The organism is Streptomyces sp. NPDC012827 (genome assembly GCF_042900905.1).
Classification (GTDB): Bacteria; Actinomycetota; Actinomycetes; order Streptomycetales; family Streptomycetaceae; genus Streptomyces; species Streptomyces gulbargensis.
Map to the genome: position 1 here is coordinate 1 of NZ_JBIBBY010000012.1, position 112,968 is coordinate 112,968.

The following is a 112,968-nucleotide window of genomic DNA, read 5'->3' on the forward strand; positions in this document are numbered from 1 at the left end:
CTGCAGGGGGGACCCTGTGGGAGAGTAGGACGCCGCCGAACAATTATTGTGGGAAAGCCCCGCACCTCTGGTGCGGGGCTTTCCTGCGTTCCGGGCCCCTAAGGTGTGGTCATGCGCTACGACCTGGTCATCTTCGACAACGACGGGGTGCTCGTCGACAGCGAGCCGATATCGAACCGGCTCCTCGCCGCCTATCTCACCGAGCTCGGGCACCCCACCACCTACGAGGAGTCGGTGCGGGACTACATGGGCTCCGCCATGCACCGCATCCACGAGCTCATCGAGGAGCGGACCGGCCGACGCCTGCCGGCCGACTTCGACGACACCTTCCACGCCAGGGTGTTCGCCGCCTTCGAGAAGGAGCTGCGGGCAGTCGCCGGGGCCGCCGAGGTCCTCGGCCGGCTCGCGCGCGAGAACATCCCGTATTGCGTCGCCTCCTCAGGGAGCCACGAGCGCATCCGCGTCGGGCACCGCAGCGCCGGGCTCGACAGCTGGTTCCGCGACGAGAACATCTTCAGCGCCGAGGACGTCGGCCGGGGCAAGCCCGACCCCGACCTCTTCCTCCACGCCGCCGCACGCATGGGCGTCGCCCCCGAGCGGTGCGTGGTCGTGGAGGACAGCCTGCTCGGCGTGCGGGCCGCCCTGGCGGCCGGCATGGACGTGTACGGATTCACCGCCATGACCCCCGCCGAGAAGCTCCCCGGCGCCCGCGGACACTTCCGGAGGATGGACGAACTCCCCGCCACCTTGGGACTGTGACCGCTCTACCCAGCGGTGGGCCCCGGTCCTACGCTGAGCCGCCATGACGGATGCGCGGTTGCGGCGTGGGCGGGTCTCCCTGGCGGTCGGCTTCTTCGTGCAAGGGGTCGCCTTCGCCCTGCTCGTGACCCGCATACCGGCCGTCCAGGACCGGTACGGCATATCCGACGGGCTGCTGCCCGCCTTCCTCGCGGCCGTGCCCGTCCTCGCCGGGGTGTCGAGCGTGGCGACCGGGAAGCTCGCCGCCCGCGTCGGGCCCGCCACCGTGCTGCGGTGGGCCCAGCCCCTCGTCCTCCTCACGCTCCTGGGCGTCGGCGCGGGAAACGAGCTGTGGCAGGCGGCCCTCGTCCTCGGCGCGTTCGGGCTGACCGTCGGCGCCCTGGACGCGGCCATGAACATGCTCGGGGTGAACCTCCAGCGGGCGTACGGGCGGAGCATCATGCTCGGCTTCCACGCCGCGTACAGCCTCGGCGGAATCGTCGGCGCCTCGCTGGCGTGGGCCGGGGCGTACGGGGACCTGTCCCTGACGGCGTCGTACCTCCCCGTCGTCGCCGTCCTGCTGCCCGTCGCGCTCGCCGCGAGCCGGTGGTACGCCGCCGGGGACCGCGCGCCGGTGGACGGGCCCGGGCAGACCGCGGGCGCGGTGCCGTTCCGGCTGCTGCTGCCGCTCTGCCTCGTGATGAGCTTCGCGTACATCGGTGACTCCACCGTCTCCAACTGGTCGGCGAAGTACCTCCAGGACGTGCTCGGCGGTTCGGAGGAGCTGGCGACCGTGCCGTACAACGCCTACATGGTGACGACGCTCCTCGGGCGGGCAGTCGGGGACCCGGCCGTGCGGCGGTTCGGGGCGGCCACGGTGGTGAGGGGCGGGGCCGTCCTCGCGGCGCTCGGGTTCGCGGTGGTCGCCGTGGCACCGGGGCCGTGGGCCGGGCTCGCCGGGTTCACCGTGCTCGGCCTCGGCCTGAGCGTGCTCGTGCCCCAGACCTTCGCCGCCGCCGGGCGGCTGTTCCCCCGTGACAGCGACGCCGCCGTCGCCCGGCTCAACGTCTTCAACTACGTGGGTTTCCTCATCGGCTCGCCGCTCGTCGGGGCGCTCGGCGACGCGTGGAGTTACCGGGGCGCGATGCTCGTACCGATGGTCCTCGTGCTGGTGACGGTGGTGTACGCCACGTCGTTCGGCGCGCGAGGCGCCCGATACGGTGGCGGGCATGAGCGGCCGCACACTGTTGATGTGGGATGAAGCTGTCACCGGGTACGACTTCGGGCCCGAGCACCCGATGGACCCGGTGCGGCTCGCCCTGACCATGGGACTGGTGCGGGCCTACGGGCTCGACCGGGTCGTCGACGTCGTGGCCGCCAAGCCCGCCGGTGACTCCACGCTGCGGCTGGTCCACCGCGAGGACTACGTGGCGGCCGTGCGGGCGGCGTCCGCCGAGCCGCGGCGGGCCGACCAGGCGTACGGGCTCGGCACGGTCGACGACCCGGCGTTCCCCGGCATGCACGAGGTGTCCGCGCTGATCGCCGGCCAGTCGGTGGGGGCCGCCGAGGCGGTGTGGCGCGGGGAGGCCGCGCACGCCGTGAACTTCGCGGGCGGACTGCACCACGCGATGCCCGGCGCCGCCTCCGGGTTCTGCATCTACAACGACGCCTCCCTGGCCGTCGCGCGCCTCCTCGAACTCGGCGCCGAGCGCGTCGCGTACGTGGACGTGGACGTCCACCACGGGGACGGGGTGCAGGCGGCGTTCTGGGACGACCCGCGGGTCCTGACGATCTCGCTGCACGAGCATCCGAGGACGCTGTTCCCGCAGACGGGCTGGCCGGAGGAGACCGGTGCGGCCGGGCCGGCGGAGGGCGGGGCGGTGAACCTGGCGCTGCCGGCGGGGACCGGCGACGCCGGATGGCTGCGGGCCTTCCACGCCGTCGTACCGGAACTGCTCGCGGAGTTCCGGCCGCAGGTGCTCGTCACCCAGCACGGCGCGGACACCCACTTCGAGGACCCGCTGGCCCACCTCGCGGTGTCGCTGGACGCCCAGCGGGCGGTGCAGGAGGCCTGCCACGAGCTGGCGCACGCGCACGCGGACGGGCGCTGGGTGGCGCTGGGCGGGGGCGGTTACGCGGTGGTCGACGTCGTACCGCGCTCGTGGACGCACCTGGTGGGGATCGCGGCGCACGCGCCGCTCGAGCCGGCGTCGGTGATCCCGGCGTCCTGGCGGGACGAGGTGTACGCGCGGACCCGGCAGCGCGGGCCGGAGCGGATGACGGACGGGCGGTGGCCGGTCGGCTTCCGGGACTGGGCCGAGGGGTACGACCCGGCCGACCGGCTCGACCAGTCGGTGCTGGCCACCCGCCGGGCGGTCTTCCCGCTGCGCGGGCTGCTGCCCTGACACCTACCCCCTTCGTTACGCCAAGGGGGGTCCGAAGCAAGGGTTTTGACGTCACGGCAGGTGTTTTCGCGGCAGCATCGAGGCCGTGCTGAGTACCGGGGCGCTGCGGGCGCATCTGTTGGCTGCGGGGTTGGCGGGGACGGTCGCGACGACGCGGGAGGCGAGCCTGCGCAGCTATCGGCTGTTCGCGGCGCGAGACCCGAGGGTGCTGCTCGGTCTCGATCCCGCCGGGGGGTGGGGCGAGGCCGATCTGCTGCGACTGATGGCGGAGAAGTGCGGGGTGTCGGGCGATCCGGCGCACCGGTCCGGGCTCGACGTCATCGATCCGGAGCGTACGGTGCGCCGGCTGGAGGCCTTCGCGGCGCGGCTGGGGGAGGCGGCGGCGCGGCGGGCCCCGGTGCTGTTCGGGACCGGCCATCCGCACCGTCTGCTCGGTTTCTACGTCGCGCTCGCAGACGCTTTGTCGTCGGCGGGATGTCCTGTCCTCACCCCGGCGCAGGGGAGATGTGTCGACATGACGACCCGGTTCGGTCTACGTACGTACGTCCTCGACCACGTACGCGGGGTCGCGTTCGTGCGGGAGCCGGGACCGCCGCCCGACGGGCGCGTGCCGGGGGCGCATTCCCACTCGGCGCTGCCCGTCCGGGCCGCGCTCGAGAGCGCGGCAGAGTCCGGCGGGCCGCTTCCCGAGCTGGTGATCGGCGACCACGGATGGGTCTGCGGCGCAGGTCAGCTGGGTATCGAAGCCATCGGGCTCGCCGATACGGACGATCCCGCGCTGTTCGTCGGAGAGGCGGAGGGGCAGGTGTCCGTGGCCGTACCGGTGGACGACGGCGTGCGCTCCGCCTCTTACCGCCCCCTCACACGCTATGTACTCAATCGAGCGTGTCTGTCACGGTAAACAGCCGAAGGTGGCTCCTCTTCCCCACTCGTACCACCCGCCCCTAGTCTGGGCGTGAGCGCTCGGCGACGAAGAGTCACCGGAGGGGAAGCCGGTGGGCGTCGCGTAGCGGAAGGTACAGGTGGGTCATGGCTGCTGCTGAACGGCCTCTCAACGAGGTCAAGTTTCTGACCGTGGCGGAAGTCGCCTCGGTGATGCGCGTGTCCAAGATGACCGTGTACCGCTTGGTGCACAGCGGTCATCTGCCGGCGATCCGGGTGGGCAGGTCCTTCCGGGTTCCGGAACAGGCGGTTCACGAGTACCTGAGGGAGTCCTTCGTGGGGGTGGGGACCGCGTAGCGAGCGCGCGGCCGAACGGTTGGTGAGCTGAGTCCGGCCCTCGGATTACGAGCGCGGTGCTCGGGACGGTAGGCTAGGCCGACGTAGGTCGTGTGGGCCCAGACGCCCCGCACCGAGTGAGAAGAAGTGAGCGAGGGTAGTCGTGGGCTCTGTTATCAAGAAGCGGCGCAAGCGGATGGCCAAGAAGAAGCACCGCAAGCTGCTCAAGCGCACGCGCGTGCAGCGTCGCAACAAGAAGTAAGCGACGGCTGCGAGCGCAGCTTTTCGTGCGTGAGGCGTGGCCCTTCACCTTTCCGGTGGAGGGCCACGTTTTTGTTGCGCCTCGATCCGGAAGCGCTACGGTGGCGACCAACGGAACACGGACGGAAGGCGCTGATCTTGGGCAAGGTCGTGCTCGTCACCGGGGCCGCCCGGCAGCTCGGGGGCCGCTTCGTACGCCGGATCCAGGGGGATCCGGAGGTGGATCGGGTGGTGGCCGTCGACGCCGTGGAGCCGGCCCACCCCCTGGGGGACGCCGTGTTCGTACGGGCGGACATCCGGCGCCCCGCCATCGCCAAGGTCCTGGCCGAGCACGAGGTCGACACGGTCGTCCACATGGACGTCACCGGCACGGCGCTGGGCGGCGGAGGCCGTACGTCGGTCAAGGAGACCAACGTCATCGGGACGATGCAGCTCCTGGGGGCCTGCCAGAAGTCGCCGCGCGTCAGCCGGCTCGTGGTCAAGTCCAGTACGAACGTGTACGGCTCGGCCCCCCGCGACCCGGCCGTCTTCACCGAGTCCACCGCCGCGAAGTCGCTGCCCAGCGGCGGTTTCGCCAAGGACGCCGTCGAGGTCGAGGGGTATGTGCGGGGCTTCGCCCGGCGCCGCCCGGACGTGGCCGTGTGCGTGCTGCGGTTCGCGAACATCCTCGGGCCCCGGGCCGACTCCCCGCTGGCCGAGTACCTCTCGCTGCCCGTCCTGCCGACCGTGTTCGGCTACGACCCCCGGCTCCAGTTCGTCCACGAGGACGATGTGATCGACGTGCTGCGCCTGGTGGCGCACGAGTCGCGCCGGGCGGGTCTGAACAGCGGCACGTTCAACATCGCGGGCGACGGGGTGCTGCTGCTCTCCCAGTGCGCGCGGCGGCTCGGCCGGCCGACCGTGCCGGTGCTCCTGCCGGCGGTCACCTGGGTGGGCTCGGCCCTGCGCGCCATCGGTGTGACGGACTTCGCGCCGGAACAGATCCGGCTCCTGACGCACGGCCGGGTCGTCTCGACCGTCCAGATGCGCGAGGTGCTCGGCTTCACGCCCCGGTACACCACGGCGGAGGCCTTCGCCGACTTCGCGCACAGCCGGGGGGCGGGGCTGCTGCCGCCGGAGGTGCTCGCCGGGGCGGTGGACCGGCTCGCGGACCGGCTGTCCGTCCCCACCGGCCCCTACGAGGCTCCGTCGGCCCCGCGCGTGCCGGCTCCCGCGCGGGCCTCTTCGGCCCCTGCGGCCTCTTCGACTTCCCCTGCTTCGCCCCCCTTCCACGACGGCGCCTGAGGAGAACTGGACAGCGATGGCGGACGCCAAGGTCATTCCCTTCGACGACGACCGTTCGCGGGCCCGGCGGCGGCCCTCCCGGGCCGAGGGCGAGGCGGCGGCTGTACGGGCCCTGCCGGCGCCGCTGCGGGCTCCTTTCCCGCCTGCCGGGCCGCCGGAGCCGGAGGAGGCCCCGGCAGCGGGCGACGGGGCCCCGGCGGCCCGTCCCGGCAGCGGCTGGGAGCGCCGGCTCGCGAGCGGGCTCGCCTTCCTGCGGCGGCGGGTCACCGGGGAGTACGAGGTCGACGAGTTCGGCTACGACGAGGAGCTGACCGACCAGGTCCTCATGTCGCTGCTGCGCCCGGTGTTCGAGAAGTACTTCCGGGTGGAGGTGAAGGGCGTCGAGAACATCCCGGCCGAGGGTGGGGCCCTCGTCGTCGCCAACCACTCGGGGACGCTGCCGCTGGACGGGCTGATGATGCAGGTCGCCGTCCACGACCACCATCCGGCGGGGCGGCACCTGCGGCTGCTCGCCGCGGACCTGGTGTTCGTCCTCCCGGTCGTCAACGAGCTGGCCCGCAAGGCCGGGCACACCCTGGCCTGCGCGGAGGACGCGGAGCGGCTGCTGCGCGCGGGCGAGATCGTGGGGGTGATGCCGGAGGGCTTCAAGGGGATCGGCAAGCCCTTCGGGGAGCGGTACAAGCTCCAGCGGTTCGGGCGGGGCGGCTTCGTCTCGACGGCGCTGCGCGCGGGGGTGCCGATCGTGCCCTGCTCCATCGTGGGCGCGGAGGAGATCTACCCCATGATCGGCAACGCGAAGACGCTGGCGCGACTCCTGGGCTTCCCGTACTTCCCGCTCACGCCGACGTTCCCGTGGCTGGGGCCCCTGGGGATGGTGCCGCTGCCGACGAAGTGGACGATCCAGTTCGGGGAGCCGATCGAGACGGGTGACCATCCGCCGGAGGCGGCGGAGGACCCGATGCTGATGTTCAACCTGACGGATCAGGTGCGGGAGCAGATCCAGCACACGCTGTACAAGTTGCTGGTGCAGCGGCGGTCGGTGTTCTTCTGAGGACGGCTGGACGGCGGAAGGGGCGCCCCCGTGGTCGGGGGCGCCCCTTCCGGGTTGTCAGCGGGCGTCCTCGCTGTCGATGCCGAGGCCCGGCAGCAGGCCCGGCAGGAGCGGCGGGAGTGTCACGTCCGGCTGCTCCGGGATCGCTTCCTCGACCGGCGGGACCGTCGGGGAGCCCGTCGGAGAGGGTTTGAGGATTCCGCCCGTGCCGCCGCCGAGGAGCCCGTCGTCCTCGGGTGACATGGTGTCGCCGTCCGGGGCGGGGGCGGTGCCCTGTCCCGGACCCGTGCCGGTGCCCGTACCGGAGCCCGGTGCGCTGTGCGAGGGGCTCGGACCGGTGGAGTCGCCGCCCGCCGACGGGGACGCCCCGGCCGTGGGCGGCTGCTGGGTGTCGGTGCCCTGGGGACTGCCGCCCGGGGTGCGGGTCGTGGAGCCGGCGCTCGGGGAGCCGGCCGCGCCCTTCTCCGGGGTGCGGGGCAGCACCGACTGGAGCGGCTCGACGTCTTCGTCTATGGCGTCGAAGACGTCCGTCACTTCGCTGCCGACGTCGGCGAGCTGCACGGGCAGCCGCTCGCGCAGGCCGTCCCAGGTGTCCCGGTGGGCCTGGGCGAAGGAGTTGAGCCGGGCCATGGGGGCGATCTGGCCGTCCCGCTCGTAGGCCTGGCGGAGCAGGCGGTGACCTTCGGTGGCGTCGTGCTTCATGCCGCCGAGGACCCGGCGGATCTCGGTGAGGGACTCGTGGTCGAGGTCGCCGGAGCGGCCCCGTTCCATGAGTCGGCGGGCCTCGCTCAGCCGGGTGGAGGCCTGGTCGAGGTAGATGCCGCCGCGGTCGGCGTCGTCGTCCGCCATCCCCAGCTTGATGTCCTCCATGCCCCGCTTGAGCCCGTAGAGCGAGTCACCGGGCAGGGCGTCGGAGCTGGCAGCGGCCACTCCGCCGAAGGCGCCCGCGGCCACACCGACCGTGAGTCCGCCGGCGGCGAGACCCTTGGTCCAGCGGGAGCGGGGGCGGAGTTTGCGCAGGGGGGAGGCCCGGTGGGCGCCCTTGCCGCTCGTCCGCTGCTCCGGCACGGTAGGGCCCGCGGCGGCGGTTCCTTCCGCGAGCATCGCTTCCATGGCGGCCACGAGCTGGGCTCGCTGCACCACCTTGACCTCGGGGTCCATCTGCGGTTTCGGCAGTTCGCCGAGCCCGCTCGCCAAGGCCAGCAGTCGCCCCTGCTCGGCCGGTTCGGCCGGGGCCTCGGGCTGCTCGGCCGCCGCGCCCTCGGACGTCCGGTCCTCCAGGGCCTGGGCGAAGGCGTTCGCCCGCCGGTGCGCCGATACGTTCGCGATCACTGGCGGCACCTCCTCTCGTCATGACGGTCGACTCCCCTCGGGGTCCGGAAGGTTGCACACCTTGAGCGCATCCACACGAACGAGTGAGTGTCTGCGGGCAAGGCGTGACCACAGGGAGCCTGCATGCCGCACAACGAGCGGCGCGGCACTTGGGTTACGCGCGAAAGATGATCGGACCAGTCCGTCATGAGGGCGTCACCGACTGTGAGTTGGGAGGGCAGTGGTGGCGTGGGGGGAGGGGCCCCGGGAGGGGCGGTGAGGGGGACGTGGGACGGGAAGGCGGCGGAGGCCCCGGGGGCCGGGACGGTTCCGCGCGGGGACGGTGAAGGGGACGGGATCGGGACGGGGCGTGCGGGGTGGGGTGTGGGGGGCGCGTGGGGACGCGGGTCAGCGGGCGTCGTCCGGGAGGAGGCGGGCCAGGGTCCGGACGGCGCGGTACTGGAGGGTCTTGATGGCTCCCTCGTTCTTCCCCATGACGCGAGCGGTCTCGGCGACCGAGAGGCCCTGGAGGAAGCGGAGGGTCACGCACTCCTGCTGCTGGGGGTTGAGGCGGCGGACCGCGTCGAGCAGGGCGGCGTTGGAGAGGGACTCGAGGACGGAGTCCTCCGGGCTGCGTTCGACCTCGTTGGCGTCGAGCATCTCGCCGGTGGTGACTTCGAGGCGGAAGCGGCTGGACTTGAAGTGGTCGGCGACCAGGTTGCGGGCGATGGTGACGAGCCAGGCGCCGAAGTCCCGGCCCTGCCAGGTGAAGGTGGAGATCCGGCGCAGGGCGCGCAGGAACGTCTCGCTGGTGAGGTCCTCCGCCGTCGCCTTTCCGCCGACGCGGTAGTAGATGTAGCGGTAGACGGTGTCGCTGTACTGGTCGTACAGGCGCCCGAAGGCCTCGGCCTCGCCCGCCTGGGCGCGCTCGACCAGGTCCATCATGCGGGCGCTGTCGCTGTCGGCGGTGGGGCGGCGGGCGGCGGTCGAGGTTCCGGTGCCGCGGGCGCTCCGTCTGCCCACGGCGGCCCCGCCGTCGGCCAGGGCATAGCAAGGGCCGGCGGGTGCCGGTGCGGCGAAGGCGAAGGCGGGGACGGGGCCGGCGTACGCGGTGGGGACGAAGCCGCGCAAGTGGTCGAGGACCGTTGCGCGCAGCGTAGCCAGGCCCGAGGTGTCAACCCCGACGTGTGGGTACACGGGACTCCCAGAGGCAGAGCTTCCATCACGTGCAGTGCGGGACCGTTCACTCGTCGTGGCGACGTGAGGGTTCCGCTGTGCGTCTGAGGAGAATAACGCTTCGTACAGGGAGCGCTACACCCAGTTGCTCAAATCATCGATTCCGTCGTATCCGTTACTACTTGACGACAGATCAGGGCGTGATTGGCGATCGGTTATTGATCGGTTTGCTTCCGAGTGTGATCGCGTGGGCGCTGCGTTGTGCTCAGGTGCGGAACGAGGGAGTGATCGGCGCCGCTACTGGGTAAGGGGGCCGGAATGCCTGGTGGTCGACCTGTGCGGTGGTGTTCGACCACGGACGGGTGAGGGCGTCCGGTCCGGGGTTGTCGAAGATGATCGCAGCCGAAACGTATCGGCGGGGAGGCGGCCGGATCAGCGGCGACGGCGGTGCAGGGCGACCGCCGCGGCCGTACCGCCGGCCACGGCGCCCAGGCCCGCGGCGGCCGGGATGCCGACCTTGGCCGCCTTGCGGCCCGTCCGGTAGTCCCGCAGCCGCCAGTCCCGCTCCTTGGCGTGCCTGCGCAGCTTGGCGTCCGGGTTGATGGCGTACGGGTGCCCGACGAGCGAGAGCATCGGGATGTCGTTGTGGGAGTCGCTGTACGCGGCGCAGCGGGCGAGGTCGAGCCCCTCGGCGGCGGCGAGCGCCCGTACCGCCTCCGCCTTGGCGGGGCCGTGCAGGGGTTCGCCGACGAGCTTGCCGGTGTAGACGCCGTCGACGGACTCGGCGACCGTGCCGAGAGCGCCGGTGAGGCCGAGGCGGCGGGCGATGATCGTGGCGGTCTCGACGGGGGCTGCGGTGACGAGCCAGACCTTCTGGCCCGCGTCCAGGTGGGCCTGAGCGAGGGCGCGGGTGCCCGGCCAGATGCGGCCGGCCATGTACTCGTCGTAGATCTCCTCGCCGATCGACATCAGCTCGGAGACCCGGTGGCCCTTGACGATGGACAGGGCGCTCTCGCGGGCGTCCTGCATGTGATCGGGGTCCTCGACGCCGGCCAGCCGGAACCAGGTCTGCTGCCAGGCGAAGCGGGCGAGCTCCCGGCGCTGGAAGAACTGCCGCTTGTAGAGGCCGCGGCCGAGATGGAAGATCGCGGCGCCCTGCATGACGGTGTTGTCGAGGTCGAAGAAGGCGGCGGCGTGGACGTCCCCGGCGACCGGGAACTCCGGTTCCGCGGGTCCTGCGGCCTCCTCCTCCCGCTCGTGCTCCAGCTGGAGGGAGGTCTTGCGGGCCGCCTCGGCGGCGGCCTCGCCGGCCAGCACGCTGCGGGCCGTGGCGGAGCGCCCGCGGCGGGTGAGCCAGCCCCAGCGAGGGGGCGTCCCGTAGGGGTTCCAACCGGGGCGGTGGTCGGGCGACGGGAGGGACATGCTGTGAGCATAGCCAGTCCGTTCAAAACTTCCCGACTTGTGGGACTGCGGAGGCGTGAACACCGGGTGACTCCCCTCGGTGGCCGGGGACGGGGCGGGCGGCGCGCAGAATGGACGGCATGTTCGGACGGACGAAGAAGAAGGATCCCGCGTCGCCCCGCACCGTGACACTGATCGGCAAGCCGGGATGTCACCTCTGTGACGACGCCCGGGCGGTGATCGAGGCGGTCTGCGCCGAGACCGGGGCGGTCTGGGAGGAGAAGGACATCACGCGCGACGAGGCGCTTCACCGGGCGTACTGGGAGCAGATCCCCGTCGTTCTGATCGACGGCGAGCAGCACACCTTCTGGCGGGTGGACGCCGAGCGGCTCCGGCGTGAACTGGGTGGGTGACCGAAACCCGGTTACCATCGTGGTCGTTTTGTTGGGTTTCGGGGGCGGGCTCGTGAGGAGAGTGTGCGGCTTTGCCCCCTTCGGGATGTCAACGCTCCGCGGTGCTCCGCGGTTCCGTCATACAGGGAACCGGCCGCGTGACCCCGGTCACTTTGGGCAGACAAATCGGACACCATCTTTGTGCACGCGTTCACAAAGACATAGCCTGCTGTCGACGGGGCGGTCTTGGGACATATGGCCGCCTACAGCCCCGCTCATCCCGCAGGAGCACCGTGGCAACTGGCCGAACTCACCGACCGGCGACCCGTAGCCGAGGAATTCCCGAGGCCACCGTCGCCCGGCTTCCGCTGTACCTGCGCGCACTCACCGCGCTGTCGGAACGCTCCGTACCCACGGTCTCCTCCGAGGAGCTCGCGGCCGCGGCCGGCGTCAACTCCGCGAAGCTGCGCAAGGACTTCAGCTACCTCGGCTCGTACGGCACCCGTGGTGTCGGTTACGACGTCGAGTACCTCGTCTACCAGATCTCCCGGGAACTGGGCCTGACCCAGGACTGGCCCGTGGTCATCGTCGGCATCGGAAACCTCGGCGCGGCCCTCGCCAACTACGGCGGGTTCGCCTCCCGTGGCTTCCGCGTCGCCGCGCTGATCGACGCCGACCCGGCGATGGCGGGCAAGCCGGTCGCCGGCATGCCCGTCCAGCACACCGACGACCTCGAGAAGATCATCGAGGAGGACCGGGTCTCCATCGGCGTCATCGCCACCCCGGCCGGCGCCGCCCAGCAGGTCTGCGACCGGCTCGTGGCCGCCGGTGTCACCTCCATCCTGAACTTCGCCCCCACCGTGCTCTCGGTGCCCGACGGCGTGGACGTCCGGAAGGTCGACCTGTCGATCGAGCTCCAGATCCTCGCCTTCCACGAGCAGCGCAAGGCCGGCGAGGAGCCGGGCGCCGACACCGCGGCGACGCCCGCCGGCGCCCCCGCCGCGGCCGTCGTGCCGCCGGCCCCCCGTGGCACCACGGGCGGCGGCGGCCGTAAGGGACCCGACGGGGACGTCCCCGCCGTGATGCCGGCATGAGCCTCCTCGTCGTCGGCCTCAGCCACCGCAGCGCCCCGGTCTCCATCCTGGAGCGGGCCGCGCTGTCGGCGGACGCCCAGATCAAGCTGCTCCAGGACACCCTCGCCGCCGAACCGGCCGCCGAGGGCGCCGTCCTCGCCACCTGCAACCGCATCGAGCTCTACGCCGACGTGGACAAGTTCCACGCCGGTGTCGCCGAGCTGTCCACACTGCTGGCCCAGCACAGCGGCGTCGGGCTGGAGGAGCTCACTCCGTATCTCTATGTGCACTACGAGGACCGAGCCGTCCACCACCTCTTCTCGGTGGCCTGCGGCCTGGACTCCATGGTCGTCGGCGAGGGCCAGATCCTCGGCCAGATCAAGGACGCCCTCGCCCTCGGGCAGGAGCTGCACACCGCGGGCCGCCTCCTGAACGACCTGTTCCAGCAGGCGCTGCGGGTCGGCAAGCGGGCCCACAGCGAGACCGGGATCGACCGGGCCGGGCAGTCGCTCGTCACCTTCGGCCTGGAGCAGCTCGCCGAAGGCCCCGACGTCGAGACCTGGGCCAAGGGCAAGAAGGCCCTGGTCATCGGCGCCGGCTCGATGTCCTCGCTCGCCGCCGCCACCCTGGCGCGCAACGGGGTCTCCGAGATCGTCGTCGCCAACCGCACCACGGCCCGCGCCGAGCGGCTCGTACAGATCCTCACCGAGCCCGGCGGCACGGGAGTGGCCGCGCGCGCGGTCCCGATGGTTGCCGTCGGCGACGAACTGACCCGTGCCGACGTCGTCGTCTCCTGCACCGGCGCCACCGGACTCGTCCTGACCGGCGAGGCCGTCGAGGCCGCCGTGGTGGCCCGCCGGACCCCGCTCGCCCTGCTCGACCTGGCCATGCCCCGCGACATCGACGCCGCCGCCCACCGCGTCGCCGGTGTCCGGCTCGTCGACATCGAGTCGCTCGCCGAGGCCTCCGCCGACGCGCCCATGGCCGCCGACGTCGACCAGGTCCGGGGCATCGTCTCCGACGAGGTCGCCGCCTTCGGCGCCGCCCAGCGCGCCGCCCACATCACGCCGACCGTGGTCGCCCTGCGCACCATGGCCGCCGATGTGGTCGCCGGTGAGATGGCCCGCCTGGAAGGGCGGCTCCCCGGTCTCGACGAGAAGCAGCGCGCCGAGATCACCCAGACCGTGCGACGCGTGGTCGACAAGCTCCTGCACGCGCCGACCGTGCGGGTCAAGCAGCTGGCCAGTGAGCCCGGCGGCGCCGGGTACGCCGACGCGCTGCGGACACTCTTCGACCTCGACCCGCAGACGGTGGCCTCCGTCAGCCGGGCCGACCTGAATGACGCCGACGTCAAGAACCGAGGGCGAGTATGACCGAGAGGGCACTGAGGCTCGGGACCAGGCGCAGCAAGCTCGCCATGGCCCAGTCCGGGCACGTGGCCGACGCGGTCCGGCAGCTGACCGGCCGGCCCGTCGAGCTCGTGGAGATCACCACGTACGGGGACACCTCCCGGGAGCACCTCGCGCAGATCGGCGGCACCGGCGTCTTCGTCGCCGCCCTGCGCGACGCGCTGCTGGCCGGTGAGGTGGACTTCGCCGTCCACTCCCTGAAGGACCTGCCGACCGCCCAGCACCCCGACCTGGTGCTGGCCGCGATCCCGCGCCGCGAGGACCCGCGCGACGTGCTGATCGCCCGCGAGGGCGTCACGCTCGACCGGCTGCCGCAGGGCGCCCGGATCGGCACCGGTTCGCCCCGGCGCATGGCCCAGCTGCACGCCTACGCGCGCAGCCACGGCCTGGAGGTCAGCTGTGTCCCGATCCGGGGCAACGTCGACACCCGGGTCGGCTACGTCCACAGCGGCGAGCTGGACGCGGTGGTTCTCGCCGCGGCCGGTCTCAACCGCATCGGAGGGACCGCCGAGCTCCTCGGCTCCCTGTCGCACGACGCCCTGTCGGTCGACGCGGTCCTGCCCGCCCCCGGTCAGGGGGCCCTGGCGGTCGAGTGCCTGGCGTCGAACGCCGCACTCGTCGCCGCGCTCGCGCCTCTCGACGACCCGCGCACGCGGGCCGCCGTGACGGCCGAGCGATCCCTGCTCGCCGCTCTGGAGGCCGGCTGCTCCGCACCCGTGGGTGCGCTGGCCGACCTGCTGACCGACGACCCCGGTCACGGGCAGGTTGTCACCGAAATGCGCCTGCGCGGCGTCGTCGGCACCACCGACGGCTCGACGCTGGTGCAGCTGTCCACCACCGGTTCCGTACCCACCTCGCACGACGAGGCGGTGGCTCTCGGACGCGAACTCGCGGACGAGATGCTCGCCAAGGGCGCGGCCGGTCTTATGGGGGAGCGAGCACTTTGAACCCCACCAGCCCGACCACCAGCCCCGTCTCCCCGGCCCTCGCGGGCCCCGGACACGTCACGTTCCTCGGCGCAGGCCCGGGCGATCCCGGGCTTCTGACCCTGAGGGCCGTGGAGGCCCTCGCCGGGGCGGACGTCCTGATCGCCGAGCCGGACGTCCTCGACGTCGTCCGCTGCCATGCGCGCGCGGGCGTGAGCACGCCGGAGCTGACGGTCGTTGACGAGTCGTCAACAGCCGCCGGTGTCCCCGTGTTGAGGGATGCGGCCAATCTTGTCATGGAGGCCGCGCGGGGCGGCAGGCGGGTCGTCCGTGCGGTGACCGGCGACCCGGGCCTGGACGGGAACGCGGGCGCCGAGATGCTCGCCTGCGCCGCAGCGGGCATTCCCTTCGAGGTCGTCCCCGGTGTGGCCACCGCCGTCGGCGTGCCGGCGTACGCCGGTGTGCCGCTGCGGGACGCGCAGGGCACCGACGTGCGCTTCGTCGACGCCCGCACCGCCGACGACCGGTGCTGGGCCGAGGTCGGCGCCTCCGACGGGACCGTGGTCGTCTCCACGTCCCTGGACTCGGTGGCGGCGGCGGCCGGCGAGCTGGTGGCGGCGGGCCGTAAGCCGGACACCCCGCTCACCGTCACCATCGCCGGTACGACGACCCGGCAGCGCACCTGGAACGCGACGCTCGGGACCATCGCCCAGGTCTTCAAGCAGGGCAAGGTCCTTCCCTCGCCCGAGGGCCACCGGCCGGTGATAGCCGTGGTCGGCGAGCGCAGCGCCGCGGCGCAGCGGGACCAGCTGTCCTGGTTCGAGTCGAAGCCCCTCTTCGGGTGGCGGGTGCTCGTGCCGCGTACCAAGGAGCAGGCGGCTTCGCTCTCCGACCAGCTGCGTTCGTACGGGGCCGTGCCCCACGAGGTGCCCACGATCGCCGTGGAGCCGCCGCGCACCCCGCAGCAGATGGAGCGCGCGGTCAAGGGCCTGGTCACCGGGCGCTACGAGTGGATCGCCTTCACCTCGGTGAACGCCGTGAAGGCGGTGCGGGAGAAGTTCGAGGAGTACGGGCTCGACGCCCGCGCCTTCGCCGGGATCAAGGTGGCGGCGGTCGGCGAGCAGACCGCCGCGGCGCTGGTGGACTTCGGTGTGAAGCCGGACCTGGTGCCGAGCGGGGAGCAGAGCGCCGCGGGTCTCCTGGAGGACTGGCCGCCGTACGACCCGGTCTTCGACCCGATCGACCGCGTCTTCCTGCCGCGTGCCGACATCGCGACGGAGACGCTGGTGGCCGGGCTCATCGAGCTGGGCTGGGAGGTCGACGACGTCACCGCCTACCGGACCGTGCGGGCCTCGCCGCCGCCGGCGGACACCCGTGAGGCGATCAAGGGCGGTGGGTTCGACGCGGTGCTGTTCACCTCGTCGTCCACGGTGCGGAACCTGGTCGGCATCGCCGGCAAGCCGCACAACGTGACCGTGATCGCCTGTATCGGCCCGGCGACCGCCAAGACGGCGGAGGAGCACGGCCTGCGGGTCGACGTGCTGTCGCCGGAGCCGTCCGTGCACAAGCTGGCCGAGGCGCTGGCCGAGTTCGGGCTGCGGCGGCGGGCCGCAGCGCTGGAGGCGGGCGACCCGGTGACGCGTCCGAGCGAGCGCCGTCCGGGTGCGCGCCGGCGGCGTACCACCTAGGCGCGGCAGCGGCGCCCCACCTGGGCGCGGCAGCGGTTTCGGCGGGGTGCGGGTCCTCGGGGAGGGCCCGCACCCCGCCGCTTTTCCGTCCTCCTGCCCGCAGGAGTCCGGCTCAACACCGTGTCGGTAAACGCACGGGGGCCGCGGGCGTAGCCTCGGGGCATGAACTCGTACGGATCCTTTCCCGGGGCGCGGCCGCGGCGGCTGCGGACGACGCCTGCCATGCGGCGGATGGTGGCCGAGACCCGGCTGCATCCCGCCGACCTGATCCTTCCCGCGTTCGTACGCGAGGGGATCACCGAGCCCGTTCCGATCGCGGCCATGCCCGGTGTCGTCCAGCACACGCGGGACACCCTGCGGAAGGCGGCCGTGGAGGCCGTGGAGGCGGGGGTTTCCGGGATCATGCTGTTCGGGGTGCCCGAGGAGGCGAAGAAGGACGCCGCGGGGACGGCCGGCACCGACCCGGACGGCATCCTGCAGGTGGCGATCAGGGACGTGCGCGCCGAGGTCGGCGACGAGCTGGTGATCATGTCGGACCTGTGTCTCGACGAGTTCACCGACCACGGCCACTGCGGGGTCCTGGACGCCGAGGGCCGGGTCGACAACGACGCCACGCTGGAACGTTACGCCGAGATGGCGCAGGTCCAGGCCGACGCCGGCGTCCACGTCGTCGGCCCGTCCGGGATGATGGACGGCCAGGTCGGCGTCGTCCGCGACGCCCTGGACACCATCGGCAAGGAGGACGTCTCGATCCTCGCCTACACGGCCAAGTACTCCTCGGCCTTCTACGGTCCCTTCCGGGAGGCCGTCGGTTCCTCCCTCACCGGTGACCGCAAGACCTACCAGCAGGACCCCGCCAACCTGCGCGAGTCGCTGCGCGAGCTGGCCCTGGACCTGGAGGAGGGCGCGGACATGGTGATGGTGAAGCCCGCCGGCCCGTACCTCGACGTGCTGGCGAGGGTCGCCGAGGCCGTGGACGTGCCGGTCGCCGCGTACCAGATCAGCGGGGAGTACGCGATGGTCGAGGCGGCGGCCGAGAAGGGCTGGATCGACCGGGACCGGGCGATCCTGGAGACCCTCACCGGCATCCGGCGGGCCGGGGCGGGGATGATCCTCACCTACTGGGCGACCGAGGCCGCCCGCATGATCGGACGCTGACCGCGCCCCGAAGGTCGTGCCGGGCTCCGCACAGCCCGGCGCGACCGCGTGCGGGACACCACCCGGGGGCGGGCCGGGGGTTACTTCTCGGCCTTGAGCATCTCCGCCAGGCGGGAGAGGCCGTCCGCCGCGTGGCCCTCGGCGATCGAGCGGTCCAGCAGGGCCTGGAAGGGCTCGAACAGCTCGGAGCTGACGCCCTGGGCGGCGAAGGTCTCCAGGAAGTTCGGGAACGCCGACTGGTTGACCGCCAGGCTCGACACGTCGGTGAGGTGCTCACCGGAGTCGATCGCCTGGGCGATGCCGGGGACGATCCCCAGCATGGCCTGGATCCACTCGACCAGCGGGCCGCTGAACTCCTCGGCGCGGATGTTCTCCGTGCGGACCAGGGCGAGTGCCTGGACCACGCCGATGATCATGCCGTACATGCCGGTCAGCAGACCGAGGTCGTGCAGGGCGGCGAAGCCCGGGTCCGTGCCGGTCCAGCGGGTGCCGCCGAGGGCGGCCAGGGTCGCCTCGTGCTCCTTGTACGCCTCCTCGTCACCGCTGTAGAAGACGTACGCGTGGGGGCCGGCGATCATCTGCGGGACGGCCATGATGCCGCCGTCCACGTAGCGGGCACCGCGCTCCGTGACCTGCTCGGAGAGCGCGCGGGCCTGCGCCGGGGTGCCGTTGGTGAGGTTGACGACGGTGCGGCCCGCCAGGGACTCGGGGAGCGTGGCGAGCAGCTCGCCGACGTTGTCGTTGGTCAGCAGGCAGAGGATGACCAGCGGGCTGGCCTCGACGGCCTCCGTGGCCGTGCCGGCGGGCTTGGCGCCCTGGGCGACGAGCGGACCGGTCTTGGAGGCGGACCGGTTCCACACGGTGACCTCGTGGCCGGCCTTCAGGAAGGCCGAGGCCAGGGCGCTCCCCATCAGGCCGAGGCCGAGGACGGAGACGCGGGCAGCCGGGGTGTTCTCAGGCATGGGACATGACTCCAGTGACGAGGGTGAGGGGGAGGAGCCGCCCTCGCGGCTCGTTTCGATCATCGTCGGGGGCGTCTTGCCCCACAAGTACCGACTTTTCCCTCAGGAACGCACCGATTGGTAAGGAACGGCGGGGCGGCGCACCCTGGAGAAGTACGAGCGCCGACAGGTACCTCGCCGGAGGTGGTCCTCATGATGCACACCCTCGTGGGATGGCATGTGGAGATGGAGTTCAAGGAGGAGGGCGACCGGACGCGGGCGGCGGCCATGGTGCGGCTCACCGACGGCACGGAGTTCCGTGCCCACGGAACGGCGAACCGACACCCCTCCGACCCCGAGCAGTTGCGCGTGGGGGAGGAGATCGCCGGGGCGCGGGCCCTCATGGACCTCGCCTCCCAGCTGCTGCAGAAGGCGCACACGGAGATCGACGAGGTCTCCGGACGGACCTCGCACCCGATTCCCCGCTGATCCCCGCAGGGGCCGGACACGCCGTCGTACGGCCCCTCCCGCGTGGTCCGGGGGTGCGGCGGGACGCCGGAAGGCCCCGGTACGGATCACGCGGTCCGCACCGGGGCCTTCCTGTCCCGTGTCGAGCGGGTGGGCGTCAGAGGCGCTCGGGGGTGCGGATGCCCAGGAGCGCCATGCCCCGGTGGAGCGTCCGGGCGGTCAGCTCGCACAGGAACAGACGGTTCTCCACCTGCTCCGCCGTGTCCGCCTTCAGGACCGGGCACTCCGAGTAGAACGTCGTGTACAGCGACGCCAGCTGGTAGAGGTACGCCGCCAGCTTGTGCGGCGCGTACTCGGCGGCGGTCTCGGCCACCAGCTCGCCGAAGGCGTCCAGGTGCAGGCCGAGCGCGCGCTCCGAGGGCGCGAGCGCCAGCTCCGGGTGCGCGGCCGGCTTCGCGTCCCCGGCCTTGCGGAGGATCGACTGGATCCGGGCGTACGCGTACTGCAGGTACACCGAGGTGTCGCCGTTCAGCGAGACCATCTGGTCCAGGTCGAACTTGTAGTCGCGGGCCGCCGAGGTCGACAGGTCCGCGTACTTCACCGCGCCGATGCCCACCTGGGCGCCGCGCTCGGCGATCTCGTCCTCGGTGAGGTCCTGGGCCTTCTCGCGGACCACGGCCGAGGCACGGTCGATCGCCTCGTCCAGCAGGTCCACCAGCCGGACCGTCTCGCCCTCACGGGTCTTGAACGGCTTGCCGTCCTTGCCGAGGACCGTGCCGAAGGCCAGCTGGACCGCCTTCACGTCCTCGTTCAGCCAGCCGGCCCGGCGGGCGGTCTCGAAGACCATCCGGAAGTGCAGCGCCTGCCGGGCGTCCACCACGTACAGCAGGGTGGACGCCTTGAGGTTCTGCACCCGGTCCCGGATCGCGGACAGGTCGGTCGCCGCGTATCCGAAGCCGCCGTCCGACTTCTGGACGATCAGCGGGGTCGGGTTGCCGTCCGGGCCCTTGACGTCGTCGAAGAAGACGCACAGCGCGCCCTCGGAGCGGACCGCGACGCCCGACTCCTCCAGGAGCTGGCAGGTCTCGTTCAGCATGTCGTTGTAGCCCGACTCGCCGACGATGTCCTCGTCCCGGATGTCCATGTCGAGCTTCTCGAAGACGGAGAAGAAGTAGATCTTCGACTCGTCGACGAACCGCTGCCAGGTGGCGAGGGTCCCCGGATCGCCGGCCTGGAGGTCGACCACCCGGCGCCGGGCGCGGGTCTTGAACTCCTCGTCGGCGTCGAACAGCCGGCGGGCCGCCTTGTAGAGGCGGTCCAGGTTGGACATCGCCTCCTCGCCGGTGACCTCGGCGTCCTTGTGGTCCAGCTCGTGCGGGTGCTCCTCCAGGTACTGGATGAGCATGCCGAACTGGGTGCCCCAGTCGCCGATGTGGTGGCGCCGGACCACCTTCTCGCCGGTGAACTCCAGGATCTCCACCATGGCCGCGCCGATCACGGCCGACCGCAGGTGGCCGACGTGCATCTCCTTGGCCACGTTCGGCTGGGCGTAGTCGATGACCGTCGTGCCGGCCGACTCGTTGAACGGCACGCCGAGCCGGTCGTCGGCCGCGCGGGCCGCGAGCGTCCGCACGATGGCCGCGTCGGTGACGGTGATGTTCAGGAAGCCGGGGCCGGAGACCTCGATCTCGCCGAGGACGTCGTTGGCCGGGATGGCCTCGACGACCTTCGCCGCGAGCTCCCGCGGGTTGCCCTTCAGCTGCTTGGCCAGCGCCAGGATGCCGTTGGCCTGGAAATCGGCCCGGTCGCTTCGTCGCAGCAGCGGGTCGGCGGACCCGGCCTCCGGCAGGGCTGCCGAGAGGCCTTCCGCGAGGCGCTGCTGCACGGTCGAAGCGAGGGAAGGGACCGAGGCCATGAGCTTCCGTTCCTGTTGTCGTGTCGGGGTGGGCGATTTCGCTTGTCAAGTGTCCCATGGGCGGGCAACGTGTTTTCTCCCCCGGCCCCTGGCCTGTGGACGGTCCGCGACCTGTGGACAACCTCCGAGCGGTTCGCTCCGTCTGGGAGAATGGCCGACGTAAGGCTTTGAGGGAAAACCAGAAAGAAGGACGTACCGACCGTGGCTCAGAGCAGCACCGAGACCGACTGGGTCTCCCGTTTCGCGGACGAGGTCATCACCGAGTCGGAGCGACGTGCGCCTGGCAAACCGGTCGTCGTCGCCTCCGGCCTCTCCCCGTCCGGCCCCATCCACCTGGGCAACCTGCGCGAGGTCATGACCCCGCACCTGGTCGCCGACGAGATCCGCCGCCGGGGACACGAGGTCAGGCACCTCATCTCCTGGGACGACTACGACCGCTACCGCAAGGTGCCCAACGGCGTCGAGGGCATCGACGAGAGCTGGGCCGAGCACATCGGCAAGCCGCTGACGTCCGTCCCGGCGCCGGCCGGTTCGCCGCACCCGAACTGGGCCGAGCACTTCAAGGCGGCCATGGTCGAGGCGCTGGCCGAGCTGGGCGTGCCCTACGAGCCGATCAGCCAGACGGAGCAGTACACCTCCGGCGTCTACCGCGAGCAGATCCTGCACGCCATGCGCCACCGCGCCGACATCGACGCGATCCTCGACCAGTACCGCACCAAGAAGGCCCCCAAGAAGCAGTCGCAGAAGCCGGTCGACGAGGCCGAGCTGGAGGCCGCCGAGGGCTCCGGCGCGGCGGGCGAGGACGACGGTTCCGGCGGCGGCGCGGGCTACTTCCCGTACAAGCCGTACTGCGGGCGGTGCGAGAAGGACTTCACCACCGTCACCTCCTACGACGACGACACCACCGAGCTGAGCTACACCTGCTCGGCGTGCGGCTTCGCGGAGACCGTCAAGCTCAGCGAGTTCAACCGCGGCAAGCTGGTGTGGAAGGTCGACTGGCCCATGCGCTGGGCCTACGAGGGCGTGATCTTCGAGCCCTCCGGTGTCGACCACTCCTCGCCGGGCTCCTCCTTCCAGGTCGGCGGCCAGATCGTCCGCATCTTCGACGGGGTGCAGCCCATCGGCCCCATGTACGCCTTCGTCGGCATCAGCGGCATGGCCAAGATGTCCTCCTCGAAGGGCGGGGTGCCGACCGCGGCGGACGCGCTGAAGATCATGGAGCCGCAGCTCCTGCGCTGGCTCTACGCCCGCCGCAGGCCCAACCAGTCGTTCAAGATCGCCTTCGACCAGGAGATCCAGCGTCTGTACGACGAGTGGGACAAGCTGGAGGCCAAGGTCGCGGACGGCACCGTGCTCCCCGCCGACGCCGCCGCGCACGCGCGGGCCGCCCGCACCGCCGCGGGTGAGCTGCCCCGCACCCCGCGCCCGCTCCCGTACCGCACGCTCGCCTCGGTCGTCGACATCACCGCCGGCCACGACGAGCAGACCCTGCGGATCCTGACCGACCTCGATCCGGAGAACCCGGTCACCGGCCTGGACGAGGTCCGTCCGCGGCTCGACCGGGCCGAGAACTGGATCACCACCCAGGTCCCGGCCGACCAGCGCACCATCGTCCGCGAGGAGCCCGACACCGAGCTGCTCGCCTCGCTGGACGAGGAGGGCCGCACCTCCCTGCGCCTGCTCCTGGAGGGCCTGGACACCCACTGGTCGCTGGACGGGCTCACCACCCTCGTCTACGGCGTCCCGAAGGTCATGGCCGGTCTCACCCCCGAGGCCAAGCCCACCCCGGAGCTGAAGGTCGCCCAGCGCGCCTTCTTCGCCCTGCTCTACAAGCTCCTGGTGAGCCGTGAGACCGGGCCGCGCCTGCCCACCCTGCTCCTCGCCGTGGGCGCGGACCGGGTGCGCAAGCTGCTCGGTTCCTGACCGTACGCCGAAGGGCCGCCGTCCATTTGCCGGGCGGCGGCCCTTCCGTCTGTCCGATCACCCGCCGTCAGGGCGTGTCGACCTCTTCGCGCGTCCGCCGCACCCGCTCCCGGGCGCCGGGAATCGCGGCCCGCAGCCGTCCCAGCTCCGCGTCCGGGAACTCCTCCAGGCCGTACTCGCGCGCCACGGCCCGCGCCAGCTCCGCCTCCTCGGGGAAGCGGTCCTGCTCGGTCACGTAGCCCCAGCTCACCTTGTGGACGACCTCCTCGAACTCGTCCACCGGCGCCTGCGGCTCCTCCACGTACTCCGGATACGGCACGAACTCCTCCGGCCCCGGCGGCGGAAGGTCCTCCGGTCCCTGCGGAACGGGCACCGGCATGGGCTCCAGGCCCTCCACGATCTGCGGGTTGTACGTGCCCTCGTAGGACTCCTTCGAGATCTGCTGGGCGTCGAACCAGGGGCTCTCGTGGTTGACCGGAGCCATCTGCGGCAGCTCCTGGCGCTCCCCGCGCTGACCGGCCCCGGCCCCGGCCGCGGCCGCGCCGGACGGCCCGGCCGCCGTGGCCGCCGGAGCGGGAGCCGCGCCCACCGCGGCCGGCAACTGCTGCTGCGGGGCCGGGGGCAGCAGCTGCGGCTCCACGCCGGCCGCCGCCAGACCCGCCGCCGCCGTCTCCGACAGCGGCACCCCGTACCGCGCCAGGCGCAGCGGCATCAGCGCCTCCACGGGGGCCTTGCGCCGCCATCCGCGGCCGTACCGGGCCTGGAGCCGCGCCTGGTAGATCATCCGCTCCTGCTCCAGCTTGATCACCTGCTCGTACGAGCGCAGCTCCCAGAGCTTCATCCGCCGCCACAGCCGGAACGTGGGCACCGGGGAGAGCAGCCAGCGCGTCAGCCGGACGCCCTCCATGTGCTTGTCGGCGGTGATGTCGGCGATGCGCCCCACCGCGTGCCGGGCGGCCTCCACGGCCACCACGAAGAGGACCGGGATCACCGCGTGCATCCCGACACCGAGCGGATCCGGCCAGGCCGCCGCGCCGTTGAACGCGATGGTCGCCGCCGTCAGCAGCCAGGCCGTCTGCCGCAGCAGCGGGAACGGGATCCGGAGCCACGTCAGCAGCAGGTCCAGGGCCAGCAGCACACAGATGCCCGCGTCGATGCCGATGGGAAAGAAGTAGGAGAAATCGCCGAAACCCTTGTGCACCGCGAGCTCACGCACGGCGGCGTAGGAACCGGCGAAGCCGATTCCCGCGATGATCACCGCTCCGCCGATCACGAGGCCGATGAGTATTCGGTGTGTGCGTGTCAGCTGCATCGCGGCCACCCGCGATCCCCTCCCGTCGATCCACATCCGGCGCGCACAGACTGGCACATGCGGGCGGAGCCCGGCCTCCGGGGGGAGGGCCGGGCTCCGTTCACCTGTGCCACTCTGCGCGGGTTCGTGCCTACTTGTTGGCCGCGGCCACCGCCGTGACGGCCTCCTTGGCCGCCTTCACGGCACCGTCCATGATCACCTTCTCGGTGGGCGTGGCCGCACCGGCGTACCCGGCGCCGTTGTACGACAGCAGCACCAGCACATTGCCCGTGCGCGCCACGATCGAGGCGTACACGAAGTCCTCGTCCGTCTTGCGCACCTGGTACGCCACGGAGGTGGCCTCGTCACCGATGCCCGCGGCCGCCGCCGTCCGCAGCTTCTTCGCGCCCGGCGTCGCCTGGACCTTCGCGAGCTCCTTGGCGAGGTTCTCCCGGGCGCGCTCCTGGCCGCTGCCGAGCGACGGGTCCGAGTCGTACCGGTAGAAGGACACGTCCAGCCAGCGGTACTGCGAGCCCTTGACGCCCTTGTCCTCCAGGCCGTTCCAGGCGCAGCCGCCCCGGCTGGTGAGGTCGGTGGAGGCCGCCGCGGTGCCCTTCTTGTTCTTCGCCTTGGGGACGAGCGAGGCCGTGGTCTTCTCCGTGATCGCCTTGCAGGCCTGGGGCAGCTCGGCGAACTTCGCCGGCTCGACCGTCGGGGTCGGCGAGGGCGTGGCCGACGCGGAGGCGGAGGCCGAGGCCTTGTCCTGGGGGGAGCCGGCTCCGGCGCCGTCGCCGGAGTCCGAGGAGCAGCCGGTGGCGACGAGCATCACAGGGACGGCTGCGCAGGCGAGGATGCGGGAGAGACGCGGGGCTGATCGCTGCATGGTTCCTTCAGTCGCTTGTCGTACGGTCCGGTCCGGCTGTCGCCACACGTTACGTGGTCGGCGTGCGCTCACGGAGCGGAGGCGGACGGCTACTCCTCCAGGCGTTCGGCGAGCAGCCGGGCCAGATTCCGGGCCTTTTCCTGCAGTTCCGCGCTGTCGGGGGCCTCGGCGGAACGGGCGGTCCGCTCCTGGTAGGTGACGGTGACGACGACGTTGGATGTGCGGAACACCACGCTCACGACCCGCTGACGGGCGGTGGCGCCGACGGGGCGGAGCACGTCGTCGAGGAACGCGGCGTCCCCGAGATCCTCGAGGACGCGGGGCTCCAGGCCGGTGGAGGTCGCGGTGGGGGTGGGGGGCGCCGTGGGCGTGGCGGGCCGGCTCGCCGTGGGGGCGCCGGAGCCGGCCGGGGCGCTCGTGCCCGTGGCGGGGGCTTGGCCGGAGGCGTGGGCCACGGGGGTGACCGCCGGAGTGCCGGGGCCGGGGGTGCCGCCGGGGGCGGTGGGGGGCGCGGGGCTCGTGGGCGGGGTGGTGGGCGGCGGGGCCGTCGGCGGGAGCGGGATGTCCGCGGCGGCCTGCTTGCGGACGAGCACCTCCTGGGCCCGGGTGTCGTCGCTGACGGCGGGGTCGTAGGAGACCACCCGCTCGACGTCGAGGACGAGCCGGTGCGAGGCGTCGGGGGTCTCGGCCTTCCAGGCGCAGCCGACGCGCCGGTCGGTGTCGTACGTGACGGCGGCGGTGCCGCGGTACGCCTGGGCGCGTTCGGGGTCGGGCAGGGTGGCGGCGCCCGGGAGGAGGTCCTTGAGGGTGGTCTGCGGGACGGAGCCGCAGGGTTCGAAGAGCGTGCGGTAGCGGCCGGGGGGCGCGGCGGCGGCGGCCGGGCCGGCCTTGGCGTCGACGGTGACGTCCTCGGCCGTGGCGCCGGCGGAGCAGCCGGTGAGGCCGATCCCGAGGCCGAGCGCGAGGAGGGCGGCGGTGCGGGCGGTGCTCCCGGCGCGGCCGGGCGGGCCGGGGAGGCACCTCTTTCGCTGCACGGTCTCAGGCTCCCTTCCGCCGAAGTCTTTCCCGAAAACTGTTTGCCGCTCGGTCCCTGCTGGTGGACACAATGTCTATCGCACACGCAGCCGTTGATGCCGGTCCGCTGTCACTTGTACGGGCTTTGGCGCCGGTTTTTGCGTTATCAGGTTTTTCGGGGGAATTGAGGAAGTATGTCGTACGTCGAGGTACCGGGCGCCAAGGTGCCCATCCGCATGTGGGCCGACCCCGCGACGGTCGAGGGCGGTGCCATGCAGCAGCTGCAGAACGTGGCGACCCTGCCCTGGGTCCGCGGTCTGGCCGTCATGCCGGACGTCCACTACGGCAAGGGCGCGACGGTCGGTTCGGTGATCGCCATGCAGGACGCGGTCTGTCCGGCGGCGGTCGGGGTCGACATCGGCTGCGGCATGTCGGCCGTGAAGACCTCGCTGACCGCGAACGACCTGCCCGGTGACCTCTCGCGGCTGCGGTCCCGGATCGAGCACGCCATTCCGGTGGGCCGGGGCATGCACCGCGAGGAGGTCGACCCCAGGCGGCTGTACCAGTTCCCGGTCGCGGGCTGGGAGGACTTCTGGTCCCGCTTCGACGGGGTCGCGGACGCGGTCAAGTTCCGCCGGGAGCGGGCGGCCCTGCAGATGGGGACGCTGGGCTCGGGCAATCACTTCGCGGAGGTGTGCCTCGACACGGACGGCGCGGTGTGGCTGATGCTGCACTCGGGCTCCCGGAACATCGGCAAGGAGCTGGCCGAGCACCACATCGGCGTGGCGCAGAAGCTGCCGCACAACCAGGGGATCGTCGACCGTGACCTGGCGGTCTTCGTCGCGCAGACCCCGCAGATGGCGGCCTACCGCAACGACCTCTTCTGGGCGCAGGAGTACGCCAAGTACAACCGCGCGATCATGATGGCCCTGTTCCAGGAGGTCCTCCGCAAGGAGTTCCGCAAGGCCAGGGTGACCTTCGATCCGGTCATCTCCTGCCACCACAACTACGTGGCGGAGGAGCGGTACGAGGGCATGGACCTGCTGGTCACGCGGAAGGGTGCGATCCGCGCGGGCTCCGGCGACCTCGGCATCATCCCCGGTTCGATGGGCACGGGCTCGTACATCGTGAAGGGGCTCGGCAACGCGGCCTCCTTCCACTCGGCCTCGCACGGCGCGGGCCGGCGGATGAGCCGCAGCGCGGCCAAGCGCCGCTTCTCGACCCGGGACCTGGAGGAGCAGACCCGGGGCGTGGAGTGCCGCAAGGACTCGGGTGTCGTGGACGAGATCCCGGGCGCCTACAAGCCGATCGAGCAGGTCATGGAGCAGCAGCGGGACCTGGTGGAGGTCGTCGCGAAGCTGAAGCAGGTCGTCTGCGTGAAGGGCTGAGACGCCTCGCGCGACGGGGGCCGGTGCGCCGCACCGGCCCCCGTCGGCGTGTCTACGGCTCGCGGTGGACCTTGGTGTTGGAGGCCTGGGCGCGCGGGCGGACGACCAGGAGGTCGATGTTGACGTGCGGGGGGCGGGTGCAGGCCCAGGTGATGGTGTCGGCGACGTCGTCGGCGGTGAGGGGGTCGGGCACACCGGCGTAGACCTTGGCGGCCTTCTCGGTGTCGCCGCGGAAGCGGGTGGTGGCGAACTCCTCGGTCCTGACCATGCCGGGGGCGATCTCGATGACGCGGACCGGGGTGCCGACGATCTCCAGGCGGAGGGTTTCGGCGAGGACGCGGGCGCCGTTCTTGGCGGCGACGTAGCCGGCACCGCCCTCGTAGGTGGCGTGTCCGGCGGTGGAGGAGACGACGACGACCGTGCCGTCGCCGCTCGCGGTGAGGGCGGGCAGCAGGGCCTGGGTCATGTGGAGGGTGCCGAGGACGTTGACCTCGTACATGCGCCGCCAGTCCTCGGGGTCGGCGGTGGCGACGGGGTCGGCGCCCAGGGCGCCGCCGGCGTTGTTGACGAGGACGGCGAGGGAGTGGAAGGCGGTGGCGAACTCGTCGACGGCGGCGCGGTCGGTGACGTCGAGGGCGTAGGCGGTGGCCTGGTGGCCGGCCTCGTTGATCTCGGCGGCGAGGGTTTCGATGCGGTCCTTGCGGCGGGCGGTGAGGACCACGCGGTATCCGGCGGCGGCGAGCTGCCGGGCCGTGGCGGCGCCGATGCCGCTGCTCGCTCCGGTGACGACGGCGATGGGGGTGCCGGGGCGGCCGGTCATGGGTGCTCCTCGCGCAGGTGGTCGATTCGTCGATCGCCCGGTCAGGATAGGCGGGGCGGGGGAGCGGGAGGTGGGTGCGGGGTGGGGCGTCACCAGGACACGCGCTGATCGATTATCGGACTATATGTCGCCTTGTGGGTATTTTGTGCCCATGGTTGTCATGCGGAACGGTGTGCTCGGGGTCGCTCTCGCGGCCGCGCTGATGGTGGGTGCCGGCGGGAGCGCCGGTGCGGTCGGGGCCGAGGCGGATCTGGCCCATCACGGTCATGTCTCCCTGTGGGACGGACGGCTGGGCGTGTGGATGGTGAGCGAGAACCTCGGCCCCGCCGATCTGCCGCAGGCGACCGTCCGGATCGCCTTCTCGGAACCCATGGCGGGCGGCCAGGAGCTGCCGCCCACCTGCCTGTGGAGCAGCGACCGGGTGGTCTCCTGCCGGACGGGCGAGCTGCGGGCCCAGGTGGGCGTCGGTGAGCTGGCGCTGGACCTGCGGACGGCGGGGCGCCCGGACGAGCTGACGGTGGAGATCACCACGGCCTGGCGGGACGGGGCGGAGGACCGGAACCCGGTGAACGACCGGCACCGGGTGCTGGTGCTCGCCACCGGGGACCCGTACGTCTTCTGAACGCGGGGCCGGCCGGTACGCCTCCGGGGCGGAGCCGCGCCGGGCCGTTCACCGGTCCGCCCGGTGGACGTACCCGTCGGGGCGGACGAGGACGGTGGCGCGGCGGGCGGGGTCCCGCCAGGTGCCCCGGACGACGCGGCCGGGCGCGACCGGCGCCGCCGGCGGCAGGGCCGGGGACGCGCCCTCCGGGCCGATGAGAACGAACTCGCCGGCGCGCAGGAGCTCGTGGAGGCGGCCCTCGCGCAGGCGGACGTCGGGGGCGCGGCGGCCCGAGAGGCGCCCGCCGCCCGGGGCGGGGGCGTAGGCGATGCCGATGCCGCTGATCCGGTCGAGGACCCGGGTGGAGACCGGATTGGTGGTGCTCAGGACCCGGGTGGCGAGGGACCGGGCGGCGCGGACGGGCGGGGTGTGGGCCATGGCCAGGCGGAGGATCGCCCCGCTGCTGCGCAGGACCATCGCGCCGACGGGGTGGCGTTCGCTCTGGTAGCTGTCGAGCAGCGCCTCCGGGTCGGGGGCCTCGCCCCGCAGGACGGCGACGAGCTTCCACGAGAGGTTGGCGGCGTCCTGGAGGCCGGTGTTCATGCCCTGCCCGCCCGCGGGGGAGTGGACGTGCGCGGCGTCGCCCGCGAGGAACACGCGTCCGACGCGGTAGGAGGGGACCTGGCGTTCGTCGCTGTGGAAGCGGGAGATCCAGCGCGGGTCGTGCATGCCGTAGTCGGTGCCGAAGGCCTGCCGGGAGATGGCGCGGATCTCGTCGAGGTCGACGGGCTCGGTGTCGGCGACCTGGCGGGAACGGTTCCACCCCATCACGCGGTACCAGCCGTCCCCGAAGGGGGCCATGAAGGCGAAGGAGTCGCCGGTGCCCTGGACGGTGAAGGTCTCGGTGGGCTCCTCGGTGAGGCGGACGTCCGCCAGGACGAGGGAGCGGATGACGGAGACGCCGGGGAAGGGCAGACCGAGGGCGGAGCGGACGGCGCTGCGGACGCCGTCGGTGCCGACGAGGTGGCGGGCCCGGAGGGTGAGGGGGGTGCCGTCGGGGCCGGTGAGCTCGGCGGTGACGGTGTCGGCGTCCTGGCGCAGCCCCCGGAGCTCCGTCTCGTGGCGGAAGGTCACGCCCGCGCCCTCCGCGCGCTTCTCCAGGAGTTCCTCGACCTCGTACTGCGGGGTGACGAGCAGGTGGTTGTAGCGGGAGGGGAGCCGGGTGAGGTCGAGGGAGGCGCGGCCGAAGAGCGTGAGACGGGTGACGCGCGTGCCGGTGGCGACGAGGTCGTCGGCGAGCCCGCGGGCGTCGAGCTGCTCCAGGGTGCGGGCGTGCACGGCGAAGGCGCGGGTCAGGTTGGCGCGGGTGCGGGGGCGGCGCTCGACCAGGGTCACGTCGAGACCGGCGGCGGCGAGGTCACCGGCGAGGAGCAGTCCGGTGGGTCCGGCGCCGACGACGAGGACGTCGGTGTCGGTGCGCGGGGCGGCGGCCGCGCTGGTCGCCTGGGCGGTGTGCGTGGTGCGGGGGGTGCTCATGGCTGCCTCCAGAGAGTGCCCACGTCCGTTGGCCAACGCATGTTGGTCAACGCTTGTTGGCAAGCGTAGAGCGGCCGGGAATGGAGTGTCAACGCCTGTTGGCCTACAGTTGTGGGCATGACGACCGCCCGCCGTTCCGACACCACCCGGGCCGCGATCCTGGAAGCCGCGCGCGAGCGCTTCGCCTCCGACGGGTACGAGCGCGCCACGATCCGGGCCATCGCCCGCGACGCCGGCATCGACCCGTCCATGGTGATGCGCTACTACGGCAACAAGGAGGGCCTCTTCGTCGCCGCCTCCGCGATGGACCTCTCCCTGCCGGAGTTCGGCTCGCTGCCCGCGCGGCACGCCGGGACGGTGCTCGTCCAGCACTTCGTCGACCGCTGGGAGCAGGACGAACGGCTCACCGCCATGCTGCGCGTCGGGGTGACCAACGAGGCCGGCACCGCCCGCATGCACGAGATCTTCGCCCAGGGGCTCGCCCCCCTCACCCGGGGCGTCTGCCCCGTCCCGGAAGAGGCGCCGCGCCGCGCCGCGCTCGTCGCCTCGCAGATCCTGGGCATGGCCCTGGCCCGGTACGTGCTGCGGCTGCCGCCGGCCGTCGAGCTGACCCGCGAGGAGATCGTCGCCTGGCTCGGCCCGACCGTGCAGCGCTACCTGACCGCCGAGAGCCCCTGACCGCCGGGCGCCCGCGAGCGGCGCGACCCCGGTGCGGCCGGTCCCGTGACGGGCGGCCCCCGACCGGTACGGCCCCCGGGCGGGCCGCTCCGGGCGGCCGTACGGCTCAGAGCGCCGTCGCGCCGCCGAACTCCCGTACCGCCTCCGAGACGATGGCCTCCAGCCGGGAGTGATGGGCGCCGCGCCAGTAGACCCGGCCGCACGCGCCGCACTGCGCGAACACGTCGTACGTCTTCTCCGTGCCGTGCTCCAGCCGCTCGCGCACCGCGTCCTTGTCCGCCTCCGTCAGCTCCCCGTTGCACGCCGTGCAGCGGGTCCACGGGGCGAGCGGCGGCGCGAAGCGCTCCAGGACGTCGCGCAGCTGCTCGTCCGGCCGGTCGCTGTAGACGTAGGCGCCCGCCCACAGTTCGCGACGGCGCAGCAGCCCCCGGTCCCGCGAGAGCATGACGCGCCGCTCCCGCGCCGAGCGCGTGGCCAGGGCGGGATCGCCGATGTCCTCGCTCTCGTACGCCGCGTCCACGCCGAGCAGCCGCAGCCGGCGGGCCAGCGTGCCCAGGTGGACGTCGAGCAGGAAGCGGAGCGGGGCGCCCGGTACGGCCTGCGGGCGGGTGACGTCCTCGACCTCGACGGTCTCGCCGGCGGCCGGGACGTGCGAGACGTCCACGGGCCGTCCGTCGACCAGCAGCCGCCCCGCCTCCGTGAGCGGCACCCCGAGGGACTCGACGACATGGCCGAGCGAGGAGGCGCCGTCCGTGGTCACCGGGGTGCGCCCCGCGCGCCGCTCGGCGGCGACGAAGAGGCGCAGGCCGGGGGCGAAGCTGATGTGGATCTCCGGTCCGTTCACGGAAGACAGGATGGCACCGGGGCCGGGCGGGGGCGAGGGAATTCGCGGCCGGAACCATCGGGGGACGGCCGCCCCGGTCCCCGCCCGCCGCCCTCGGATACCGTCCCCGCATGAAGATCATCGACCTCGGTCCCGGCGACCCCCGCCTGGAGTCCGACCTCCTGCCGGTTCTCACCGAACTCCGCCCGCACCTCACCCCGGAGCTGTTCCGCGAGGTGTACGCGCTCGGCCACCCGCAGGGGCTCCGCTTCTCCGCCGCCTACGCGGACGACGGCCGCTGCGTCGGCGCGGCTGGCGGCTCGTCCACAACACCAGCTCGATCCGCAAGCTCTACGTCGACGACCTGGTGACCGCCGCGAGCGACCGCTCCACCGGCGTCGGCCACGCGCTCCTGGCGCACCTGGAGGCGCACGCCCGCGCGGCCGGCTGCCACGAACTCAACCTCGACTCCGGCACCCACCGCACCGGCGCCCACCGCTTCTACCTGCGCGAGCGCTTCGACATCGTCGCCTTCCACTTCACCCGCCCGCTCCCCGGCGCGGGGGATCCGGCCTGATCGACAAGACGCCTCCGGAGGCACCGCCGCAGGCCCTCTTGTGCGGGCCGGAGAAGGGTCCCAAGGTGGCACGGAGGCGGGATCCACGGGAGGGAGCAGACGTATGTCCGGGACGCGGGCGGCGGGTTGGGAGTGGACGGACGACAGGGGAGCGGTGGCGGTGGCGGCGCGGCCGCCCCGGCGGGTGCTCGCCTACGTGCGCGCCGGGGCGGCGCTGCTCGATCTGGGGGTGACCCCGGCCGCCGTGTACGGCTCCGGGCACGACGGCGCCCTGCTCGATCCCGCGAAGGCGGGCGGCCTGGCGGCGGCGGGGGTGCCGTACCTGGGCGCCGGCCGGGACCTGGACGAGGAGCGGCTGCGGGAGCTGGAGGTGGAGCTGGTCGTCGACGTCACGTACGACGGGAAGAGTCCGTACGCCCTTGACGAGGCGCTCGCCGGGCGGCTCGGGGTGCCGCTGGTCACGCTCGCCGTCGGCAACGAACTCACGCTGCCCGCGATCCTCGACCGCTTCGCGGACCTCGCCGCGACCCTGGACGCGCCCCCCGTGCCCGGGGCCGCCGCGGGGCCCGCGCCTGACGGAGCCGGTCTTCCCGGCGCCGAGGCCGCGCTCCGTACCGCCGCCGCCGGGTCCGGGGCGCGGGTGCTCGCTCTCTCCGGAGCCGGGCCCGACCAGGTGCATCTGGCCCGCCCGCAGGCCTGGCCCGAGCTGGTGCGGCTCGCCGGGCTGGGGGTGCGGCTCCTCGACCCCGGCCCGGGGCCCGGCACGAGCTGGCTCACCACGGACTGGCGGTGGGCCGCAGAACTGGGCCCCGACCTGGTGCTGTTCGACCACCGGGCCCACGCCGTCCCGCCCCAGGAGCTGCCCGGGGTGCTTCCGCCGCGGGTCCGGCTCGTCCCCTGGAGCCCGGAGCTCCCGCCGAGCCCCGCCGCCTGCGCCCGCTTCTTCGGTGAGCTGGCCGAGGCGCTGGGGCGAGATCCGGAGGACAGGCCCTAGACGGGGCAGACCAGCCGGGAGCGGAGGGAGGCGGCGAACTCCTCGGCGCGCGTGAGCTGGGCGCGCAGCTCCTCGACCCGGTCGGCCGCCGCCTGCTCGAAGCGCTGGACCAGGGTCACGAGGGCGGCGTGCTCGGACGGGTCGAGCTCCGTGTCGGTGCCCGGGCGGTCGGCGGCCAGGCGGTCCATCGCCGTGAGCAGTTCGCGGGACTCGTCCAGGGAGAAGCCGAGCGACCTCATGCGGCGGATCACCATCAGGCGGTCGACGTCGGCCTCCGTGTAGAGCGGGAAACCGCCCTCGGAGGCCGTGGACGGCATGACCAGGCCGCTGTCCTCGTACTGGCGGATCGTCCGCAGCGGCAGCTCGGTGCGCGCGGCGACCTCACAGAGCTGCAGGGGTCCGCCGGCCGACCGTACTCCTCGTACTCCGCTCACGGCGTCAGTCCTTCCTCGTGGTCGTCGGTCCCCGGAGTGCGCGTCACCGCGCATCCCATACCATTCGTCCTAACTTCAGCACTTATGAACGAAGGAACCGCGACGAAACGCCCGTGGGGGCGGTCACACACCCCGCCGGGCGGACGTCAGGGCCAGACCAGGCAGTAGGGCTGGTGGCCCGCCTCGTGCAGGCGGACGGAGAAGTCCTGCCACTCGTGGAGCAGCTGGTAGACGTCGAAGGCGTCCCGCGGGCCGCCCCGGTCGGGGACCGTGGACCAGATGAAGGCGGCGGCGCCGACCGACTCCTCGCCGACCCCGCGCAGCGGGTCCACCACGGTCATCGGCAGCTTCACCACCGCGTAGTCCGGGTGGAGCACCACCAGCTCCAGCGGGGGCACCTTGTGCAGCGGCATGCCCTGGATGCCGGTCAGGACCATGGCCGCTATGGTCTCCGGCTTGATCTTGGTGAACATGCCGCCCATGCCGAGCTCGTCGCCGCCCAGCTCCTCCGGGCGCATCGAGATCGGTACCTGGGCCGCCGTCGCGCTGTTGGGCGCGCCGAAGTACTTGTACGTCACCCCCAAGCTGCGGCCCCCGACCGTGGGGGCCGGATCGGCCACGGGCTCCGGGACCGCCTGGCCGTCGGCCGGGGCAGGCTCCCCCGTCCGACGCCTCCGGTGCCTCCCCCGCCGGACAGGCTCCGGACCCAGGTCGCCCGTCCCCTCGCCCGGTCCGCCACCGCGATGCATATCTCCACCCGACTGCTTTTTCTCGGCAACACGACCCCGCCGCGCAACCCGATCATCGTGTCAGTGACCTCCCCCACGTTCGTACGGTGAAACACCTGTCCGCAAGAACGCCGTGGCCTCTGACACCATGGATTCCGTGAGCCATCCCTATGACGCCCCAGTTTCGCAGACGCGGAGGACGCACGCCCCGGCGTAATTCACAGGGTGCCCACACCGTCCCTCCGTATCAGACGTCGTACTCGCAGGTCAGGATCGCAGTGTCGTATTCATACGAAGCCCCAGTCTCACAGACGCTTTTCGACCGCGCGTCCCTTGTGACGCCCGGTGGCGTGAACTCACCGGTGCGCGCCTTCCGGGCCGTGGGCGGAACGCCCCGGTTCATGGTGTCCGGTACCGGTCCGTATCTCACCGACGCGGACGGTCGCGAGTACGTCGACCTCGTCTGCTCGTGGGGACCGATGATCCTCGGCCACGCGCACCCCGAGGTGACCGCCGCGGTACAGGCCGCCGTGGCCCGTGGCACCTCGTTCGGTACGCCGGGCGAGGGCGAGGTCGCGCTCGCCGAGGAGATCGTGGCCCGGATCGAGCCGGTCGAGCAGGTGCGCCTGGTCTCCTCCGGCACCGAGGCCACCATGTCCGCGATCCGGCTGGCCCGCGGTTTCACGGGCCGGGCCAAGGTGGTGAAGTTCGCGGGCTGCTACCACGGCCACGTGGACGCGCTGCTCGCCGCGGCCGGCTCCGGGGTGGCCACGTTCGGTCTGCCCGACACGCCCGGCGTGACCGGCGCGCAGGCGGGCGACACGATCGTGCTGCCGTACAACGACCTGGAGGCGGTCCGGGCCGCCTTCGCCGCGCACCCGGGCGAGATCGCGTGCGTGATCACCGAGGCCTCGCCGGGCAACATGGGCGTGGTGCCGCCGCTGCCGGGCTTCAACCAGGGCCTCGCGGACCTGTGCCGGGAGAACGGCGCGCTGTACATCTCCGACGAGGTGATGACCGGATTCCGTACGAGCCGGGCCGGCTGGTACGGCGTCGACGGGGTGAAGCCGGATCTGATGACCTTCGGCAAGGTCATGGGCGGCGGTTTCCCGGCCGCGGCCTTCGGTGGCCGCGCCGACGTGATGGGCCACCTGGCCCCGGCCGGGCCGGTCTACCAGGCGGGCACGCTCTCCGGTAACCCGATCGCGACGGCCGCCGGGCTCGCGCAGCTCCGGCTGCTCGACGAGGCGGCGTACGCGAAGGTCGACGCGGTCTCGAAGGAGATCCAGGGCCTGGTGACGGACGCGCTGGCGAAGGAGGGCGTGGCGCACCGGCTGCAGACGGCCTCCAACATGTTCTCGGTGTTCTTCACCGCCGACGAGGTGCGGAACTACGAGGACGCGAAGCGGCAGGAAGCCTTCCGCTTCAACGCCTTCTTCCACTCGATGCTGGCCGACGGCGTCTACCTGCCGCCCTCCGCCTTCGAATCCTGGTTCGTGTCGACCGCGCACGACGAGCGGGCCGTGGAGCGGATCGCGGCGGCGCTGCCGGCCGCCGCCCGCGCCGCGGCGGAGGCCACGGCATGAGCGACCGCGACCAGGACGTCACCGTCGTCCACCTGGTGCGGCACGGCGAGGTGCACAACCCGGACGGGATCCTGTACGGGCGCCGGGCCGGCTACCACCTGTCGGAGCTGGGGCGGCAGATGGCGGACCGGGTCGCCGAGCACCTGTCCGGCCGGGACATCCGGCACGTCGTGGCGTCCCCCCTGGAGCGGGCGCAGGAGACGGCCGCGCCCATCGCCAGGACGCACGACCTGGAGCTGGCGACCGACGAGCGGCTCATCGAGGCGGCCAACGTCTTCGAGGGCAAGACCTTCGGCGTCGGGGACGGTGCCCTGCGCAAGCCGGGCAACTGGCGGCACCTCACCAACCCCTTCCAGCCGTCCTGGGGCGAGCCGTACGTCGAGCAGGTCGTCCGGATGATGAGCGCGCTGGACGCCGCGAAGGACGCGGCGCGCGGGCACGAGGCCGTCTGCGTCAGCCACCAGCTCCCGATCTGGATCGTGCGCAGCTTCGTGGAGAAGCGGCGCCTCTGGCACGACCCGCGGCGGCGCCAGTGCACGCTGGCCTCGCTGACCTCGTTCACGTACCGGGGTGACCGGATCGTCTCGGTCGGCTACAGCGAGCCGGCCCTGGATCTCGTCCCGCCGCACCTGCGGGCGGGCGCGAAGCCGGCGAAGGGGAAGTCGAAGGCGTTCGGCGCGTAGCCGCCCGCGCGGGGCCCGGACCTCTGCCCGGTGCCCCGCGCCCGCCCCTCCCCGTTCCCTCCACGGCTTCTCCCCGTCCTCTCCCTGGACGGCCGACGCGCCACGGGACACAGTCAGGGCGATCGAGTGAGGTACACGTCAGTCGTGTACACGCCATTCGATCGCCCTGAAATTTTTGTGCGCACGCCGGGAACCTCCGTGTTCCTCCCCGCATCTCACTGATTGTCGGATTGGATGACGTTTCAGTCGTACGTGAGCGCGAATTGGGGATGGCATGCGCGGGATCAGTCGAAGGAGTCTTCTCGGGGCGGGCGTCGGCACCGCCGCGGCGGTCGGGATAGCCGGCTGCGGCACCGGAAACGCCGGGACGGAGAAGAAACCGGGAGGTTCCGGGCCCGGTAAGGGCGGCGACACCGGGACGGGTGCCCCCACGACCCCCGCCCCGACCCAGGACGCCAAGCCCATCGGCGACGGTTCCACCGCCGACACCGGCAAGCAGCCGAACCAGCCCGACACCCCCGTACCGCTCGAACCCGGCCAGACGCCGCCCCAGTTCGTCGTCTTCTCCTGGGACGGGGCCGGAGAGGTCGGCAACGGCCTCTTCCCCCGCTTCCTGGAGCTCGCCAGGAACCACGACGCGGCGATGACCTTCTTCCTCTCCGGGATCTACCTCCTGCCCGAGTCGAAGAAGGACCTCTACCGCCCGCCGAACAACCGCGTCGGCGCCTCCGACATCGGCTACCTCACCGACGACCACATCAAGGACACGCTGAAGTACGTCCGCCAGGCCTGGCTCGAGGGCCACGAGATCGGCACCCACTTCAACGGCCACTTCTGCGGCGGCTCCGGCTCGGTCGCCCACTGGACCCCGGCCCAGTGGCAGAGCGAGATCGACCAGGCCATGAAGTTCGTCACCGAATGGAAGACCAACAGCGGCTGGACCGACCTCGACCCGCTGCCCTTCGACTACTCCAAGGAACTCGTCGGCGGCCGCACGCCCTGCCTCCTCGGCCAGGACAACCTGCTGCCCACCGCCCAGCGGCTCGGCTGGCGCTACGACGCCAGCTCGCCCGGCGGCCGCCAGACCTGGCCCGTCAAGCGCCGCGGCATCTGGGACCTGCCCCTCCAGGCCGTGCCCTTCCCCGGGCACTCCTTCGAGGTCCTGTCCATGGACTACAACATGCTCGCCAACCAGTCCGGGAACTCCACCAAGGGCATGCCCGCCCGCTACCCGGGCTGGCGCAAGCAGGCCACCGACGCCCTGATCGCCGGATTCCGCCGCGCGTACGAGACGAATCGCGCGCCTTTCTTCATCGGCAACCACTTCGAGCAGTGGAACGGCGGCATCTACATGGACGCCGTCGAGGAGGCCCTGAAGGCCATGGCCGGAAAGAAGGACGTGCGGCTCGTCTCCTTCCGGCAGTTCACGGACTGGCTCGACGTCCAGGACCCCAAGATTCTCGCCAAGCTGCGCGGCCTCGGTGTGGGCCAGAAGCCGGCCGGCGGCTGGAACGCATTTCTGCGGACGGCTTAGCCGATCTTGACAAGGGGCTTTACGGGCACGTAGGGGGGTGCCCAAGATCCCCCAAACGCCCATGCGAAACTTTTCACATGAGCTCTCGCCGTGCCCCTCGACGCACCCTCCTGGCCGTCGGTGTGCTGACCGCCGCCCTCGCGCTCTCGGCCTGCGCCGGTGAGGACACCGGGAAGTCCGGCGGCGGTGGCGGCACCAACTTCGTCACCGACGCCGGGGGCATCTCCACCGCCGCCCAGGGGAAGCGGCAGGCCCCCGGCGAGCTGGCGGGCGAGACCGTCGACGGCAAGCGGCTCGACGTCGCCGACCTCAAGGGCAAGGTCGTCGTCCTGAACGTGTGGGGCTCCTGGTGCAGCCCGTGCCGCGCCGAGGCCCCCCACTTCGTCAAGGTCGCCAAGGACCTGAAGGCCAGGGGCGTGGAGTTCGTCGGGATCAACACCCGGGACCCCAACAAGCAGTCGGCGGTCGCCTTCGAGAAGGACTACGGCGTGCCGTACCCGAGCCTCTACGACCCCGCGGGCAAGCTGATCCTCTTCGGCTTCCCCGAGGGCACCCTCAACCCCCAGGCGATCCCCTCCACCCTCGTCCTCGACAAGGAGGGCAGGATCGCCGCCCGCTCGCTCATGGCACTGAACGAGGAGAAACTCCGCTCGATGATCGAGCCGCTCCTCGCGGAGAAGTGACGTGGATCCCAACCAGACGGTCATGAGCGGCGCCCTGCTGCTCGCCCTGCCCATCGCCGCGCTCGGCGGCCTGGTCTCCTTCTTCTCGCCCTGCGTCCTGCCCCTGGTCCCCGGCTACCTCTCGTACGTCACCGGCGTCACCGGCACCGACCTGGCCGAGAACCGCCGCGGCCGGATGACCGCCGGCGCCGCCCTCTTCGTCCTCGGCTTCACCGCCGTCTTCGTCTCCGGCGGCGCCCTCTTCGGCTACTTCGGCTCGACGCTCCAGGAATACCGCGGCACCTTCACCACGATCCTCGGCGTCCTCATGGTGCTGATGGGCGTGTTCTTCCTCGGCCTGATGCCCTGGCTCACCCAGCGCGAGTTCCGCTTCCACCGCAGGCCCGTCGCCGGCCTCGTCGGCGCCCCGCTGCTCGGCGCGCTGTTCGGCATCGGCTGGACGCCGTGCATCGGCCCGACCCTCGCCTCGGTGAACGCCCTCGCCTTCGAGCAGGCCAGCGCCGGCCGCGGGGCGATACTGGCCTTCGCGTACTGCCTCGGCCTCGGGGTCCCCTTCGTGCTCGCCGCCATCGCCTTCCGCAAGGCACTCGGCACCTTCGCCTGGGTGAAGAAGCACTACAGCTGGGTGATGCGGATCGGCGGCGGCATGATGATCGTCACCGGCGTCCTGCTCCTCACCGGCGTGTGGGACAGCATGGTGGCCACGATGCAGGGCTGGTCCAGCGGTTTCACGGTGGGGATCTGAGTTCCATGAGCAAGACCGACACGACGGAGAACTCCGCGACCCCCGAGGACGCGGCGGCCGGGGCGGCCCTGTCGACCGCACCCCGCGAGGACAGCGCCGAGGAGACCGCCGCCGGCGGCCCCCGGCTCGGTGTCCTCGGCTGGATCCGCTGGTGCTGGCGCCAGCTCACCTCGATGCGGGTCGCGCTGATCCTCCTCTTCCTGCTCTCGCTCGGCGCCGTCCCCGGCTCCCTCATCCCGCAGACCAGCGCGGACGAGCTCAAGGTGCAGGACTTCAAGGACGCCCACCCCACGCTCACCCCGGTGTACGAGAAGCTCCAGCTGTTCGACGTCTACAGCTCGGCGTGGTTCTCCGCCATCTACATCCTGCTGTTCGTCTCCCTCATCGGCTGCATCGTCCCCCGCACCTGGCAGTTCGTCGGCCAGCTCCGCGGCCGGCCGCCGCGCGCCCCCAAGCACCTCACCCGCCTCCCCGCGTACACGACCTGGCGGACCGGGGCCGAGCCGGAGGAGGTACGGGAGGCGGCGCGCGAACTGCTGAAGCGGCGCCGGTTCCGGGCGCACGCCGACGGGGACGCCGTCGCCGCCGAGAAGGGCTACCTCCGCGAGGCGGGCAACCTGGTCTTCCACATCGCCCTGATCGTGATGCTGGTGGCCTTCGCCTGGGGGCAGCTGTTCAAGTCCGAGGGCGGCAAGCTGATCGTCGAGGGCGACGGCTTCTCCAACACGCTCACCCAGTACGACGACTTCAAGTCCGGCTCCCAGTTCGGCGTCGACGAGCTGGAACCGTTCAGCTTCACCCTGGACACCTTCACCGGTACGTACGAGAAGGACGGCCCCCAGCGAGGCACCCCGCGCACCTTCGAGGCGGCCGTCACGTACACCGACGGCGGTGAGCGGGACCGGAAGGCGATCATCAGGGTCAACGAGCCGCTGAAGGTCGGCGACTCCAAGGTCTATCTGATCGCCCACGGCTACGCGCCCGTCGTCACCGTCAAGGACGGCCGCGGCAAGGTCGTCTTCAAGGGCGCCGTCCCGCTGCTGCCGATCGACAACAACATCACCTCGACCGGCGCCATCAAGGTCATGGACGGCTACCGGGACAAGAACGGCAAGAAGGAGCAGCTGGGCTTCACCGCCCTGTTCGTGCCGACCTTCGCCGGTGCCGGCAAGGGCACGATGTTCTCCCAGTTCCCGGCGCTCGACTTCCCCGTCCTGGCGCTCACCGGCTACCACGGCGACCTGCGCGTCAACTCCGGCGTGCCGCAGAACGTGTACCAGCTGAACACCACCAAGATGACCCAGTTCAAGCTCGGTACGGGCACGGGCGTGGCCCAGCGGCTGCTGCCCGGCGAGACGATGGCCCTGCCCGGCGGGGCCGGCTCGATCACCTTCGAGAAGGAGATCAAGGAGTGGGCCAGCTTCCAGATCTCGCAGCAGCCGGGCAACGGTCTCGCCCTCGCGGGCGCGGCCGCCGCGCTGGCCGGTCTGTCCGGTTCGCTGTTCATCCAGCGGCGCCGGGTCTGGGTCCGGGCCGTACGGGGTGAGGACGGCGTCACCGTCGTCGAGATGGCGGGGCTCGGCCGCAGCGATTCGGCCAAGCTCCCCGAGGAGCTGGCCGACCTGGCGGTCACGCTCACCGCACAGGCGCCACCAGCGCCGGAACCCGCCGACGCAGAAGCAGAAGGGGCTGAGAAGTGATCCTCGCCGCCGCGACCAACGAGGGCCTGGCGCAGATGAGCAACACGCTCATCTACTCCTCGATGGCCGTCTACACCCTGGCCTTCCTGGCCCACATCGCCGAGTGGGTGTTCGGCAGCCGTAGCAAGGTCGGCCGGACCGCCGCCGCGCTCACCGGCAAGGCCGGGACGGCCGCCGCACCGGCCGTCACCGTCCAGGTGAAGAAGACCGGTGGCACCACCGTCCTGGACCGGCCGAAGGTCGTCACCCGGGCCGCCGCCGGCACCCGTGAGGTGCCGGACGGCCCCGGCGCGGCCGGCGGCACCGTGAAGGGCGACCTCTACGGCCGGATCGCGATCTCGCTCACCGTCCTCGCCTTCGCCGTCCAGGCGTCGGGCGTGGTCACCCGCGCCCTCTCCGTGCAGCGCGCCCCCTGGGGCAACATGTACGAGTTCTCCACCACCTTCTCCGCGGTCGCGGTCGGCGTGTACCTCGCCTTCCTCCTCGCCGGGAAGAACGTGCGGTGGATCGGTCTGCCGCTGGTGACCACGGTCCTGCTGGACCTGGGCATGGCGACGACGATGCTCTACACCGAGAGCGACCAGCTGGTGCCCGCCCTCGACTCGTACTGGCTGTGGATCCACGTCTCCACCGCCATCTTCTGCGGCGCCGTCCTCTACCTGGGCGCGGTCGCCACGCTGCTGTACCTCTTCCGCGACTCGTACGAGAACAAGCTGGCGAACGGCGGCGAGCCGGGCGGCTTCGCCCGCTCCGTCCTGGAGCGGCTGCCCGCGGCGGCGACCCTCGACAAGTTCGCCTACCGGATCAACGCCGCCATCTTCCCGCTGTGGACGTTCACGATCATCGCGGGCGCCATCTGGGCCGGCGACGCCTGGGGCCGCTACTGGGGCTGGGACGCCAAGGAGGTCTGGTCCTTCATCACCTGGGTCGGCTACGCGGCGTACCTGCACGCCCGTGCCACGGCCGGCTGGAAGGGCCGCAAGGCCGCGTACATCGCGCTCATCGCCTTCGCCTGCTTCCTCTTCAACTACTACGGCGTCAACATCTTCGTCAGCAGCAAGCACTCCTACGCGGGCGTCTGAGCCGGTGACGACGAGGCCCGGGCGGGTGCACCCGCCCGGGCCTCGTCGTACCCGGGTCCGGGCCCGGGCGCCGCTGTCCTACTTCACCACCGACAGCGGTTCCGCGATGTCCTCCAGGGAGCGGCGCTCCGCGTCGACCGCCAGGAAGGCGGCCACGATGCCGGCGGCGCACATCAGGCCGGCGCCGATCTGGAAGGCGAGGACGGTGTCGCCGACGACGCCCGACTCGGTGAGCTCGGCGAAGACCAGCGGGCCGCTGATGCCGCCGGCCGCGGTGCCGAGCGCGTAGAAGAAGGCGATGGCCATCGCGCGGGTCTCCATGGGGAAGATCTCGGAGACGGTCAGATACGCGCTGGAGGCGCCGGTCGAGGCGAAGAACAGCACCACGCACCAGCAGGCCGTCAGGGTCGTCGCCGACAGCGAGCCCCGGTCGAACAGCCAGGCCGTGACGAAGAGGAGCAGGCCGGACAGCACGTACGTGGACGAGATCATGATCCGGCGGCCGACGGTGTCGAAGAGTTTGCCGAGCACGAGCGGGCCCACGAAGTTGCCGGCCGCGATGACGGCGAAGTAGTAGCCGGTGTGGCCGGTCGGCACGTCGAAGAACGTGGTGAGGATGGCGCCGAAGCCGAAGGTGATGGCGTTGTAGAGGAACGCCTGCCCGATGAAGAGGGACAGGCCGAGGACGGCGCGGCGCGGGTAGCGGGCGAAGACCGTCTTCGCGATCGTCCCGAAGCCGATGCTCTTGCGCTGGTGGATGGTGATCTCGCCGGCCGGCGGCGGCAGCGGCTCGCCCTTCTCCCGCTCGATCTCGCGCTCGACCGAGGAGACGAGCCGCTCGGCCTTCTCGCCGCGGCCGTGGATGAACTGCCAGCGGGGACTCTCCGGAACGTGCCGGCGGACGAGCAGGATGACGAGGCCGAGGACGACGCCGAGGGCGAAGCTGAGCCGCCAGCCGAGGTCCTTGGGGAAGATGTCCGTGTCGAGCATGACGATCGACAGCAGGGCGCCGCCGATGGCGCCGAGCCAGTAGCTGCCGTTGATGATCAGGTCGACCCGGCCGCGGTAGAGGGACGGGATCAGCTCGTCGATGGCGGAGTTGATGGCCGCGTACTCGCCGCCGATGCCGAAGCCGGTGAGGAAGCGGAAGAGGAAGAACCACCAGGACTCGAAGGACAGGGCGGTCATGGCGGTGGCACCGAGGTAGACCACCAGGGTGACCATGAAGAGTTTCTTGCGCCCGTAGCGGTCGGTGAGCCAGCCGAAGAACAGCGCTCCCGAACAGGCTCCGGCCACGTACAGGGCGGCGGCGATGCCGGTGACCTGCGCGGAGGTGATGGCGAGGCCGCTGCCCTCCTCGGCGAGCCGGCCGGCGACGTTGCCGACGATGGTGACCTCGAGTCCGTCCAGGATCCAGACGGTGCCGAGGCCGATCACGATCATCCAGTGCCACCGCGACCAGGGCAGCCGGTCGAGGCGTGCGGGGACCGCCGTGGTGACCGTGCCCGTGCCCGCTCCTGCGGGTACGGCGGCCTGTGCCGAGTCGACTCCCATGGATCGCGCTCCCTTCGTCCCGTGGTGCGGCTCCCGGTACCCCGGGGGCGTTCGGGTATGCCGGGCACGCCGCTGTCCCAGCTTCCGGGGAGCCGGCGGGGGCGACAACAGCTGCCCGCTCCCGCTCGGCCGTTCGGGGGGCGCCCCCTGGGGGCCGGGATCAGCCGCGGCGGGGCGGGAGGCAGGAGGCGGCCGGGGCCTTGCCCTCGGGCCAGGCGATCCTGACGAAGCGCTGGGTGCCGTCCGGCGCCAGGTCCACGATCGGCACGGCCTTGTTGTAGGGGTTGCCGTAGTTGTCCAGGCAGATCCAGCCGCTCGCGCCCTCGACCCGCAGGGAGCCCTTGACCTGCGGCCACTGCGTCGCCACGTCGGCGAGCTCCGGGTACCGGGCGTTCTTCGGGGTGGCCTGCCGGATCGCGTGGACGGCGGTCGCCATGGCGTCGTACGCGACGATGGCCTGCCCGTCGGCGAGCGGGACGGGCTTCGCCGAGGCGCGGGCGATGTCGGTCAGGAAGGTGCGGAAGGCGGTCGTGGAGCCGCCGGTGTCCGGGACGGGCCGGTCGGGGGCGGGCCGCCAGGCGTCGGGGTGGGCGAGGGCCGCGTAGCGGACGGTCAGCTTCGCCTTGAGCGCGGCCCGGTTGAGCTTGCTGTCGGCGCCGAGGTACGAGCCCTCGTCGCCGGTCAGGACGGTGAAGGAGCGCTCGGCGCAGCCGCGGGCGCCGAGCGCGTTGATGAACTGGCGCAGCTGGGTGTGGCGGCCGGCGAAGAAGACGGTCTCGGCGCGGGTGTCGCAGATGAGGTGGGTGATCTGGCGGAAGGTGTTGGCGGTGGTGCCCTCCTCGGTGGGGTCGGGGGGAGAGGTGAACAGCTGCGGTTCGTAGGGGGCGCCCTCCAGGGAGGCGGCGAAGGCGGCCTTGAGGGTGTCGGTGTAGTGGTCGCCGGTGCGGGTGTCCTGGACGAGGAGCGCCTTGGCGGCGTCGACCCTGCCGAAGTGGGCGAGGGCCTTGGCCTCGTCGCCGTTGGTGGGGGAGACGCGGGCGAGGCCGGGGAAGCGGTTGTGGCCGGCGCCGGGCCCGTTGGCGATGTCGTCGGCGGTGATGGTGGTGCCGACGACGGCGATGCCGGCGCCGGTGAGGGCGGCGACCGCCTCCCGTACCTCGGTGGAGGAGGTGGCGACGCCGGAGACGGCGCGCAGCCGGTCGGGGGCGCCGGTCATCGCCTTCAGCCGGTCGACGGTGGACCGCCAGTGGGCGTTGGCCTTGCCGGTGTTGGCCAGGACGAGCCGGATCTTCGGGGTCTCGCTGTTCGACTCGTGGTTGGCGCGGTACTGGTAGGCGTAGGCGCCCTGGATCTCGTGCAGGACCTTGACCCGCATGCCGTGGTCGGCGGCGGTCAGCGGCAGGAGCAGGGCGACGGTGGCGTACTCGCCGTCCTTCAGGGTGGCGTTCTCGCGGCCGATGGCGGCGGTGATCTCGGCGAGGTCGGGCATGCCGAAGGCGTGGCCGTCGCCGTTCACCCCGACGCACTCGGTGCTGCCGTGGGGGCGTTCGACGCCGGCGGCGCAGGACCGGTCCTCCGGGGTGGTGAGGCGGGAGATGCCGTAGCCGCCCAGGCCGAGGACGAGGGCGGTGACGACGAGCGACGTGAGGAATTTCTGGCGGGGGGTCCAGAAGACGCGGCGGCGCAGCCGTTCGAGCATGGCGTCAGACTCCGTCCTCGGGGCGGCCGGGCGGCAGCGACAGCTCCCGCCAGGCGCGGATGTCACGCGGCCAGTGGGTGGCCGCGTCCCACAGCGGGCCGCTGCCGGTGAGATGGCGGCCGGAGAGCCGGCGCAGTTCGTGCGTCAGCCGGTGGGCCACCTCCTCGTCGGGCAGCGCGAGCGGGTCGGTGAGCAGCCATACGGCGTGCAGCAGGCGCCGTACGGACAGGTGGAGCGCGGTCGTGTCGGGGTCGAGCCCGCCCGGGAGGCCGGGGTCCGGCTCCTGGCCGAGGGCGACGGCCCGGCGCGGGTCGGGCCCGGTCGCACCCCTCTCGCGCGGGTACGGGGCGGAGGCGACGAACCGGAGCCGGCCGAGCCAGCCGAGGACGTCGGGCTCGGGGAAGGTGAGCCGGAAGTGGGCGACGGCCTCGGCCGTGGACCCGAGCGCCAGGTCGTGGTGGAGCCGGCGCGGCGTGGGGTCGGGGCCGTAGTGGCGGCGCAGGGTCTCGTGGACGGCGTGCCAGGCGGCGTAGCGGGGGTGGTCGTCGTCCTCGAAGCGGAGCCGGTGCAGGAGCAGGGCGCGCAGCAGTGGGTCGGCGACGAAGTGGGCGGCGCCGGCCGCGGAGACGGTCCAGGCCTCGGCGCGCAGCCGGTCGCGGACGCGCAGGGCCACGTCCCCGTCGAGGGCCTCGCCGGCCAGCCGGGCCTGGGCCAGGCGCCGGGCGGAGTCCTCGTCGTGGGCGGCGGCGAGCACCGCGTACGGGCCGGGGCGCGGGACCGGCAGGAGTTCGGCGAGCAGGGTCGATGCGACCGGGACGGGAGGGCTGTCCTCGCGCAGTTCGACGGTCAGGTCGAGCAGGCCGCCGGGGGTGAGGGTGGAGCGGACGGCGGCGGGCGCCTCGCCGGCGGCGCGGGCGAGGAGGGCCACGCCGAGGGGCCGTCCGCCGGTGAGGCGGTGGACGGCCCGGGACAGGTCGGCGGGGGTGCGGCCGGCCGGGTCGTGGGCGTCGAAGGCGGCGCGGGCCTGGGTGGGGGTGAGCGGCGTCAGGTCGACGGCGAGGAGCCCGGAGCCGACCCGCCCGTCACGGGGGCAGGGGGCCCGGTGGGCGGTCTCGGGCAGCCGGGTCCTGGTGGCGTTGCGCAGGCCCTCGTGGTCGCGGACGCGGGAGGTGGCGAGGACGACGACGCGGTCGCGGCGGCCGTCGGCGCGCGCCCGCAGGATCGGTTCGACGAGCTGCCGGCCGAGGGGCTCGTGGGCGTTGTCGAGGAGGACCAGGGGCCGGCCGATGCGGGTGCCGCGGCGCAGTCCGGTGTAGGCGCGCAGCAGGTCCTCGGTGAGGGCGCCGACGAGGAAGGACTCGGCCTCGGTGCGGCGCCGGCCGCCCTGGGCGAAGTCGACGGCGAGCTGCTGGAGTCCGGCCCGGCCCCGGCCGCCGGCGTTGCGGTAGGCGCCGTACCAGTTCTCCGACTGCCGCAGGAAGCGGCCGAAGAACTCCTCCACGACCGTCTCGACGGTGGCCTCCGCGACGAGGCCGGCGACCTGGCCGGCGAGGGGGGCGGTGGCCTCGGTGAAGGCGGCGGCCAGTTTGGCCAGGACCCGGCCGACCCAGCCGGCGGCGGCGGCCCGCCCGGGGTCCACGGTGGCGAGCAGCGGGCCGAGGCGCAGCAGGTCCCGGCGGGCCCGCTCGTCGTCCTCCCGGGACCAGCCGAGCGAGGCGACGGCGACCAGGCCGAGGGAGAGCCGGGGGAACTGCACGGGTTTCACCGCCTCGCCCTTCGGGGCCAGTTGGACCGCCAGCTCCGACAGGGCTCCGGTGAGCGGGGTCCAGCCGGGGCCGTGGTCCTCGGGCTCCTCGATGTGCGCGCAGTCGATCAGGGCGAGCGGCGTACAGCCCTTGTAGCCGTTGCGTATCTCCTTGAGCAGGGCCGTCTTGCCCATGCCGCGTCCGCCGGTGAAGACGGTGACCGGCGGGTCGTCACCGTGCTCGTACGCGACCCGGGCCCCGGCGTGCCGGGTGAGCCCGGCGAGCCGGGCGACGAGCCCGTTCCCGTGGAGCACCGCCTCGCGGCCGTACAGCTCTCTGTCCATGACCCCGCCACCCCCGTCACAGTCAACTCAAGGATATCGACGGGGTGTTGGGAAGAGCCCGGCTTTTCGACTCTCTTTTCGGTCACAGGGTCGGGTGGGCCCCGGCGGCCCGCCCGGTCACGTCCCGGCCGGCCGCGCGCCCTCCTCGTAGGGGAAGCGGGCGAGCGGTGCCTCCCGCTCGAAGAAGGTCTTCGCGTGGATCATCGCCTGTTCGTCGGCGCGCACCCGGCCCGGCCGCGAGCCGGTGCCGGTCAGCACACCGCCGAACCGCATCCGCAGGTAGGCGGCCGAGTGGTGCAGGGTGGTCGTCAGCCCGTCCGCGACGACGTGGTCGGAGTCCGCCATGACCGTCACCCCCCACAGCGTGCCGCCCGCCATCCGCTGCTTGAAGTCGGAGCCCGGCAGGTTCAGCCAGCCCGACCAGTAGTCGAGGTAGCGCTTGGTCTGCGCGGAGACGCTGTACCAGTACAGGGGTGAGGCTATGACGATGTCGGTGGCCTCCGTCGTGGCCCGCAGCAGCAGTTCCTCGGTCTCCCCGGCCGGCCGGCCGTCGGTCTCGTGCCGCCCGTCCTGGAAGTCCGGCAGGTCCAGTTCGTTGAGGTCCACCCAGCGCTGCGGCACGTCGGCGGGGAGCTGGGCCGCGGCGGCGCGGGCAAGGATCTCGGTGTTGCCGTCGGAGCGCGAGCTGCCGAGGACGAAGAGGAACGAGCGGTCCGGGGTCTGCGGGCGGTCCGTGCCGCGAGCGGCGTCGAGGGTCATGTCTGCTCCGGTTCTCGAGGGGTTCCAGGGATCCCAACTGCCCCTCCACCGGCGCTATTCCGCAGCCCATCGGCTGCGCGCATGGGCCCCATCGGCAGGACGGCCCACTGGCCCGTGGACCGCCCGGGGCCGTCCTCCGTAGCGTCGCGGTCATGAGAAACGAGACCAGGGGAACCGTCGAACTCACCCTCGCCATGGTGCTCTCCGGCACCCTCGGCGTCTTCGTCGTCGAGTCGGGGGCGTCGCCCTTCGAGGTGGTGTTCTTCCGCTGCCTCTTCGGGGCCGCCGCCCTCGGCCTCTACAGCCTGGCCCGGGGGTTCTTCACCGGGCACGGGTTCACCGGCCGGAAGCTCGGACTCGCCGCGCTCGGCGGTGTGTTCATCGTCTTCAACTGGGTGCTGCTGTTCGAGGCGTACGAGGCGAGCTCGATCTCCCTGGCCACCGTCGTCTACCACACCCAGCCGTTCTTCCTGGTGCTCCTGGGGGCGGCGCTGTTCCGGGAGCGGATCACGGCGGCGAAGCTGGGATGGCTCGCGGTCGCCTTCGTCGGGCTCGTCCTCGTCTCCGGGGTCCGGCCCGGTGACACCGCCTCCCTCGCCGGGCTCGGCCCGGCCCTCGGGGCGGCCGTGCTCTACGCCCTGTCGACCCTCGTGACCAAGCGGATCACGGGCGTGCGGCCCCATCTGATCGCCCTGGTGCAGGTGCTCGTCGGGCTGCCGCTGCTGCTGCCCTTCGTGGACCTGGGAGCCACGGCCGGCCTCGGCGCGGGCTGGGCGTGGCTGGCCGGGCTCGGCCTGATCCACACCGGGCTCATGTACGTGCTGATGTACGCGGCCTACGCCAAGCTGCCCACCTCGAAGATCGCCGTCCTGGCCTTCGCCTACCCGGCGGTCGCGATGCTGGTCGACTGGGCCGTGTACGGCCACCACATCGGGCTCGTGCAGGCCCTGGGCGTGCCGCTGATCGTCCTGGCCGGCCTGCGGGTCACTCTCGCGCGAGCCGCCGCGCCTGCTCCACGAACAGTCGCACGTGGGCCGGAAGCCGCCTCCCCCGCCGCCACGCGAGCTGCGTGAAGAGGGTGAACGGGGCCTTCCAGGCCAGTTCCACCAGTGCCCCGGACGCCAGCTCCCCGGAGACGGCGACCCGGGGCAGCAGCGCCACCCCGAGGCCCGCCGCCACCCCCCGCTTGGTCGCCTCGATCGTGCCGAACTCCATGAACGGCGGCGCCCACTGCCGCAGCTCCGCCTCGAACAGGTCCCGGTACGGGCAGCCGGGCTCCGTGCCCACCAGCTGCGCCCCCGCCAGGTCCGCGTTCGTCAGCTCGCCGCGCCCCACCAGCGGATGCCCGGGGGCCGCCACCAGCACCAGCGGCTCCGGCGCGAGGACCTCCGACTCCAGGCCCTCGTGCCGCGTCTCCGGTTCCATCAGGAAGCCGACGTCGTAGGTGCCCTGCCGCAGCGCCTGCCGGGTCTCGTCCCCGAGCGTCGGCCGCAGGGTGAGCCGCACCGCCGGGTAGCGGTGGTGGAAGTACTCCAGGAGGGGCGGCAGCCGGTACGAGGTCAGCGACTCCATCGTGCCCACCGCGATCGTCCCGGAGGGCTCGGCGGCGCTCGCCACGGCCGTCCGGGCCTCCTCCGCCAGCTCGGCCATGCGGCGCGCGTACGGCAGGAGCCGCTCGCCCGCCTCGGTGAGGCGGATGCGGCTGCCGAGCCGCTCGAACAGCTCGGTGCCGAGCGAGGTCTCCAGGGACCGGATCTGGCCGGTGACACTGGACTGGGCGTAGCCGAGCTCGGCGGCGGCCCGGGTGAAGGACAGGACGGTGGCGACCTTCTCGAAGGTGGCCAGGAGCCGCAGCTCCATCAGGCGCCGGTGTCCTCGCCGCGCTCGCGCCGCTTGAGCTCCTCCTCGCGGCGGCGCAGGTCGGCCTCCCAGTCCTCCAGGAGCGACTCGTCGCGCCGGGCCTCGTCCCGCCGCCGCTCCTCGCGGGACTTCTCCTCCCGCAGCGAGTCCAGGAACTCGGGGTTGTCGTCGGGGGCGACCCAGCCGCCCCGCGCCGGGCGCGGCCTGCGCTCCTTGCCCGTGGCGATCCATCCGACGGAGCCGACGATCGGGAAGAGGAGGATGACGATCACCCAGATCACCTTGGGCAGGTGCTTCGTCTCGTCCTCGGGGGTGTTCAGGCAGTCGATGAACGCGTAGATCAGCAGCGCCAGCGGCAGGATGAACATCAACGCCCTGAGCATGTGGAACAGCCCCCTGGAAGCGGTGGCGGAGGCGCGCTACGGCGGCCCCGGTGACAGGTCCAGGGTAGCCCGTGACCGATACTTGCCCCTATGGCTTACGACGATCTCCGCTCGCTGCTCAGGGCGCTGGAGCGCGAAGGCGACCTCAAGCGCATCAAGGCCGAAGTCGATCCGTACCTGGAGGTCGGGGAGATCGTCGACCGGGTGAACAAGGCGGGGGGTCCCGCGCTTCTCTTCGAGAACGTCAAGGGCTCCTCGATGCCGCTGGCGATGAACGTCTTCGGGACGGACCGTAGGCTGCTCAAGGCGCTCGGCCTGAAGTCGTACCAGGAGATCAGCGAGAAGATCGGCGGACTGCTCAAGCCGGAGCTGCCGCACGGCTTCGTCGGGGTCCGCGAGGCCTTCGGCAAGCTGGGGTCGATGGTCCACGTACCGCCGAAGAAGGTGAAGGACGCCCCCGTGCAGGAGGTGGTCCTCACCGGCGACGACGTCGACCTGGACGCGCTGCCGGCCCTCTTCACCTGGCCCAAGGACGGCGGCTCCTTCTTCAACCTGGGACTCACCCACACCAAGCACCCGGAGACCGGCGTGCGGAACCTGGGGCTCTACCGGCTCCAGCGGCACGACAAGCGGACCATCGGCATGCACTGGCAGATCCACAAGGACAGCCGCAACCACTACGCGGTGGCGGCGGAGCGGGGCGAGCGGCTGCCGGTCGCGATCGCCTTCGGCTGCCCGCCGGCCGTCACGTACGCCTCCACGGCCCCGCTGCCCGGTGACATCGACGAGTACCTCTTCGCCGGCTTCGTGCAGGGCAAGCGGATCGAGATGGTCGACTGCAAGACCGTTCCGCTCCAGGTCCCGGCGAACGCGGAGGTCGTGATCGAGGGGTGGCTGGAGCCGGGCGAGATGCTCCCCGAGGGCCCCTTCGGCGACCACACCGGTTTCTACACGCCGCAGGAGCCCTTCCCGGCCCTGAGGATCGACTGCGTGACCATGCGGAAGCGCCCGCTGCTCCAGTCGATCGTGGTGGGCCGGCCGCCGACGGAGGACGGGCCGCTGGGCCGGGCCACCGAGCGGTTCTTCCTGCCCCTGCTCAAGATCATCGTCCCGGACATCGTGGACTACCACCTGCCGGAGTCGGGCGGCTTCCACAACTGCGCGATCGTCTCGATCGACAAGAAGTACCCGAAGCACGCGCAGAAGGTCATGCACGCCATCTGGGGCGCGCACATGATGTCGCTGACCAAGCTGATCGTCGTGGTCGACAAGGACTGCGACGTGCACGACCTGCACGAGGTGGCCTGGCGGGCCCTCGGCAACACCGACTACGCCCGTGACCTGACCGTGGTCGAGGGACCGGTCGACCACCTGGACCACGCCTCCTACCAGCAGTTCTGGGGCGGCAAGGCGGGCATCGACGCGACGAAGAAGCTGCCCGAGGAGGGCTACACCCGGGACGGCGGCTGGCCGGACATGGTGGAGTCCGACCCGGCGACCGCGGCCCTGGTGGACCGCCGCTGGAAGGAGTACGGGCTGTGAGCACGGCCGCCGTACCGGAGGCGCGGCCGGGGCGCACGCGCGCCTTCCTGCGGCTCGTGATGATCGAGCACTCGGTGTTCGCGCTGCCCTTCGCCTACATCGCCGCGCTCACCGCAATGTTTCAGCTGGACCGGAACGTCCACTGGGTCCGTCTGCTGCTCGTCACCGTGTGCATGGTGGGGCTGCGGACCTTCGCGATGGCGGTCAACCGGATCATCGACCGGGAGATCGACGCCCGCAATCCGCGCACGGCGGGCCGGGAGCTGGTCACCGGCGCCGTCTCGGTGCGCTCGGCGTGGACGGGCGCCCTGATCGCCCTGGTCGTCTTCCTGGGCACCGCGGCCCTGCTCAACCCGCTCTGCCTGGCGCTCGCCCCGGTCGCGGTGGTCCCGATGGTGGTCTACCCGTACGGGAAGCGGTTCACGAACTTCCCGCAGGTCATCCTGGGCCTCGCCCAGGCGATGGGGCCGATCGGCGGCTGGCTCGCGATCACCGGCACGTGGTCCTGGGACGCGGTGATCCTCGGGCTCGCGGTCGGCGTGTGGATCGGCGGCTTCGACCTGATCTACGCCTGCCAGGACGTGGAGAGCGACCGGGAGACGGGCGTCGGCTCGGTCCCGGCCCGCTTCGGCGTGCCGGCGGCGATCCGGGCGGCGCGTGCCTCGGCGCTCGTCACCACCGGACTGCTCGTCTGGTACGCGCTGGCGACGGAGGCCGGCGGGTTCTTCTGGGCCGGCCTCGTGATCGTCGCGGCGGCCTTCTGCTACGAGCACACGATCGTGAAGCCGCACGACCTGTCGCGTCTGAACCGGGCGTTCTTCACGGTGAACGGCTTCATCGGCATCGCCCTCTTCGTCTGCGCGCTGCTGGACCTGCTGGTGCGCGGGCTGACCCCGTAGTGCCGGCCGGCGGCGGATAGGCTCGACGGCATGAACGACGGCAAGCGCATTCCGTGGATCGTGGGGGTTTCCGGGGCGTCGGGGACGCCGTACGCCGCCGCGGTGCTGCGGGGGCTGCTGGCCGCGGGGGAGAGCGTCGACCTGGTGGTGTCGCGGGCCTCGCGGCTCACCCTGCTCGACGAGACGGGGCTGCCCTTCCGGGACGCGCACTGGCGCGAGGACCTGGCGGCCTGGCTGGCGCGGGGCGCCGACGGGAAGCCGGACACCTTCGACGTCTCCGGCGCGCTGGAGGGCGTGCGGTACTGGGCGGCGGGCGACCTGGCGGCGGGGCCGTCCTCGGGGTCGTACCCGGCCAGGGGGATGCTGATCGTGCCGGCCTCGACGGCGGCGGTGGCGGGCGTGGCGCTCGGGCTCTCGAAGGACCTGCTGCAGCGGGTGGCGAGCGTGACGCTGAAGGAGCGGCGGCCGCTGGTGGTCGCGGTGCGGGAGACCCCGCTGAACGGACAGACGCTGCGGCACATGGTGGCGCTGGACGAGGCGGGCGCCGTGGTGCTGCCCGCCTCTCCGGCGTTCTACGCGGGGGCGACGCACATCCAGGATCTGGTGGACTTCGTCGCCGGGCGGGTGCTGGACGCGGCAGGGGTGCCGCACCGGCTGTACCGCCGCTGGGAGGGAGAGCTCGGACAAGCCCTCCGGTCGGATTAGCGCTTCTCGCCTGCGCGCTTCTTCGCGGCGCGCTTCGAGGCGGCGGACGGCTGGTGGGCACGCGAGCGGTTGGCCATCTCCTGCAGCTCGCGCATGCGGGCGTAGGCCATCTCGATCGTGTACACGGTGGACACCACTCCTGAAAGATCATCTGAGATCGACTAAAAGATTCACAGGGCACCAACCCCTGTGTACCTTAGATTCTATACCCAAACTCGCGGTATCGCTGGACAATGGAAGGTTCCTCCCTATGGACGCCGTGGACAGGCAGCTCATCCAGGCCCTGCGCGAGAACGGCCGCGCCTCGTACGCCGAGCTCGGCCGGCTCGTCGGGCTCTCCGGCCCCTCCGTCACCGACCGCATCAACCGCCTGGAGGCGGCCGGCGTCATCACCGGCTACCGCGCCACCGTCGACGCCGCCTCGCTCGGCCTCGGCGTCACCGCCCTCATCGGCATCTCGCTCTCCGACGCCGCCGACCACGAGGACGTGGCCCGTCGCCTGAAGGACCTCGCCGAGATCGAGGACTGCTGGTTCATCGCCGGCGACGACTCCTTCATGCTCAAGGTCCGCGCCAACGACGTCGACGGCCTGGAGAAGACGATCCGCCGCCTCTCCGGCACCAAGGGCGTCTCCCGCACCCGCACCACCATCGTGCTCTCCACGAAGTGGGAGAACCGGGTCGGGGACCTGCCCGAGGAAGGCTGAGAGTACGGTGGGTGGAGCCTGATTCACGGAGATATGGGAGGCGGCCGGAGATGGACGCTGGGCTCAAGCGGGAGCTGGAGCAGAAGGTGCTCGCCGGTGAGCGGCTGAGCCGCGAGGACGGCATCGCGCTCTACGACTCCGACGACCTCGCCTGGCTCGGCGGTCTGGCCCACGAGGTCCGGACGCGCAAGAACGGCGACGTGGTGCACTTCAACGTCAACCGTCACCTCAACATGACGAACGTGTGCACCGCCTCCTGCGCCTACTGCTCCTTCCAGCGCAAGCCGGGCGAGAAGGACGCGTACACCATGCGCATCGAGGAGGCCGTCCGCCTCGCGAAGGCGATGGAGAGCGAGAACCTCACCGAGCTGCACATCGTCAACGGGCTCCACCCGAACCTGCCCTGGCGGTACTACCCGCGCTCGCTCTCCGAGCTGAAGAAGGCGCTGCCGAACGTCTCCCTCAAGGCCTTCACCGCCACCGAGATCCACCACTTCGAGACGATCTCCGGGCTCTCCGCCTCCGAGATCCTCGACGAGCTGATCGAGGCCGGTCTGGAGTCGCTGACCGGCGGCGGCGCCGAGATCTTCGACTGGGAGGTCCGCCAGCACATCGTGGACCACCGCACGCACTGGGAGGACTGGTCCCGGATCCACCGGCTCGCCCACGAGAAGGGGCTCAAGACCCCGGCGACGATGCTCTACGGGCACATCGAGGAGCCGCGCCACCGTGTCGACCACGTGCTGCGCCTGCGGGAGCTCCAGGACGAGACCGGCGGCTTCCAGGTCTTCATCCCGCTGCGCTACCAGCACGACTTCGTGGACATGAAGGACGGCAAGGTCCGCAACCGTCTCCAGGCGCGCACCACGATGGCGACCGGGGCCGAGGCGCTGAAGACCTTCGCGGTCTCCCGCCTCCTCTTCGACAACGTGCCGCACGTCAAGGTCTTCTGGGTGATGCACGGCGTGCAGACCGCGCAGCTCGCGCTCCAGCACGGCGCCGACGACATGGACGGCTCGGTCGTCGAGTACAAGATCACGCACGACGCCGACAACTACGGCACGCCCAACAAGCTGACCCGCGAGGACCTGCTGGAGCTCATCCGTGACGCGGGCTTCCGGCCGGTCGAGCGGAACACCCGCTACGAGATCATCCGCGAGTACTCGGGCCCGGACCCGGACCGCCGCGAGTCGCCGCAGCCGATGCGGGTCTGACACCGGCCGCCGGAAGGCCCGGTCCGCGCGCGGAAGGGCGGAGGGGATTCCCCTCCGCCCTTCTCTCATGCCCCGGGCCTGCCCGGGGCGATGTGCTCCACCGGGATCCACAGCTCCGCCGAGGCCGTCGCCCCGTCCGCCGAGGGCCGCACCGAGAGGATCTCCGGGCCGGGCCGGCCGGCGTACGGGTTGGACGGGAACCACTGGGTGAACACGTCCCGCCACAGGTACTGGAGGGTGTGCGGCAGGGGGCCCTCGGCCTCGAAGACGGCCCAGGTCCCGGGCGCCACGTCGAGGCTCTCGTACGGGTCGGGGGCGCCGGGCCCGTCGTACGACGGGCCGGCGCCGGGCGTGCCCTCCGGTTCCGGGGCCGCGGGCCCGGTGATCACGCCGTACCAGTGGTCGACCTCGGTCCCCTCCTCGCGGCTGCCGGTGAGGTGGACGACGGCGGAGACGAGCCCGGCCGGTTCCCCGGCGGACAGGCGGGCGAGCCGGTCCAGGGCCGGGCGGCCGAGGCCCCGGATCTGAGCGGTGATCGCCGGGTTCTCGCCCTCGTGGACGATCGGGACCCGGGCCCTGCTGCCGGTGATCCGGAAGGCGTCCCGGGTGACGGTGCGGTACTTCATGCTGCTCTGCCCTTCGACGACGAGGCGGAAGGACATCCGGGGCTGGGCGCGCAGCGCGGCCCCCGTACGGCGGGCCTCCCCGGGGCCGGTGCCGTGCACCGCGCGGAACGCGCGGGCGAAGGCCTCCCCGGAGCCGTAGCCGTACCGGACCGCGATCTCCAGGAGCGTCCGCTCCCCGGCGAGCACCTCGGCGCCGGCGAGGGTGAGCCGCCGGCGCCGGACGTACTCCGACAGGGGCATCCCCGCCAGCGCCGAGAACAGGCGCCGGAAGTGGTACTCCGAGGTGGCCGCGATCCGGGCGAGGTCCGCGGGGGCGAGGTCGCCGTCGAGGTGCTCCTCGATGTGGTCGAGGGCCGCGTTGAAACGCTCCAGCACGTGACCGTCCGTCCTTCCTTCCGATGTGTCCACCGTAGGAAGGGCGGACGGGGCCGGACCCGACGATCCGTGCCCGGTCCTGTCGGGCCGGGCACGGCCCCCGGCGCTCAGCGCAGTTGCAGCAGCATGACGATGTCGTCGCGGTCGTCGCCGGGTGCCACCCGGATGGCGTCGGGGACGCGCCCGACCTCCTTGTACCCGGCCTTGGCGTAGAAGTGTTCCAGTCCCAGCCCGCCGCGGCAGCCCAGCCGGACCGCCTCGATCCCCTCGAAGCCCGGGGCGGTCCGCACCGTCCGCTCGACGGCCGCCATCAGGTCGAGGCCGTACCCCTTGCCCTGGTGCCGCGGGTGGACCATCAGCGTGTAGACCCAGATCCAGTGGGTCATCAGTGGGTGGGTGTTGAAGGTGAGGAAGGCGGTCGCGGCGACCCGGCCGTCCTCGTCACGGCCGACGAGCAGGCGCGTACCGCCGTCGGCCATCGCCGCGAGGTGCTTGAGCAGGGACGGGCGGATCGCCTCCGGCGTCACCGGGGGGACGAAGCCGACCGCGCCGCCCGCGTTGGTGACGTCCGTCCAGAGAGCGAGGATGCCGTCGCGCAGGGCCGGGTCGACGGACGGGTCCACCTCAAACGTAAGGGTCATAAAGGCATCCTATGTATTACCTGTCGGGGGGCTCAAGGCCCCGGTCCCGGCCGGGGGGCCGCCCCGTGCTTCACTGGAGGACAGTCGTCCCGTAAGGGAAATCCCGGAACGAAAGAGTGAGCTGGCATGCTCCGCTACACGCTGATGCGCCTCGGCATCTTCGCCGGATGCTTCCTCGCCCTGTGGGGTCTCGTCTACGTGGGCGCGCTGCCTCGCGGCCTGGGCGACTCCAACCTGCTCTGGGTGCTCGTCCTCGCGATCGTGGTCTCCGCCCCGCTGAGTTTCGTACTGCTGCGCGGCCAGCGGGAGGCGATGAGCGCCGAGATCGTGGAGAAGGTCGACCGGGCCAAGGGCCGCCTCGACGCCAACCGCTCCAGCGAGGACGCCCTCTAGGGGGCATGCCTCTTCGTCCGTGACGGGCGTATGAAGGAACTCGTAAGCTTCCTCACAGATCATCCGCCCCAGGTGGCGCCCTTCCGGGCTCCCGCCTGGGGCTTTCTTCGTTTCTGAGGTGGCGAGGGGCGTTCGGTGCCTCAAAGCAGGGCTTTGAGGTTCTCAAAGTTCAAGTGTTAACGTGTGGGGCATGACGACAGCAGTGCGCCCCTCCCACGCCGTGAGCGTTCCGCTCGTGGCGCGCCTGCACGTCGATCTGTGCCGCTGTATGTCCGCGGTCTGTTGCCGCGCGCTCTGACCCGGCATCATGCAGCGGCCCGCGTGAGAACGCGTGAGTGTGCCGCACCCCCCGTCCCGTATTTCCCCGATACGCACCTGTGGAGTGTGTCTGTGTCCGCGTCCGCCTCCGCGCCCGCGACCGAGCACGAGGTCAAGCCCTCGTCCCGGATACCCAAGGTCCCCTTCTGGGCCCAGATCGTCGCCGGTCTCGTCCTCGGCGTCCTGCTCGGCTGGATCGCCCGCAGCCAGGACGTCTCCTGGCTCAAGGAGACCCTCGGCCAGGTCGGCGACATCTTCGTCCAGCTCCTGAAGCTGGCCGTCGCGCCGCTCGTCTTCTTCGCGATCCTGGTCTCGATCACCAACCTGCGGAAGGTGAACAACGCCGCCCGGCTCGCCACCCGCACCCTGCTCTGGTTCATGATCACCTCCCTGATCGCGGTCGCCATCGGCCTCGCGATCGGCCTGATCACCAACCCCGGAGCCGGCACCGGACTGACCCCGCAGGACGGCAAGCTGCCCAAGCGCGAGGGCTCCTGGATCGACTTCCTCACCGGCATCGTGCCGACCGACGTCATCACGCCCTTCACCGAGCTGAACGTCCTCCAGATCGTCTTCATGGCCGCCGTCGCCGGCATCGCCGCCCTCAAGCTGGGCGAGAAGGCCAAGCCGATCCTCACCCTCTCCGAGTCGGTCCTGGAACTGCTGCAGAAGGCCCTGTGGTGGGTCATCCGGCTCGCCCCGATCGGCACCGTCGGCCTCATCGGCTTCGCCATCGCCGACTACGGCTGGGACCTCATCGGCAAGTACGCGACCTTCACCGCCGACATCTACATCGGCTGCGCCCTGGTCCTCTTCGGCGTCTACCCGCTGCTGCTCGCCACGGTCGCCAAGGTCAACCCGCTCCAGTTCTTCAAGGGCGCCTGGCCCGCCATCCAGCTGGCCTTCGTCTCCCGCTCCTCGGTCGGCACCATGCCGGTCACCCAGAAGGTCACCGAGCGCCTCGGCGTCCCGAAGGAGTACGCCTCCTTCGCCGTCCCGTTCGGCGCCACCACCAAGATGGACGGCTGCGCCGCGATCTACCCGGCGCTGGCCGCGATCTTCATCGCGCAGATCTTCGGCGTCCAGCTCGGCATCGGCGACTACCTGCTCATCGCCTTCGTCTCCGTCATCGGTTCGGCGGCCACCGCCGGTCTGACCGGCGCGACGGTCATGCTGACGCTGACCCTCTCCACCCTGGGCCTCCCGCTGGAGGGCGTCGGCCTGCTCATGGCGATCGACCCGATCCTCGACATGGTCCGCACCGCCACCAACGTCGCCGGCCAGGCGCTGGTCCCGGTGATCGTCGCCGCCCGCGAGAAGATCCTCGACGTCACCGCGTACGAGAACGCCTCCTCGTCCCCGATCGACGACCTGGCCGACGGCCCGGCCGGCGTCCGCGAGGCCGAGCGGAAGGTGTCGGTGCCGGTCACGGCCTGATCCGTCCCGCTCCACCGCACCCCCTCACGTGCCCCCTGCCCGCTCCGGGCAGGGGGCACGTAGGCTTCTGCGGGGCGGCGGACGATCATGGAAACGGGGCGGGAGAGCGTGGCGGGGACGAAGAGGCTGCCGCGGGCCGTGCGGGAACGGCAGATGCTGGACGCGGCCGTGACGTGCTTCGCGCGGCACGGGTACCAGACGGCGTCCATGGACGAGATCGCCGAGCTGGCCGGGGTGTCCAAGCCGCTCGTCTACCTCTACCTCCACTCCAAGGAGGACCTCTTCACCGCCTGCATCCGGCGCGAGGCCGAGGCACTGCTCGCGGCGGTGGCCGGGGCCGTCGCCGACCCGGGCGTACCCCCGGACGAGCGCCTGTGGGCGGGGCTGCTGGCCTTCTTCACCCACGCGGCGGACCATCCGGACGCCTGGGTGGTGCTCAGCCGGCAGGCCCGCACGCAGGGGGAGCCGTTCGCCACCGAGGCGGCCCGGATGCGGGACGGGATCGCGGCGTTCGTGGCGGGGCTGATCGGGGAGGCGGCGCGCGAGGCGCGCGACGGCGCCGACATCACCGAGCGGGACGTGGCCGCGCTCGCACAGGCCCTGGTCGGCTCGGCCGAGTCACTCGCCGGCTGGGCCAACGAGACGCCGGGCGTGACGGCCCGGGAGGCGGCGGCGACGCTCATGAACTTCGCGTGGGCGGGGCTGGGGAACCTCATGAAAGGCGAACGCTGGTCTCGCCGTTGAGGCTTACCGCGCAGTAAGGTTACCGGCTAGTTCGAGCGGGGGCCGCTTCCCGTTCAGGAACGACCGCCCCCGGAGCGACCGCTCCGCACGGGGCGCCGGGCACCTCCCGGAACGCCGGGCGACCCGCACGTCCCCGCGGCACCCGTACCGACGCATGACCGCAGTGCACCACCTCAGTTCCCCGAAGACCGAGGAGCCGCACGTGTCCGTCGCCCCCGCCGCATCCGCGAGTGAACCGGTCGAGCCCCGCAGGACCCTGGTCGACGGCCGGGTCCGGGAGGTCTCTGTCCCCGCCCTCGTGCCCCCCGTCCGCCGCGGCTCCCTCGCCGACCTCCCGTACGACAACGCCCGCCGGGACCCCGGGACCGTCGCCTTCTCGCGCAAGGACCCCGAGGGCCGGTGGTACGACGTCACCGCCGCCCGCTTCGCCGCCGACGTCCACGCCGTCGCCAAGGGCCTCGTCGCGCACGGCCTGCGCCCCGGCGACCGGCTCGCCCTGATGGCCCGCACCACCTACGAGTGGACCCTCCTCGACTTCGCCGCCTGGGCCGCCGGACTGGTCACCGTCCCCGTGTACCCGACCTCCTCCGCCTTCCAGACCCGCTGGATCCTCCAGGACTCCGGGGCCGTCGGCTGTGTCGTCGAGGACGCGACGCAGGCCCGCACGGTCACCGCCGAACGACAGCGGCTGCCCGGCCTCGCCCACCTGTGGGTCCTCGGCGCGGGCGCCGTCGACCAGCTGCGGCGGGCCGGCGCGCGGGTCGCCGACGAGACCGTCACCGCCCGGCGCGGCCTCCTCACCCCCGAGACCCTCGCCACCCTCGTCTACACCTCCGGCACCACAGGCCGCCCCAAGGGCTGCGCCCTCACCCACGCCAACTTCTTCGCCGAGGTCGACAACGCCGTCCGGCTCCTCCACCCCGTCTTCGTCCCGGGCGGCGAGGAACCCGCCGCCACCCTCCTCTTCCTGCCGCTGTCCCACGTCTTCGGCCGGATGGTGGCCGTGGCCTGCGTCCGCGCCCGGGTCCGCGTCGGCCACGCGCCCTCCGTGGAGGGCGGTGGACTCCTCGACGACCTCGCCGCCTTCCGCCCCACCTTCCTCCTCGCCATCCCCTACGTCCTGGAGAAGGTCTTCCACACCGCCCGCGCCACCGCCGAACGCGACGGCCGGGCCGCCCTCTTCGACCGGGCCGCCCGCGTCGCCCGCCGCTACGGGCGCGCCACGACGCCCCCGCTCACCCTGCGCGCGGCGCGGGCGCTGTACGACCCGCTGGTCTACCGCCGCATCAGGGCCGCGCTCGGCGGCCGGGTCCGGTACGTGATCAGCGGCGGCGCCCCGCTGGGCGACCGGCTCGCCGAGTTCTTCGCCGGCGCGGGCATCGAGGTCTTCGAGGGGTACGGCCTCACGGAGACCACGGCCGCCGCCACCGTCACCCCGCCCGACCGGCCCCGCACCGGCACCGTCGGCCTGCCCCTGCCGGGCACTGCCGTGCGGATCGCCGACGACGGCGAGGTGTGGCTCAGGGGGCCCCACGTCTTCGCCGGGTACTGGGACGCCCTGCGGGGGACGGCCGTACCGCACACCGACGACGGCTGGTTCCCCACCGGCGACCTGGGCTCCCTCGACGAGGACGGCTACCTGACGATCACCGGACGCAAGAAGGACCTCCTCGTCACCTCGGCGGGCAAGAACGTGGCACCGGCCCCGCTGGAGGACTGGCTGCGCGCCCACCCGCTGGTCTCCCAGTGCGTGGTGCTGGGCGACCGGCGCCCGTACCTCACCGCCCTCGTCACCCTCGATCACGAGGCCCTGGCGCACTGGCGCCGCATGCGGGGCAAGGACCATCTGGCGCTGTGGGAGCTGACCCGGGACGAGGAGCTGCTCGGAGTGGTGCAGCGGGCCGTGGACGACGCCAACCGGCTGGTCGCGCGGGCCGAGTCGATCCGCGCCTTCCGGGTCCTCACGACCGAGTTCTCCGAGGCCTCCGGCCACCTGACGCCGTCCCTGAAGCTGAAACGGCGGGCAGTGCTGCGGGACTTCGCGCGGGAGATCGAGGAGATGTACGGGGACCGGGGCACCCCCTGAGGACGCCCCGGGGGCGGCTTTCTCAGACCGTCAGGGACACCTCGTGGATCTCGTCGGCCGCGTGACCGGTCCGCTGGTGGACCCGCTGCACGGCCTCGGCGGACGGGCCGGTCGACAGGCAGTAGACCGTGCCCGAGGACGGGTCCGCCCAGGCCCGCTCGAAGTGGACCCCTTCGTCCTTCTCGATGGCCAGATCGGCCTGGTGCGCCTCGTGCAGCTGGTCCGCCGTGATGCCCACCATGCCGTGGTGCACGTCCATGTAGGTAGCCATGGTTCTCCCACCTCCACCTCCCATGGTGCGCCCCCCGGGCCCCGCCCGCTCAGGGCCAGAGCAGCTCCCGGGCCCAGCCGCCGCCGTCCCGCTCGCGGCGGTAGCGCAGGCGGACGTGCCGGCGCCGCTCGTCCCCCTGGAAGAACTCGACCTCGGCCGGCTCGACCACGTACAGGGTCCAGCTGGGCGCGTGGGCGGTGGGCTCCTCCTCCGCCCGCCGCCAGGCCGCCTCACTCGCCTCCACCAGCGCCGCGGGCGAGTCCAGGACCTCGCTCTGCCGCCCCACCAGCGCGGACGCGAGCGCCCCGGTGGTCCGGGCGTGCAGATCCGCGTACGCCTCCCCGGCCGTCCCGGTCGTGACCCGTCCCCGCACCCGCACCTGCCGCCCCTGGACCGGCCAGTAGAAACAGAGCGCCGCCTCGGGCCGCGCGGCGAGCTGACGCCCCTTGGCGCTGCCGGCGTGCGAGGCGAAGTGCCAGCCCCGCTCGTCCACGTCGTGCAGCATCACGATCCGCGCGTCCGGCCGCCCGTCCTTCCCGGCCGTGGCGAGCGACATCGTGTGCGCCTCGCTCTGCCCGGCGTCCACGGCCGCCGTGAACCACTCACGGAACAGCCCGACCGGATCCTCCGGCGCCCCCTCCGGATCGAAGACGGGCAGCACGGTGTCCCAGACGCGCAGCGAGCGCAGGGCGTGGTGGAAGTCGCTCATGGGGCCACGGTAGGGGACGGGACCCCGGGCGATGCGGTCGCCGCTACAACTGGTCACCCGTGTCGGCCGGCGCCGGAGGATGCGTCCCGCCACCGTCCTTGACGTCCCGGTCGCAGGTCGGTGGGTCGTAGGAGCGGTCATTGGGGATCAGCAGCACCGCGGCCACCTGCCCCGGGTGCTCGACGGTGAGCCAGTCGTCGCCCGTGAGGACGCCGTCCGGCCGGTGCCGGGCCGCGGAGGCGTGGACCGTCCGGCACCCGAGCGCCACGCGCTTCGCGTCCACCGCGCAGGCGTCCACGGCGGAGCCGGAATACTCGTCGGCGCCGTCGAAGCGGTAGGTGAAGTGCACCTGCTCGCCTTGGGAGGGAACCTGGGGATGGGGCCGCACGCGCCAGTCGACGACCGCGGCGGTGACGCCGGAACGCTGCCCGTACGTGTTCTCGACCCGCACGCTCACTCCGGCCTCGCCGCGCCGCGCCGTCGTGTCGGTGCAGACCCAGGAGGAGCAGCCGGACAGGGCGAGGAGCACCGGAGCCAGCGCGGCACCGGCCCGTATCCGTGCGGGGAACACCAGGGGGACCTCCGGTCGTGTGGGGCGGAGCAGTGTATCCCCGGGGTCGGCCCGGGCCCGGGCCGGCGGCCGGAGGGCGAGGTCCGGAAACGGCGACGCCGGCGGCGGGCGCGGCGCTCGCGGGGGAGCGGGGCGGGCCGCCGCCGGCGTCGGCGACAGGACGGGGGGACGGGAAGGCGGGGGTCAGGGGGAGGCGGGTGCGGCTATCGGGCGGGCTTCTTTCCGGTGATCCCGAGGTGGACCAACAGGGCCAGAGTGGGCTTGAGTTCGGCCTGCTTGACGCCCCAGGTCTGGAAGCCCTTCTGGTGGCCGGCGGCCGCGGCCAGCATCGCCACCAGGGAGCCGGCCATGGCGGCGGGGCTGACCTCCTTGTCGACCTTGCCCTTGCTCTGGAGCTCCTTCACCGTGTCCGTCAGGGAGTTGGTGACGGAGTTCAGGACCTTCATGCGGATCTTGTAGAACCGCTTGTCGCCCTCGGCGGCCCCGAGGTCCACGACGCGCAGGATGGCGTCGTGCCTGCGCCAGAAGTCCAGGAATCCGTCGACGAGTTCCTCGGCGGTCTGCCGGCCGGCCTTGCCGACCCAGGAGCGGCCGGAGACCAGCTCGGTCAACCCGGCGCCCTCCTTGGCCATTTCCTCCGCGATCTCGAGGACCGCGCCCTCGACGTCGGGGAAGTACTGATAGAACGTCGCGGGCGAAGTGCCCGCCTTCCGGGCCACATCGATGACCTTGACGTCCCGGTAGGGAGAGGAGCTGAGCATCTCACCGAGGCAGTCGAGCAGCTTCTGCCGCGTCGCCTGACCGCGTCGTCCGGCCACGCGGCCGTCGACGGTGCGTACTTGTCCTGTCATGCCGTCAGCTTACCGACGGGGCATCGGCGCGCTATTCGGCCGACTGCAAATGGGGTGCACCCCCCGCCGGACGGTGTTCGGGGAGGTCGGGACGGGTGCGCGGAAGGGGCGCGGGCGGCGTCGCCGGCCCTTCGGGAAGGCCTCCGGGACGATGCGCGCAAGGTTCGGCGGCGGCGCGGGGCGGACGCCGGGACGGTCCGGAGGCGGCTCGCCGGGTGGGCCGGGGGAGGGCTCGCCGGCCGGGGGCGGGACGGGCCCCGGGCCGCTCCCCGTACCCGAATAGGCTTATGAACAGCCTGTGGACAACTTCGGTGGACAACCCGGGCGCCCCAAGGGTTCCAGGGCCGCGAATCGGCTCTTTGTTCGCATGCCGGGGCATGCGGGAGCGCCTCCGCCGCCCTAGCGTGGTGCCATGGCCGTATTCCCTGAGGGCACCCCGTGCTGGGTGGACGCGCAGCTTCCCGACCTCGAGGCGGGCAAACGGTTCTACCGAGAGCTGTTCGGCTGGACCTTCGACCCCGACCGGGACGAGGCCCTGCTCGACGGACGCCGGGTCGCCGGGCTGCTCCCCAAGCGGGACGGCCGGATGCCCACGACCTGGACGCTCTACCTCGCCACCCGGGACGCGGGCGCCCTCTCCGCCCGTATCAAGTCCGCGGGCGGCCAGATGGTCATGGAGCCGTATCCCGTGGGGCCGTTCGGCGTTCTCGCCCTCGCCGCCGACCCCGGCGGCGCGGTCTTCGGCATCCGCCAGTCCGGTGACGACGACGGCTTCGAGCGGACCAACGAGCCGGGCACCTTCTGCTGGATGGAGGTCTACACCCGGCGCCCCGAGGCCGTGGACACCTTCTACGCCACCGTCTTCGGCTACCTGGGCCGCCAGGCCGACCCCGCCGAGGAGGGCAAGGAACCCGGCTTCGACTACCGCGTCTGGTCGCCGCCCGGTTCCCGCCCCGGCGACGACACCGCCTTCGGCGGGCGGGCGGTCATCACCGACGCCTTCCCCGCCGAGATGCCGGGCCACGTCCTCGTGTACTTCGCCGTCCGCGACTGCGACGAGGCCTGCGAGACCACCGTCCGTCTCGGCGGCCGGGTCGCCGAACCGGCCTTCGACACCCCCCACGGCCGGATCGCCGTGCTCCACGACAACCAGGGCGCGCGTTTCGCGGTCATCGCGGAACCCGCCGGGTCCCCGTCGCCGGGCCCGGAGCCTGCGGCACGCGACCGGAGCCCCGCGGACGACCTCACGGACCGGGCCCCGGCGGACCGGGACCGCACCGACCCGGGATTGGCCGACGAGGACCTCACGCATCGGGCCCCGGCCGACGAGGACCTCGCGGACCGGGGCGCCCCCGGCGCGCGGGACCCCGAGGACCCGGGCCCCGGCCCCGTACCGGTCCCGGACGACGACCGCCCCGGGCCCGTACCGGTCCCGGACGACGACCGTGACCCCGATCGTGAACCCGACGCCCCCGACCCGGACCGGGACCCCGGCGCGGGCCCGGGATCCGGGGCCGCCGGCCCCTCCGGGGAGAGCCCCTGGCCCCGGGACGAGGGCTTCACACGGCGGCCTCCCGCCGGGTGAGCCACCTCCCCGGACCATCCGGTACGAGGTGAGCCGTCCGCTCCGCATGACCTGTGACACCCCGATCCGCCCCCGGGTTCGCAACCGGGGCTCCGGACAGGAACAATCAGGGCCACGGGGCCGTACCCTCATGGCCCGTACGGGGAGGTGGCAGGCAAGTGGAACAGCTGACGCAGCACGACCCGAGACGCATCGGGCCCTTCGAGGTGCTGGGCCGGCTCGGCGCGGGCGGAATGGGCCTGGTCTATCTCGCGCGCTCGGCGTCCGGCCGGCGCGTGGCGATCAAGACCGTGCGCACGGAGCTGGCGGAGGACCAGCTGTTCCGGGTCCGGTTCACCCGCGAGGTCGAGGCCGCCCGGGCCGTCTCGGGCTTCTACACGGCCGCCGTGGTCGACGCCGACCCGCGCGCCGCCGTGCCGTGGCTCGCCACCGCCTACGTACCCGCCCCCTCGCTCGAAGAGATAGTGAACGAGTGCGGGCCGCTCCCGGCCCAGGCCGTCCGCTGGCTCGCCGCCGGCGTCGCGGAGGCCCTCCAGTCCATCCACGGGGCCGGTCTCGTCCACCGCGACCTCAAGCCCTCCAACGTCCTCGTCGTCGAGGACGGCCCCCGGGTGATCGACTTCGGCATCGCGTCCGGCGTGTCCAACACGCGCCTGACCATGACCAATGTCGCCGTCGGCACCCCGGCCTACATGTCGCCCGAGCAGGCCCGTGACTCGCGGAGCGTGACCGGCGCCAGCGACGTCTTCTCGCTCGGTTCCATGCTCGTCTTCGCCGCCACCGGGCACGCGCCGTACCACGGCGCCAACCCGGTCGAGACGGTCTTCATGCTGCTCCGCGAAGGCCCGGACCTGGAGGGGCTGCCCGAGGAGCTGCGGCCCCTCATCGAGTCCTGCATGCAGATGGACGTCTCCCGGCGGCCCACCCCCGCCGACCTGCAGGCCCAGCTCGCCCCGCACCTCTTCGGCCCCGGCAGCGACGACAGCGGCACCGCCTCGGCGTGGCTGCCGCAGCGCGCCACCGCCATGATCGAGGCCCGGCGCGGCGGCCGTCCCACGGCCGCCCCGCCGCCGATGCCGCCCGGCCCGCCCCGCCGCCCCGCCGACCGTTCCGCCGACCCGCGCTCCCCGGAGCCGGCCGCCGTCGGCGGCGGACGCCGCCCGGAACCCGCGCCGGTCGGTGGCGGCCGGCACGCCGGTCCCGCCGAGGAGGCCGCCGGACCCGTCCGCCTGAGCGGCGCCACCGTGCCGATCGGTCCCGGGCCCCGGGTCGCCGACACGCGCGCCGCGCTCGCCGTGGGCCGGGGTGCCGACGCGGGTCCCGCCACCGGCTGGATCCGCCCGCCGATCGGCGGCCCGGGCGGCGCGGAGCCCGGCCCCGCCCCCGGCACCCGCCTGCCCGGCGCGCCCGGCACCGGCTCCCACGGCGCCCCGCCGCAGGGGGCGCCGGCGCACGGGGCCGGCGAGGCCGCCGCCCCGCCGGCGGAGCCCGGCCGCTGGCGCCCCTGGCGTTTCCGCATGTCGAACGACGTGTGGGGGACCCCGGTGGTCGACGGGGACCTTCTCTACGTCACCTCCTTCGAGGTGCACGCACTGGACACGGCGAGCGGCCGGCGCCAGTTCAAGACGCGGGACGTCGCCTGGTCGATGGCGGTCGCCGGGGGCCGGATCCACGCTTCCGACGGACCCACGCTCTACGCCCTCGACGCCACCGACGGCAGCGAGCGCTGGCGGCTGCACACCGACGCGTGGGTGTACTCGCTCCAGGTCGACCGGGGCACGGTCGTCACCGGCACCCGGGGCGGCGGCGTCCAGGGCTGGGAGGCCTCCAACGGCGCCAAGCTGTGGGAGATCACCGGCGCGCAGACGGACTTCGAGACCCCGGAGGCGGGCCCGGCCGTGCACGGCGACACCGTGTACGTCTGGCGGAACGCCCGGCTCCAGGCCCTCGACGCCCGCACGGGCACCGAGCGCTGGTCGTACCCGGTGGGCGACGCCGCCTCCTGCGGCGGTGTGCCGGTCCGGGTGGCCCCGGCGGAGGACGGCTGTGTGTACGTCTCCGCCGGCACGCGGGTCCTGTCGATCGACATCGCCGCCGGGCACGTCCGCTGGCACTTCGAGGCGCCCGCCGTCTTCCTGTCGCCGCCCGCGTTCGCGCCCGGGCCGGCCGTCACGGGCGGCGGTGTGTACCTGGCCGACCACCTCGGCACGGTGTACGCGATCGACGCCACGACCGGCCAGGACCGCTGGCGGATCGCCACGGAGGCGCGCCAGTCGACCGAGCCGGTGCTCGTCGCCGACGGCAACATCCACGTGGGCAGCGGCAGCGCGCTCTACACCCTGGACGCGGTGACCGGCACCCCGCGCTGGCGCTTCGCGGCGGGCGGCGAACTCGTCGGCTCCCCCGTCGTCGCCGACGGCCGGGTCCACTTCGGCTCCGCCGATCACGTCCTCTACACCCTGGACGCGACGGGTGGCCAGCTGCGCTGGAAGCTCGCCACCGGCGGCGAGATCACCGGCTCGCCGGTCGCCCGGGACGGTGTCGTGTACGCGTGCAGCAAGGACCGCTGCGTGTACGCCCTGGACGCGGTCAAGGGCACGGCCACGGCGGGGCGGAGCGCGGCACCCCGCCCGTAGGGAGCCCGGGCCCGGGGGGTTCGTCCCTCCGGGCCCCTAGGGGTTGTTCCACCGGTCGCGGTCGGGGTCCCGTTCCCGGCCGTCCGGGTCGGGGACGTCGTACGACCGGGTCGGGGCGTCGTACGGGGGCGGCGTGCCCCGGTCGTACCCCTCGCTCCCGCCGTACCCGTCCCTGCGCGTGTGCGCGTCCGGGTCCGTGTACCCGGCGTGCTCCTCCGGAGGCGGTCCGACGGGCGGGCTCGGGTGGGCGGTGTGCCCCGGGGGCGTCGACACCTCCTCGGGGGCCCGGCGCGAGCGGGCCCTGCCCGCCATCAGCAGGGCGCCGAGGAGCAGCAGCACCCCGCCCAGGAGCGCGAGGGCGACGCCCGTCCCCAGGCCGCGGCCGTCCGGGTCGACCGTGAGGCCGTCCTCGGCCTGCCCCACGCGCACCATCCACAGAACGGTGAAACCGAGCACGACGAGGCCGGCGAGGGCCACGAGCAGCCGCGAACGCAGGACGACACCCACGAGGGTGAGGAGTGCGGCGAAGGCGAGCGGCAGCAGGACCGAGCCGATGACCTCGGCCCTGGAGTCGGTGATGCCGGCGAACAGGTCCTCGATCCGGTAGTCGCGCCCGTGACGGCCGTCGTACCAGGCACGGAAGGGGCTCAGGACGGCGGCCGTCGCTCCGGCGAGGGCCAGGATCGAGCCGACGACGTTGCGGATCATCGGCGGCCTCCTTCGGGTCCGGCTCTCCTCCCGACGCTACGCCGCCCCCAGGAGCCCCGCCACGCGGCGCCCGGCCCCTCGCTAGGGTGGCGCGGACACGACACATCCACGGGTGGAACGGGGAAACGGCGATGGCACGGACGCGTCTGAAACTCGCGGCGGCGCTCACGGTGGTGGTCCTCGCGCTGACCGGTTTCCAGACCGGCAAGGGCGGCAGCGGCGGCGGGGGCGGCAGCGGCAAGAGCCGCGGCGGCGACTCCGACGGCGGCGGCTGCTCCAGCTCCCGCAAGTCCAACAATGACTGGGGCGACGGCGGGGGCGGTTCCGGTTCGGACGACGTGTACGGCAGCGACTCGGGCTCCGGCTCCGGCTCGGACACCTACCCGACGGAGCCGACGCCCACCGGCACCGCGACCACGGGCACGGCCCGCGCGACGGCCGAGGTGATCGACTGCGTGAAACCCGCCCGGAAGCGGGCCAAGGGCAAGCCGGCCCGCGCCGCGGACACGGCGGGCGTCGTCCGCGTCACCCCGGCGGACTGGACGGTCAAGGGCACCTTCGAGGTCCGGGTGGAGTACAAGGACGCCCGGGGCGCGACGGTCGACGGCTGGACGGTCGACGTCACCCTGGGTGACGGCGGCCCGGAGACCGCCGACGTGTTCATGCGCAAGCCGAAGGCGGTCGACCGGGTACGGAGCTGTGTGGTCGCGGAGATCCGCGAGCGCTGACGGGAACGGGCGGGCCGAGGGCCAAGGGCAGCCTGCACAAGCGGAGTTGAGGGATCGGCGGTGCAACCGGGCGTCGAAGGGAAAGCGTCCTCAGGACAGTTGAGTACGGCGCCCGGCACCCACACCTCTCTCTGGAGCTGCCCGTGTCCTCGCCCTCCGCGTCCCCGCTTCCCGAGATCCCCCTCACCCTCACCCCGCAGCAGGCCGCCCAGGGCGTGATCATCACCGTCCGGCTGCCCACGGGGCCCGAGCACCTCACCGTCCGCCCCTGCCGCGACGGCGAACTCGTCGCCGCCCGCCTCGGCGAGGGCACCGTGTACCTCCGCATCAAGGTCGCGGGCGCTCCCCGCAAGAGCGGCGGCCTCGGCTGCCTGGCCGTCCTCGTGGTCCTCGGCGCGCTCGCGGGCGGCGCCTTCCTGCTGACCGACGACGGCGACGGCACCCCGTCCGCCACCCCGGCCACGAGCACCTCCACCCCCTACGAGACCCCGGCGACGACCCCGTACACGCCTCCGGCGTACACCCCGACGTACGTCCCCTCGTACACGCCCTCGCTCCGGCCCTCGTACCGCCCGACGCCCGTGACGACCCCGACGGCCGAACGCCCCGACCCGTACGAGAGAGGCACCTGCCTCAACGGCCGGCTCCCCGACTCCACCACGCCCCGGAGCGTCACCGGCGTCGACGAGGTCCCGTGCACCGCCGCCGACGCCCACTACCGGGTGATCCAGACCTTCCCCTTCACCTCCGACATGAACAAGTGCGAGGCCAACCCGCGCACGCAGTACGCCTTCTCGCACCGCTACACCATGAACGGGCGCGTCGTCAGCCAGTACGTCTACTGCCTGATCGGCCTCGGCTCGTACGCGCGCTGACCGGTGCGGGCACGCGGAAGGGGCCGGGCATCTGCCCGGCCCCTTCTGATGGCGGTCCGCTCGCGTCGCGCACGGGCCCTGCCCGGACGGCTCCCCCCTGGTGCCGTCCGAACGTCCCCCGAACCCGTGTGCTCCCCCGTCGACCGGACCCCCTCGTGGTGGCCCCGGCAGCTCCCCCGAAGTCGCCGCCGGAACCGTCCCCGTCGGGAGTGGTCTACTTGGCCGGCTCCGACGTGACGTGCAGGTTGTTGGTCGAGGCGCCGCCCTCACCCAGCACCTTGTCCGCGATGGCGTCGGCCGGCTCCGAGGTGACGTGCAGGTTCTTGGTGCCGATCTGCTCGGTCTCCCCGCCGGTGACGTGCAGGTTCGCAGGCTTGACGGTCGGGTCGGTGGCGTCGATCTCGGCCATGGTGTTCCCCTCCTGGTGGATGGCTGGCGTGCTGGGCGGGGAGCCCGTCCGGTCGTTCCCCCGTGGACGGTCGGACGGGCTCCCCATGGGCCGCTCACCCTAGTGCGTGGGGGTGACAGCCCCTGGTCGACCCGCCTGCCCCCCGACGCGACGGATCGTTGAGAACCACTCTGGCCCGTCGCGATAAACGAATGATGAACGTCCCCCGCGGCCGCGGGCTCAGGCCGCGGCCTGAGGGGTGAGCAGCGCCCTGACCTCGGCGGCCTCCGCCACGCCCAACTCCTCGTAGATGTCGAGGGCTTCCTGCCAGCAGACGCGGGCGCGGCCCGACTGGCCGAGAGCGTCCAGCGCCCTGCCGAGCACGGTGAGGACGTTGCCCCGGCGCCAGTCGCCCCCGATGCCCCGCAGGACCGTCAGGGCCTTCTCGGAGCCCGCCGCGGCCGCGCCGTAGCGGCGGGCGGCGATGTCCACTTCGGCCAGCCGGAAGAGGGTCATGCCCTCCCACAAACGTTGCCGGCTCTCGACGAACACGGCGAGGGCCTCACGCAGCTGCCGGGTCGCGGCGGCCAGTTGGCCGTTCTCGGTGAGGGCGAGGCCGAGTGCGTAACGGCCGTTCGCTCCCTTCAGCGAGTGCCCCATCTCGTCGTACATGGCCGCCCCCTGCTGGGCCATGCGGATGGCGTCCTCCCGCTGGCCCGCCGCCAGGCGCAGCCGCGACAGGTTGCACAGGGCGGAGGCCTCGCCCGCCCGGTCACCGACGTTGCGGAACTCGTCGATGGCGTGGGAGAAGTGGCGGTCGCCGTCGGGATGCCGCCCCTGGTAGAGAGCGACGGCCCCCATCACGTTCAGCGCCCAGCACATGGGCAGCCGGTCCTCCACCGAGCCGGCCAGTGCGGCCACTTCCTCGGCCTCGCGGGCGGCCTGGTCGAAACGGCCCTGATAGTGGTGGACGTACGCCAGGGTGTTGGCCGCCCGCCCCTGCGCCCGTACGTCACCGGCCGCGCCCGCCGCCTCGCGCAGGACCGTCGCCACCGCCTCGTACTCCCGGGAGTTCGCGCCCGACTCCGCCAGGTCCAGGGACGCCCACAGCAGGTCCACCGCGCGGCGGAGGGTCGTGGGGCCGGTGGCGGACTGGCGTACGCAGGCCAGCAGGCAGTTGGCCTCGGCGTAGAGCCAGTCCTGGGCCTCGTGGCGGTCGGTGAAGGTGAGGCCCTCGTACTCGGTGGGTTCGAGGTGGTCGACCAGCCGGTCGCCGGGGCGTTCGATGGCGTACACGCGGGCCGCCGTCGAGAGGTAGAAGTCCAGGAGCCGCGAGAGCGCGGCCTCCTTCTCCGTCGGTGGCTGCTCGTCACGGTCGGCGCAGGCACGCGCGTAGAGCCGGACCAGGTCGTGGTAGCGGTAGCGGCCCGGCGCGGCCGATTCGACCAGGGAGGTGTCGACGAGCGCTTCGAGGAGGTCCTCGGCGTCGTGCGGCGGCAGGTCGAGGACGGCGGCGGCCGCCGCGAGGGAGATGTCCGGGCCGTCGGCGAGACCGAGGAGGCGGAAGGCGCGGGCCTGGGCCGGCTCCAGCTGGCCGTAGCCGAGTTCGAAGGTGGCCTTGACGGCGAGGTCGCCCGCCTGGAGCTCGTCCAGGCGCCGCCGCTCGTCGGCCAGCTTGGCGGCGAGCACCGACACGGTCCAGGTGCGGCGCGCGGCCAGCCGGGAGGCGGCGATGCGGATGGCCAGCGGCAGGAATCCGCAGGCGGCGACCACGTCCAGGGCCGCCTCGCGCTCCGCCGAGACCCGCTCCTCCCCGACGATCCGGGTGAACAGCTGGAGCGCCTCCTCGGGGGACATCACGTCGAGGTCCACGAGGTGCGCGCCCGCCAGGTCGACCATCCGGATCCGGCTGGTGACGAGGGCGGCGCAGCCCGCCGTCCCGGGCAGCAGCGGCCGGATCTGGGCGGCGTCGCGCGCGTTGTCCAGAAGGACGAGGACGCGGCGGCCGTCGAGGGTCGACCGGTACAGCGCGGCCCGGTCCTCCAGCGAGTCCGGGATGGCCGCGTCCGGGGTGCCGAGGGCGCGGAGGAACGAGCCGAGCACCGTCTCCGGCGCCGCCGCGCGGGCACCGGCGCCCTGGAGGTCCACGTACAGCTGGCCGTCCGGGAAGTGCGGCCGCGCCGCGTGCGCGACGTGCACGGCGAGCGTGGTCTTGCCGACGCCGCCGATGCCCGCCAGCGCCGACACGGCCATGACGTGCCCCTCGGCGGTGGCGAGCCGGTCCCCCAGGTCACGGACGAAGGAGGCGCGGCCGGTGAAGTCGGGGACGGTGGCCGGGAGCTGCGCGGGCCGGGCGACGGCCGTGGCGGCCGGGGCGGGCTCCTCGACGGGGCGGGCGAGTTCCGCGTCGGCCCGCAGGATGCGCTGCTGGAGCCGGGAGAGTTCGGGGGCCGGGTCGACGCCGAGTTCGTCGGCGAGGAGCCGGCGCGTGTCCGCGTACACGGCGAGTGCCTCGGCCTGCCGGCCGCTGCGGTACAGCGCCAGCATCAGCAGTTCCCGCAGCCGCTCGCGCAGCGGGTGCGCGGCGGTGAGCGCGGTCAGCTCGGAGACGGCCTCGGCGTGCGCGCCGATCTCCAGGTCGACGTCCAGCCGGGTCTCCAGGAGCCCGAGCCGCCATTCCTCCAGGCGCGCCCGCTGGGCCTCGGCGTACGGGCCGGGTACGGAGGCGAGCACCTCGCCGTCCCACAGGTCGAGCGCCCGGGCGAGCCGCTCCCGCGCTCCGGCGCGGTCCCCGGCGGCCCGCAGCTTCTCCGCCTCCGCGGCCAGGTCCTGCGCGGTGGTGACGTCGAGCGCGGCGGTCCGCAGGGCGTATCCGCCGGACTCACTGACCAGCACCTCGGGGCCGAGGACCTTGCGGAGGCGGGAGGCGTACGTGCGGACGGCGGCGAGGGCCTGCGACGGGGGCTCCTCGCCCCAGAGCGCGTCGATGAGCTCGGAGGCGGTGGCGGTCCGCCCGCCGCGCAGGAGCAGCGCGGCGAGGAGGGCCCGCTGCTGGGGGGAGCCGGTGGCCAGCGGCGTCCCGTCCCGCCAGGCGCGGACGGGTCCGAGGACGCCGAAGCGCAGTCCGGTGGCGGTGGCGTCGCCGACGGCGGAGGCCGGAGCGGAACCGGTGCCGGCCGGGAGCGCGCCGGCCGAGGTGCCTGCCAGGAGCGCGCCTGCCGGGAGCGCACCGGTCGCGGTGCCGGCCGGGGCCGTGCCTGAGCCGGTGTCCGCGGAGGCCGTACCGGAATCCGCGCCGCCGGGGGCGGTACGCGGTCCGGAAGCCGTACCAGGAGCCGTACCGGAATCCGCGCCGCCCAGGACCTCGTCCGCCCGCGCCGCGCCCGGGCGCGTGCCGTCCCGTGGCACGCCGAGTTCCGCCCCGGCGTTCTCCCCGGCCGGGGCTGCCGCTCTCGTCCTCCGAGTCCGCTGCACCGGAACTCGCGGCCCGTCCTCACGGTCCATAGCTCCCCCTGCCCGTACCGCTGGTTTCGCCCACGACAGTCTGCCTTGTCCGGAGGGAGTCCGTCAGCATCGGGGCGGCCGTTGCGGAGCCGTTACGGAGCCGTCCTCCGCGCCGCTCTCCGGTGTGCCTCCCGTCCGTCCCCGGGCCTCCGGAGGGCGCGTCGCGGCAGCCGGCGGCGGCATACGGCGGATTCAGGAGGCGGAGGTCACACGGAGCCGCCGGGTGTCCGCGATGCGGGCGTACGGCGCGCCACAGGCCGCTGTCCGTACGGGCCGCGGAGCCGCGGAAAATTCCTCGGGAAATTTTGGAAACGGACATTTGGGGTGCCGCTGCGGTTCCCGCATAGCGGACGGCGGCCGGACGACCTACCAGTTGGTCGGTCCCGGTTGGTTGTCGATCTTTCAATCATCGGCGACAGGCCCAGATCGCCCTCGCAATGCAAGGCATTTGATCGTCAACTTCGGCGGATTGAGATCTTCCGGATGTGGAAACCGCAGCACTTAACGTCCTGTTCATGACTCAGGTGGAAGCACGGCCCCAGGCCGGAGACACGGTAAGGGGCGTCGACGCCCCGGGCGACACCCACGGCGTTCGCAGCAAGGGCCTCGGAGGAAACTCCGTCGGCCTCCTCGGCAGTGCCGTCATCGGCATCTCGACGGTCGCCCCCGTCTACTGCCTGACCTCGACGCTCGGTTCCACCGCCGGCGAGGTCGGACTCCAGATGCCCGCCGTGTTCCTCGCGGGCTTCCTCCCGATGCTCCTCGTCGCCTTCGCGTACCGGGAGCTCAACCGGGTCATGCCCGACTGCGGCACCTCCTTCACCTGGACGGTGAAGGCCTTCGGTCCCCGCATCGGCTGGATGTGCGGCTGGGGCCTCGTCATCGCGACGATCATCGTCCTCTCCAACCTGGCTGGCGTCGCGACCTCCTACTTCTGGCTCCTCGCCGGTGAGATCAGCGGCAGCGAGTCCGTCGCCGCCCTGGACGACAACAAGGCCGTCCACATCGTCACCTGCCTCGCGCTCATCGCCGCCGCGACCGCCATCAGCTACCGCGGCATGACCGCCACCAAGGGCGTGCAGTACGCCCTCGTCGGCCTCCAGCTCGTCGTCCTCGCCGTCTTCGTCGCCCTGGCCCTCACGAAGGCCGGCTCCTTCGAGACCTCGGTCGACTTCTCCTGGTCCTGGATGAACCCCTTCGCGGTGCAGTCCTTCGCCGCCTTCACGGCCGGACTCTCCCTCTCGATCTTCATGTACTGGGGCTGGGACGCCTGCATGGCGACCAACGAGGAGACCACCGGCAGCGCCAAGACCCCGGGCCGCGCCGCCCTCATCGCCATGGTCGTCCTGGTCGGCTCGTACCTGGCCACCGGCATCGCCGCCCAGATGGCCGTCGGCTCCGGCGACCAGGGCCTCGGCCTCGCCAACCCGGAGACCTCCGACAACGTCTTCGCCGCCCTCGCCGGACCCGTCATGGGCTCCGTCCTCGGCGTGCTCCTCTTCGTCGCGGTCCTCGCCTCCGCCGCCGCCAGCCTCCAGACGACCTTCATCCCGGTCGCCCGCACGGTCCTCGCGATGGCCACCTACGAGGCCCTGCCCGGCTCCTTCACCAAGGTCCACCCGGTCTTCAAGACCCCCGGCAAGGCCACCGTCGTCGCCGGCGTCGCCACCGGCGTCTTCTACACCGTGATGACCCTGGTCAGCGAGAACGTCCTGGTCGACACCATCTACGCGCTCGGCCTGATGATCTGCTTCTACTACGCGCTGACCGCCTTCGCCTGCGTCTGGTACTTCCGCGGGGAGCTGTTCCGCTCCGGCCGGGACTTCGCCTACAAGGGCCTGATGCCGCTGCTCGGCGGGCTCATGCTCACCGCCGTCTTCGGCAAGACGCTGTACGACATGTGGGACCCGGCCTACGGCTCCGGCTCCGCCGTCCTCGGCGTCGGCTCGGTCTTCGTGATCGGCGTCGGACTGCTGCTCCTCGGCGTGGTGATCATGCTGATCATGCAGCGCCGCAGCCCGGCCTTCTTCCGGGGCGAGGTGCTGACCAAGGAGACCCCGTCGCTGGTGGTCGCCGACTGACGGGACCGGGCGCGCGGGACTCCTGAGTCACTGAAACACCGTCCCGCGCCCCCGGTCCCACCGGCTCGTCCGGTCCGACCGGTCCACCGGCTCCTTCCGAGCCGTTCCGAGAACGCGAAGGTGGCGGGCCCGTGGGGGGTCCCGCCACCTTCGTCGTCCGTGCTTCCGCGCGGGCGGGGGCGTCCGGCGCGTCCCTAGGATGCGCTCATGGGAAGGATGGACGTGGACATGGCGAGGGGCGGGGCGGCGGCCCCGGAGTGGACGCTGCGGCCCGGGCGCGCGGAGGACGTCGGGGCGATCGCCGAGCTGCGGGCCCTGGTCATGCGCGAGGACCTGGAGCGGCTCGGCCTCTACGACGAGCGCCGGGTGCGGCAGCGGGTGCTCGACGGTTTCTCCAGGACGTACACCTCGGTCATCGAGACCGGCGGCGCGTTCGCGGGCTCGGTGACGTTCCGCCCGGGCGGGACGGGCGGCGGCCGGTACCTGGAGCACTTCTACCTCGCCCCCCACGCGCAGGGCAGAGGGCTCGGGACGGCGGTACTGCGCCGCCTGCTGGACCGGGCGGACGCGGAGGGAGCGTCCGTCCGCCTGCAGGTGCTCCGGGGCAGCGCGGCCCGCCGTCTCTACGAGCGGGAGGGATTCACGGTCGAGTCCGAGGACGCGATCGACGTGTTCATGGTGAGGGAGCCCCGCTGAGCACTCCGGCCCCCGGGGCCTCCCTCACGGCTGCGGGAACGTTCCGGCGGGCTGCCGGACGCTGACGTTGATCCGGTTGAAGAAGTTGGTGATCGCCACCATCAGCACGATCGAGGCCAGCTGCTTCTCGTCGAAGTGGTCGGCGGCCGCGTCCCACACCGGGTCCGGCACCGCGTCCGCGGCGTCGGCGAGCCGGGTCGCCGACTCCGCGAGCGCGAGCGCCGCCCGCTCCTCGTCGGTGAAGTACGGGGTCTCGCGCCAGGCGGCGACGGCGAACAGCTTCTCCTCGCTCATACCGGCCTTCCGCGCGCTCCTGGCCCCGAAGTCGACGCAGAAACCGCAGTTGTTGATCTGGCTGGCCCGCAGGTGCACCAGCTCCAGGATCGACTCGGGGGCACCACCCTTGCGACTGGCCTTCAGCAGCTCCTGGATCGCCTCGGCGGCGCCCGGAAGGAGGTAGGCCGGGTTGGACATGCGGGCGGTGGGGACGTGCGTCGTCGCCATGGTGATCGCTCCTCGGCGGTCTCGTGTGCGGTGGCGCCGCTCCGGTGCGGCGCCTTCACCTCACTGACGGAGCGCGTGAGGGGGATGTGACACGAGCCGGAAAACTTTTTTCTCACGCCTCCGCGATCAGGGCCGTCGCGACCGTGCGGAAGCCGAGCCGGCCGTACAGCCGGGCCACGTTCCCGTCCGACGCCGTCAGGAACACCAGCTCCACGCCCCGGGCCCGGGCGTCCGCCACCAGCGCGGCCGTGACCGCGAGCCCGAGGCCCCGGCGGCGGGCCTCCGGCAGGGTGCCGACCCCGACGACCTCCGAGACGGGCCCCACGGTCTGGTGCTGGCCGGCCGCCAGGGCCGTCCCCGACGCGTCGAAGGCCGCCGCGAGCCGGGTGTACCCGGCCCGGATCCGTCCCGCGACCCGCTCCGCCGCGCCCGGCTCGGGGGTGGCCCCGAAGGCCCCGTAGGGGGCGGCGACGGCACTCTCCAGACCCGGGTCGTCCGCCTCGACCACCCGTACGGTCACCCCCTCCGGGTCCGGTACGGCGCTCCCCTCGTCCGACAGGACCATCAGCGGGTGCTCGTGCACGGTGAGACCGCTCGCCTCCACCGCCGCCCGCAGCCCCGGGGACGTCTCCGCCACCCACTCGAACGCCTCCGGCACGCCCAGCTCGCGCTGCCGGGCCCGTACCTTCTCCACGGCCCCGGCCGGCACCTCACCGGTGTGCCCGAGCGCCGGGCGCGCGTAGTACGGCCAACCCCGCCCCTCCTGGACGAAGAGGGTCAGGGGGCCGAAGTCCTCGGCACGGGCGGAGGAGCGGGGGACGGCGTCGTAGAACGCCTCGATTCGTCGCAGCACGCGCGCCACCGTAGGGGCGGCCCCCGCCGGGGCGCAGCCGGATTTCGCCTCCGGGGGCGGAAACCGGCCGACGGGCGCCGCCCACGGAACCGGCGTCCGCGCGGATCCGTCCCCCTGGACACGGACGGGCGGGGCGGGAACGAGGGGGACGGCATGAGCGGTACGGCGCACACCTGCCCGGGCTGCGGGCGCGACGACCGGGTGCAGGCCGTGCCCGCCGTGCACCTGGCGGGCCGGGACGTGGTGACCCGCCGGGAGCGGAACCGGGACGGCGACCTGCGGACCGTCACCCGGACGGTGACCACGGGGCTCTCCGACGCGCTCGCTCCGGTGCCGAGGCCACCGTCGTACGCGATCGGCTGCCTCGGGTTCCTGGCGGGAGCCGTCGCCGCCGCCGCGTTCCTCTTCGGGGTCACCACCGGAGCCTGGTCCGGCGACGAGCCGGCCGGGGACCCCATGGGCCCGTGGCACCCGCTGCCGGGGGAGGCGTCCGCGGGCGCCACGGCCGCCGAGGTGTCCACGATCGCCGGCTGGACCTCGGTCGCCGCGCTCTGCGTCGCCCTCCTCGTCCTCGTCGAGCTGTGGCGCCGCCGCACCGCCCACGCCCACCTGACGCGCGGTCGCGGCCGCGCCGAGGAACTCTGGTCCCGGGGCTGGTACTGCCACCGCTGCGGCACCGTCCACCTCGTCGGCGCCCCCGGCGAGGACCGCACCCCGCTGACCCTCCAGCACTTCCGGGAGAAGGTCTGGACCCACGGCGGTTACGGGGCCCTCGCCGCCCGGCAGCGGGCCGTGGACCCGGGACGGCGGTAGGGGCCCCTGCGCCCCGCCCCGCGACCCTGCGCCCCGCCCCGGTCCCCGCCCGAGCCACTCACGCCGTACCTCTCGGAAAACCGGCCCGCACCCCCTACCGTGCCGCTATGCGGATCTCGACCACGATCTTCCTGACCGACGAGACCATCACGCCCGTGCGGCTCGCGCGCGAGCTGGAGTCGCGCGGTTTCGCCGGGCTCTACCTGCCGGAGCACACCCACATCCCCGTCTCCCGGGAGACGCCCTACCCGGCCGGGGGGCCGCTCCCGCGCGAGTACGGCCGGACGCTCGACCCGTTCGTGGCGCTCGGCCAGGCCGCCGCCGTCACCGACCGGCTCGGCCTCGGCACCGGCATCACGCTCGTCGCCCAGCACGACCCGATCGTCCTGGCCAAGCAGATCGCCACCCTCGACCACCTGTCCGGCGGCCGGTTCACCTTCGGTGTCGGCTACGGCTGGAACCGGGAGGAGGCCGCCGACCACGGCGTCGACTGGTCCTCCCGCCGGGCGGTCACCGACGACCGACTCGCCCTGATGCGGGCCCTGTGGGCGCCCGAGCCGACCGCGTACGAGGGCCGGCACGGCTTCTCCGTGCGTGCCTCCGAAGCCTGGCCCAAGCCGGCCGGCGGCGCCCCGCGTACCCTCCTGGGCGGGGCGGCGGGCCCGAAGCTGTTCGAGCGGATCGCCACGGCGGCGGACGGCTGGCTGCCGATCGGCGGCCGCGGTCTCACCACCGCCCTCCCGGCCCTCCGCACCGCCTGGGAACGCGCGGGCCGCGACCCGAAGGCCCTCCACGTCGTCCCGTACGCCGTCCACCCGAACCCCGGCAAGCTGGCCCACTACGCGGAGCTGGGCTGCGAGGAGGTCGTGCTCCAACTCCCCCCGGCCGGCGAGGCCGAGGTCCTGCGCGCCCTGGACGAGTACGCGCGCTACCTGTAGGGGGCCGGGAGGTCAGGACGGGCGGAAGCAGCGGGAGACGACGGTGACGCCGATCAACGCCTTCGTCTTCGACGTCGGGTCCTTGCGGTTGTCCATGAGCTGGAGCTCCACCGCGTAGTCGCCGTCGGGTGCCTCGGCCCGCAGTGTCGGCGTCTTCGCGGGGCTCTCGTCCGGACCGTCCTGCGTGACCTTCCAGCCCTTCGCGGGAAGCGTGGTGCGCATGCGCTCGTAGGCCCGCTCCAGCTCCTCGTAGGGAAGGTCGTAGATGCTCCACGGGTGGTCCATCTGCTCCACCTCGTCCGACGCGTAGCCCTCGCACTTCAGCGGCATGGGACCCCCTTCGGTCACCTTCCCCTTCAGGCCGATCATGTCCAGGACCTGGCTGGACGTGCGCTGCGTCCCCTCCCGCATCTGCGCCTCGTCGCGTGTCTCGGCGTTCTTCCCCATACTCGAACATCCCGTCAGAAGGGCGCACACCAGCAGGGCGGGCACGGCCAGTCTGAGCTGCCAGGTCGGCATGGTGGATGGGCCCCCGTCGCTCGTCGTCCGGCGGCCCATCCTAGAGAGAATGATCTTCGGTCGGCTGAGTATCCCTACTCAGATCAGCGGCCCGTCCCGCCCGCGGTGGCCCGCTCGTATGCTCGGGGCATGACGGATCAGCAGGCAGCACCCCCCACCCGGAACGCCATGCGCCGCGCCCTCAGACGGGCCAGGGACGGGGTGGCGCTCGACGTCGCCGAGGCGGCCGTGCTGCTGCGGGCGCGCGGGGAGGACCTGGACGAACTCGTCGCCTCCGCCGGGCGGGTGCGCGACGCGGGCCTGGCGGCGGCCGGGCGTCCCGGGGTCGTCACGTACTCGAAGAGCGTCTTCATACCGCTCACGCGGCTCTGCCGGGACCGGTGCCACTACTGCACCTTCGTCACCGTGCCCGGCAAGCTCCGGGCCGCGGGGCACGGGATGTTCATGTCGCCGGACGAGGTCCTCGACGTCGCCCGGCGCGGCGCCGCGCTCGGCTGCAAGGAAGCGCTCATCACCCTCGGCGACAAGCCGGAGGACCGCTGGCCCGAGGCCCGCGAGTGGCTCGACGCGCACGGCTACGACGACACCCTCGCGTACGTGCGGGCCATGGCGATCCGCATCCTGGAGGAGACCGGGCTGCTGCCGCACCTGAACCCCGGCGTCCTGTCCTGGACCGACTTCCAGCGCCTCAAGCCCGTCGCCCCCTCCATGGGGATGATGCTGGAGACGACCGCCACCCGCCTCTGGTCCGAGCCCGGCGGCCCCCACTACGGGTCCCCCGACAAGGACCCGGCCGTCCGTCTGCGGGTCCTGGAGGACGCGGGACGCTCCTCGGTCCCCTTCACCTCGGGGCTGCTCCTCGGGATCGGGGAGACCCTGGAGGAACGGGCCGAGTCCCTCTTCGCGCTCCGCCGCGTCGCCCGCTCCTACCACTCCCTCCAGGAGCTGATCATCCAGAACTTCCGCGCCAAGCCGGACACGGCCATGCGCGCGATGCCCGACGCCGCACTCGACGACCTGGTCGCCACGGTCGCCGTCGCCCGGCTCATCATGGGCCCGTCGGCCTGCATCCAGGCCCCTCCCAACCTGGTCGACGCCGAGTACGAGCGGCTGATCGCGGCCGGCATCGACGACTGGGGCGGCGTCTCGCCGCTCACCATCGACCACGTCAACCCCGAGCGGCCGTGGCCGGCGATCGAGGAGCTGGCCGCCCGGTCCGCCGCCGCCGGGTTCGAACTGCGCGAACGGCTCTGCGTCTACCCCGAGTTCGTGACCCGGGGAGAACCCTGGCTCGACCCCCGGCTCCTCCCGCACGTCCGCGCCCTCGCCGACCCCGAGACGGGCCTCGCGAACCCCGACGCGGAGGTGCGCGGCCTGCCCTGGCAGGAACCCGACGAGGCCTTCACCGGCACCGGCAGGACCGATCTGCACACCACCATCGACACCACGGGCCGCACCCACGACCGGCGCGAGGACTTCGACGAGGTGTACGGGGACTGGGAGGCGCTCCGCGAGGCCGCCGCCCCGGGGATGGCGCCCGAGCGCATCGACACCGACGTCCGCGAGGCCCTCGCGGTCGCCGCCGACGACCCGACGCGGCTCACCGACCCGCAGGCGCTGGCACTGCTCCACGCCGACGGGCCCGCGCTCGACGCGCTGACCCGGATCGCCGACGACGTCCGCCGGGCGGTGGCCGGCGACGAGGTGACGTACGTCGTCACCCGGAACATCAACTTCACCAACGTCTGCTACACCGGCTGCCGTTTCTGCGCCTTCGCCCAGCGGCGGACCGACGCCGACGCGTACACCCTCTCCCTCGACCAGGTCGCGGACCGCGCCCAGCAGGCCTGGGACGTCGGCGCCGTCGAGGTGTGCATGCAGGGCGGCATCCACCCCGACCTGCCCGGCACCGCCTACTTCGACATCGCGCGGGCCGTGAAGCGGCGCGTGCCCGGCATGCACGTGCACGCCTTCTCCCCGATGGAGGTCGTCAACGGTGCCACCCGCACCGGGCTCTCGATCCGCGAGTGGCTGACCGCAGCCAGGGAGGCCGGACTCGACTCGATCCCCGGGACGGCCGCGGAGATCCTCGACGACGAGGTCCGCTGGGTCCTCACCAAGGGCAAGCTGCCCACCGCCACCTGGATCGAGGTCGTCACCACCGCGCACGAGCTGGGCATCCGGTCGAGCTCCACGATGATGTACGGGCACGTCGACCAGCCCCGCCACTGGCTCGGCCACTTCCGCACCCTGGCCCGCATCCAGCGGGAGACGGGCGGCTTCACCGAGTTCGTGACGCTGCCCTTCATCCACACCAACGCCCCGGTCTACCTGGCGGGCATCGCCCGCCCGGGCCCCACCGTCCGCGACAACCGGGCGGTCACGGCGATGGCGCGCCTCCTGCTCCACCCGTACATCCCCAACATCCAGACCAGCTGGGTGAAACTGGGTGCGGAGGGCGCCGCCGAGATGCTCCGCTCCGGCGCGAACGACCTCGGCGGCACACTCATGGAGGAGACCATCTCGCGCATGGCCGGCTCGGGTTACGGCTCCTACCGCTCGATCCGCGACCTGGAGGCCATCGCGGAGGCGGCCGGCCGCCCGGCGAAGCCCCGCACGACCCTGTACGGCGAGGTCCCGGAGGAACGGCAGCGCGCGGCCCGCGCCTCCGACGGGCACCTTCCGGAGCTGCTGCCGGTCCTCCAGGAGGACTGAGACGGAACGGGGCACAGTGCGGTCAAAAGCGGCCTGAGGGGCGTCGGATCACATAACGCTGTGGCCCCCGAACAGGCGTACCCGGTCGATTACAGTGCTGAGCAGACCGGTGGACGGGCAGGCCGGTGGACGGGGGGAGGGCACGTCGTGGCGACGACCGCCGCAACCGGGACGGCCGCGACGGGGACGGCCGCGACCGCCACGGCCGGGTCCGCCCCCGTCGTCTGGGGCCGCGCCGAACAGCAGGACTTCCGGTCCCGGGTCCGGGGCTCCCTGCTCGGGGCCGCCGTCGGCGACGCCCTCGGCGCCGGGGCGCACGGCCTCACCCTGGACGCGATCCGGGAGGCCCACGGCGAGGACGGGCTGACCGGACCGGTCCCCGTCTTCGGCCGCAGGGGGGCCGTCACCGCCGCCACGCAGATGGCCCTGTTCACCGTCGACGGCCTGATCCGCGCCCAGGTCCGCCGCGACCTCGGCGTCTGGCACCCGCCCACCGACATCCACCGCGCGCACCGCCGCTGGATCGCCACCCAGCACGACTGGGGCCCGGACGAGCGGCGCCCCGACCTCGGCTGGCTGGCCCGCGAGGAGTGGCTGTACGCCCGCCGGAACCCGCCCCGGGCCTGCCTCACCGGTCTCGGTGACGAGCACCTCGGCACCCTGGACAGGCCGAAGAACCCCGAGGCCGCCGACTCCGGCGCCCTGCCCCGCTCCGCCCCCTTCGGCCTGCTCGTCGGCTGGGAACCCCAGCTCGTCTGCCAGCTCGCCGTGGAGTGCGCCGCCCAGACCCACGGCGCCCCCGCGGCCATGCTCGCGGCGGGCGCCTTCGCCGTCACCGTCCACGGCATCGCGCGCGGCGGCCCGGTCGAGGCCGCCGTCGACGTCGCCCGGCACCAGCTCCTCGCGCGCCCGGGCCACGAGCCGGTCGTCGCGGCCCTGGACCGCGCCCTCGGAGCCGTACGGGAAGGGGCGCCGGACCCGGAGCGGGTGGCCGCGCTCGGGGCGGGCGAGGACCGGGCCGAGGGGCAGTTGGCAGCGGCCGTCTACTGCGCCCTGGTCGGTGAGGACGTACGGCACGGGCTGCGCCTCGCGGTGCACCACGACGGGCCCTCGGCGGTGACCGGGGCGCTCACGGGCGCGCTGCTCGGGGCCCTGCACGGCGAGACGGCCCTCCCGCCGGCCTGGCTGGCCGAGCTGGAGGGCCGTGCGACGGTGCTGGAGCTGGCGGACGACTTCGCGATGGAGATGACCCAGGGGGCCGCGCTGCACGGCCCCGGGGCCTCCTCCCCGGGCTGGCTGGCCCGCTACCCGAGGGCCTGACCGGTCCGGTCCCCGCCGGGGGCCGGACCCTGCGGGGGTACGGCGGCCGTACCGCCCGACGTGCCGCCGCTCCCGCCGGCCGGTCTGCCGCCCGCCGGGCTGCCGTCGTCGGAGTGCAGCCGGTCCAGGACGGCGTCGCGCTCGGGGGTGTCCTCCGGCTTCACGTGTCCGATGAGGACGTAGAGGAGGAGCGAGGTGGCGAGCGGCGAGACGATCTGGATCTGGAGCTCGATGCCGTCCAGGCCGTAGTTGGTGAGCCAGAAGGCGAAGAGGCCGGCCGCCCAGGAGACGAGCGCGGCCGTCGGCCCGGACTTCCGGAAGGCGCGCAGCAGGCCGAGCATGAAGGGGATGGCGATCGGCCCCATGAGCCCGGCCACCCACTTGATGACGACCGTGATGATGTCCTTGAAGGTCGGGGAGTTGACCTGGGTGGCCACCGCCATCGACAGGGCGAGGAAGGCGATCGTGGACCAGCGAGCGGCGAGCAGTCCGGCCCGCTGCGACCAGGTACGGGCCGCCTTGCTGAGGACGGGCGCGATGTCCCGGGTGAAGACGGCGGCGATCGCGTTCGCGTCGGAGGAGCACATCGCCATGGTGTGCGAGAAGAAGCCGACGATGACCAGCCCGAGCAGCCCGTGGGGGAGGAGTTGTTCGGTCATCAGGGCGTAGGAGTCGGAGGCGTCCGCCTTCTGCGGGGTCACGAGCAGCGGCGCCACCCACATCGGGAAGAAGAGGACGAGCGGCCAGACGAACCAGAGGACGGCGGAGAGGCGGCCTGAGCGGGTCGCCTCGCGGGCCGAGGGAGTGGCCATGTAGCGCTGGGCCTGGTTCCACATGCCGCCGCTGTACTCGAAGGTCTTGATGAAGAGGTAGGCGAGGAGGAACGTCAGCGTGTACGGGCCGGCGGTGGGCGCGGTGTGCCCCTGGAGTTCGGGGCGGTCCCACACGGTCCACAGGGCGCTGAACCCGCCGAGCTTCGCGAGGACGGCGACGAGCATCGCGATGCCGGCGAAGAACTGGATGACGAACTGGCCGAGTTCGGTGAGCGCGTCGGCCCACAGGCCGCCGACCGTGCAGTAGATGCCGGTGACGACTCCGGTGATGAGGATGCCCTGGTTGAGGGAGATCCCCGTGAAGACGGAGAGCAGGGTGGCGATCGCGGCCCACTTGGCGCCGACGTCCACGATCTTCAGCAGGACGCCGGACCAGGCGAGGGCCTGCTGGGTGGGCAGGTTGTAGCGGTTCTTGAGGTATTCGAGCGGCGAGGCCACGTGCAGACGTGAGCGGAGCCGGTTGAGCCGGGGCGCGAAGAGGTGGGCGCCGACGGCGATGCCGATGGCGATGGGGAAGGACCAGGTGACGTAGGAGGTGACGCCGTAGGTGTAGGCGATGCCCGCGTAACCGGTGAACATCACGGCGCTGTAGCCCGACATGTGGTGGGAGATGCCGGAGAGCCACCAGGGCATGCGCCCGCCGGCGGTGAAGAAGTCGGAGACGTCGTCCACCCGCTTGTGGGACCACACGCCGATCGCGACCATCACGCCGAAGTAGCCGATGAGCACAGCCCAGTCGAGACTGTTCATGGAGCCCCCTCCAGGGGTTCTGGTCCGCCTTGACAATCCGCCTTGTGAACGCCGTTCATCGTGTGGGGAGTTGGGGGGCGGAGACAACGCGGTGGAGGGTCAAGGGAGAGTAAAATCGTTCGCTTTGCTGACCCTGGTTCATGTCTGTGAACTCTGGAGAGGGTGGCGCGGGCATGCGAAAGCCCCCTGGGCGGGGGCTCGGGCCTATTGGCGGGTCAGGCGGGGGCGGACATGCGTGAGCCCCCTCGGCCAGGACGGCGGACCGGACGAGAGGGCTCCTCGGGAGGCGCGTACGGAATCAGAGGGTTCCGTTGCTCACCTGGCCGACGAAAGCGTTCCACGAGCCCGGTCCGAAAGAGAGGGACGGGCCTTCGGGAGCCTTGGAGTCCCGCACCGCGACGGCGGCGACGACGGGGGACCGCACTTCGACGCAGGCCCCGTTCCCGCCGGAATACGAGGACTTCGTCCAGGTGTCCGTAGCACCCTGAATAATCGCCATTCTGCTCAACTCCGGTTCTGCCCGTAGGTCGTGCCACCGTGGTCTCGATGGCGTGATCGACGCTACTCGCCGGTCCCGGGCCGCGGGACCGGCGTTCACACGACCGGGTGGCATATTCCAGTCGGGGGTTCCGCGCGGAGCGGTGGGCGGTGTACCGTACCGGCCCCCGCCCCGGCGACCGCGTTCCGGTCACCCCTGGGCGTACACCTTGGCCTGCTTCGCGATGAACTCCCGGGTCTGTTCCACATTCAGCGCCTGCGCCCGCAGGTGCTCGTACATCAGGGAGTATTTGGCCACATCCGGAGCCTTCTCCAGATAGAGGTCGCTCGTCACGCCCTCGATGTAGACGACGCTCGAATCGGAGGCGTCGGGGAACTCCAGGATCGAGTACTGGCCGCTGATCCCCGGGTGCGCGCCCATCTCGAAGGGCAGCACCTGCACCGTCACGTGCGGCAGGAGCGACTGCTCGATCAGGTGCTCCAGCTGCTCGACCATCAGCTGCTTGCCGCCGACGACCCGGCGCAGGGCGCCCTCGTCGATGACCGCCCACAGCCGCAGCGGACGCTCCTCGTCCCGGATCCGCTCCTGGCGCCGGGTGCGGACGGTGACGCGCTTCTCGATCTCCGCCGGCGTCGACTCCGGCAGCGCGCCGGAGATCACGGCCTCCGCGTACGCGTGGGTCTGCAGCAGTCCGGGGATGACCTGCGGTTCGTAGACGCGCAGGCTCTCGGCGTCCGTCTCCAGACCGATGTAGACGCTGTACGGAATGTCGCCGAAGGCGTGCCACCAGCCCTGCTGGCGCGAGTCCTTGGCCATCTGCATCAGCGAGTTGACCATGTGCTCGTCCTCGACCTCGTACACGCCGCACAGGTCACGGACGTCACGCTGGCTGATGGAACGGCGGCCGTTCTCCAAGCGGCTGATCTTGGACTGGGAGACGAGGAGGCGCTCGGCGACCTGCTCGGCCGTCATGCCTTTCGCCTCCCGGAGCTTGCGCAGCTCCTGTCCCAATCGGCGTCGCCTGACGGTGGGGTTGACGTTGGACGCCACGGAAACTGCACCTCCGGCTGTCTGCTGGGTAGCTGTGAGTGTCTACCGCTTGGCAGACTGCCACCAAAGGAGCGGTGTGCGCTGGGAAACGGGCACAACGCACGTGTGCGGGGCGGCCGTCGGGCCGCCCCGCACAGCTGTGCGGCCCGGACGGTGGCGCGTGAGGCGTCCCGCCCGGGCCGTACGGTGCCAGGGGTGGTGCCCGTACGGGGGTGGTGTCCGTACGGTGAGTGGTGCGGGTGGTGCGGTGGTGCTCGGTGTGCCGTGGTGCTCGACGTGCCGGCGGTGCGTGGGGTGCGTGCCGTACGTCAGTGTGCGGCGGCGCGGGCCATGCTGCCGCGCGGCTGGGCGGGAACGCCCGAGGCGCCGCGGCGTGGCTGGGCCGCCACCCCGTTCTGGACGTCCATCACGGCGTGCGCCACGAGACCGCCCATCGGGTCGTGCCGGATCAGGTCGCGCAGCCGGGACCGCGACGACCGTCCTTCGTTGCCGGGATACAGGTGCTTGCCGAGACCGACCGCGTGGGCCAGTGCGGCGAGCGCCGCGGTCCGCGGGTCCGGCGGTACGCCGGTGCGGATCGCACTGTCCAGCCGGGTCTTGATCTCCCGGCTGATCGCCGTGTCCGTCGCCTGGTAGCGAGTCGTCGGCAGCACCCCGCACATCGGGCCCTCCACGGCATGCACCATGCCGCATCGCTCCAGATGCGAGAGATACGTCTGGCGAAGCCCCAGTCGGGGCCCGCCGATCCAGTGGACGGCCCGTACCGGACTGCCGCGCCTGCGCAGCAGTTCCAGTGCGGAGTCCAGGGTCGGATCTCCGGTCGGCCGTGGCATCACCACGGCGATACGATCCCCGTCAGGGGCTATCCGTCCTGCCAGAGCCAGCTCCACTAGCTGTGCTCCGGCCAGGCCGAGGTCGAGCGACTGCGGCTGCGCTGTGGTACCCGTGGTCGGGTCCAGAGCGAGCAGCAGAAGCTCCTCCGGAAGTGTTCTGCGGCTCCTGCCCATCCATGCCTCCCCGCGTGGATGAATGACAGGGTGACCCCTCTCACATTCATCTGTCGAGAGTGCCCGGGTGGTTCGTCCGGGAACCAGTAGGTATGTCGTTCTCGTCTAGCACGGGAGCCAAGGGGTTCACACAGGACACTGGTAGACGGTTCGGACGTACGTATGACGCATGGAGGAGGCACGGTGGCGGGCGAGTCCCCCGACAGAGCGGAGCAGCAGGGTTCGTCGCAGGAGACGACGGACCCGGGCAGCGGGGTTCCGCGGAGTTCCGCCCCGGTCCAGGTCGACCAGCCGACAGCCGTGTTCAAGAGCCTGACGCCGCGCACGTCCGAGGACGACGCCGCCCCGGAGCCGGCCCCTGAGCCCACCGCCGAGGCGGAGGACCGCGCGGAGGCCGGCGAGGCGGGCAGTGAGCGCCTGAAGGCGGCGGTGGCGGCCTGGGTCGCGACGGCGGAGGACGAGGGGGCGAAGAAGCCCGCGGGGAAGCCCGTCGGTCCGTCCGCCGAGGAGCCCGCCGAGGGGACCGCGGCCGACGAGCGGTCCGCCGACGAGCGGTCCGCCGATGTCGGGGCGGCGGCCCCGGGGGACGCGAAGCCGCAGACGGCGGAGAAGGCCGACGAGGCACCGTCCTCCGGGAAGCCGTCCCCGGACGAGCCGGTGACGGCCCGGGAGGAGACCGCCGATTCCGCCGGCCCCGTGGACTCCGATGACGCGGACGACCCGGGCGACGGCGACGCGGCCGGCTCCCCGGCGTCCCGCCGGGCCGGGACCGCCGGCACCCCGGCGGAGGAGCCGGTCGACCAGCCGACGACGATGTTCCGCGCCGTCCGCCCGCCGGTGACGCCCGCTCCCGCCGTGGACCAGCCGACGACCGCCCTGAAGCTCCCGCAGGACCCGCGCGGCCCCAAGGGCGGCGCGTCCGGCGGCGACGGCCCGGACACGGGCCCCGACTCCGACAGCGAGCGCACGAGCACCTTCGTGCCCCTGCGCCCGGACATCCCGGCCGAGCGGAAGGCGGGGGAGGCTCCGAGGACCCCGAAGTCCCCGGCGGCCTCCACCGGCTCCACGGCCCCGGCGGCGTCCAAGGCCGCCTCCACGCCGTCCTGGGCCTCCCAGAAGGCGAAGGGCGCCACGCCCGCCGCCGCCGAGCCGGAGGCCACGCCCCCGGCCGGCGCACCGGCGCCCGCCGCCGCCGCTTCGGCCGGCGACCCGGCCGCCGCGTCCGCCGCCGCTCCCGCGGGTCCGGCGTCGCTGAGCGAGCCGGAGCGGACGCGGCAGCAGCCGATGCCGCCGCTGCCCCCGCTCGACCTGCTGGCCGAGCTGACGAACACCCCGCCCCCGCCGCCGACCGTCCTGCGGACGACCATGCGCCGGGTGCGGATCTGGACGCCGCTGGTCCTCCTCCTCCTGATCGTGTTTGCGATCGCGCAGCTGGTCCGTCCGCTGCCCGCGCCCGCGCTCACCCTCACGGCCGCTCCGGCCTTCACCTTCCAGGGCGGGGAGCTGCGGATGCCGTGGCCCCACGAGGGCCAGGGCGCGGTCGAGGTCGAGGGCGTCGGTTCCATGGGGACGTACGGACCGCAGAAGCCGGCCCCGATCGCCAGCGTCGCCAAGACCATGACGGCGTACGTGATCCTCCGCGACCACCCGATCAAGGGGAAGCAGCAGGGCCCCGAGATCCCCGTCGACAAGAAGGCCGGCGAGCAGGCCAAGGCGAAGGACGAGTCGACGGCCCAGATCGCGGAGGGCGAGACCTACTCGGAGAAGGAACTCCTCCAGCTCCTCATGATCCCCTCGGGCAACAACGTGGCGCGGCTGCTGGCGCGCTGGGACGCCGGTTCCGAGGAGGCGTTCGTCCGGAAGATGAACGCCGCCGCCAAGGACCTGGGCATGACCCAGTCCACGTACACCGACCCGTCCGGCCTCTCCGACAGCACGGTGTCGACCCCCGTGGACCAGCTGAAGCTGGCCAAGGCGGTCATGCAGTACGACGTGTTCCGGGAGATCGTGAACATGCCGAACCTGACCGTCGAGGGCATCCCCGGCCGCATCGAGAACAACAACAACATCCTGCTGGAGCCGGGGGTGAACGGCATCAAGACCGGCTCCTCCACCCCCGCCGGCGGCAACCTTCTCTGGTCGGCGAACACCGTCGTCGACCACAAGCAGCACCGCATCCTCGGCATCGTCATGGGCGCGAAGGACGCGAAGCTGCTGCACGACAAGCTCCAGCTCGCCATCGACAACAGCCTCAAGCTCATCCAGAAGGCCCAGGCCGACGTCACCTCCGCCCCCGTCATCCGCAAGGGCCAGGTCCTCGGCCACGTGGACGACGGCCTCGGCGGCCGGACCCCGGTCGTGGCCACCAAGGAGCTCAAGGCCGTCGGCTGGCCCGGCCTCCGGGTGAAGCTGGAGCTGACCGACGGCGGCAAGGCCGTCCCGCACTCCGGCAAGGCGGGCGACGTGGTCGGCCAGGTCTCGATCGGCGAGGGCGTGGGCAAGGTGAGTGCGCCGGTGGCCCTGCAGAGGGACCTCGTGGAGCCCGGCTTCGACAAGAAGCTGACACGACTGGGCTGAGCACCGGCGGCGGCGTACGCCACGCTGCGTGCGCCGCCCGCGCGTGACCGTACGGGACCGGGGAGCCACCCGGTCGGATGGGCGCCCCGGACCTCCGGGGCGCCCTGCTGTTAGCTTTTCCTGGGGACGAGAAGCACGCGAGGACGAAGAGACAGGAAGCACGGGAAAGGGCCGCAGTGACCACCGCCGAGCCGACACGCGCCCACACCGGGCCGGAGTTCTCTTCCCCTCCGCGAATCCTTCTTCCCGCGCAGCGGACGGCCTCGGAGGCGCCCGTGCCCGCCCGACGGCGTAAGCGTCGCTACCCGGTCCTGGTGGCCACCGGGCTCGCCGCCCTCACCCACGTCCTGTGGTTCTTCTTCTTCGCGAACAGTGGCGGCGACCTCGCCGCGCAGGACGCGTGGGCGGAGTTCGTGGGACGGCACCCGGACTCCGCGTACAACCTCGCCTGGTACGGCGGGATGCACCCGGTCTCGTACAGCGTGGTCTCGCCGTACGTGATGTCGCTGCTCGGCGTGCGGTCGACGATGATGATCGCCGGCACGCTCTCGGCGGCGCTGACCGCGCTGATCCTGGTGCGGGTCCCGGCCGTCCGCAATCCGATGGCGTGCTCGATCGCCGGCGTGTTCGCGTTCCTGTGCAACGCGCTGTCGGGGCGGGTGACCTTCGGCCTCGGCATGATGTTCGCGCTCGGCGCGGTCGCCGCCGTCTTCTGCTGGCCGCACCGCTGGCGCCGCAAGCGCTGGGCGAAGGCGGCCGTCGCCGCCCCGCTCGCCGGGATCGCGACCGCCTGCAGCCCGGTCGCGGGCCTCTTCCTGGGGGTCGCGGCGGCGGCGCTGTTCCTCAACAAACGGCGCCCCGGCGCGTACGCCCTCGGTCTCGCCCCGGTCGCCGTCGTCGCCGTCTCGTCCTGGCTGTTCCCCTTCTCCGGGACGCAGCCCATGGCCTTCGGCTCGGCCGCGCTGCCCCTCGTCTTCGGGCTCCTGGTCCTCCTCCTGGTCCCGCGCGACTGGCGCACGGTCCGCACGGCGGCGGCCTGCTACACCGTCGGCACCTTCCTGACCTGGCTGATCGACTCGCAGATCGGCTCGAACATCTCGCGCCTGCCGATGCTGTTCGCGGGCGTCGTGCTGCTCGCGGCCCTGCCGTACACGAAGCCGCGTTCGCGCCGCTGGTACGCCCTCGTCCTGGCCTTCGCCGGCCTGAACTTCTGGATCGGCTTCAAGGGCGTCGACGACGTCGTCCGTACGGCCCCGGACGCCTCCTGGGCGTTCGAGGTGGCCCCGCTCATCAACCAGCTGCAGGTACGGGACGCGGGGAAGGCCCGAGTCGAGGTCGTCCCGGCCTCCAGCCACCGCGAGTCCTCGGCCCTCAGCCCGTACATCAACCTGGCCCGCGGCTGGAACCGCCAGGCCGACATGGAACGCAACCCGATCTTCTACGACGACACCCTCAACGCCCGGAACTACCGGGAGTGGCTCGCGCGCTGGGCCGTCCACTACGTCGTCCTGCCGACCGGCGCCCCCGACTCGGGCGCCGAACAGGAGGCGGAACTCGTCGGCGAGGGCCTGCCCTATCTGAAGCAGGTCTGGTCCGACGCGAACTGGCGCCTGTACGAGGTCGAGAACCCCACCCCCCTCGCCGACCCGCCGGCCCGCGTCGAGAGCGCCGCCCAGAACGAGGTCGTGATCCGCGTGGACGACCCGGGCCGCGTCCTCATCCGCGTCCCGTACTCCCCCTGGCTCGCCCTCCTCGACGAACACGGCGGCAAGATCGAGCCCCCGCAGGAGACCGAGGCCTCCAAACTGGCCCGCGAGCAGTCGGAGACCGAACTCCCCAAGGTCTTCGCCAACGAACACGGCTGCCTCCTCAAGGCGGAACCCGACCGCGAGGGCGACGAATGGACCGAACTGATCGCCCCCAAACCGGGCGTCTACCGCCTGGCGGCCCCCTACAAGCTCTTCCCCCGCGGCACCACCTGCCCGGAGGAACTCCGCTGACGGGAGGCACGAGGCCCGGGGAGAGCCTGGAGCGCGTCAGGAGGTCGAGCGCCGCGTCCGGGCTTGCCGCCGGGCCCCGGACGCACCTCATGGCCGAAGGCCGACGGCGGCAGGGCCGTCCGTGGCCTCGCGGTAGGCCGCGGCGGGACACGATCGCCGTGGAAGGGGCCGCGCCGTGAGCACGTTACGGACGGACGAGGTCCCGCGGTCCCTGGTGGAGTCGTACGCCAGGAGCTACGGCGACGCGGGCCGGGCCTGGATCGCCGGGCTGCCGGCTCTCGCCGAGGAGTCCCTGGACCGCTGGGCGCTGGAACGGGACGGCACGGCCGGAGCCGGGGAAGCCGCGCTGGTGCTGCCGGTCGTACGGCAGGACGGCACCCGCGCGGTCCTCAAGCTGCAGATGCCCCGGGAGGAGACCGCCGCCGCCCTCACCGGCCTGCGCACGTGGAACGGCGCCGGAGTCGTGCGGCTGCTCGGGCACGATCCTCACGGCGGCACCCTGCTCCTGGAGCGGCTGGACGCCTCCCGCACGCTGTCCTCGATCGAGGACGACGACGTGGCGAACGGAGTGACCATGGATGGCATCTTGCCCTGCCGTGCCCACGATTACGGACCAATAGATATGAGCAGCCCAGCCCAGCCAGCTGAGCCATCAGCCTGTGGAGCTTGGGTTGACTGCGGCTGGATACCAGGCTGACCTGTGACCGAACGGCGACGGCGCCCGACTGACTGACGGCTTGGTTCCCGCTGCTCCCCGTGGATCTCCGCACGATCTGGCACGGCAGGGCGCGGCCGTCCGGTTTCTGTACGTCTGTCTGGCGGGTGCACCTGCGGATGCAATGCGCGGCGCGGGTCTGCCCAAGATGAGGGTCTGCCGGTTCTGGCAAAGGCGAGTCCCCCGCTCGGTCGTCCTGCTAGCGTCCTCACACCAGAGTCACGAGGGCTTTCGTCTGTATGAGCCATCTGCTCATTGAAGGATCACGTCACGACTACGAAGTCCGGGGAATTCGATGGCTGAGTTGAGCAGTAACCTGATTGTCCGTGGTGAAAACATTCAGACGCTGTACAACAGCTACGTAAACCAGTCATTCGTCGTTAATAGGCGATACCAGCGAAAGCTGGTTTGGGCAATTCACGAAAAAGCGGCTTTCATTGATTCCCTGCGTAAGCAGCTCCCTGTCCCTTTGGTTCTAACGGCAGAGCGTACTGCCGGAGAGGCTACCAGGCTCGAGATCATCGATGGTCTGCAGCGCCTGAATGCAATCTTTTCTTTCATCGAGAACCAATACTCGCTTGACGGCTACTATTTTGACCTCGAAACCCTCGCTGAAACCAAACTGAGGAGAGACGAGGGAGAACTGCAGCAACGCCATCCAGTGCTAGAGCGACGAGAGTGCGTAAGCATTGCCAACTACGTGCTCCCGATGTCAACCTACCGCGCGCGCGCCAGACGAGGAAATTGTCGAGGAAGTGTTCCGGCGTATTAACTCTAACGGGCGGTATCTTTCCCGGCAGGAAATCCGTCAAGCTGGGGCGATTTCGAACTTCGCAGATCTAGTGCGCGAGGTCTCTTCGTTTGTGAGGGGGGACACTTCAGTAAGGGATTTGGTTGCCCTCACTGGTATGCCTGCTATCAGCATCTCTAGCGATCGAAACGGGCCCGGTGTCTTCATTGAAGACGTGTTTTGGGTGCGTCACAAGATTCTTGAAAAGGATCAAGTCCGCGAATCACGCGATGAAGAGATCGTTGCTGATCTTTTGGCCACGATGATGCTTGATGCTGTCCCCAGGTATGCTTCTGAGACGTTGGATGAGTACTATGGAATCAAGCCAGGAGATTCAAAGGAGCGCCGAAAGGACCGCATCGAATCAGCGGTGCAACGAGAAGGTGCAGAGCTGATTAGGGGGCGCTTTGAACACGTTCATGGCGTGCTAGAGGATATCCTGAAGGAGTCTAAGAAGAGTTTTTCGCAGCTCGTATTCAAGACTCCCCGACAGCGAGTCCCTCGCTACTACGCAACCATCTTCTTGGCCCTCTATACGCTATTGATTAAAGAGAATCGCTCGATTAGGGATGTTGGCCAGATGGTCAAGGCTCTTGATGGTATTGGGGATCGTGTCCTCAATATCACGGCCGGCGGGGGCACCTGGTCTGCCGAGAACAAGAGAGATAATATCGCCGCGGTGGCAGGTGTTCTTCGAGACCTCACAGTGCCAGAGACTAGCCAGCGGGACGTTCTTTTTGAAGCGAACGAGGCTAGGATTCACCGACTTTTGCGCGCTGCCCTTGCTGAGCACAGCTTGTTTGAATTGAAGCAGGGCCTGCACTCTCTCGATGGTACCGGGAACTTCGACTCGCGTGGCTTCGAGAGAATCATGAAGGCTATTTCTGCCATCGCCAACGACGGTGACGGTACCGTGGGGTACGTCGTTATTGGCATCGCCGATACGAAGAGTGACGCTGATAGGGTTCGAAACCTTTACGGGGCTCCGGCGGTTCAGGATGGCGAATTCTGGATTACCGGAGTTGAGCACGAATTCTCGCGACATGGCGGCTCGCTGGACGGCTATATGAGTTTTTTCACGGAAAAGGTGAGGGCGTCCGGGCTTGAGTCTGACCTCAAGTCTCAAGTGCTTCGTGACATGCGCCCTGCTAATTACCATGGAAAGCCGGTATTGCTTCTCACGGTGAAGTCTATGGGGCACCCAGTTCCCTACAATGACAGCTGGTACGAGCGTCAAGGGTCTAGCACTATTGAGGTTGCTGCTCGTGACATTGGGAGGTTGTTCAAGCGGTTCCCATAGTCACAAGGTCGGCGGAGCGGCTTTGGGCTGGAGCTGCTTGGGCGCGAGTGATCATGGCCCCGTAAGCTTTCGGCGCGTCGGGCAGTCTGTGGACCTGCCCGGTAAAGCACGACGTTGGGGCCATGATCTCCGAGGCTCGCGCCAAAGTGGCTGCCTAAGGCCGTGGAGCCGACCGCCCCAGCCACGACGTAGCCCTTCTCTGGCATCAGGCGACTGATTGCCATGAGCGTGGCACGGGCGCCGGCCGGGCTGGAGCGGGACGGAGGCAGGAGCGCAGGCCCGGCCGGGGGTCGGGCCGCGCGCGGCGAGCGGTAGCGAGCCGCCTTGATGAGGTAGAGAAATCTGTAACAACTCCACTGCTCCTATGGGCGGATGTACGCAATCGTGGCGTCGTCGTGCTGCTTGCTTCGCGGCCATCGGCTGAGGTCGGGGTCGGACACTTCGGCTTCGCGGACCTGCCGGAGCACGCCTTCGGGGCCGCCGTGGCTGAGCAAGGTCATGTAGCCCTGCCAGTCGGTTGAGCGGAACGTCGTCACCAGTCGTCCAGCACCGTCGGTCAGCAGGGCTGCGCCCTGGACCAGGGATGTACTCTCTGAACCGGTGAGTGCCTGGCTTGCTGCTGCCGGGTCGGCTGCTGCCACCCAGTACCCGCCCCGCACGTTGCGTCGGCTGCGTTCTTCCTGAACCAAAGCCTCATGGGCTCGCTGCCGTTCTGGCGACTCTGGGACTGCCCTGGCGAAGGCTTCGCGGGCGTGGGGTGCCACTCGGGCGAGACGGCCGTCCATGGTGGCCGTCACTACGCCGTTGCTCTGAATGAGGACCGTGCAGTCCCCCAGGACGAGCCACTCGAAAATGTCGCCCTGTACGCGGGCCATGGCCGCGGTGGCGGAATGGGACAGCGGGTCATCGACCACGCAGGTGTCCCGGTGCAGGTGCGCCGTCGACTCGATGGCCATCGCCAGGCAGATGCTCAGGGACGCGTTTTCCCGGGCGGCCTCCGCGTGCAGGCGAGTGCCCAGTTGTTCCACGTACCAGGCGACTCCATGGCGGCACCCCGACTTCATGCCCGGTGCCATTCCGGCACCGTCCAGGACCACGACCGCGGTGGGGTCGGAGAGCACGAAGTCCTCGTTCGGACCATGAGGGCGGGCGTAGCTGGCGAGGTCGACGAACACGTCCGACGGTCTCGTGAATCAGGACGTCGCTCAGCGCGCGGCTACTGCTGATCGCCTTCGTGCTCGGGTCGTAGTCCGCTGCCGAAGAAGTGCGGCGGGTCGCCGCCATGCAAGATCACGCACTCCGCGTGAAGGCCGCCGTGGAGCTGATGGGGGACCTGCAAGCCGCTGTCGTCGAGACCTCTCGCATGCGCAAAGAGAGCATCGCCTGGCTCCGCGATCACGGGCGCCCAGGTGCTCGTGCCCATGCGGCCGGGCGAGCGGGAGTACGTGGCGCTCGGGCTCCGCGTGATCCGGCCGCATGACGCCCGGCACGGCTGCGCGACTCTGCTCACCGCCGCCGGCGTCGCGCCCCGCGTCGTGATGGAAATCCTCAGGCACAGCCAGATCAGCATCACGATGGATGTGTACACGCACGTCGTCCAGGACACGCAGCGCGAGGCGATCAGTCACATGGACCGGCTGCTCAAGAGGCGGCCCGGCCGTCCCTGACCGCCGCCGTTGATGTCAGGCGTGGATGTCAAAGGACCCCTACCAAGATCGGTAGGGGTCCTTTTCCCTTGTGCCCCCGGCAGGATTCGAACCTGCGACACCCGCTTTAGGAGAGCGGTGCTCTATCCCCTGAGCTACGAAGGCGCGCTCGTGTCAGTGAGGGTCGGCCGGGTGCCTGGGGTGGGTTCCCGGGGCGTCCGGTGTGGCCTGGCCGCTGACGGGAACAGCGTAGCGGATCGGGGCGGAGGGGTGGGAGGAAGCGGGGGGTGGGGCGGTAGGGGGTTCGGGGGGATTTGCGATCGCTTAGGGGGAGGTGGGGTGTGGGGCGCGGGCGGGGAGGGGGGTGGGAGAGGCGGCCGGCGGGGGGTGTGCGGGGGTGGGGGACGGATACCGGTATTCGGGGGGAGAGGTGTGCTTATCGGACGCCAGGGTGGAAAACAGGGTGCTCCGCGAGTCGCTGAAGTCGCCTCGTTCAGGCGGGCTTTACCTGGGGAAACGGCTGACGTCGGTAAACAGGTCGGAGCATCTGGTTCCGTGAGTCATCTCACAATACGACCCATTGCGGCACACTCGCTGTTGCCAGAGGATCACACCGGGGCACGCCGGGGGCTCGATCGCGACCCGATCGCCGCCTTGCCCGTATCAACTGAGGATGGGGGAGTCCTTCATGTCTACGGCCCTTGATATTCACAGTCGGGAACTTGCGGAGCAGGGCTACACGCTGCTCGAGGGGATCACCACCGACGAGGAGGCGGCCGCAGCGGTCGGTGTCTTCGGTGAGCTGGTCCCGCAGTACGACGGCTCGCTGCGGTACCAGGTGAAGGCCGCTCCCGGGTTCGAGCAGCGCCGGTACTCCAAGAGCGTCAACACGATCCTGGTGCACACCGAGGCGCCGGGCTGGAACCCGCCGCCCACCTATCTGGCGCTGCACTGCCGGGTGCAGGCCACCTGCGGCAGCGGCCACACCGAGCTCGCCGACATGCGGGCCTTCGTCGCCTCGCTGTCCGAGCGCGACCGGGCCGCGCTCTACGAGCAGACCGTCGACTGGGTCGGCCACAACACCGGAGGCGTGGGCACCGAGGGCGTCCGCCGCCCCGTCGTCGAGGTCACCGACAGCGGCCAGGAGATCCTGCGCTTCAGCTACAACCTGCTGACCACCGGTCAGTACGACCCGCCGGTCGACGCCGCCGTCGACCCGGAGCAGCTGCCGCTGGGCAGCTTCGGCATCCACCTCGCCGAACAGGCCGAGGCCTTCTTCCGGGAGCACCGCGTCTCGGTGCTCATCCCCGAGAACCACGTCCTGATCTGGGACAACCAGCGCATGGTGCACGCCCGTTCCGCCTACACGGACAAGCGGCGCCACCTCACCCGCTACTGGATCGCCGCCCAGCGCTGAACCGCGCGCCCGTCACCAGTCACCCCGTCACCGGTGGCCCCGCCACCCCGTGACAGACACCACCGATCACGTGAGGCCCACGCATGACTGACGTCCGGAACGCGCCTGTTCAGGAAGCTCAGGAGGCTCAGGAGGAGTTCCCCACCGGACTCCCGGAGGAGCTCCGGGGGCTGCCCGAGGGCGTGCCCCGCCACGACCCCGACAACCAGATCGAGAGCGCCGTCATCCGACGGCTCGTCGGCAACTGGCACCGGCGCGCCACCGTGAAGCGCGAGGAGCCGGACCTCGACGAACTCTTCGAGCTCGACCGTCCGGACTACCCCGAGCGGATCCTGCCCTTCCGCGACCACCCCACGTACCAGGCGCTGGACCCGGAGAAGAAGTCCCAGCTGCTGAGCTGGGCGTGGATCGCGTACAACCGCCACACCATCATGGCCGAGCAGAAGGTGGCCAACCCCGCCTTCGCCCTGGTCATGGAGGGCGAGTACCCCGAGCTCCAGGACGAGGCGCTCAACATCTCCCTCGCCCAGGCCATGGTCGACGAGCAGTACCACACGCTGATGCACCTCAACGCCAGCGCCGTCACGCGCCGCAAGCGCGGCCGGCCGATGCCCGACCACGAGCTGCCGATCTCCCACACGGCGCGCGAGCACCAGCGGCTGCGCGACAGCGCGGACGAGCGCTGGCAGCGGTCGCTGACCACCCTCGCCTTCGCGACGGTGTCGGAGATCTCCATCAACGCCTACCTCGACCTGCTCGCCGACGACCCGGACATCCAGCCGATCAACAGCAGCACCGCGAAGCTCCACAACCGCGACGAGTACTGCCACGCCTCCATCTCCGCGGTCCTCGCCGAGGTCGTGCACGACCGCCTCGACGAGAAGAAGCAGCGCTTCTTCCGCGACATGCTGTTCGAGGGCCTGGAGGCCTTCGTGGCCACCGACTACACGACCTGGCACCGGATCATGGACCTGGTCGGCGTCGAGGGCGGCCACGACATGCTGCACGACTGCCAGGCCGAGCAGAGCCGCAGCCGGCTCGTCCGGGACTACACGGGCCTGCACACCCTCATCGAGCGGATGGGTGTCCAGGACCTCGTGGAGTTCGACTGGTCCAAGTCCCACGTGGCGCGCTGAGCGGAATCGAGAGAAACCCGTGAAGCACTACGCGAACGAGCGCCTCGCGCAGCTCGCCCGGGACCGCGGCATGCCGGACGAGTACGTCCGTGACCTGCGCGTGGTCTCCAGCGTCCTGCCGTTCAAGGTCAACGAGTACGTGGCCGACGAGTTGATCGACTGGTCGGCCGCGCCGGACGACCCGATCTTCCGCCTCACCTTCCCGCACCGGGACATGCTGCCCGCGCCGGTCTTCGACCGGATGGCGGCGCTGCTGGACGCGGGCGCGCCGCGCACCGAGCTGCGCGCGGCCGCCACCGCCGCCCAGCTGGACCTGAACCCGCACCCGGGCGGCCAGCTTGAGGCGAACGTGCCGACCCTCGACGGGCGCCGGCTCGACGGCCTCCAGCACAAGTACGCCGAGACGGTGCTCGTCTTCCCCTCCCAGGGGCAGACCTGCCACTCGTACTGCGGATACTGCTTCCGCTGGGCCCAGTTCGTCAGCCAGGAGGAGCTGCGCCAGGCGCTGCGCGACCCGGCCGACCTCACCGGCTACCTGGCCCACCACCCCGAGGTCACCGACGTGCTGTTCACCGGCGGCGACCCGATGATCATGCGGACCGAGGTGGTACGCCGCTGGGTCGAGCCGCTCCTGGAGCGGACCGACACGGTGCGCACCCTGCGCTTCGGCACCAAGGCGCTGTCGTACTGGCCGGCCCGGTTCACCACCGGACCCGACGCGGACGACCTGCTGCGGCTGTTCGAGGAGTGCGTGGCGCGCGGCCGGCACGTGGCCCTCATGGCGCACTTCTCGCACCCGCGCGAGCTGGAGACGGACGCGGTGCGCGAGGCGATCGCCCGGATCCGGGCCACCGGCGCCGAGGTGCGGGCCCAGGCCCCGCTGGTCGCCCACGTCAACGACGACCCCGCCGCCTGGTCGCGGATGTGGCAGCTCCAGGTCGAACTGGGCGTCATCCCGTACTACATGTTCGTGGAGCGGGACACCGGCGCCAGCAGCTACTTCGGCATCCCCCTCGCCCGGGCCCTCGACATCTACCGTGAGGCCGTACGAGGCGTATCCGGCCTGGCCAGGACCGCCCGCGGCCCGGTCATGTCGGCCGCGCCCGGCAAGGTGATGCTGCACGGCACGACCGAGGTGGCGGGCGAGCGGGCGTTCGTCCTCAGCTTCCTCCAGGCGCGCCGGCCCGAGTGGGTGGGGCGGCCGTTCTTCGCCGCGTACGACGAGCACGCGCAGTGGTACGACGAGCTCAAGCCGGTCTCCTTCGGCACCACCCTGCCGTCGTACACGGGTGACCAGTGGTGAGGCTCCACGTCCACGAGATCCGCCTCACCGACCACGACGTCTGGCGCAGCGCCCGCGAGGCGATCCCGGTGCAGCCCGGGGTGCTGGTCGAGCTGTCGGCGGGCGGGCGGTCCGGTTTCGGCGAGGCCTCGGCCTTCATGACCGACCGCTACAACTCCTCGCTCGACGCCCTGCACGCCTCGCTGCGGTCGGTCGCGGGCACGCTGCGCGAGCTGCCGGCCGACGACCCCGAGGGGGCGTGGGAGGTACTGGCTCCGCTGCTGACCGGTTCGCCGTTCGCGCTGGCCGCGCTCGACGTGGCCGCCCACGACCTGGCGGCCCGCCTCGCGGGCGTACCGCTGTGGCGGCGCCTGGGCGCGGCCGGGGCGGGACCGGCGGGCGGCGGGACGGCGGGAGCGGGCGGGCTGCGTTCCAGCTACAGCATCGGCCTCGACGAGCCCGGTGTGATGGTGCGCAAGCTCCTGGAGCGGCCCGGCTGGCCCGCGTACAAGGTCAAGCTGGCCGCACCCGGCGACCTGCACGTCCTCCGGGCGCTGCGCGAGCACACCGACGCGCCGTTCTACGTCGACGGCAACTGCGGCTGGGAGCCCGCCGCGACGGCGGCGGCGCTGGACGCGATGGCGGAACTCGGCGTGACGCTGCTGGAGCAGCCCTTCCCGCGCGAGGCGTGGGCGGAGGCCAGGGAGCTGAAGAAGATCTCCCCGATCCCGGTGTACGCGGACGAGAGCATCACCGGGCCGCACGATCTCGACGCCTGCGCCGAGGCCTTCCACGGCGTGAACCTGAAGCTGATGAAGGCCGGCGGCATCACCCCGGCCCTGCGGATGCTGCGCGCGGCGCGGGCCGCCGGGCTCGGCACGATGCTCGGCTGCATGCCGGAGTCCAGCGCGGGCGTGTCCGCCACGGCGCACCTGGGCCCGTTCGTCGACCACCTGGACGCCGACAGCATCGCGCTCCTCGCCGTGGACACCGGCACCGGCGTGCTGCTCGACGCCGGGGGCGCCCTCACGCTGCCCGACGCGCCCGGCACCGGCTTCGTGCCCGCGTACGAGGGGCCGGCGTTCACGGTCCGTCCCTCGGCGGCCGGCCGCGCCGGCCAGGCCGGCTGGGACGCCGAGGAACTGTCGGTCCACCGCGACGGTACGGCTCTGGCCTCCGTACGGGTCCGGCGCAGGCCCCTGCCCGGCCACGCGCCGGCGGACACCTTCCGCCAGCTCGTCCGGACGGCCGCGCCGGGTACGGAAGCGGTGGCCCCGGAAGAACTGGTGGCGCTGCTGCGCGGCGCCGTCACCCGCGCGGTCGCGGACGGCGCCGACACGGTCTGGCTGCGGGCGGACGACGAGAACCTGCGGGAGGCCTGCCGCGCGGCCGGCTTCCGGACCCTCGCCGCTCCCGTCGGCCCGGCCCGCGACGGCGCCCCCGCCGGGCCGGCGGACCTGCCCTCCGACAGGTCCCCCGCCGCAGCGCCCGCCGGCGACGGCCCCCTCCCGGACGGCGACGACCCGTCCCCCCTCATGGTCTGGAAGGCGAACGAACCCGCATGACCCATGTGCACGACGTGCGGCCCACCCCGGCCGCCGGGGACGTCACGCCCCCCGCGTCCGAGTCCGCCCCCCTGCTTCCCGCCGCCACCGCCGTCACCCTGGCCGAGACCGCCCTCACCGGGGCGGGACTCGCGCCCGGGGACGCGCGGGACGTGGCGGAGGCCCTGACCGAGACCTCGCTGCGCGGGATCGACACCCACGGCCTGCGCCTGCTGCCGCAGTACCTGGACGAGCTGGCCGACGGGATCGCCACCGCCCGGCCGGAGATCCGGACGGTACGGGACAGCGGTGCGGCCGTCATGCTCGACGCCGGCGGGGCGCTGGGCGTGGTGGCCGGCCTCGCCGCCGCCCGGATCGCCGCCGAGCGGGCCCGTACCCACGGCGTGGCCGCGGTCGGCGTCCGCAACTCCAACCACTTCGGGGCGGCCTCCGTCTACAGCCGGCACCTCTCCCGGCAGGGCCTGGTCGGCATCGTGACCACCTCCGCCGCCTCGCGGGTGGCTCCCTTCTCCGGCACGGAGCCGCTGTTCGGCACCAATCCGCTGAGCTTCGCCGCCGCCGTCGACGGCGACGAGTTCGCCCTCGACATGGCGACGAGCCAGGTCTGCTTCGGCGAGATCAAGGAGCGCCGCAAGCACGGCCGGGCGCTGGACGCCGGCTGGGCCACCGACACCGAGGGCCGGCCGGCCACCGACCCGGAGCAGGCCTACGCGCTCTCGCCGCTCGGCGGCTACAAGGGCCAGGGCCTGGCCATGGTGGCCACCCTGCTCGGCGCGGTGCTGACCGGCTCGCCGGGGGACTGGGAGCTGGAGCACATCGGCGCCTCCACGCCCGGCCGCAGCCGGGGCATCGGCCACCTGGTGGTGTGCCTGGACCCGGCCGCCTTCGCGGGCGCTGCGGAGTTCGCGGAGGGGCTCACCGGCCTGCTCGACACCACGCGCGGCGCCCCGGCCGGGGCCGACGCGCAGCAGCCGGTCCAGGTACCCGGAGACCCGCAGCGGCGCGTCGCCGCCGGGCGGGCGGAGCGGGGCATCCCGCTCGACCCGCACACCACGCGGGCGTTCGCGGCGCTCGCCGCCGAGCAGGGCGTGGCCTGGCCGGAGGTGTCGGCGTGATCCTCGTCCTGCTCAGCCCGCGCAACGCGGGCCTGCCCTTCGCCGAGTGGCTGGGCGAGGAGGCGGGCCGGCTCCTCGCCGTCACCGCCGAGGGCGTGGCCCCCGGGCCCGGTTTCGCCCACGTGGAACGGGTCGCCGACTACACCGACGACGAAGCCGTCCTCGCGGCGGCCCGGCGGACCGCCGAACGGTACGGCGTCACACGGGTGCTGGCCCTCGCCGAGGTGGACGTGGAGCGGGCCGCGGCCCTCCGCGCCGAACTCGGCCTGCCCGGCCAGCTGCCCGACAGTGCCCGCGCCTACCGCGACAAGGTCCTGATGAAGGAGCGGGCGGCGGCCGGCGGCGTGCCGGTGCCGCCGTTCGCGGCGGTCGCCTCGGCGGCGGACGTCGCGGCCTTCATGGCGGCCCACCCGGGACCGGTCGTGGTCAAGCCGCGGGGCGGTTCCGGCTCGACGGGCGTCGCGGTGCTCCATGACCCGGCGCAGATCGCGGAGGTGGCCGACCGGGTGGCCGGCGGCGGTCACGAGGTCGAGGGGTACGTCGAGGGCCGCATGTGCCACGTGGACGCGCTGCACGTCGGCGGGGAGCCGGTGGTCTGCGTGCCCTCCGTCTACACCGACGGCGGCTGCCTGTCGCACTGGACCGACTCCGGCAACGGCAGCTGGACGCTGCCCGCCGACGACCCGCTGCACGCGCGGCTGGTGGCGGAGACCTGGCGGCTGGTGGGCGCGCTGCCCGCGGCGCCCGCGCTGTTCGTGCACGCCGAGTTCTTCGTGACGGACGCCGGCGAGATCGTCCTGTGCGAGATCGCCGGCCGGGTGGGCGGCACGCCGATCCCGGCCATGCTGGAGGCGGTCCTCGGGCTCGACCCGCGGCACCTGTGGGCGCGGATCGAGTGCGGGCTGCCGGTGGATCTGGAGGCCGTACGGGCGCACGCCGCCGCCGCGCCGCTGGTCGCCAACTACGGCCTGCCGCCGCGCGACGGCCGGATCGTGCGCCTGCCCGAGCGGGCGCCGGCCGGTACGCGGGACTTCACCGTCCTCGCGCGGCTCGGCGAGGACTGGGGCGGCGCCCGGTACGAGGGCCGCAAGTCCGGCGACTTCATCGCGACCTGGCTCGTGACGGCGGACGACGCCCAGGAGCTGCTCGCGCTGGTCGACAAGACGGGCGCGGAGGCGGAGGCGGGATTCGGCTGGGAGCCCGCCCCCGCGGCCGCACCCGCGGAGGCGGACCGGTGAGTGACCTGACCGCCGAGGTCCTCGCCCCGGACGCGCGGCCCACCGCCGCGGAGTTCCCGGCGCTCGCCGCGCCCGCGGTGGTCTGGGAGGACGACCGCTGGTGGCGCTTCACCGAGCGCACCGACCTGCACGAGGTGCGCTACCTCGCCGTGCGCGAGGGCGGCGCCCTCGCCGCCCTCGCCCCCCTCCTGGTGACCCGGGACGGCGGCGGGCTGCTGTTCTACGACACCCCGAGGATGACCGGGGAGACCAATGCCTTCGGCGCCCCGGAGCTGCTGGACCCGGAGCGGCGGACGCGCTGGGAGGAGCTGGCCGGGCGGCTGGCGGACGCCCGCCGTGGCCAGTACCCCTCCGTCACGCTGGCCGTGTTCGGCTCGCACCACGGCATCGTCCACGCATCCGGCCGCGACGCGGCCGGCCGGGCGCGCGTCCTGGCCGAGCTGCCGCGGCTCCTGGACGAGGCCGCCGGGCAGCTCGGCTGCCGCAGCAGTTCCCTGCTGTACGCCACCGACGAGCAGGCCGCCGTCCTGGGACCGGCTGCCGAGGCGCGCGGCCACGTGCCCGCCGTCCTGGGCGCCGAGTCCGTCCTGCGGCTCGACGCCCCCGACTGGGAGACGTACCTCGCGGGCCTGGCCAGCCGCAAGCGCCGCCGCGCCCACCGCGAGCTGGAGGAGTACGCGGCGGCCGGCTTCCGCACCGTGATCCGCGAGGGCCCCGGGGCGCTGTCCGACTCGGTCGTCGACCTCCAGGTCGCGCTGCGCGCCAAGTACGGGCTGCCCGGCGGGCGGCCGCGCGTCCAGCGGGACTTCGACGCCCTGCGGGAGACCGTCGGCGACAGCTGCCTGGTGCTGAGCGCCGAACGGGACGGCGAGACCCTCGGGTTCGTCCTCTACCTGCGGGCGGGGGACGCCCTGTACGGGCGCACGGCCGGCTTCGACGACGACCGCGCCAGGGGCGTCTACTTCGCCCTGACCTACCACGAGACGATCCGCTGGGCGCTGGCCCACGGCGTGCGCGAGGTCTGGTACGGCCTCGCCGCCTACGAGGCGAAGAAGCTGCGCGGCTGCGACCTCGAAGCCCGCCACGGCTGGTTCCGCTTCACCGGTCCGGGCAGCGCCGAGCTCGAGGAGACCCTGCGGCTGCAGGGCACGAGCGAGGACGCCCGGCTGCGGGGCCTCGGGCCGGACAGCACCACTTCACAAGGAGACTGAGCAGACATGCCACTGACCCCGACCCCGTTCATCTGGATGGACGGCGAGCTGGTCCCCTGGGACGACGCGAAGGTGCACGTGCTCACTCCGAGCCTGCACTACGGCTGGGGCGTCTACGAGGGCATCCGGGCGTACGCCACGGACACGGGCCCGGCGGTGTTCCGGCTGCGCGAGCACGTGGCCCGGCTGCGGGACTCGGCGCGCGTGTACCTGATGGAACTGCCGTGGACCGACGAGGAGCTGGTCCGGGCGGTGCTCGAGCTGGTCCGGATCAACGGCCACGAGTCCTGCTACATCCGCCCCATCGCGTACCTCGGCTACGGCGAGATGGGCGTCGCGCCGCAGCTGGACGCGGTGCGGATGTCGATCGCGGTGTGGCCGTGGGGCTCGTACCTGGGCGACCGGGCCGAGACGGAGGGCTGCCGTCTGATCGTCAGCAACTGGCAGCGCAACTCGCACCAGACGGTGCCGCCGCTCGCCAAGGCCACGGGCGCCTACGTCAACAGCGCGCTGGCCAAGGTGGGCGCGCAGCGCGCCGGTTACGACGACGCGCTGATGCTGACGGCGACCGGGCACATCGCGGAGGCGTCGGCCGCCAACCTGTTCGTGGTGCGCGACGGCGCCCTGTTCACCCCGCCGGTCAGTGACGGCATCCTGCCCGGCATCACGCGCGACAGCGTCATCACCATGGCCCGCGACCTGGGACTGGAGGTGACGGAGCGGAGCATCCCGCGCAGCGAGGTCTACATCGCGGACGAGGCGTTCCTGACCGGCACAGCCGCCGAGATCGTGCCCGTCGCCTCGGTCGACGAGCGTCCGCTGGGCGCGGGCGGCGCCGGCCCGGTGACCAAGCAGCTGCGCGAGCTGTTCCGGGACGTCGTCGGCGGCCGGCACGACGGGTACGCCCGCTGGCTGGAGCGCGTGTGAACCGGACGGAACCGCACGGCGCCGCCGCGTCGCTCCTCCCCGGGGCGGACGCCGGTGCGGTGCGCGCCGCCGTCGTACGCCTTGAGTCCGCCGCGCTCCGGCTGCGGAGCGTCCTGGGCGCGCCGGTCACGGCGACGGCCGGCGTCCCGGATCCGGCCTGGCGGGCCGCCCTGGACGAGGAGCTGTGCGACCGGCTGATCGACCTGGCGGCCGCCCGCGCCTGGGCGGCCCGCGAGACGGCCGCCCCGGCGGACCGGGACCCGGCGGCGACGGTACTGCGCGGGTGCGCGCTGTGGGCCGTGGAGGCGGACACCACCCGTGTCCTCGCCCTGACGGGCCCGGCCGCGGCGGACCTGCTGCCGGCCGGAGCCGTGCCGGCGTCGGGTGGCGCGGCCGGCGGAGCCGTACCCGCCGAGGCGGCTGCCGTCGTCGTCGCGCAGCGCCACGTCGCCGCGCTCGTCACCGCGCTGGCATCGGCCGAGGTGTACGACGCGGTGTGCGCGGGGCTGCGGACGGCGCTGGGGCCGTGTCCTCCGGGGCGGGCGGCCGCCGCCTGGGAGATCGCGGACGCGGCGCTCTCCGGTCTGGGCGCCACGCGCGAGGAGTGGGTCGGCGCCGACCCGGCGTGCACGGCCGCCGGCGGCTGGGTGCTGGTCGACCGGATCGGCCGGCTCGCGCTGGCCGCCGCCCTGCTGGCGGCCGGCCCCGAGGAGGCGGAGACCCGCGTCAACGCGGCCCGCCGGCACACCTGGAACCACCTGCGCCAGCCGCCCCCGGAGGCGGCCACCGCCGTGCACGTGCGGCGGACCGCGGAACTCGTGGACTGGATCACCGGCTCCGCGGGGCGGAGCGGCGCGTGAACGCGCGGAGCGGGAGGGCCGCATGAGCGGGGAGCCGAACGGCCGGACGGGAGTGGCGGGGCGGGCCGCGCGCCTGCTGCTGGCCATCCTGCCGAAGACGCCGGCCGGCCGCCGGCTGGCGGCGGGCGCGGCGGTGGACTCGGTCGGCTCGGGCATGTTCCTGGCCGCCTCCACCCTCTACTTCGTCACGGTCGTCGGCCTGCCCGCCGCCCAGGTCGGCGTCGTGCTGTCGGTGGCCGCCGCGGCCGGGCTGCTCAGCCCGGTGCCGCTCGGCCGGCTGGCCGACCGGGTGGGGCCGGTCAAGGTGTACGTGGGGCTGCTGGCGGTGCGCGGACTCGGGTACGCCGGGTTCGCGCTGGTCGACAGCTTCTGGCCGTACGCCGTGCTGACCTGCGTGCTCACCGCGCTCGACCGGGGCTGCTCGCCGCTCCAGCAGGTGGTCGTGGGCATCGTCGAGGGCGGTGAGAACCAGACCCGGACCATGGCGTCCATCCGGTCGGTCCGCAACATCGGTCTGACGGCGGGCTTCCTGCTGGCGGGCGCGGTGCTCGCGATCGAGGAGCAGGCGGCCTTCGTGGCGCTGTTCCTGGGCAACGCGCTGACCTTCTGGGTGATCGCCGCCGTGGTGGAGCAGCTGCGCCGCCGGTCGGCCGCCGCCGCTCCGGCGCCCGCCGCGGACGGTGCCGGGGCGGGGCCCCCGCCGGCGTCCCCGGCCCCCGCGCCGGCCGAGCGGGAACCGGCTGCCGTCCGCAGCCCCTTCCGGGACCTGCGGTTCATGCTGTTCACCGTCTCCAACGGCGTGCTCTCGCTGCACGACTCGGTGCTGTTCATCCTGCTGCCGCTCTGGCTCATCACGGCCACCGACGCGCCCTCCTCGTCGGTCTCGGTGCTGCTCGCGGTGAACACCGTGCTGACCGTGCTGCTCCAGGTGTACGTGGCCCGGTTCGCGGAGACCACGGCGGGCGCGCTGCGGCTGGTGCCGGTGGCGCTCGTCCCGCTGCTCGTCTCCTGCGCCGTGTTCGCCGGCGCCGAGCACGTACCGGTGTGGCCGGCGGCTGCCTGTGCCGTCCTCGCCGTGGTGCTCCTGACGGTGGGCGAGAACCTGCACTCGGTCGCGGTGTGGAACCTGTCGTACGAGCTCTCGCCGCCTCCCGCGCGGGCCCGCTACCTGGCGGCCTTCAGCCTGGGCATGACGGGCCAGCAGATCGTCGGCCCGGTGCTCATGACGGGCGTGCTGCTGCCGATGGGGACGGCCGGCTGGGCCGTGCTCGCCGTCGTGTACGCCCTGGCCGCCGTGGTGGTCCGCGCGACCGGCGCGCCGCGCACCGCACCGGCGCCCCCGAAGACGGATCCCGCCCCCGCCTCTTCCCCTGCTTCCCGTTCTTCCAGCGAGGTGACCCCATGACCGAACACGTGCTCATCGTCGGCGGCGGCCGCGAGATCCCCGGCCTGATCCGGGAGGTGGGCGGCCCGGACGTCGCCACGACCATCCTGTGCCGGATGGACTTCGTGCCCAAGATCCGCAAGCCGGGGCAGCACGACCGGGTCCTGGCCCTGCGCAGCGAGGCGCCCGACGAGGAGTGGATCGCGCTGGCCGCCGCCGTGCACGAGCGGCATCCCTTCACCCGCGTGGGCACCTTCGGCGAGCGGGACCAGGACCGGGCGGCGGCCGTCGCCGCGGCACTGGGCCTGCCGTGCCACTCGCCCCGGACGATCGCCTGGGTGCACGACAAGGACGCGATGCGGCGGCGGCTCGCGGAGCTCGGTGTGGACGACACCCCGGGCGGGCGGGTCGCGGACGTGGCGGAGCTGCGGGCGTTCCTGGCCGAGCACGGCACGCCGTGCGTGGTGAAGCCGGTGCAGGGGGCCGGCAGTTTCGGCGTCTCCGTGGTGCGGTCCGCCGAGGAGGCCGAGGCCGCCTTCGCGCGGGCGGCGCGTGACTTCGAGGTCATCCCGGACGCGGGCGTGCTGGTGGAACGCTTCCACGAGGGGCCGCAGTTCAGCGTGGAGGCCTTCTCCGAGGACGGGGAGCACGAGATCCTCGCCGTGACGCGGAAGTTCTCCGACCCGGTGGGCTTCGTCGAGCTGGGCCACGTCGTGCCGGCCGGCCTCTCCGCCGAGCAGACCGACGCCGTGCACGCCTACGTGCGACGGCTCCTGGACGCGCTCGACATCACCTACGGCGTGACCCACACCGAGGTGGTCCTGACGCAGGACGGGCCGCGCGTCATCGAGACCCACGTCCGGCTCGCGGGCGACGAGATCCCGTACCTGGTGCACGACGTCACCGGCGTCGACCTGGTGGACTGTGTGGTGCGGCAGACGCTGGGCCTCCCGGTGCTCGCGGACATCCGCAAGACGCTGGAGGACCCGTCGGTGGACCGCAGCCCGGAGGCGATCTGGTTCGCGGTGCCCAGGGCGCGCGGCACGCTGGCGCGGATCGACGGCCTGGAGGAGGCCGCGGCCCGGCCGGGCGTGGTGGCCGCCGAGGCCCTGCTCGGCGCCGGTGACGTGCTCGGTGACCTGGACAGCTCCGAGTCGCGGGCGGCTTTCGTCCGGGCGCGCGGCGCGGACGCCGCCGAGGCCGTGGCCCGGGCGCGGGAGGCCGTGGCGGGGCTGGAGTTCGCGGTCACGGTGTCCGGCGACGACGCGGCCGGCGGCGCGCGGGACTGGGTCTGAGATGACCGCGTCCGAGACGGCGCCCGCCCCGCAGACGGCGGCCACGACCGGAGCGGCGCCCGCACCCGAGCCGGCGCCCGCACCGGAGGCCCCCGGCACCCCCGGCACACCTGCCGCTGCCGCCGGGGCGGGCATCCGTGCGTCGCGCGACCTGGCCGCGCGGGCGCGGCCCGTGCTGCCGGCCGCCGCCTACGAGTTCTACGCCGCCGGGGCCGACGAGGAGATCAGCGCGGGGGAGGCGGCGGACGCCTGGCGGAACCGGCGGCTGCTGCCGCGCGTGCTGCGCGACGTCTCGTCCGTGGACACCGGTACGGAACTCCTCGGCACCCGCCTGGCCTCACCGGTCCTCGCGGGCCCGACGGCCTTCCACCGCATGGCGCACGACGAGGGCGAGACGGCCACGGCGGCGGGGGTCGCCGCGGCCGGTTCGCTGCTGGTGCTCTCCTCCCGCGCGACCCGCCACCCCGAGGAGGTCGCCGCGGCGGCCGGGCCCTGGTGGTACCAGGTGTACTGGCTGCGGGACGCGGAGATCACCCGCCGCCAGGTGGAGCGGGCCGT

The 112,968-nt window shown here is 72.4% G+C and carries 101 protein-coding genes, 1 tRNA gene and 3 pseudogenes (1 of these 105 only partly in view); 67 read left to right on the plus strand and 38 right to left on the minus strand.

The features are described from left to right. Nucleotides 1-111: 111 nt before the first annotated feature. From ACFY60_RS24750 to ACFY60_RS24785, 8 genes are all read left to right on the plus strand, one after another. The gene (locus ACFY60_RS24750) at nt 112-759 is read left to right on the plus strand and encodes an HAD family hydrolase (protein WP_388616812.1); all 648 of its coding nucleotides are present in this window, start codon (nt 112-114) and stop codon (nt 757-759) included. Between the two features lie 43 nt (nt 760-802). Beyond that, nucleotides 803-1,999 (plus strand): MFS transporter, encoded by a 1,197-nt coding sequence (locus tag ACFY60_RS24755; RefSeq protein WP_388616809.1) that lies wholly within the window; start codon nt 803-805, stop codon nt 1,997-1,999. Then, complete coding sequence (locus ACFY60_RS24760; RefSeq protein WP_388616806.1) at nt 1,968-3,143, plus strand: acetoin utilization protein AcuC; 1,176 nt, start codon at nt 1,968-1,970, stop codon at nt 3,141-3,143. Before ACFY60_RS24755 ends, ACFY60_RS24760 begins: the two co-directional genes overlap by 32 nt. Before the next feature lie 85 nt (nt 3,144-3,228). Then, on the plus strand, nt 3,229-4,044 hold the full coding sequence (locus ACFY60_RS24765; RefSeq protein WP_388616804.1) for a phosphatase: 816 nt from the start codon (nt 3,229-3,231) through the stop codon (nt 4,042-4,044). A 128-nt stretch (nt 4,045-4,172) separates the two neighbouring features. After that, nucleotides 4,173-4,382, plus strand: coding sequence for a helix-turn-helix domain-containing protein (locus ACFY60_RS24770; protein WP_309052275.1), 210 nt, complete (start codon nt 4,173-4,175; stop codon nt 4,380-4,382). 142 nt (nt 4,383-4,524) lie between these two features. Further along, on the plus strand, nt 4,525-4,623 hold the full coding sequence (locus ACFY60_RS24775; RefSeq protein WP_003948845.1) for a 30S ribosomal protein bS22: 99 nt from the start codon (nt 4,525-4,527) through the stop codon (nt 4,621-4,623). 137 nt (nt 4,624-4,760) lie between these two features. After that, the gene (locus ACFY60_RS24780) at nt 4,761-5,906 is read left to right on the plus strand and encodes an NAD-dependent epimerase/dehydratase family protein (protein WP_388616801.1); all 1,146 of its coding nucleotides are present in this window, start codon (nt 4,761-4,763) and stop codon (nt 5,904-5,906) included. A gap of 16 nt (nt 5,907-5,922) precedes the next feature. Further along, a complete protein-coding gene (locus ACFY60_RS24785) occupies nt 5,923-6,957 on the plus strand; it encodes a lysophospholipid acyltransferase family protein (RefSeq protein ID WP_388616799.1) in 1,035 nt (344 codons plus the stop codon). Between the two features lie 57 nt (nt 6,958-7,014). On the opposite strand, the gene ACFY60_RS24790 is transcribed toward ACFY60_RS24785, so the two are convergent. From ACFY60_RS24790 to ACFY60_RS24800, 3 genes are all read right to left on the minus strand, one after another. Next, nucleotides 7,015-8,289, minus strand: coding sequence for a DUF5667 domain-containing protein (locus ACFY60_RS24790; RefSeq protein WP_388616796.1), 1,275 nt, complete (start codon nt 8,287-8,289; stop codon nt 7,015-7,017). Nucleotides 8,290-8,676: 387 nt separating this feature from the next. Next, complete coding sequence (locus ACFY60_RS24795) at nt 8,677-9,465, minus strand: ECF subfamily RNA polymerase sigma factor, BldN family (RefSeq protein ID WP_309052271.1); 789 nt, start codon at nt 9,463-9,465, stop codon at nt 8,677-8,679. A gap of 411 nt (nt 9,466-9,876) precedes the next feature. Further along, on the minus strand, nt 9,877-10,866 hold the full coding sequence (locus tag ACFY60_RS24800) for an HAD family hydrolase (protein ID WP_388616792.1): 990 nt from the start codon (nt 10,864-10,866) through the stop codon (nt 9,877-9,879). A 110-nt stretch (nt 10,867-10,976) separates the two neighbouring features. On the opposite strand from ACFY60_RS24800, the gene ACFY60_RS24805 reads away from it, so the two are divergent. The 6 genes from ACFY60_RS24805 to hemB all read left to right on the plus strand — a co-directional run bounded on the left by ACFY60_RS24805 (nt 10,977) and on the right by hemB (nt 17,491). Continuing rightward, nucleotides 10,977-11,258 (plus strand): glutaredoxin family protein, encoded by a 282-nt coding sequence (locus ACFY60_RS24805; protein ID WP_345287276.1) that lies wholly within the window; start codon nt 10,977-10,979, stop codon nt 11,256-11,258. 272 nt (nt 11,259-11,530) lie between these two features. Next, complete coding sequence (locus tag ACFY60_RS24810; protein WP_388616786.1) at nt 11,531-12,331, plus strand: redox-sensing transcriptional repressor Rex; 801 nt, start codon at nt 11,531-11,533, stop codon at nt 12,329-12,331. After that, entirely contained in the window at nt 12,328-13,683 is a 1,356-nt protein-coding gene (locus tag ACFY60_RS24815; protein WP_388616784.1) for a glutamyl-tRNA reductase, read from the plus strand. The genes ACFY60_RS24810 and ACFY60_RS24815 overlap by 4 nt, the downstream gene beginning before the upstream one ends. Then, complete coding sequence (hemC, locus tag ACFY60_RS24820) at nt 13,680-14,666, plus strand: hydroxymethylbilane synthase (protein WP_388616781.1); 987 nt, start codon at nt 13,680-13,682, stop codon at nt 14,664-14,666. Before ACFY60_RS24815 ends, hemC begins: the two co-directional genes overlap by 4 nt. Further along, a complete protein-coding gene (locus ACFY60_RS24825; protein ID WP_309056743.1) occupies nt 14,663-16,333 on the plus strand; it encodes a uroporphyrinogen-III synthase in 1,671 nt (556 codons plus the stop codon). The genes hemC and ACFY60_RS24825 overlap by 4 nt, the downstream gene beginning before the upstream one ends. Nucleotides 16,334-16,495: 162 nt before the next feature. Further along, nucleotides 16,496-17,491 carry a porphobilinogen synthase gene (gene hemB, locus ACFY60_RS24830; protein WP_386338025.1) on the plus strand — a complete coding sequence of 332 codons (996 nt, stop codon included), beginning with the start codon at nt 16,496-16,498 and terminating at the stop codon, nt 17,489-17,491. Nucleotides 17,492-17,571: 80 nt separating this feature from the next. Here hemB and ACFY60_RS24835 read toward each other — a convergent pair whose 3' ends face one another. Further along, nucleotides 17,572-18,453 carry an NAD(P)-binding domain-containing protein gene (locus ACFY60_RS24835; protein WP_345287284.1) on the minus strand — a complete coding sequence of 294 codons (882 nt, stop codon included), beginning with the start codon at nt 18,451-18,453 and terminating at the stop codon, nt 17,572-17,574. 195 nt (nt 18,454-18,648) lie between these two features. Between ACFY60_RS24835 and ACFY60_RS24840 the strand changes: the two genes are divergently transcribed. Then, on the plus strand, nt 18,649-18,921 hold the full coding sequence (locus ACFY60_RS24840) for a DUF1876 domain-containing protein (protein WP_309054139.1): 273 nt from the start codon (nt 18,649-18,651) through the stop codon (nt 18,919-18,921). Nucleotides 18,922-19,057: 136 nt separating this feature from the next. Here ACFY60_RS24840 and argS read toward each other — a convergent pair whose 3' ends face one another. Next, nucleotides 19,058-20,815 carry an arginine--tRNA ligase gene (gene argS, locus ACFY60_RS24845; protein WP_388616776.1) on the minus strand — a complete coding sequence of 586 codons (1,758 nt, stop codon included), beginning with the start codon at nt 20,813-20,815 and terminating at the stop codon, nt 19,058-19,060. 201 nt (nt 20,816-21,016) lie between these two features. On the opposite strand from argS, the gene lysS reads away from it, so the two are divergent. Next, complete coding sequence (gene lysS / locus ACFY60_RS24850; RefSeq protein ID WP_388616773.1) at nt 21,017-22,738, plus strand: lysine--tRNA ligase; 1,722 nt, start codon at nt 21,017-21,019, stop codon at nt 22,736-22,738. A gap of 67 nt (nt 22,739-22,805) precedes the next feature. Here the strand turns inward: lysS and ACFY60_RS24855 are convergent, their stop codons facing one another. The 3 genes from ACFY60_RS24855 to ACFY60_RS24865 form a co-directional block, all read right to left on the minus strand. After that, entirely contained in the window at nt 22,806-24,059 is a 1,254-nt protein-coding gene (locus ACFY60_RS24855) for a DUF2637 domain-containing protein (RefSeq protein WP_388616770.1), read from the minus strand. A gap of 121 nt (nt 24,060-24,180) precedes the next feature. Then, complete coding sequence (locus ACFY60_RS24860; RefSeq protein ID WP_388616768.1) at nt 24,181-24,912, minus strand: DUF3558 domain-containing protein; 732 nt, start codon at nt 24,910-24,912, stop codon at nt 24,181-24,183. A gap of 89 nt (nt 24,913-25,001) precedes the next feature. Beyond that, on the minus strand, nt 25,002-25,946 hold the full coding sequence (locus tag ACFY60_RS24865) for a DUF3558 domain-containing protein (RefSeq protein WP_388616766.1): 945 nt from the start codon (nt 25,944-25,946) through the stop codon (nt 25,002-25,004). 174 nt (nt 25,947-26,120) lie between these two features. Between ACFY60_RS24865 and ACFY60_RS24870 the strand changes: the two genes are divergently transcribed. Then, the gene (locus ACFY60_RS24870) at nt 26,121-27,314 is read left to right on the plus strand and encodes an RtcB family protein (protein ID WP_388616764.1); all 1,194 of its coding nucleotides are present in this window, start codon (nt 26,121-26,123) and stop codon (nt 27,312-27,314) included. A gap of 52 nt (nt 27,315-27,366) precedes the next feature. Here the strand turns inward: ACFY60_RS24870 and ACFY60_RS24875 are convergent, their stop codons facing one another. After that, nucleotides 27,367-28,134, minus strand: a complete 768-nt coding sequence (locus tag ACFY60_RS24875; RefSeq protein ID WP_388616761.1) for an SDR family NAD(P)-dependent oxidoreductase — start codon at nt 28,132-28,134, stop codon at nt 27,367-27,369. A gap of 151 nt (nt 28,135-28,285) precedes the next feature. Here ACFY60_RS24875 and ACFY60_RS24880 point away from each other — a divergent pair, with 151 nt between their 5' ends. After that, nucleotides 28,286-28,756, plus strand: coding sequence for a hypothetical protein (locus ACFY60_RS24880; RefSeq protein ID WP_388616759.1), 471 nt, complete (start codon nt 28,286-28,288; stop codon nt 28,754-28,756). A 48-nt stretch (nt 28,757-28,804) separates the two neighbouring features. Here the strand turns inward: ACFY60_RS24880 and ACFY60_RS24885 are convergent, their stop codons facing one another. Beyond that, nucleotides 28,805-30,271: an FAD-dependent monooxygenase gene (locus ACFY60_RS24885; protein ID WP_388616756.1), complete on the minus strand. Its 1,467-nt coding sequence runs from the start codon at nt 30,269-30,271 to the stop codon at nt 28,805-28,807. 117 nt (nt 30,272-30,388) lie between these two features. Between ACFY60_RS24885 and ACFY60_RS24890 the strand changes: the two genes are divergently transcribed. Continuing rightward, entirely contained in the window at nt 30,389-30,949 is a 561-nt protein-coding gene (locus ACFY60_RS24890) for a TetR family transcriptional regulator (RefSeq protein ID WP_388616753.1), read from the plus strand. A 106-nt stretch (nt 30,950-31,055) separates the two neighbouring features. On the opposite strand, the gene ACFY60_RS24895 is transcribed toward ACFY60_RS24890, so the two are convergent. Further along, entirely contained in the window at nt 31,056-31,793 is a 738-nt protein-coding gene (locus ACFY60_RS24895; RefSeq protein ID WP_388616750.1) for a Mut7-C RNAse domain-containing protein, read from the minus strand. A 110-nt stretch (nt 31,794-31,903) separates the two neighbouring features. On the opposite strand from ACFY60_RS24895, the gene ACFY60_RS24900 reads away from it, so the two are divergent. The 3 genes from ACFY60_RS24900 (at nt 31,904) to ACFY60_RS24910 (ending at nt 33,343) form a co-directional block, all read left to right on the plus strand. Next, nucleotides 31,904-32,143, plus strand: coding sequence for a hypothetical protein (locus ACFY60_RS24900; RefSeq protein WP_388616747.1), 240 nt, complete (start codon nt 31,904-31,906; stop codon nt 32,141-32,143). Beyond that, the gene (locus ACFY60_RS24905) at nt 32,140-32,349 is read left to right on the plus strand and encodes a GNAT family N-acetyltransferase (protein ID WP_388616744.1); all 210 of its coding nucleotides are present in this window, start codon (nt 32,140-32,142) and stop codon (nt 32,347-32,349) included. The genes ACFY60_RS24900 and ACFY60_RS24905 overlap by 4 nt, the downstream gene beginning before the upstream one ends. Nucleotides 32,350-32,452: 103 nt before the next feature. Then, nucleotides 32,453-33,343 carry an ABC transporter substrate-binding protein gene (locus ACFY60_RS24910; protein WP_388616741.1) on the plus strand — a complete coding sequence of 297 codons (891 nt, stop codon included), beginning with the start codon at nt 32,453-32,455 and terminating at the stop codon, nt 33,341-33,343. Here ACFY60_RS24910 and ACFY60_RS24915 read toward each other — a convergent pair. Then, complete coding sequence (locus tag ACFY60_RS24915) at nt 33,340-33,777, minus strand: MerR family transcriptional regulator (RefSeq protein ID WP_388616738.1); 438 nt, start codon at nt 33,775-33,777, stop codon at nt 33,340-33,342. The genes ACFY60_RS24910 and ACFY60_RS24915 overlap by 4 nt on opposite strands. Nucleotides 33,778-33,923: 146 nt before the next feature. Continuing rightward, on the minus strand, nt 33,924-34,526 hold the full coding sequence (locus ACFY60_RS24920; RefSeq protein ID WP_309049960.1) for a hypothetical protein: 603 nt from the start codon (nt 34,524-34,526) through the stop codon (nt 33,924-33,926). 257 nt (nt 34,527-34,783) lie between these two features. Here ACFY60_RS24920 and hemL point away from each other — a divergent pair, with 257 nt between their 5' ends. The 7 genes from hemL (at nt 34,784) to ccsB (ending at nt 42,518) form a co-directional block, all read left to right on the plus strand. Next, a complete protein-coding gene (gene hemL, locus ACFY60_RS24925; protein WP_388616736.1) occupies nt 34,784-36,091 on the plus strand; it encodes a glutamate-1-semialdehyde 2,1-aminomutase in 1,308 nt (435 codons plus the stop codon). Then, nucleotides 36,088-36,774, plus strand: coding sequence for a histidine phosphatase family protein (locus ACFY60_RS24930; RefSeq protein WP_388616733.1), 687 nt, complete (start codon nt 36,088-36,090; stop codon nt 36,772-36,774). Before hemL ends, ACFY60_RS24930 begins: the two co-directional genes overlap by 4 nt. A 274-nt stretch (nt 36,775-37,048) precedes the next feature. Then, nucleotides 37,049-38,308: a hypothetical protein gene (locus ACFY60_RS24935; protein ID WP_388616730.1), complete on the plus strand. Its 1,260-nt coding sequence runs from the start codon at nt 37,049-37,051 to the stop codon at nt 38,306-38,308. 77 nt (nt 38,309-38,385) lie between these two features. Beyond that, complete coding sequence (locus tag ACFY60_RS24940) at nt 38,386-38,991, plus strand: TlpA family protein disulfide reductase (RefSeq protein ID WP_388616727.1); 606 nt, start codon at nt 38,386-38,388, stop codon at nt 38,989-38,991. A gap of 22 nt (nt 38,992-39,013) precedes the next feature. Further along, nucleotides 39,014-39,736: a cytochrome c biogenesis protein CcdA gene (locus tag ACFY60_RS24945; protein ID WP_309049974.1), complete on the plus strand. Its 723-nt coding sequence runs from the start codon at nt 39,014-39,016 to the stop codon at nt 39,734-39,736. 5 nt (nt 39,737-39,741) lie between these two features. Further along, nucleotides 39,742-41,436: a cytochrome c biogenesis protein ResB gene (locus ACFY60_RS24950; RefSeq protein WP_388616725.1), complete on the plus strand. Its 1,695-nt coding sequence runs from the start codon at nt 39,742-39,744 to the stop codon at nt 41,434-41,436. Further along, nucleotides 41,433-42,518 (plus strand): c-type cytochrome biogenesis protein CcsB, encoded by a 1,086-nt coding sequence (gene ccsB, locus ACFY60_RS24955; protein ID WP_388616722.1) that lies wholly within the window; start codon nt 41,433-41,435, stop codon nt 42,516-42,518. The genes ACFY60_RS24950 and ccsB overlap by 4 nt, the downstream gene beginning before the upstream one ends. 78 nt (nt 42,519-42,596) lie before the next feature. Here the strand turns inward: ccsB and ACFY60_RS24960 are convergent, their stop codons facing one another. The 4 genes from ACFY60_RS24960 to ACFY60_RS24975 all read right to left on the minus strand — a co-directional run bounded on the left by ACFY60_RS24960 (nt 42,597) and on the right by ACFY60_RS24975 (nt 48,619). Beyond that, a complete protein-coding gene (locus ACFY60_RS24960; protein WP_388616720.1) occupies nt 42,597-44,072 on the minus strand; it encodes an MFS transporter in 1,476 nt (491 codons plus the stop codon). 160 nt (nt 44,073-44,232) lie between these two features. Next, on the minus strand, nt 44,233-45,771 hold the full coding sequence (locus tag ACFY60_RS24965; protein WP_388616717.1) for an ABC transporter substrate-binding protein: 1,539 nt from the start codon (nt 45,769-45,771) through the stop codon (nt 44,233-44,235). Between the two features lie 4 nt (nt 45,772-45,775). Beyond that, nucleotides 45,776-47,860 (minus strand): hypothetical protein, encoded by a 2,085-nt coding sequence (locus tag ACFY60_RS24970; protein ID WP_388616714.1) that lies wholly within the window; start codon nt 47,858-47,860, stop codon nt 45,776-45,778. 117 nt (nt 47,861-47,977) lie between these two features. Continuing rightward, nucleotides 47,978-48,619 carry a flavodoxin family protein gene (locus tag ACFY60_RS24975; protein WP_388616711.1) on the minus strand — a complete coding sequence of 214 codons (642 nt, stop codon included), beginning with the start codon at nt 48,617-48,619 and terminating at the stop codon, nt 47,978-47,980. A gap of 152 nt (nt 48,620-48,771) precedes the next feature. Here ACFY60_RS24975 and ACFY60_RS24980 point away from each other — a divergent pair, with 152 nt between their 5' ends. Continuing rightward, nucleotides 48,772-49,692: a DMT family transporter gene (locus ACFY60_RS24980; RefSeq protein WP_388616708.1), complete on the plus strand. Its 921-nt coding sequence runs from the start codon at nt 48,772-48,774 to the stop codon at nt 49,690-49,692. On the opposite strand, the gene ACFY60_RS24985 is transcribed toward ACFY60_RS24980, so the two are convergent. After that, the gene (locus tag ACFY60_RS24985; protein WP_388616706.1) at nt 49,604-50,479 is read right to left on the minus strand and encodes a LysR family transcriptional regulator; all 876 of its coding nucleotides are present in this window, start codon (nt 50,477-50,479) and stop codon (nt 49,604-49,606) included. The two genes, ACFY60_RS24980 and ACFY60_RS24985, sit on opposite strands and share 89 nt — an antisense overlap. After that, a complete protein-coding gene (locus ACFY60_RS24990) occupies nt 50,479-50,862 on the minus strand; it encodes a PLD nuclease N-terminal domain-containing protein (RefSeq protein WP_388616703.1) in 384 nt (127 codons plus the stop codon). Before ACFY60_RS24990 ends, ACFY60_RS24985 begins: the two co-directional genes overlap by 1 nt. A 90-nt stretch (nt 50,863-50,952) precedes the next feature. On the opposite strand from ACFY60_RS24990, the gene ACFY60_RS24995 reads away from it, so the two are divergent. The 3 genes from ACFY60_RS24995 to ACFY60_RS25005 are packed head-to-tail and all read left to right on the plus strand — an operon-like array spanning nt 50,953 to nt 54,008. Further along, a complete protein-coding gene (locus ACFY60_RS24995; protein ID WP_388616701.1) occupies nt 50,953-52,404 on the plus strand; it encodes a menaquinone biosynthesis decarboxylase in 1,452 nt (483 codons plus the stop codon). Next, complete coding sequence (gene mqnP, locus ACFY60_RS25000) at nt 52,401-53,303, plus strand: menaquinone biosynthesis prenyltransferase MqnP (protein ID WP_388616698.1); 903 nt, start codon at nt 52,401-52,403, stop codon at nt 53,301-53,303. The genes ACFY60_RS24995 and mqnP overlap by 4 nt, the downstream gene beginning before the upstream one ends. A gap of 30 nt (nt 53,304-53,333) precedes the next feature. Next, the gene (locus tag ACFY60_RS25005) at nt 53,334-54,008 is read left to right on the plus strand and encodes a UbiX family flavin prenyltransferase (protein WP_388616696.1); all 675 of its coding nucleotides are present in this window, start codon (nt 53,334-53,336) and stop codon (nt 54,006-54,008) included. On the opposite strand, the gene ACFY60_RS25010 is transcribed toward ACFY60_RS25005, so the two are convergent. After that, nucleotides 54,005-54,145, minus strand: coding sequence for a hypothetical protein (locus ACFY60_RS25010; RefSeq protein WP_388616825.1), 141 nt, complete (start codon nt 54,143-54,145; stop codon nt 54,005-54,007). The genes ACFY60_RS25005 and ACFY60_RS25010 overlap by 4 nt on opposite strands. Nucleotides 54,146-54,258: 113 nt before the next feature. Here ACFY60_RS25010 and ACFY60_RS25015 point away from each other — a divergent pair, with 113 nt between their 5' ends. Together ACFY60_RS25015 and mqnE are read left to right on the plus strand one after the other, a co-directional pair. Continuing rightward, on the plus strand, nt 54,259-54,714 hold the full coding sequence (locus tag ACFY60_RS25015; RefSeq protein ID WP_031013392.1) for an Lrp/AsnC family transcriptional regulator: 456 nt from the start codon (nt 54,259-54,261) through the stop codon (nt 54,712-54,714). Nucleotides 54,715-54,764: 50 nt separating this feature from the next. Next, a complete protein-coding gene (mqnE, locus tag ACFY60_RS25020; protein WP_388616693.1) occupies nt 54,765-55,928 on the plus strand; it encodes an aminofutalosine synthase MqnE in 1,164 nt (387 codons plus the stop codon). A gap of 65 nt (nt 55,929-55,993) precedes the next feature. On the opposite strand, the gene ACFY60_RS25025 is transcribed toward mqnE, so the two are convergent. Together ACFY60_RS25025 and ACFY60_RS25030 are read right to left on the minus strand one after the other, a co-directional pair. Continuing rightward, nucleotides 55,994-56,929 carry a helix-turn-helix domain-containing protein gene (locus tag ACFY60_RS25025; protein ID WP_388616690.1) on the minus strand — a complete coding sequence of 312 codons (936 nt, stop codon included), beginning with the start codon at nt 56,927-56,929 and terminating at the stop codon, nt 55,994-55,996. Nucleotides 56,930-57,036: 107 nt separating this feature from the next. After that, on the minus strand, nt 57,037-57,570 hold the full coding sequence (locus ACFY60_RS25030; RefSeq protein WP_388616687.1) for a GNAT family N-acetyltransferase: 534 nt from the start codon (nt 57,568-57,570) through the stop codon (nt 57,037-57,039). Between the two features lie 126 nt (nt 57,571-57,696). On the opposite strand from ACFY60_RS25030, the gene ACFY60_RS25035 reads away from it, so the two are divergent. From ACFY60_RS25035 to ACFY60_RS25050, 4 genes are all read left to right on the plus strand, one after another. After that, entirely contained in the window at nt 57,697-57,963 is a 267-nt protein-coding gene (locus ACFY60_RS25035; RefSeq protein ID WP_309053130.1) for a DUF4229 domain-containing protein, read from the plus strand. Nucleotides 57,964-58,353: 390 nt separating this feature from the next. Continuing rightward, on the plus strand, nt 58,354-59,718 hold the full coding sequence (locus ACFY60_RS25040) for a dicarboxylate/amino acid:cation symporter (protein WP_388616684.1): 1,365 nt from the start codon (nt 58,354-58,356) through the stop codon (nt 59,716-59,718). A gap of 126 nt (nt 59,719-59,844) precedes the next feature. Further along, the gene (locus tag ACFY60_RS25045) at nt 59,845-60,462 is read left to right on the plus strand and encodes a TetR/AcrR family transcriptional regulator (RefSeq protein ID WP_388616822.1); all 618 of its coding nucleotides are present in this window, start codon (nt 59,845-59,847) and stop codon (nt 60,460-60,462) included. A gap of 154 nt (nt 60,463-60,616) precedes the next feature. Continuing rightward, entirely contained in the window at nt 60,617-62,548 is a 1,932-nt protein-coding gene (locus tag ACFY60_RS25050) for an AMP-dependent synthetase/ligase (protein ID WP_388616681.1), read from the plus strand. Between the two features lie 22 nt (nt 62,549-62,570). On the opposite strand, the gene ACFY60_RS25055 is transcribed toward ACFY60_RS25050, so the two are convergent. From ACFY60_RS25055 to ACFY60_RS25070, 4 genes are all read right to left on the minus strand, one after another. Continuing rightward, the gene (locus ACFY60_RS25055) at nt 62,571-62,819 is read right to left on the minus strand and encodes an SCO4226 family nickel-binding protein (RefSeq protein ID WP_309053127.1); all 249 of its coding nucleotides are present in this window, start codon (nt 62,817-62,819) and stop codon (nt 62,571-62,573) included. A 49-nt stretch (nt 62,820-62,868) separates the two neighbouring features. After that, on the minus strand, nt 62,869-63,528 hold the full coding sequence (locus ACFY60_RS25060; RefSeq protein WP_388616678.1) for a pyridoxal 5'-phosphate synthase: 660 nt from the start codon (nt 63,526-63,528) through the stop codon (nt 62,869-62,871). A gap of 43 nt (nt 63,529-63,571) precedes the next feature. Next, entirely contained in the window at nt 63,572-64,099 is a 528-nt protein-coding gene (locus tag ACFY60_RS25065; protein ID WP_388616676.1) for a hypothetical protein, read from the minus strand. A 203-nt stretch (nt 64,100-64,302) separates the two neighbouring features. After that, nucleotides 64,303-64,950, minus strand: coding sequence for a TetR family transcriptional regulator (locus ACFY60_RS25070; protein WP_388616673.1), 648 nt, complete (start codon nt 64,948-64,950; stop codon nt 64,303-64,305). 412 nt (nt 64,951-65,362) lie between these two features. Between ACFY60_RS25070 and ACFY60_RS25075 the strand changes: the two are divergent. Both ACFY60_RS25075 and ACFY60_RS25080 read left to right on the plus strand, forming a co-directional pair. Continuing rightward, nucleotides 65,363-66,133 (plus strand): annotated as a pseudogene (locus ACFY60_RS25075) (VOC family protein); the annotation flags it as partial. 560 nt (nt 66,134-66,693) lie between these two features. Further along, a complete protein-coding gene (locus tag ACFY60_RS25080) occupies nt 66,694-69,171 on the plus strand; it encodes a PQQ-binding-like beta-propeller repeat protein (protein WP_388616670.1) in 2,478 nt (825 codons plus the stop codon). A gap of 36 nt (nt 69,172-69,207) precedes the next feature. On the opposite strand, the gene ACFY60_RS25085 is transcribed toward ACFY60_RS25080, so the two are convergent. After that, on the minus strand, nt 69,208-69,879 hold the full coding sequence (locus tag ACFY60_RS25085; RefSeq protein WP_388616667.1) for a hypothetical protein: 672 nt from the start codon (nt 69,877-69,879) through the stop codon (nt 69,208-69,210). A 131-nt stretch (nt 69,880-70,010) separates the two neighbouring features. Here ACFY60_RS25085 and ACFY60_RS25090 point away from each other — a divergent pair, with 131 nt between their 5' ends. Together ACFY60_RS25090 and ACFY60_RS25095 are read left to right on the plus strand one after the other, a co-directional pair. Next, nucleotides 70,011-70,607 (plus strand): hypothetical protein, encoded by a 597-nt coding sequence (locus ACFY60_RS25090; protein WP_388616663.1) that lies wholly within the window; start codon nt 70,011-70,013, stop codon nt 70,605-70,607. 143 nt (nt 70,608-70,750) lie between these two features. Then, complete coding sequence (locus ACFY60_RS25095) at nt 70,751-71,482, plus strand: hypothetical protein (RefSeq protein WP_388616660.1); 732 nt, start codon at nt 70,751-70,753, stop codon at nt 71,480-71,482. Nucleotides 71,483-71,696: 214 nt separating this feature from the next. Here ACFY60_RS25095 and ACFY60_RS25100 read toward each other — a convergent pair whose 3' ends face one another. Continuing rightward, a complete protein-coding gene (locus ACFY60_RS25100; protein WP_309054895.1) occupies nt 71,697-71,891 on the minus strand; it encodes a hypothetical protein in 195 nt (64 codons plus the stop codon). A gap of 219 nt (nt 71,892-72,110) precedes the next feature. Beyond that, on the minus strand, nt 72,111-75,374 hold the full coding sequence (locus tag ACFY60_RS25105) for a BTAD domain-containing putative transcriptional regulator (protein ID WP_388616657.1): 3,264 nt from the start codon (nt 75,372-75,374) through the stop codon (nt 72,111-72,113). Between the two features lie 515 nt (nt 75,375-75,889). Between ACFY60_RS25105 and ACFY60_RS25110 the strand changes: the two genes are divergently transcribed. After that, entirely contained in the window at nt 75,890-77,455 is a 1,566-nt protein-coding gene (locus ACFY60_RS25110; protein ID WP_388616654.1) for an APC family permease, read from the plus strand. Nucleotides 77,456-77,662: 207 nt separating this feature from the next. Continuing rightward, the gene (locus ACFY60_RS25115) at nt 77,663-78,151 is read left to right on the plus strand and encodes a GNAT family N-acetyltransferase (RefSeq protein WP_388616651.1); all 489 of its coding nucleotides are present in this window, start codon (nt 77,663-77,665) and stop codon (nt 78,149-78,151) included. Between the two features lie 24 nt (nt 78,152-78,175). Here ACFY60_RS25115 and ACFY60_RS25120 read toward each other — a convergent pair whose 3' ends face one another. After that, the gene (locus ACFY60_RS25120) at nt 78,176-78,655 is read right to left on the minus strand and encodes a carboxymuconolactone decarboxylase family protein (RefSeq protein WP_388616648.1); all 480 of its coding nucleotides are present in this window, start codon (nt 78,653-78,655) and stop codon (nt 78,176-78,178) included. 112 nt (nt 78,656-78,767) lie between these two features. After that, nucleotides 78,768-79,517, minus strand: a complete 750-nt coding sequence (locus ACFY60_RS25125) for a GNAT family N-acetyltransferase (protein ID WP_388616645.1) — start codon at nt 79,515-79,517, stop codon at nt 78,768-78,770. Nucleotides 79,518-79,661: 144 nt separating this feature from the next. Between ACFY60_RS25125 and ACFY60_RS25130 the strand changes: the two genes are divergently transcribed. Together ACFY60_RS25130 and ACFY60_RS25135 are read left to right on the plus strand one after the other, a co-directional pair. Then, complete coding sequence (locus tag ACFY60_RS25130) at nt 79,662-80,321, plus strand: hypothetical protein (RefSeq protein WP_388616643.1); 660 nt, start codon at nt 79,662-79,664, stop codon at nt 80,319-80,321. A 107-nt stretch (nt 80,322-80,428) separates the two neighbouring features. Beyond that, nucleotides 80,429-81,259 carry an LLM class F420-dependent oxidoreductase gene (locus tag ACFY60_RS25135; RefSeq protein WP_388616640.1) on the plus strand — a complete coding sequence of 277 codons (831 nt, stop codon included), beginning with the start codon at nt 80,429-80,431 and terminating at the stop codon, nt 81,257-81,259. Between the two features lie 12 nt (nt 81,260-81,271). Here ACFY60_RS25135 and ACFY60_RS25140 read toward each other — a convergent pair whose 3' ends face one another. Further along, on the minus strand, nt 81,272-81,706 hold the full coding sequence (locus ACFY60_RS25140) for a hypothetical protein (RefSeq protein ID WP_388616638.1): 435 nt from the start codon (nt 81,704-81,706) through the stop codon (nt 81,272-81,274). A 201-nt stretch (nt 81,707-81,907) separates the two neighbouring features. Between ACFY60_RS25140 and ACFY60_RS25145 the strand changes: the two genes are divergently transcribed. Both ACFY60_RS25145 and ACFY60_RS25150 read left to right on the plus strand, forming a co-directional pair. Further along, entirely contained in the window at nt 81,908-84,493 is a 2,586-nt protein-coding gene (locus ACFY60_RS25145; protein ID WP_388616635.1) for a bifunctional FO biosynthesis protein CofGH, read from the plus strand. A gap of 147 nt (nt 84,494-84,640) precedes the next feature. Next, complete coding sequence (locus ACFY60_RS25150; protein ID WP_388616633.1) at nt 84,641-85,813, plus strand: ADP-ribosylglycohydrolase family protein; 1,173 nt, start codon at nt 84,641-84,643, stop codon at nt 85,811-85,813. Here ACFY60_RS25150 and ACFY60_RS25155 read toward each other — a convergent pair. From ACFY60_RS25155 to ACFY60_RS25170, 4 genes are all read right to left on the minus strand, one after another. Then, nucleotides 85,798-87,396 (minus strand): sodium:solute symporter family protein, encoded by a 1,599-nt coding sequence (locus ACFY60_RS25155; protein ID WP_388616630.1) that lies wholly within the window; start codon nt 87,394-87,396, stop codon nt 85,798-85,800. The two genes, ACFY60_RS25150 and ACFY60_RS25155, sit on opposite strands and share 16 nt — an antisense overlap. Before the next feature lie 298 nt (nt 87,397-87,694). Then, nucleotides 87,695-87,895 carry a DUF397 domain-containing protein gene (locus ACFY60_RS25160; RefSeq protein WP_388616628.1) on the minus strand — a complete coding sequence of 67 codons (201 nt, stop codon included), beginning with the start codon at nt 87,893-87,895 and terminating at the stop codon, nt 87,695-87,697. 189 nt (nt 87,896-88,084) lie between these two features. After that, on the minus strand, nt 88,085-88,945 hold the full coding sequence (locus ACFY60_RS25165) for a helix-turn-helix transcriptional regulator (protein ID WP_309051385.1): 861 nt from the start codon (nt 88,943-88,945) through the stop codon (nt 88,085-88,087). Between the two features lie 308 nt (nt 88,946-89,253). Further along, nucleotides 89,254-89,952, minus strand: coding sequence for a GPP34 family phosphoprotein (locus ACFY60_RS25170; protein ID WP_388616624.1), 699 nt, complete (start codon nt 89,950-89,952; stop codon nt 89,254-89,256). A gap of 162 nt (nt 89,953-90,114) precedes the next feature. Between ACFY60_RS25170 and ACFY60_RS25175 the strand changes: the two genes are divergently transcribed. From ACFY60_RS25175 to ACFY60_RS25195, 5 genes and pseudogenes are all read left to right on the plus strand, one after another. Further along, nucleotides 90,115-92,529 (plus strand): D-alanyl-D-alanine carboxypeptidase, encoded by a 2,415-nt coding sequence (locus tag ACFY60_RS25175; RefSeq protein WP_388616622.1) that lies wholly within the window; start codon nt 90,115-90,117, stop codon nt 92,527-92,529. Nucleotides 92,530-92,705: 176 nt separating this feature from the next. Continuing rightward, nucleotides 92,706-94,529: an MFS transporter gene (locus tag ACFY60_RS25180; protein WP_388616619.1), complete on the plus strand. Its 1,824-nt coding sequence runs from the start codon at nt 92,706-92,708 to the stop codon at nt 94,527-94,529. Nucleotides 94,530-94,704: 175 nt separating this feature from the next. Then, a pseudogene (locus tag ACFY60_RS25185) lies at nt 94,705-95,100 on the plus strand (aminoglycoside phosphotransferase family protein); the annotation flags it as partial. Nucleotides 95,101-95,539: 439 nt separating this feature from the next. Further along, on the plus strand, nt 95,540-96,016 hold the full coding sequence (locus ACFY60_RS25190) for a DUF262 domain-containing protein (RefSeq protein ID WP_388616616.1): 477 nt from the start codon (nt 95,540-95,542) through the stop codon (nt 96,014-96,016). A 136-nt stretch (nt 96,017-96,152) separates the two neighbouring features. Then, the gene (locus tag ACFY60_RS25195; protein ID WP_388616614.1) at nt 96,153-97,334 is read left to right on the plus strand and encodes a helix-turn-helix domain-containing protein; all 1,182 of its coding nucleotides are present in this window, start codon (nt 96,153-96,155) and stop codon (nt 97,332-97,334) included. A 362-nt stretch (nt 97,335-97,696) separates the two neighbouring features. On the opposite strand, the gene ACFY60_RS25200 is transcribed toward ACFY60_RS25195, so the two are convergent. Continuing rightward, nucleotides 97,697-98,509: a protein phosphatase 2C domain-containing protein gene (locus ACFY60_RS25200; RefSeq protein WP_388616611.1), complete on the minus strand. Its 813-nt coding sequence runs from the start codon at nt 98,507-98,509 to the stop codon at nt 97,697-97,699. Between the two features lie 279 nt (nt 98,510-98,788). Between ACFY60_RS25200 and ACFY60_RS25205 the strand changes: the two are divergent. Then, nucleotides 98,789-99,001, plus strand: a pseudogene (locus ACFY60_RS25205) (tyrosine-type recombinase/integrase); the annotation flags it as partial. A gap of 71 nt (nt 99,002-99,072) precedes the next feature. Here ACFY60_RS25205 and ACFY60_RS25210 read toward each other — a convergent pair. Further along, nucleotides 99,073-99,145: transfer RNA gene (locus ACFY60_RS25210), tRNA-Arg, on the minus strand. 523 nt (nt 99,146-99,668) lie between these two features. Here ACFY60_RS25210 and ACFY60_RS25215 point away from each other — a divergent pair. The 12 genes from ACFY60_RS25215 to ACFY60_RS25270 form a co-directional block, all read left to right on the plus strand. After that, nucleotides 99,669-100,397 (plus strand): TauD/TfdA family dioxygenase, encoded by a 729-nt coding sequence (locus ACFY60_RS25215; protein WP_388616608.1) that lies wholly within the window; start codon nt 99,669-99,671, stop codon nt 100,395-100,397. An 83-nt stretch (nt 100,398-100,480) separates the two neighbouring features. Beyond that, nucleotides 100,481-101,533, plus strand: a complete 1,053-nt coding sequence (locus tag ACFY60_RS25220) for a diiron oxygenase (RefSeq protein ID WP_309054685.1) — start codon at nt 100,481-100,483, stop codon at nt 101,531-101,533. A gap of 19 nt (nt 101,534-101,552) precedes the next feature. After that, nucleotides 101,553-102,836, plus strand: coding sequence for a KamA family radical SAM protein (locus tag ACFY60_RS25225; protein WP_388616605.1), 1,284 nt, complete (start codon nt 101,553-101,555; stop codon nt 102,834-102,836). Then, a complete protein-coding gene (locus ACFY60_RS25230) occupies nt 102,830-104,380 on the plus strand; it encodes an enolase C-terminal domain-like protein (RefSeq protein ID WP_389459444.1) in 1,551 nt (516 codons plus the stop codon). Before ACFY60_RS25225 ends, ACFY60_RS25230 begins: the two co-directional genes overlap by 7 nt. Next, entirely contained in the window at nt 104,377-105,495 is a 1,119-nt protein-coding gene (locus ACFY60_RS25235) for an Ldh family oxidoreductase (RefSeq protein WP_388616599.1), read from the plus strand. The genes ACFY60_RS25230 and ACFY60_RS25235 overlap by 4 nt, the downstream gene beginning before the upstream one ends. Next, nucleotides 105,492-106,733: an acetyl-CoA carboxylase biotin carboxylase subunit family protein gene (locus ACFY60_RS25240; RefSeq protein ID WP_388616596.1), complete on the plus strand. Its 1,242-nt coding sequence runs from the start codon at nt 105,492-105,494 to the stop codon at nt 106,731-106,733. The genes ACFY60_RS25235 and ACFY60_RS25240 overlap by 4 nt, the downstream gene beginning before the upstream one ends. Then, nucleotides 106,730-107,944, plus strand: a complete 1,215-nt coding sequence (locus ACFY60_RS25245) for a GNAT family N-acetyltransferase (protein WP_388616593.1) — start codon at nt 106,730-106,732, stop codon at nt 107,942-107,944. Before ACFY60_RS25240 ends, ACFY60_RS25245 begins: the two co-directional genes overlap by 4 nt. A 6-nt stretch (nt 107,945-107,950) precedes the next feature. Further along, a complete protein-coding gene (locus ACFY60_RS25250) occupies nt 107,951-108,871 on the plus strand; it encodes a branched-chain amino acid transaminase (RefSeq protein ID WP_388616590.1) in 921 nt (306 codons plus the stop codon). Next, the gene (locus ACFY60_RS25255) at nt 108,868-109,731 is read left to right on the plus strand and encodes a hypothetical protein (protein ID WP_388616587.1); all 864 of its coding nucleotides are present in this window, start codon (nt 108,868-108,870) and stop codon (nt 109,729-109,731) included. The genes ACFY60_RS25250 and ACFY60_RS25255 overlap by 4 nt, the downstream gene beginning before the upstream one ends. A 22-nt stretch (nt 109,732-109,753) precedes the next feature. Continuing rightward, nucleotides 109,754-111,136, plus strand: coding sequence for an MFS transporter (locus ACFY60_RS25260; protein ID WP_388616584.1), 1,383 nt, complete (start codon nt 109,754-109,756; stop codon nt 111,134-111,136). Beyond that, a complete protein-coding gene (locus ACFY60_RS25265; protein ID WP_388616581.1) occupies nt 111,133-112,410 on the plus strand; it encodes an ATP-grasp domain-containing protein in 1,278 nt (425 codons plus the stop codon). The genes ACFY60_RS25260 and ACFY60_RS25265 overlap by 4 nt, the downstream gene beginning before the upstream one ends. Before the next feature lies 1 nt (nt 112,411). After that, nucleotides 112,412-112,968, plus strand: the start of a protein-coding gene (locus ACFY60_RS25270; RefSeq protein ID WP_388616578.1) for an alpha-hydroxy acid oxidase. It continues 607 nt past the right edge of the window; the window shows 557 of its 1,164 coding nt (coding positions 1-557); the start codon lies at nt 112,412-112,414; its stop codon lies beyond the right edge, outside the window.

What these genes read in the sequence shown, in the direction of transcription:
- ACFY60_RS24750 (WP_388616812.1), top strand. Translation starts at nt 112, where the DNA reads ATGCGCTACGACCTGGTCATCTTCGACAACGACGGGGTGCTCGTCGAC.
- ACFY60_RS24755 (WP_388616809.1), top strand. Translation starts at nt 803, where the DNA reads ATGACGGATGCGCGGTTGCGGCGTGGGCGGGTCTCCCTGGCGGTCGGC.
- ACFY60_RS24760 (WP_388616806.1), top strand. Translation starts at nt 1,968, where the DNA reads ATGAGCGGCCGCACACTGTTGATGTGGGATGAAGCTGTCACCGGGTAC.
- ACFY60_RS24770 (WP_309052275.1), top strand. Translation starts at nt 4,173, where the DNA reads ATGGCTGCTGCTGAACGGCCTCTCAACGAGGTCAAGTTTCTGACCGTG.
- ACFY60_RS24785 (WP_388616799.1), top strand. Translation starts at nt 5,923, where the DNA reads ATGGCGGACGCCAAGGTCATTCCCTTCGACGACGACCGTTCGCGGGCC.
- ACFY60_RS24800 (WP_388616792.1), bottom strand. Translation starts at nt 10,866, where the DNA reads ATGTCCCTCCCGTCGCCCGACCACCGCCCCGGTTGGAACCCCTACGGG.
- ACFY60_RS24805 (WP_345287276.1), top strand. Translation starts at nt 10,977, where the DNA reads ATGGACGGCATGTTCGGACGGACGAAGAAGAAGGATCCCGCGTCGCCC.
- ACFY60_RS24815 (WP_388616784.1), top strand. Translation starts at nt 12,328, where the DNA reads ATGAGCCTCCTCGTCGTCGGCCTCAGCCACCGCAGCGCCCCGGTCTCC.
- hemC (WP_388616781.1), top strand. Translation starts at nt 13,680, where the DNA reads ATGACCGAGAGGGCACTGAGGCTCGGGACCAGGCGCAGCAAGCTCGCC.
- hemB (WP_386338025.1), top strand. Translation starts at nt 16,496, where the DNA reads ATGAACTCGTACGGATCCTTTCCCGGGGCGCGGCCGCGGCGGCTGCGG.
- ACFY60_RS24835 (WP_345287284.1), bottom strand. Translation starts at nt 18,453, where the DNA reads ATGCCTGAGAACACCCCGGCTGCCCGCGTCTCCGTCCTCGGCCTCGGC.
- ACFY60_RS24840 (WP_309054139.1), top strand. Translation starts at nt 18,649, where the DNA reads ATGCACACCCTCGTGGGATGGCATGTGGAGATGGAGTTCAAGGAGGAG.
- argS (WP_388616776.1), bottom strand. Translation starts at nt 20,815, where the DNA reads ATGGCCTCGGTCCCTTCCCTCGCTTCGACCGTGCAGCAGCGCCTCGCG.
- ACFY60_RS24860 (WP_388616768.1), bottom strand. Translation starts at nt 24,912, where the DNA reads ATGCAGCGATCAGCCCCGCGTCTCTCCCGCATCCTCGCCTGCGCAGCC.
- ACFY60_RS24870 (WP_388616764.1), top strand. Translation starts at nt 26,121, where the DNA reads ATGTCGTACGTCGAGGTACCGGGCGCCAAGGTGCCCATCCGCATGTGG.
- ACFY60_RS24875 (WP_388616761.1), bottom strand. Translation starts at nt 28,134, where the DNA reads ATGACCGGCCGCCCCGGCACCCCCATCGCCGTCGTCACCGGAGCGAGC.
- ACFY60_RS24880 (WP_388616759.1), top strand. Translation starts at nt 28,286, where the DNA reads ATGGTTGTCATGCGGAACGGTGTGCTCGGGGTCGCTCTCGCGGCCGCG.
- ACFY60_RS24885 (WP_388616756.1), bottom strand. Translation starts at nt 30,271, where the DNA reads ATGAGCACCCCCCGCACCACGCACACCGCCCAGGCGACCAGCGCGGCC.
- ACFY60_RS24890 (WP_388616753.1), top strand. Translation starts at nt 30,389, where the DNA reads ATGACGACCGCCCGCCGTTCCGACACCACCCGGGCCGCGATCCTGGAA.
- ACFY60_RS24900 (WP_388616747.1), top strand. Translation starts at nt 31,904, where the DNA reads ATGAAGATCATCGACCTCGGTCCCGGCGACCCCCGCCTGGAGTCCGAC.
- ACFY60_RS24910 (WP_388616741.1), top strand. Translation starts at nt 32,453, where the DNA reads ATGTCCGGGACGCGGGCGGCGGGTTGGGAGTGGACGGACGACAGGGGA.
- ACFY60_RS24920 (WP_309049960.1), bottom strand. Translation starts at nt 34,526, where the DNA reads ATGCATCGCGGTGGCGGACCGGGCGAGGGGACGGGCGACCTGGGTCCG.
- ACFY60_RS24930 (WP_388616733.1), top strand. Translation starts at nt 36,088, where the DNA reads ATGAGCGACCGCGACCAGGACGTCACCGTCGTCCACCTGGTGCGGCAC.
- ACFY60_RS24935 (WP_388616730.1), top strand. Translation starts at nt 37,049, where the DNA reads ATGCGCGGGATCAGTCGAAGGAGTCTTCTCGGGGCGGGCGTCGGCACC.
- ACFY60_RS24940 (WP_388616727.1), top strand. Translation starts at nt 38,386, where the DNA reads ATGAGCTCTCGCCGTGCCCCTCGACGCACCCTCCTGGCCGTCGGTGTG.
- ACFY60_RS24945 (WP_309049974.1), top strand. Translation starts at nt 39,014, where the DNA reads ATGAGCGGCGCCCTGCTGCTCGCCCTGCCCATCGCCGCGCTCGGCGGC.
- ACFY60_RS24950 (WP_388616725.1), top strand. Translation starts at nt 39,742, where the DNA reads ATGAGCAAGACCGACACGACGGAGAACTCCGCGACCCCCGAGGACGCG.
- ACFY60_RS24960 (WP_388616720.1), bottom strand. Translation starts at nt 44,072, where the DNA reads ATGGGAGTCGACTCGGCACAGGCCGCCGTACCCGCAGGAGCGGGCACG.
- ACFY60_RS24965 (WP_388616717.1), bottom strand. Translation starts at nt 45,771, where the DNA reads ATGCTCGAACGGCTGCGCCGCCGCGTCTTCTGGACCCCCCGCCAGAAA.
- ACFY60_RS24970 (WP_388616714.1), bottom strand. Translation starts at nt 47,860, where the DNA reads ATGGACAGAGAGCTGTACGGCCGCGAGGCGGTGCTCCACGGGAACGGG.
- ACFY60_RS24975 (WP_388616711.1), bottom strand. Translation starts at nt 48,619, where the DNA reads ATGACCCTCGACGCCGCTCGCGGCACGGACCGCCCGCAGACCCCGGAC.
- ACFY60_RS24980 (WP_388616708.1), top strand. Translation starts at nt 48,772, where the DNA reads ATGAGAAACGAGACCAGGGGAACCGTCGAACTCACCCTCGCCATGGTG.
- ACFY60_RS24985 (WP_388616706.1), bottom strand. Translation starts at nt 50,479, where the DNA reads ATGGAGCTGCGGCTCCTGGCCACCTTCGAGAAGGTCGCCACCGTCCTG.
- ACFY60_RS24990 (WP_388616703.1), bottom strand. Translation starts at nt 50,862, where the DNA reads ATGCTCAGGGCGTTGATGTTCATCCTGCCGCTGGCGCTGCTGATCTAC.
- ACFY60_RS24995 (WP_388616701.1), top strand. Translation starts at nt 50,953, where the DNA reads ATGGCTTACGACGATCTCCGCTCGCTGCTCAGGGCGCTGGAGCGCGAA.
- ACFY60_RS25005 (WP_388616696.1), top strand. Translation starts at nt 53,334, where the DNA reads ATGAACGACGGCAAGCGCATTCCGTGGATCGTGGGGGTTTCCGGGGCG.
- ACFY60_RS25015 (WP_031013392.1), top strand. Translation starts at nt 54,259, where the DNA reads ATGGACGCCGTGGACAGGCAGCTCATCCAGGCCCTGCGCGAGAACGGC.
- mqnE (WP_388616693.1), top strand. Translation starts at nt 54,765, where the DNA reads ATGGACGCTGGGCTCAAGCGGGAGCTGGAGCAGAAGGTGCTCGCCGGT.
- ACFY60_RS25030 (WP_388616687.1), bottom strand. Translation starts at nt 57,570, where the DNA reads ATGACCCTTACGTTTGAGGTGGACCCGTCCGTCGACCCGGCCCTGCGC.
- ACFY60_RS25035 (WP_309053130.1), top strand. Translation starts at nt 57,697, where the DNA reads ATGCTCCGCTACACGCTGATGCGCCTCGGCATCTTCGCCGGATGCTTC.
- ACFY60_RS25050 (WP_388616681.1), top strand. Translation starts at nt 60,617, where the DNA reads ATGACCGCAGTGCACCACCTCAGTTCCCCGAAGACCGAGGAGCCGCAC.
- ACFY60_RS25055 (WP_309053127.1), bottom strand. Translation starts at nt 62,819, where the DNA reads ATGGCTACCTACATGGACGTGCACCACGGCATGGTGGGCATCACGGCG.
- ACFY60_RS25060 (WP_388616678.1), bottom strand. Translation starts at nt 63,528, where the DNA reads ATGAGCGACTTCCACCACGCCCTGCGCTCGCTGCGCGTCTGGGACACC.
- ACFY60_RS25070 (WP_388616673.1), bottom strand. Translation starts at nt 64,950, where the DNA reads ATGACAGGACAAGTACGCACCGTCGACGGCCGCGTGGCCGGACGACGC.
- ACFY60_RS25085 (WP_388616667.1), bottom strand. Translation starts at nt 69,879, where the DNA reads ATGATCCGCAACGTCGTCGGCTCGATCCTGGCCCTCGCCGGAGCGACG.
- ACFY60_RS25090 (WP_388616663.1), top strand. Translation starts at nt 70,011, where the DNA reads ATGGCACGGACGCGTCTGAAACTCGCGGCGGCGCTCACGGTGGTGGTC.
- ACFY60_RS25100 (WP_309054895.1), bottom strand. Translation starts at nt 71,891, where the DNA reads ATGGCCGAGATCGACGCCACCGACCCGACCGTCAAGCCTGCGAACCTG.
- ACFY60_RS25105 (WP_388616657.1), bottom strand. Translation starts at nt 75,374, where the DNA reads ATGGACCGTGAGGACGGGCCGCGAGTTCCGGTGCAGCGGACTCGGAGG.
- ACFY60_RS25110 (WP_388616654.1), top strand. Translation starts at nt 75,890, where the DNA reads ATGACTCAGGTGGAAGCACGGCCCCAGGCCGGAGACACGGTAAGGGGC.
- ACFY60_RS25115 (WP_388616651.1), top strand. Translation starts at nt 77,663, where the DNA reads ATGGGAAGGATGGACGTGGACATGGCGAGGGGCGGGGCGGCGGCCCCG.
- ACFY60_RS25120 (WP_388616648.1), bottom strand. Translation starts at nt 78,655, where the DNA reads ATGGCGACGACGCACGTCCCCACCGCCCGCATGTCCAACCCGGCCTAC.
- ACFY60_RS25130 (WP_388616643.1), top strand. Translation starts at nt 79,662, where the DNA reads ATGAGCGGTACGGCGCACACCTGCCCGGGCTGCGGGCGCGACGACCGG.
- ACFY60_RS25135 (WP_388616640.1), top strand. Translation starts at nt 80,429, where the DNA reads ATGCGGATCTCGACCACGATCTTCCTGACCGACGAGACCATCACGCCC.
- ACFY60_RS25140 (WP_388616638.1), bottom strand. Translation starts at nt 81,706, where the DNA reads ATGGGGAAGAACGCCGAGACACGCGACGAGGCGCAGATGCGGGAGGGG.
- ACFY60_RS25145 (WP_388616635.1), top strand. Translation starts at nt 81,908, where the DNA reads ATGACGGATCAGCAGGCAGCACCCCCCACCCGGAACGCCATGCGCCGC.
- ACFY60_RS25155 (WP_388616630.1), bottom strand. Translation starts at nt 87,396, where the DNA reads ATGAACAGTCTCGACTGGGCTGTGCTCATCGGCTACTTCGGCGTGATG.
- ACFY60_RS25160 (WP_388616628.1), bottom strand. Translation starts at nt 87,895, where the DNA reads ATGGCGATTATTCAGGGTGCTACGGACACCTGGACGAAGTCCTCGTAT.
- ACFY60_RS25170 (WP_388616624.1), bottom strand. Translation starts at nt 89,952, where the DNA reads ATGGGCAGGAGCCGCAGAACACTTCCGGAGGAGCTTCTGCTGCTCGCT.
- ACFY60_RS25175 (WP_388616622.1), top strand. Translation starts at nt 90,115, where the DNA reads ATGACGCATGGAGGAGGCACGGTGGCGGGCGAGTCCCCCGACAGAGCG.
- ACFY60_RS25190 (WP_388616616.1), top strand. Translation starts at nt 95,540, where the DNA reads ATGGCTGAGTTGAGCAGTAACCTGATTGTCCGTGGTGAAAACATTCAG.
- ACFY60_RS25195 (WP_388616614.1), top strand. Translation starts at nt 96,153, where the DNA reads ATGCCTGCTATCAGCATCTCTAGCGATCGAAACGGGCCCGGTGTCTTC.
- ACFY60_RS25215 (WP_388616608.1), top strand. Translation starts at nt 99,669, where the DNA reads ATGTCTACGGCCCTTGATATTCACAGTCGGGAACTTGCGGAGCAGGGC.
- ACFY60_RS25220 (WP_309054685.1), top strand. Translation starts at nt 100,481, where the DNA reads ATGACTGACGTCCGGAACGCGCCTGTTCAGGAAGCTCAGGAGGCTCAG.
- ACFY60_RS25235 (WP_388616599.1), top strand. Translation starts at nt 104,377, where the DNA reads ATGACCCATGTGCACGACGTGCGGCCCACCCCGGCCGCCGGGGACGTC.
- ACFY60_RS25250 (WP_388616590.1), top strand. Translation starts at nt 107,951, where the DNA reads ATGCCACTGACCCCGACCCCGTTCATCTGGATGGACGGCGAGCTGGTC.
- ACFY60_RS25260 (WP_388616584.1), top strand. Translation starts at nt 109,754, where the DNA reads ATGAGCGGGGAGCCGAACGGCCGGACGGGAGTGGCGGGGCGGGCCGCG.
- ACFY60_RS25265 (WP_388616581.1), top strand. Translation starts at nt 111,133, where the DNA reads ATGACCGAACACGTGCTCATCGTCGGCGGCGGCCGCGAGATCCCCGGC.